Source organism: Mesorhizobium sp. WSM4821 (genome assembly GCF_055901555.1).
Map to the genome: position 1 here is coordinate 6,229,372 of NZ_CM148371.1, position 112,233 is coordinate 6,341,604.

The following is a 112,233-nucleotide window of genomic DNA, read 5'->3' on the forward strand; positions in this document are numbered from 1 at the left end:
TGCCAAACGCATTGCCCAAAAGCTCGGCGAGGTTGACCCCGTGCCAGCCAAGGATGGTGGCATGGTATGAGACGCCATCAGCCGCGGGGAAGCCGGGCACGGCGACATTGAGCCCATAGGGACGCGTACCCTCAGGCAATTGCGAACGGATCTCGCCGACGAGTTCCTCGATGACGGCGACCGCGGCCTCAGGCGTGCTGCCCGGTCCGGCAAACGCTCTCGAGGCGCTCGTACGCAGCGCGCCGGCAAGGTCGACAGCTACAGTCGCGATCCAGTTGACGCCGATATAAGCGCCAAGAAAGAAACCGCCATCTCCTTCGATCTCGACTAGGATTCCAGGGCGGCCGACCCGGCCCTCACCGTCCTGTTCGTCATCTCCATCCGACCGCTCACGCGCCAGACCGGCTTCGGTCAGCCCCAACACCAGGGCGCCGGTGGTCGAACGGGTCAGGCCGAGGTCGCGTGCGAGAGCCGCCCGGCTCAACGCACCAGCACGAAACAGCGCTGCAAGGGCCCGCGTTTCATTCGGCCGAAGATCGGTCGACACCAGCACGTTTTCCTCCATTGTTTGTTTGATTTCCATACTAATTGACTTTCGCCTCAGTTTGAAAGGGCCAAAATGACGTGCACTGCACAAAATTTTAGGCGATTTGTGCCTATTGACCGGGGTTTCAAACGATGATTTGTATCTAAATCTTACAAATGTGCATGGGAGGATGCGATGCCGGTTCTAGCGCGTCTCGAACATATCGTGAAAGATTTCGGTGCTGTTCGCGCGCTGGACAATGTTTCGCTCGACATCAAGGAGGGCGAGGTTCTCGGCCTGATGGGCGACAATGGCGCCGGCAAGTCGACGCTGGTCAAAACCATCGCCGGCAATTTCCAGCCGACGTCAGGCACCTATGTGCTGGAAGGCAAACCGGTGCTGCTGTCGGGGCCTGGCGATGCACGCAGGCACGGCATCGAGGTCGTCTACCAGGACCTGGCGATTTGCGACAACCTGACGGCCTCGGCCAATGTCTTCCTCGGCCGCGAGATCATGAAGAGCCTTGGGCCGCTGAAGGTGCTCGACCACAAGAGCATGAACCAGCGCTCGGCCGAGATTTTCCGAGAGCTGAAGTCGGAGACGCGGCCCGCCGATCTGGTCGTGCGCATGTCGGGTGGCCAGCGGCAGGCGGTGGCCATCGCCAGGACCCGTCTGGCCAAATCCAAGATCGTGCTGATGGACGAGCCGACCGCGGCGATCAGCGTCAGGCAGGTTGCCGAGGTGCTGGCCCTGATCCGGCGCATGAAGGAACAGGGCCTTTCGGTCATCCTGATCAGCCACCGCATGCCCGACGTGTTCGAGGTCTGCGACCGCGTGGTGGTGATGCGCCGCGGCCGCAAGGTCGCCGACAAGCCGATCGCGCAATCCAGCCCCGAGGAAGTGACCGGCCTGATCACCGGCGCCATCCAGACCGCCTGAAACAGCCTTCACGGAGCTATCCCATGAGCGCCCCCGACGACCATCCCGGAATGGAAATCGACCTTTTGAAAGGGTCAAGCCGCACGCTTTTGAATCGCGTGCTTCTGGCGCAGGAAACCTGGATCGCGATCGCCATCCTGGTGCTCGGCCTTGTCGTGTCGATGATTGCGCCGAAATTCGCCACGCCCGGCAATCTGCTCAACATCTTCCAGAACGCCTGCTTCATCGGCATCATGGCCATCGGCATGACGCCGGTCATCATCAGCGGCGGCATCGACATTTCGGTCGGTTCGATCCTGGGCATGTGCGGCGTCACGCTCGGCATCGTGCTCAACGCCGATATGCCACTGGTCGTCGGCATCGTGGCGACACTGGCGATGGGCATGCTGTGCGGCGCCGTCAACGGAACGATCATCGCCTACGTGAAGCTGCCGCCATTCATCGTCACCCTGGCGACGCTTTCGATCGGCCGCAGCCTGGCCCTGGTGCTGACCAACAACCAGGTGTTCTACGAATTCGGGCGGGCAAGCGATGCGATCGTCGCGCTCGGCGGCGGCTACACATTCGGCCTGCCCAATGTGGTCTACGCGTTGGTCATCGGCGTCATCGTCCTGCATTTCCTGCTGACCATGTCGCGCTGGGGCCGCTATCTCTTTGCCATTGGCGGCAATGAGCCGGCGGCACGGCTGTCGGGCATTCCGGTCGATGTGATCAAGATCTCGGCCTATGCGTTCAGCGGCTTCATGGTTGCCGTGACCGCCATCTTCCTCGTCGGCTGGCTGGGCGCGGTGACCAATTCCCTCGGCACCGGCTACGAGTTGCAGGTCATCGCATCGACCGTCATCGGCGGCGCTTCGCTGACCGGCGGCTTCGGCTCGGCACTTGGCGCCGGCATCGGCGCCATTCTCGTCGAAACCATTCGCAACGCACTGCTTCTGGCAGGCGTCAACCCGTTCTGGCAGGGCACGTTTGTAGGATGTTTCATCCTTGCAGCCGTCCTCCTGGAAAGAATCCGCTCTGTACGACGCTAGGGCATGATCCCGAAAGATCATGCTTCGACAAGAAGTTAGGGCGGACACGTCACGGCGAACCCAATGGAGGAAACAATGTCGCTGTCGAAAACGCTTAGAACCACGCTTTCTCTCGCCTGTCTCGCAATCGGCATGACGGCGGTCCAGGCCAATGCCGAGGAGCGCGAATTCGCGCTCGTCTTCAAGGTCCTAAACAATGCCTTCAGCCCGCCGATCCAGGCCGGCTGCGAAGCCGCCGCCAAGAAGCTCGGCGACGTCAAATGCACCTATGTCGGGCCTACGGAATATGATGAGGCCAAGCAAGTGCAGCTGGCGCAAGACATGGTCACGCGTGGCGTCGCCGGCCTCGGCATTTCGGCCGGCAATCCGAAAGCCATGGCCCGCATCATGAAGATGGCCAAGGAAAAGGGCATTCCGGTCGTCACCTATGACACCGACGTGCTGCCGGAAGACGCCGGCCTGCGCTCGACCTATATCGGCACCGACAATTACGAGTTCGGCGTGGCGCTGGCGCAGAAGGTGCTCGCCCACAAGAAGAATGGCACCGTCTGCATCCAGTCCGGCGCGCCGGCTTCGGAAAACCTCAAGGCCCGTGTGCAAGGCATCCGCGATACGCTGGCCGGTGTCACCAAGGACAAGGGAGTCGAGACGCTGACCGGCCAGAACGGCTGGACCGAGCCGGCGGGTTGTCCGGTCTACAACAATGACGACATCACGCTTGCCGCCCAGCAGGTGCGCGACGTCATGACCAACAACCCCGATCTCAGCGCCTTCGTTGCGGTCGGCGGTTGGGCGCAATACGCGCCGGAAGCCTACAAGCAGGCGATGACGCCGCTGAAGGCGCGTCTCGACAGCAAGGATCTGGTGGTCGTGTTCGGCGACAATTTCGGTCCGCAGCTGCCGCTGCTCGCCGCCGGCCTCAGCCACTACAATATCGGCCAGCGCCCCTATGACATGGGCTTCGAAACCATCATGGCGCTGGATAAACTGAGCAAGGACGGCACGGTCGAACCGTTCATCAAAACCGGCACCGAAGTCTGCACGCCGCAAGACGCTCTCACCACCTGCGGCAAGGTCGCCAACTGATCTCAACTGCCAAGCTCACGCCCCGGCTGCCATCAGCCGGGGCGTGAGACATCAAGCACAACAAACACGAATATGCCTGGTAAACTGCGAGCTCTAATCTACGCGCCATTGCTGCTTTCAGTTCGGCCGAAACCTGGAACACCGTTCTCGTCGCTGCTCTTGAGAGTAGCAATTATGATCGCGGCAACCATCACATTCAGCGACCATCGATCTTACGCGATTGACCAACCGCCATCGATTATAAGATTCGCCCCATTGACCAGCGCGCCCGCTGGCGAGGCCAAGTACACCACCGCGCCAGCAACATCATCCGTTTCACCAATTCGACCCAGCGGGATATGCGCGAGCGTTTGTTGATAGGATTCGGGATCGCTCAGATACGGACGGGTCGAGTCCGTCCAAATAAAGGTGGGCGAAATGCTGTTCACTGCAATTCCCAATGGACCCCATTCTGCCGCCAGGCACCTGGTGAGGTGATTGATCGCCGCCTTCGACATGCAGTAGATCGACTCCCCTCGCAGTGTGACTGTGCCCGCCTGCGAACTTATGTTCAGGATTCGACCGGCCTTTCGCTCAATCATCGTCTTTGCCACAGCCTGCGTCAGGAAGAACGTGCCCTTCAGGTTCGTGCTGAGAACCAGATCGAAGTCTTCTTCACTGACTGACTCAGCGGGGCTTCGACGCGATATTCCGATATTGTTGACCAACACATCGATCTGTCCAAAACGGGCCACCACATCGCGCACCGCGTGCTCGATGTGGTGGGTCTGAGCTATGTCCAGTCTGACGAGCAGCGCGCGGCGTCCCAGCGCTTCGACGGCGGAAACCAGATTCATGCCGGCATTGTTGTCGCGAACAACCGCCACGACATCGGCTCCTGCCTCAGCACATGCTAACGCACAAGCCCGACCAATGCCGCGCCCGGCGCCAGTCACCATCACGACCTTCCCGTCTAGACCGAAATTGGGCAAAGAACTCTTCGTCATCTTAAGTGACTCCAATAGGCGCCCGGCTTGGCCGCTTGGCAGTTTCAGGTGCTTTGTGAAATGGTGACAAAGCCAGGATCAACGGCCAACGCTTGCGCGTTTCGCGCCGGCTTTCTCACAAGGCTCTGCGCCGAGATTTTACGAAGGTGTCGAACGCGACCGCGAGAACGATGATAACGCCGATGATGATTTGCTGGACGTAGGCGGAGACGTCGAGAAGGACGAGGCCGTTTAGCAGCACACCGATCAGAACAGTACCGATGACCGTGCCAAATATCGTGCCGGTGCCGCCAAAGAGACTGGTTCCACCGATGACCACCGAGGCGATAACGGTCAATTCGAAGCCCGTACCCGCCACGGCTTCAGCCGAGTTAAGCCGTGCGGCGAGGACGAAAGCCCCCAGTCCGGAAAAGAAGCCGGTGATGACGTAGACGCTCAGGATTATCTTCCGGACATTGAGGCCAGCGAGACGTGCGGCCTCGGGGTTTCCGCCAACGGCGTAGATCTGTCGGCCATAGCGGGTGTAGCTCAGCGTGATGTGGGCAATGATGGCGAACAGGACAAAGATCAGAACTGGAACCGGAATAGGTCCAACCTTGCCTTGCCCCCACCAGACGAATGCATCGTCGAATCCGCTGACCGGTCCACCCCCGGAAAAAAGCAACGCAGCGCCGCGAAAGGCTGACATGCCCCCGAGCGTCACGACAAAGGGCGGCACCTTAAACCTTGTGATGGCCAACCCTTGGACAAATCCTGCTGCGACGCCGACACCGACGGCTGCGAGTGCGGCAAACTCCCAGCCCAATCCGAATGAGGCTGAGCCATCGCCGACGCTGAATCGGTTGTCGAGGCCACCTTTTGCCACCACCGCGGCAACCAGCCCGGCCATGGCAAGAATTGAGCCTATTGAAAGGTCGATCCCGGCTGTGAGGATAACGAACGTCATTCCGATCGCTAGCAATCCATAGATTGAAACCTGGCGGAGCACATTGAAAAGGTTCAGCGGCGTGAGAAAGCGCGGCTCAAGGATCGAGAAGCCGATCATGAGAACCATCAGGAACAACACCGGAGCGAAACGTGCCGCAACGTTGATTGGTCGGAACCGGAGCCGCCTTCCGACCGCCTCATCTGCTGTCACTTGTGCCATGTTTTTCTCCCCTGATTCATCCTGCCTCATGCCGCCACCGCAGCTACGGTCATCAGCGCCATGAGCATTTCAGGACCGGCAGCGTCCGCCCGCACTTCGCCCGTTACACGACCCTCGCGCATCGTGATGATCCGGTCGCTTATGGCCAGCACCTCAGGCAGTTCCGAGGAGATCACGATGATCGCGATCCCAGTGCTTGCCATTTGAAACAACAGGTTGTGGACTTCCGCCTTGGCCCCGACATCAATTCCGCGGGTCGGCTCGTCGACGATAAGGACCTTGGGACCCAAGGCGAGCCAGCGCGCCAGAACAACCTTCTGTTGGTTGCCGCCGGAGAGGTCGGATACGATTTGCTCTGACCCCACCATTCGGATGCGAAGCAGTTTCTTGTACTTGGCGATTAATGTGTCCTCGGCGTTTGAATCGATGAAGACACCCAGCCGGGAAACTCTGTCGTGCGCAGCCACTGTCAGGTTTGCGCGTATCGACAACGACAGGAACAAAGCTTGCTGCTTTCTGTCTTCCGGAACCAATCCGATGCCTTGGCGAATTGCATCTTGGGGCGACGTCGCATGCAACAAAACCCCATCGATGAAGACCTTCCCGGAATCGAAGGAGTCAGCGCCAAAGATAGCTCTCGCGGTCTCCGTCCGGCCGGAGCCAACCAGGCCGGCAATCCCAAGAATTTCTCCGCGTCGAACCTCGAGGCTAATGTCACTAAGGGCCATCGCATTGAGCCCTTCAGCACCCCGGCGCCGCGAAAGATGCTCGACACGGAGAACGACCGCATCGGTCGCTGCGGGCGCCGGACGCCGTTGCGTTGCCGTGATCTCGCGGCCGACCATGTGGTGAATAATTGCATCGATAGATGTGTCGGCAACGTTCCCATCGCAAACGAACCTGCCATCCCGAAGTATGGTGAAGCGGTCGCACACGCGCATCACCTCTTCCAGGCGGTGCGTGACGAAGATGACACTGAGACCATCGGCCTTGAACCCCCTCACGATATCAAAGAGCCGGTCCACTTCAGCATTTGAAAGGGCTGCGGTCGGTTCGTCCATGATGATAAGTTTCGATCTCATCGAAAGGGCGCGGGCGATCTCGACCAGTTGCTGTTCGGCCACCGACAAGTCCCGGGCGGGTGTGAGCGGATCTTTGTCCAGCCCGACCCTCGCCATTAACCCTTGCGCTTGGTTCACCAACCTTCGCCAGTTCACGAGGTTCGCCCAGCCCGGTTCACGACCCAGGAAGATGTTCTCGGCGATCGACATTCCAGGAACGAGCGTCAATTCTTGATAGATCGTCGCGATGCCACAGCGCTGTGCATCCTGGGGAGAATTGAACGCCTCCTTCACGCCGAGAAAGGTAACCTCGCCAGCGTCTGGCAGTTGAGCGCCCGACAGGATCTTGAGCAGGGTTGACTTGCCGGCACCGTTCTCCCCCAGCAGTGCGTGGACTTCACCCGTGTCCACGCGCAAACCCACCGACTTGAGTGCGGAAATGCCGCCAAAAGACTTGGTGATGCCGTTCATCTGCAAGAGAGCCTGAGACATAGGAATATCCAAATGAAAAGCAGTGGCTCGGAAAGCGCGTGAGGCTGTGAGCCTGTCGGGGTGAGGCCGCTGCTGGCAGCCTCACCCATGCCCGCGATCGGAATCGGGAGGAATTTGCGTTCGCGCGCAGACCGCCGGGTGGCTACTTGAGTTCACCCAGGCGCTCGCCTGCATCCAGGTTTTCCTTCGTCACAGCAATCGGGGTCAGGAGGGTGATCTTGTTTTCCGGAACTTTTCCCTCGCGGGCAAAGGCCACGAGAATATCAACCGCCTGCCTGCCCTGCTTGCCCGGCATCTGCTCAATGGTCCCGGTCATGCTTCCATCGCGAACCTTGCCGAGGGATTCAGGCAGGGCGTCAAATCCGATCAGTTTCACCTTGCCAGTCAACTCGCGGCCCTTCAGCGCCTCCAAGGCCCCGAGCGCCATGTCATCGTTTGCCGCGGCAATCGCGTCCGGCGGCGTTCCCATCGACGCCAAGGCAGACTCAGTAACGGAAAGGCCTTTGGCACGATCAAATCCGGCAGTATCCTCGAAGACGAACTTGTATTTGGTCGCCAGTGGATCAAGCGCGTTGTGTAGACCTTTGTTGCGGTCGATCGCTGCGCTGGTGCCCGGCTGTCCCTGAAGGTTCATCACATTGGCTCCGTTCGGAAACAGCTTGATGATGAGTTGGCCCTGAACCTCGCCCCCTTTCACATTGTCCGCACCGACATGGGCGAGAATTCCCTTGACGCTGTCGACAGAGCGATCGACGGTCACAACCGGAATCTTCGCATCGATCGCCTCCTGGATTGCCGGCGCCAGTGCTGCGGAGTCATTCGGGCTGATAACGATGCCGTCGACGCCCTTTGTGATTGCAGCCTCGATGTCGGCGCTCTGTTTGCTGGAGTTGCGCTGACCGTCACTCACCACCACATCGATGTTGCCGAGTTTTGCAGCTTCATCCTGCATCTCTTTCATGATGTGGACCGAGAACGGGAACGCGAGATCGGGGCTCGACAGCATGATTGTCAGATGCTTGTCCGCTGCCCATGACGGGGCGAACATCAGCAGAGAGCCGACAACTGCCAGGGCTGTCACTACGGTCCTTGTGTTCATTTTATCCATCCTCCCAGGTTTGGTGCGCAGGCTGCGGATAAATGTCCTCCCAGAAAGCCAACGCCGAATTTGTTTACATTCAATACATATTATTGAAACAAGAAAGACGCAAGCCCCCAGTGAATGCCCCCCGAGCAGGTTAGTTCGCAGGGGCGACAACGCCCTTCTTCAACAGGATGTTTCCATAGAGCCGCCCGTCGCCGCTCAGGACGATTGCAAAGCCTTTCTTGGCGCGCGCCTTGAACTCGGCCGGCGTAATAGGCGCCAACGCGAACGACCGACTGGCATGTTTCGAGACGATCTCCAGGAATTCGCCGAAAATCGGCAGCTCTGTTTCAGGATTTCCATCGACAATCATGCGGCACGCCGCATATGAATCGCCACTTTCAAGAGGCATCACCGAAAGGATAGCTTCGAGGATCCGAGTGCCCAGGACGCCATCCAGGCGAATGATGTGGGCGTCATCGTCACAGGGATAGTTGGCATCCACGATCGCGATCTCATGGCCATGCCCCATGGACCGCAACGCATGGAGAAGATCGGGTGACAACACGGGATCAATACCCTTCAGCATGGCAGATGTCCTTTTTTGGATTGGGGTTTTCGCCTGGTGAGTGCGCAGGTCACCCATCAGTGAGATGGTTTGGTCAGCGGTCGTTAAAACTGATCGCTGTCGAGGTCTTATCTTGTATTTGCATTGAACCTATACTAATAGGCTTCAGTGGTCGTCAATGGGCATTTTCGATGCGAGTTGTCACGGCTCTGAAGTGGGGAGCATCCAATCACGCTGGACGCGACCGGCTGCCTGACGCTAACAGGACGATTGCAACCGAACAGACGATCGAAAAAGAAGAGCAACTTGAAAACCACCAATCTCATCCGACACGTCAATGAGACGAGGTGTCTGCGGTTGTTGCGAAGGGCTTCCCCTCTTTCGCGCGCCGACATTGCCCGCGAACTCGGCTTAACCCGCGCAACCGCTGGCAATGTTATTGCAGTGCTGCTCCACGCAGATCTTGCAATTGAACTGACCGAACCGCAGGAGGCCGCCAAGGTTGGCAGGCCGGGAATACGGGTCGCGCTGAACCCGAAAGGAGCCTTCTTCATCGGGATAGACGTGTCGAGCACGTGGCTGACCGGCGCGCTTGTCGATTTCAGCGGGACTTTGCTCAACAAGATAGTCGTCCCCAACAGCAAGAATTTTCGCGATTCCGGCTCTGTTGCTCAAACGATTGCGGACCTGGCTCGCCGCCTCGTCGTGGGGGCAGGTGTCGATACGAAGCGTGTACGAGGCGTGGGAATCTCCGTCCCCGGCATCGTGGATCGCAACGGGGTCGTGGTGTCGGCAAAACTGCTGGAATGGGAGGATGTCGATATCGGACGGCTGGTCGCAACCTCGCTTGGAGCACCCTGGCCGATCCGGGTGTGCAACGACGCCGTCGCGCTTTCCGCCGCCATCGGCGCTCTGGACACGCATGACACGGAGGACCTGCTGGTCGTCTTGCTGTCAGAAGGCGTTGGCGCGGCGATCATTCGCAACGGGCGTGTTGCTGAGGGTGTGAGCGGGTTTGCTGGCGAAATAGGTCATATGGTCCTGTCCGCCAAACCCGAAGACGCCAAATTGCAAACCCTGGGCCTGCTTGGAGGCTACGGCCCCTTCTTGTCGCTTCTGCCCGATGAGCAATCGATCGCAGAAGGGCTGGCCAATTTGGCGGCTATGCCCAATCCCGGCAGAGCCCTGGAGACCACGCTCGACACATGGGCGGCGGTCATCTCTGTTGGACTGCTCAATCTGATCCACATACTGAACCCGGCGCGGATTGTCCTCGGCGGCCCGCTGGCTGTCTTGTTTCCAAAGGTTCAAAAGAAGGTTGAAGCGGTTCTTGGGGCCAACTTGCTGCACGGTTTGACGTTGCCGCCTATTGAGGTCGCCGGAAGTGAAGCCGACACTGTCGCTCGTGGCGCCGCCGGTACCGTGCGCGACGGCATCTTCCTGCTGCCTGAGCTGGATCAGATCGGCAATGGAGTGCTCGCTGGCCGACCGACCACCCAGTCTGCTGAAATCGCCGGTTCGCATAGCGACCGCTAGCCGCTGATCGGTGCACTTCTTCCGAGGCGACCCGAGAGTCGAGTGATTGCGCGGTCCAAGAAGGAAGGACAGCGGCTATGGGCTCCATAGAAGTGATGTTGCCTCAAAACACGGAATGGCGTGACAATTCCTCTAGAGCCCACCGATAGAAGCGGGATGGGGCACTAACTCTTTTTCGGAGCATGATCTGCTCTGGAACCCGGTTCCCGCGTTTCGGAATCGGGTTCTAATGTGCTGTCGTCTTGGAGTAACGGCCGGGCGGTTGGCCGACATGGCGGCTGAAGGCCGTGCTGAAGGTGCTGGCCGAGCCGTAGCCGACACGCTCGGCGACCTCGGCGATATCGATCTCCTGCCGGCGCAGCATGTCTTTGGCCAGAGCCATGCGCCAGGCCAGAAGATATTCCATCGGCGGCACGCCGACATTGCGGCTGAAACGGTCGAAAAATGCCGAGCGGGAAAGCGCAGCTTCCTTTGCCAGTTCCGCCATCGTCCAGGGACGAGCCGGATGGGCATGCATCTGCCGGATGGCTTCCACCAGCCGTACATCCCCCAGGCCACGCAGCAATCCGGCGGGTGCATCCGGCGTTTGCGTCAGCCGCAAGGATTCGACCAGCAGGATCTCGATCAGCCGGGTCAGCACCAGTTCACGCCCTGATTGGCGTAGGGCGGCCTCCTCGATTAGCAACTTCACCAAGATCGACAGGCGTTCGACGCCACGGACGTGGACCTGATCTGGCAGCAAAGAAACAAGAAGTTCAGAATCCTCGCTCTCAAAAATGAAATAGCCGCCCAGGAGCCTAACGCTGGGCGGACCATGCTGGTCGCCATGACGAACCTCGCCTTCGGTCGTCAAGGCCGCGGCGTGCGGATCGATCGCTTCGGGTATGACGGGGTCGAAGCCCGTCATGGTGAAGCCCGGGGTCTTCGGCAACAGGATGAAGTCTCCTGCCTCCAGCGAGAGCGGCGGTTGCCCATCGACCGCCAATCGGCACGCACCCTCGATCAGGACGGCGAAGCTCGGATGGCCAAAATCGCCGTAGCGGAGACCCCAGCGGCCAGCGCAGCTGATGCCTTTGGTGAACACCGCCCGAGGCCGGAGCAGTTCGATGACTTCGGAGAGAGGGTCGACCATGAACCGGACCATAGGAAACAAAACGCATTCGTCAATTTATAGTCGTGAATGGTGAGCATTGCAGATTTTTCGCCGCCGGCCGTGACCAACAGAACATCGATGTCCCTGACGAAGCGCAACACCATATGTTCGGCCTGAATGCGGGATTCGGACAGCGTCCCAAATGCCAGTCGCGTAAGTGGCTATCCCGTCGCACGTTATCCCACGCGTTTGGCGGTTGCCTTAACCTGGCAGCGCGGCGCGGACAGCCTGGACGCGATTGGAAGCAATCGTCGCAGGCAATTTTCCCACCTCGGCCTTCACACGCCCATCGCCAAGGCCTGGCTGTCAGTCTGCGCTGAGGCAGGCATAAACCCGCAAATATGCCCGGCTCCAGCGGTTGTTTTACCGTCGGCTGCGCTCCAACCCTGGCTTCGGTGTTCGGGGTATGTTCGATTCGGCACGCCTGCATGAGGCCAGCCTTATCATCGCCGCCCTGATCGATGGGCTTTGGCTGCGCAAGACAGTCGCAGCGCCATCACCTTGGTGTTCCGCGGAATTCGCTCTTTGGTGAGCGACAAGGAAGAGCAGCTTCTGCGTTAGGTCGAGAGCCCAAGCAGGCTACGGCTACACGGCGACAATGATCAGGTGGACATCGCGTGCAAAGCCTCTGCCGCACCTGACGACAAGGTCACCGGTGCGGCAGATGTGGGGTGGACTAGGCAGCGGCCGCGTGGTGCGCTTGGCTCATTGCCACCGCATCGGGCCCCGCCGGAAAGCTGATTCTGGTGGAATCGTCGTGCGCGACCTGCCAGACAACCTCCGCAACGTCTTCAGGCACGGTGTGTGCCATCGGCCGGGTCATCTCTGCGAAGATCTCGCTTGCATAGCCGGCATAGGCCTCGGGGATGAAGCGTTCGACATAGGAACCCGCATCGCGGGAGAAGGCAGTCGTCGGACCATAGCCCGGCTGGACCATCTTCACGCGGATGCCAAAATGATTGAGCTCGTTGGCCAGAGACGCGGTGAAGCCGTCGATGGCTGTCTTGCTAGCGGTATAGATGGCGACCAGCGGCATCGGGACCAGCACAGCGCTTGAGGTAACGTTGATGAGGGTTCCCGAACGGCGGGCGCGGAACTGGGGAATCACGGCTTGGGTCATGGCCATGACACCGAACGTGTTGGTCTCAAAGACTTGACGGGTAGTGTCCATCGACGTTGCCTCGAAGGCGCCGAACATGCCGATGCCGGCATTGTTGACCAGCACGTCGATCGAGCCTGCCGCTTCGACCGCTGCCTTGATACTGTCCGCATTGGTGACGTCAAGCGGGATGATCTGGATGCGGTCGGATTTGGGCAGGACGTCCTCACGCGGCGCACGCATGGCGGCGACGACGTTCCAGCCCTTGGCGTGAAAAAGCTTGGCAGTCTCAAGGCCGTATCCCGACGAGGTTCCAGTGATAAGCGCGGTTTTCATGGCGATCTCCTTCGTTTGTGACCCGAGATATCTTAGCCGAACCGGACTATATATAATGATGAGTCCAAAGTTGATTTGCAGTAGTCCGAATTACTGCTCGCCTGCCGGCCTAGGCGGTACAAGCGCTCGCTGTCGCTTCCTGGGCAAGGTAGTGTCCGCTTTAAGCCAGCGGCACAGCTAACATTAACGACTGACATGAGGCGCATTGCTGCCATTCGCAACGCGGACAATGAAGGTCACCGTTGGGTCATGACCGTGAATTGACCCGGAGCAAGCGAGCTCGCGCTTTGGGTCGAATCGAGCCGTTTCGCGAAGGGCAGCTCTTGAGAAGCGCCATGAATGTCGCGAAATGGCGCTCTTGCCCGTTCCAGAGCACAAGTCCCGCCTCTTCTGCGCCAGCGTACCTAGTCCTACTCCGGCTCTCATCAGCATCTTGCGCCCTCAAGAGCCGTTCGTATCATGCCATAAGCCGCTCTGGGAACGGCCGCACGATAGCGGCCGTAACCCACCTTCACGAGCAACCCTTCCTCGCACATGCGGGCGAGGTAGCAACGAGGAACACCGATGTCGGTCAGCTCTTTTGCCCGGACTTCGCCCTTCTCAAGAGCGAGCGAGACGGCGCGCTCCGTCAGCTTAGGACCACCGGCAAGCCGGATCCGCTCGGCGCGATCACGATCACGCTTCCGAATCTTGATAGTGGGCTGTGGCGTAGTTTCGAGGGGGATCGGCAGCTCGTAGTTCGCAGTTTCGTCGATCCCGGGAGCCACCGCTTTTTCTACGCCAGGGCGAGATATTGCGCGCCAGCGTGCGATATTCGACTACGCTTCGATCCTAACTAGCTTATGCTGGAATGGCAGGCAAACAGCAGAAAAGCCGATCGGGGTCAGTGGCAAATTAGCGTAGCGCCCTGCCCTCGCCAAGGCCGGCAACGCCCTCATCGTAGATTCGGCGGCGACATCGCGCAATAACATGCGCCCGGCGGTTTGAGCGGCAAACGGACTTTGTGTCTGCTCCACGAAACAGACGCACGAGCGGGATTCCGCAATGTGCAAGGGGCACGCGAAACTAGACCTGGCTAACCAGCGGCTGTCCGGCGGTGCCGTATGGGGCCAAGATGGCGCGAATGCGCTCGTCCACAAGTTGATGATCGTAAGGCTAGGGGATCGTTCCCTCATCACACAATTCACCAGCCTTCTCCGCCGCCTTTGCGCAACCGGAGGTCAGAAGGACCTTGACGCCAGGCTGGCGAATCCAGCGCGCCAGACCGAAGCCGTCCAGTTCGCCTGGCATCTGGATGTCGGAGAATACCAGATCGATAGGCAAGTTCGACTCCAGCACGTCAATGGCTTTCGGCCGCGGTTTCTGCCTCGACAACGCGATAGCCACATTCGCGCAGATACTCCGCGATATCGAGGCGATGTTCCGGCGCTAATCCTCGACTTTCAGACTGCCCGTCATATTGGGATGGAAACGGCAGTAGAAGTCTACCGCCTCGGGCTTGTCGTGGCGCTGGATCACTGTCTTCTTGGCTGGGATCATTACCTCCCATGCATCCTTTACCGTAGCCGCGTGGACGATGGGATCCTTGTTGATCCATTCGATCGTGTCGCCGACTTTGGCGGTGATGGTCGCTGGCGCGAATACCAGCCTGTCGATGACCACCTGAATTGTCTCGGCCCGCCCCTGGGCAACGCCCAGGGGCAGAACCAACGCAATGGCAAGCCATGATGCGGAGCGCGCGATGAACATGGACGCAATCCTACTTCAATCCGGCCGCGACATGCTCAGCATGTGCCTGATGCCCTTGGAACAGCTTTAGCCCGGTCTCCAGCAAGTCCTTCAGCTCCGCGTTCTGAGCGGAGGGGATCAGCAACTTCTCAAGCGCCTCGTTCACCTGGGCGTGGTAGGCGACCTCGTTTTCGACATAGGCCTTGTCGAAGGCTGCGCCGTCAAGGTCCGCGAGTTCACCCCGCTTCTTGGCTGCCGCGTCGGTCAGAGCCTTACTGGTAGCGTTGTCCTCGGGCGTGACGTTGAGCTTCTTGACCAGGTCCAGCGCCTGCACGTTGACCGCCTCATGGTCGCGGATCATGCCGTTGGCAAAATCGACGACGTCCTTCGTCTTCGACTTCTCGACGGCGAGCTTCGCCGCTTCGATGTCGATAACCCCTGCCGTATAGGCTATGTGAGCAATCTGTGGGTCGGTAGGCTTGTTCTGGGCGTGGGCTGAGGGCGCAGCCCCGATAAGGCAAAGCGTGGCCAACGCCGCGAGTGATCTTCCAAACATCTCAATCTCCTTTTACGCGACGAAAGACGCGGGTGCGTCTTCAGTCGACGCCTATTGGATGCTGCTCGCGCGAAAGGGTTCCGAGGAGAACGACGAGACGAATCCGAGCCGCTTCATCACGGCCGAGGTCAGCCGGTCGCAGCGCCGTCCGGCGAACGGGAAGGCATCCAGCAGGATCGGCCCGATCTTTGCGTGGAGTTCCTTGCGCACCAGGGCACGCGCCCGATGAAGGCGCGTCTTCACTGTCTGCGGCCGCAGCCCGAGCAGTTCCGCCGTCTCCTCGACGCTCATCCCTTCGATCACCCGGGCAACGAAGACGCTGCGGAAGCCCTCGGGGAGGTCGTCGGTCGCCTGCTCGACGAGCCGCAGGATTTGGCGTTGCGCCATCGTCCGTTCCGGATTCTCCACTTCGGGACTGCCGGGGAACCGGATGATCTCGGCTTCGGTGTTGCCACCAGGCACGAAGCTGGCTTCTCGCATGCGTCGTTTCCTGCGCAACCTGCCGAGAGCTTCATTGATGGTGATGCGTGAAAGCCATGTCGAGAGGCTGGATGCGCCACGAAACGCGCCCAGATGCGAGAACGCCCGCACATAGGCTTCCTGCACCACGTCCTCGGCCTCGAAGTCGTCGCGGACTATGCCCCTGGCGATACGATAAAGCCGCTGGTTGTTCTTTTGCATGATCGTCCGGAATGCGCCGCCGTCTTTCGCGATGGCGCGGGATACGAGATCCATATCGTCGTTGCGCACGTCGATTGCAGGGGTCTTTGCTTCAGTTGCCTGCATCACTGCCTCCTCACGGTCCCATCGACGCCTGAATTGGATGGCGGCTGCTAGAAAAGGTTCCCAGCACATCCTCCCCCAAATATGTGGAGGCGATCCCACCAAGGTCGCTGGTCATCTAGCCCGCCGGAATGGATTTACTCGGCGGGCGTGGCTCTGTCGGGCTCTTCCGTTCTACTCAAACATCAGACGAGCAGTACCCCTCTTTGCGATCAGCTTCCTGCGGATATCCTGCATTCGCTCCGCCTGCTGTTTGCTATAGGGGCCCATGGGGCGGGTCCTTTTGTCGCCGCAGCGAACATTGCAATACCAGTTGTTACCGACCGCGTAGATCTCAACGGAGGTCGGGGTCGATTCTCTGTCGACGACCTTATCGATGAACTCGACGACCGCCGAATAGCGCTGAGGCGACGTGGCCGGGCGCACACCGCCGGTGGTGTTTGATTTCTGCTGCATTGTGGCCATGAGGCTATTCCTTTCCGTCACCGCGACATTCGTGATTCCGCTTTCGATGCGAGCTGGCTGGGCGAGAGCACCTCCCTACGCCGCCCTTTGGTGTTCCATGGCCACCTCGGCCTCCAGGCTTTCGATATCCCGGAAGATTGATGCGACTGCCAGTGTTCGCCCATTGAGCTTGAACCGGAGAAGGCAATCTCTGGCCGCGATGTCGCCCTCGATCTCGACCGCGTCCCATTGCTCGGCGTGGCCGACATAGTTGATCGAGACATCGTAATGCTGGCTCCAGAAGAATGGCACGTCGGCATACTTCTCACGCCGGCCAAGCATGTTGAGCGCCGCGGTCTGCCCCTGTCTTTCCGCAACCACCCAATGCTCGACACGGATGTTCTCGCCGGTGTGCGGATCGGGCCACCGTGCGATGTCCCCAGCCGCGAAGATCCCCGGCACGCTCGTTTCGAGAAAGGCATTCACGGTCACGCCGCGGTCAAGAATCAGCCCAGCCGTTTCGGCGAGCGCCGTCCGCGGACGAACACCAATGCCGGCGACGACGAAATCCGCGGTCAATGTGCCGCCGCCATCGAATTTCACCGTTTCGCCGTCGATGCTGTTCGCCTTGTTTTCCATATGAAAGACGACGCCGTTTTCCTCGTGCAGGGTGCGGATGAAGTCGCCCATCTGCGGGCCAAGTATCCGTTCCATCGGCCGCTTGCCCGGCGCAACGACGTGAACTTCGATGTCACGGGCGCGAAGTGCGGCCGCAACCTCGAGGCCGATGAAGCTGGCGCCCAGCACCACCGCGCGGCGCGCGGTCTTGGCGCTGGCGATGATCGCGCTGCAATCCGCGAGTGTACGCAGCGTATGAACATGCGGCTGGTCGGCGCCGGGAATGGTCAGGCGAACCGGCTCGGCTCCGGTCGCGAGCAGCAGCCTGTCGTAGGGAATCCTGCTCCCGTCCGCGAGCACGATCTCGCCGGAACCAGTGTCGATGCCGGCTGCATTCGTCACGAGACGCAGATCGATCTCGTTCTTTGAGTAGAAGCTTTCTCCGCGCAGCGGAAGCCAGTCCTGCGGTGCCTTGCCGGCGAGGTAGTCCTTGGAAAGATTGGGCCGATCGACGGGTGGCGCTTTGTCGTCGCTGAGCATGACGATGCTGCCTTGATATCGTTCTCGGCGCAATTTCTCGGCCGCGGCAAAACCGGCCGCGCCGCCGCCGACGATAACGATTTTATCAGGCGCCCGGGTGGGATCTTCATCACGCGCCTCCGGTGTCACCCGTTTGCGTTTCTCGCCTACGAAAATCTTGCCATCCCGCTGTTCCACGGACCAGCACGCGAGCGGCCTGAAGGCGGGAGCGCGTAAGGCTTCTCCGGAGCGCAAATCGAAGCAAGCGTGATGCCATGGACAACGGACGGTGTCGTCGACCACCAGGCCATCGGCCAGCGGCCCGCCGTAGTGTGTGCATGTCGGGCTGACGGCGAACACCTCGGCCCCCCGGCGCACCAGAAGCACCTGCTCATCGCCGCAATCACCGACGAGCTTGCCGCCATCGGGGAGGTCAAGAAGCGCGATGCCTTTAACGAGATCCGGTCGGTTCTGGCTTTCAGCCATTGTTCCTTCTCCCTTGGTGATCTGGTCGAGAACCGGCCTTTGCGCCTGGGAGCGCGAGCTTCGGATTCTCTCTGCCGGCACCTTCGGCTTTGTCTGCCGCGTACCGGCTTTGTCTTTCAAGCCAGGTGGGGCTGCGTCTAAGCGAGTGTCCGACCGTTTCGGACATCACGCAAACGAATTTAATCGGCAATTACGTGCAACTTTTATGCTAACCCCAAACTACGCGCGCGTTATAGGATCGTCTGCCCTGTCTTCTTCCAATCGGCGAGAAAAGCTTCGAGCCTCTTTCCGTGAGTGGGTGCCTGGCAGGATTTCTCAGCACTGCCGGCGGCACCGTTGCAACATCGGCGCCTGCCATCGCTGCCAGCTTGACGTGGAGAGGTGTGCGTAACGAGGACGCGAGGATTTCGGTCTTTATCGATTTGTCGTGGTCATAGATTGCCCGGATTTCGCGGATCACTTCGATGCCGTCCAGACCGAGATCGTCGAGCCTCCCGACGAAGGGAGAGATGTAGGCTGCGCCGGCCTTGGCCGCGAGCAGCGCCTGGTGGCCGAGAAGCACAGCGTAACATTGACGTTGCGACCACGCTGACTGAGCGTTCGGCAGGCTCTGAACCCATCCCATGTGGACGGCACCTTGACAGCCACGTTGCCGGCAATATCGGCCAGCCGCTCTCCTTCGGCAATCATGTCGTCCGAGTTGGTTGCCGTGACTTCGGCAGACACTGGCCCTTCGACTGCCTGGCAATCTCTCCAATGACGTCACGGATCGGGCGGCCGGTCTTTGCGATATGGGACGGGTTGGTCGTCACCCCGTCGAGGATGCCTGCAGCAGCAAGCTCTCGGATCTCCAGAAGGTCGGCTGTATCGACAAAGAACTTCATTTCTCTTCTCCTCGAAGGAACCACGTCCATTGATGAACGGATGCCGTTCCGTCAGTTTGGTTCCAAAGATGATGAGGTGTCGCAGTCATGGCAGCGCGCCCTATGTCATTGAGGTCAATGCAGCGCCGGAGCGGATTCGATGGCCGAAAGGATCTCCGAGGAACGAGTGAAAATAAAACGGGCGTATGAGAGCCCGGCATCTGACGACGGCACGCGAGTGCTTGTTGATCGGCTTTGGCCCAGGGGCATCAAGAAGACCGACGCTGCGATCGATCATTGGGCAAAAGAACTCGCGCCGAGCACAGAGCTGCGAAAATGGTTCGCACACGATCCCGCCCGCTGGGAAGAATTCCGCCGACGCTACTCGGAGGAGATCGGCGAGCATCGCGAAGAGTTCGACCGATTGCGCGACCTGGGGCGAAAAGGTCCTCTCACTCTTGTCTACGCGGCCCATGACGAGAGCCACAACGACGCCGTCGTGCTCAGGGAGATCCTGCTGACGCGCCGGTAAACCTTCGTGTGCGTTCTTCTGATAGTCGGTGCGTCAAATCCAGTTCTTCCGGGCGGCTGTCTATTGCCTCCTTGGCGCCAACTCGCGTGGCGCTCTTAGAACTCGTCAGCATCCACGTCTCCCTATCAATGCGGAGCACTCTACTGCGGCGCCGCTCGGACACCGCCGCGCGGCATGTTCAGGCACCGGCCGCGGCTCCAGGTCACCGAAGCGTACCGCGCATGCTACCTATCTGACAAACGAAGCTGATTGACATTTGAATGCAAGTTTTATGCTATGTTGGATGGACATCGAACTCGCGCGAACTTTCATCGAGATCGTTTCGACCGGCAGCTTCATCCGGGCTTCGGAGCGGCTGAATATCGCCCAGACAACCGTGAGCGCACGAATCCGCAGCCTCGAACAACAGCTTGGACGCGCGCTTTTCACTCGGCATAAGGGCGGAGCTTCGCTCACTCCGGCAGGCGAGCAATTCCTGCGTCACGCTCCGATGTTCGTTCAGCTATGGCAGCGTACACTTCACCAGGTTGCCGTTCCTCCGGGCCGTCGCGCCGTTCTGACAGTCGGCAGCGAGGTCAGTCTTTGGCAACCGCTCCTTCTCGACTGGGTACGATGGATGCGGCGGTCACTGCCGGACATCGCGCTTCGGGTGCACGTCGATGTGCCGCAGGATCTGATCAATCAAGTTGCATCGGGGATGGTCGACGTCGCAATCATGTACGCGCCGCAGCATCGCCCGGGTCTGAAAATTGACCTGCTCACGGAAGAAAAGCTCGTGCTCGTGACCACCGATCCCGAAGCGCGCCTTCTAGGCGGCGCTGACTATGTGTATATGGATTGGGGACCCGACTTTGTGCTTCACCACGACATGAATTTCCCGGATGTCGCACCGGATCTGTCTTTCGATCTCGGTCCACTTGCGCTCAGCTACCTTCTTTCGGTCGGCGGCTCCGGCTATTTCAGGATGAGCGCAGTGCAGCCTCTTATAGCGGAAGGCAGGCTTCACCTCGTGCCCGAAATGCCGCAGTTCTCCTATCCGGTCTACGCGGTGCACTCCGCCAATTCGGACGAAACGGTAGTGGGACCCGCCCTGGCTGGACTGCATTCCATTTCAAACGACAGCCCCGATTTGGTCCAGCTTCGGCAGTGAGCTTTTGCTGACGCGGGTGTCGCTCATTCGTTGATGACGATCGGCTCAGGCTCGATCGCGAGATCGAGCAACGAATCTGCATTCAAGCGGCAATAACTTTCGTTGGACCCTAGGACCCTTTCGGTAAACACTCGGGTATCGGTCGCAGTCCCAGAACTCAGGCTCAGTGGCACTTGCCGCTGGAAAGGGCGCTTGCATGCTGCTCCACACGTCTTCCAAGTCCGAGCTCCCGATTTCGATTGCGCAAAGCCCGATGGGGTTCGGCAAACCGATGGGCAAGCGGGAGGAACGGCTCATGAGCATTCGCCTGCAGCAGGAACTAATCAGGCACGCGTGCCAAGGAATACCCACCACTTACAGGCAATTGCTCCGGTCAGTTGGAACCGTCGCAGACGCCGACGAGACTCTTGTCAGGGCCTCTCTCGAACGGCTGATGGATGAGGACACGGTCGCCGCCAGGCCTTTCGTGACGGCTCTTGTTATAGGTTCCCAAGCAGGCGGCCTTCCGGAGCCTTGGTTCTTCAGCAAGGCTCGACTGTCCGGACGGCTGGCCTCACCGTCGGATGCACTTGAGTCGTGGGCTTTCCATGCGAGAGAACTGCAGCGAGTAATTTCGTATTATCGCACCATGTCATCCAACGCCGCGGGTCGGAGCCCAGGCGTGGGGATCGAAGGAGCAATCAAAATGCTGATGGCCAAAGATGTGATGACCGCCGACGTCATTACCGTGGCACCCGACACCACTATTCGGGCTGTCGCCGAACTCCTCGTCACCCAAGGCGTAAGCGGAGTGCCCGTCCTGGACAAGGGTGTTCTGGTGGGCATCGTGACCGAAGGAGATCTCCTCCATCGCGCCGAAATCGGCACGACCGCGCGCCCGGTGTCATGGTGGTCCAGGATATTCAAGAACAAGGCGGTGCTTGCCGCCGAGTACAGCCGCGAGCATTCAACCCGCGTCGTCGACGTTATGACCAAGAACGTCGTAACCGTCGAAGAATCCACGCCGATCGCGGACATCGCCGACCTGTTGGCGCAGCGAAGCGTGAGGCGGGTGCCTGTGACACGCGGTGGAAAGGTCGTGGGGATAGTCAGTCGCGCCAACATAGTTCGCGCCTTGGCTGCAACCGCGAACCTTCCACGAAGCGCCTGCGAGGCAGACGACGAAACTATCCGTCAGCAGATTCAGTTGGCTCTGCGCGACGAGGCGTGGCCGAGCGCCAGCACGCCCAATTTTACGGTCAAGAACGGCGCGGTGTCCTTCTGGGGCACGGTAGAGTCCGATGCGGAACGCGGCGCCCTCCGGGTCCTGTGCGAGAACATCCCGGGTGTGCAGAAGGTCGAGGACCATCGCATGATCATCAGCTTCCCGGCCATTGCCGTTTGATTGGCACAGGTTGGAATACGACATTCCGCCTCTTGCTATGATAAAACGACCAGGAAATGTGGGCGGATTGGCTCTGGCCGTCGTGTCTAAGGCGGCAACGGCGTCCGATTTTCCCGACCCACAAATTGGCTACAAGGTGACCCAGGAAACGTCCGTCCAGCTCCATGCTCCCCTACCTTCCGTCACTGCTGCGGAGCAGCGGGCAGCAGCGACCCGAAGGCTGGCAGCGCTTGGCGAACTCACCGGAGGCATAGCTCATGATTTCCGAAACCTGCTGACGGCAATCGGGTCCGGCCTCAGGCTGGCTGAAAACAACTGGGACGATCCCGCCAAACTGCGCGCGTACCTCGCGGAGACGAAGATCGCGATCGACGGAGGGATTGCGCTGACCTCTCAGCTTCTTGCGTTCGCCAGGCATCAGAGCCTGGACCCCCATGTCGGCAACGTGAACGAGTATTTGCACACGTTCGAACCTTTTCTCAGATACGGCGCCGGCCCGGACGTTCGTCTTATCGTGGAGCTAACACCTGACCTGCCGAACTGCCTGCTGGATCCCGCCTTCTTCGACGCGGCCGTTCTAAATCTTGTCACCAATGCCAGGGACGCGATGCCAAACGGAGGCAGGATCGACATCAGCACCAGTCAGGTTTCTGGCGCCGACACACCTGGCATCAACCTCCGATCAAGCCACGTTCAAGTCAGAGTCAGAGACGAAGGCTGTGGGATGCCCGCCGACATCATCCGCAAGGTTTTTGATCCATTCTTTACCACCAAAGGTGATCGCGGGACGGGGTTCGGGCTTCCGCAGGTGCGCGCATTCATGGAAATGGTCGGTGGCACGATAGCGATCTCCAGCGAACCGGAAGCGGGCACGACTGTCGATCTGCTTTTCCCTGCCGTCACGTAAACCGGCCGTGGTCGCGAAATACCGTCGGTCGACCACGGATGCACCGGACGGTTAGTTCGCACCGACTTTCCAGCCCCATCTCGTATTCTCCAGCCTCGCGCAACTGGTTCGTCCCCCCTCAGCCATTTCAGGTCAGACGATTGCGCGATCCCAGCCGCCATAGTGCTCTTCGCTGCGGGTTCCCCGGGGCAAGCTTAGGCCCATCAGCGCCACGCCAATGATTACTGCTGCCGCCGTCCCAATCAGTGTGCCGCCCTCGAATACGAACGGTGATGCCGTGACGGCGAGACCAAATGGTACATTGAGGAAACGTACGGGCCGCGCCACCTCGGCCATCGCCGTGACCGCCACCATGATTACCAGGCAACCGGCGATATGGTCGCTGAAATAGAGCGGCGGCTCGTTGCCGAATATGAGCGGCGTCGCCAAGAGCAGGATGCCGAGCGCCACGCTTGCCGCGAGCGTCCACGGGTAATTGACGCCGCCGATGAGGAAGTCGCGCAGCAGGCTGGCCGCCGGACGGTCGAGGTCCGGGGCTGGTGTCTGCTTCTCCGACAGCGCCGGTCCGCCTTTCCAGAAAGTGCGCCAGAACGGTTCGCCCGCCTTCCTGGCACGCCACAGATACTGGACAGTCGCCAGCACCTCGTCGATCGAATAAGGAATAAGCACCACTGTGACCGCCACCTGGACGATGCAAAGCGTGCAAAGCGCGCCGATCAGAGGCGGCTGGATGATAGTGAAGAAGACGCTGGTCACCCCGAGCGGGATGATCAGCAGCCCGAACAGGAACACCATCCACGGCATTGTGCGCCAGCGCCGACGGTCGCCTATGGCACCGGCCAGGATGTCCAGAGCATAGGCGAAGGCGCCGAAGCCGGCATCGGCGATGGGGAAGCCCTTCGACACCCATGACGTGACCACCGCCTCGCTGCCGTTTGCGACCGGCGCGACCCCCGGTCCGAAAAACGGATCCCAGAGCCCGTCGATGTGGCCCATCTGGTAGGCCGCGAGATAGCGCGAGACGAACAGGCCGACGAAAGCGAGCGCCACGATTGGTATGCGCTGCGTGAAAGATGACGGCGAATAGCTCCAGCCCATCGGCCTGTCGTCGTCAGCGGCCAGCGCGCGCCGGCTGATGCCGGGCGTCGGTGGGATCATCACCGCGAAGGCGACAATCAGCATGCCGATCAGCGTATCGATGCCGTAAGCCGCAGCGCTGCTGGTCCAGAAGACCAGCGGCGCGAGCATGATCCACACGCCGACCGCTGCAGTAACCCACTGCAGCCAGTTCCAGCGGCGATACATGCCCAGCAGCGCGAAAACGGCGACCAGCAGCCCCGACACGATCTCGCTCACCCCGAGGCGCATATTGCGAATGGTGGCCTCGTCGATCTCGTCCGAGTGCTGGCGGCGGCGGGACGCTCACCGGATCGAGCAGTCCAAGGATTATCGGCGACGAAACAGCCACAGGCCGAGCATGGCGCCCGTCAATGGTGCCCAGAGCGTCCATTGCCGGTGTTGCTCCAGGCCTGCGTCCACCTCCGCCTCGTTGCGCTCCAGCGGTCCTGCTATCCGCCGCCTTGCCTGCGCGAGCTCCGGCCCAGATGCCGCCACCGCGGCCGGATGCAGCTTGTTCTTCTCGTATCAGTCGGTCGGGTCTGCCTTAAGCCGGCGTATCATCTCTGGCAGCGTTCCCCCGAGACTGTGACGCGGTCGCCAGCCGAGCAGCCGCCGAGCGCGCGAGGCATCAATCTCGTAATGGTCGTCGGAGTTCTCGATCATCCACGGCTGGATGTCGGTGTCCTGGTCCAGCACCTCGGTCCGTCAGTGTGCGGCGGCGGGCGCGATCACCGCGAAGGCGTGAGCCGAGCGGCCGCAGCTTGCTAGCGGACCCCCCGCGGGTTGATCGTGGAAGACGCGCCGCCGCACCAGGAAAGCCATCACGAGAGAGCCGGATTGGAGCGCTGGCGCAGGGGCCCGATGCCACGCTGTCTTGTCGCCGATGCTGGCGTCATCGCCGGGCGAGTGCTATATGTCTGACTAGCTGACTAGGTGTGAGACGATGGGCAAGCAGACACAAGTGCCGAAGAAGGCGCGGACGGCAACCCGTCCGGCGACAGGACGGTGGAAGCTCGAGGACGCGAAGGCGCGATTCAGCGAGGTGGTGCGCCATGCCCGCGAAGAGGGGCCGCAGCGTGTGAGCGTTCGCGGCCATGACGCAGTCGTGGTGATGAGCGTCGAGGAGTTCGATCGTCTCGTGCCGGAGAAACCCCGTCTGCCCTTTTTGCAGTTCATGGAGAGCCTGCATCTCGACGGGCTCAACCTCGAACGCGAGATGGATCGCGGCCGGGACGTGGAACTGTGAGGGGATGGCTGCTCGACACCAATGTCGTGGCCGCTCTGATCAATCCGCAGGGTGCGCCGTCGGTGAAGCGTTGGGCCGAGGGGCAGGACGAGACGAGTTTCCATATCAGCGTGCTAACGCTGGCCGAATACGACAAGGGCATTCACAACCTGCCCGACGATCATCCGGATCGACCGCGCTACATGGCGGCGCGCGATGCGCTGGCGGAGCGGTTCGGTCATCGCGTGCTGTCCCTTGAGGACGAGGTCGTTCGGCGCTGGGGCCGGATTTCCGGGGCAGCCAAGCGCGCCAGTGGCCATGCGCCGCCGGTTATCGACACGCTGCTCGCGTCGACGGCGATCGAGCACGATCTCTATCTGGTGACGCGGAACGTCAAGGACACCAGGCCGTCAGGTGCGGTCGTGTTCGATCCATGGAATGACGATGTCGAGAAGTTTCCATTGAGCCCGCGCAGTTGACGGGCGAAATAGCGGCAATCAGGTGACGTGAACAATCACCAGCCATGACCGCTCTCTCTCGGCGAATTTGTAGAACTCCCAGCACACTACCTGTACCTGATGTCATCCGAGTCCTGCAGGGCGAGCTAACCAGCGGACCGGGCCCACTGATGTAGATAGCGAAACTACGCACTCGTCTGCATCGAACTCATTAGGCGTCGCTCTTCTTCGACAATATAATCGCGGATGACCGGGACATCGTCACGGCTATTCGAGATCAGTATCTGGAAGACAAAGTTTGAACCGTTTAGGAAGCCGAGTTCGGCCGACGCCAGATAGAAATCCCACATACGGCAGAAGCGTTCGCCCATCATGGCGACTGCCTCCTCGCGCCTGGCCTCATAACCGAGGCGCCAATGGTGGATCGTCCAGTAATAGTGCAGCCGCAAATTTTCGCAGTCGGCGCACCAGATCCCCGTGCGCTCCAACGAGGCAAACACCTCTGACAAAGCCGGCACATACCCACCTGGGAAGATATACTTGCGGATGAACGGCGCCGTCGTACCAGGCGGTGACATGCGACCGATCGCATGAACCAATGCGAAGCCGCCCTCCTTCAACAATCTGCTGATGACCGTGAAATAGCTGTCGAAATGAGCCACGCCCACGTGCTCCATCATTCCGATCGAGACAACACGGTCGAACTGTCCGCTGACCTCGCGATAGTCGACCTCGCGAAAATCGATCTGATGAGCGACCCCGGCCTCGATCGCTCGAAGCCGAGACGCCGCCAATTGCTCCGTCGAAACGTTGATCGCCGTGACCTTCACGTCGCAATACTTGGCGAGATAGATGGCGAGAGCGCCCCAGCCCGAGCCGATTTCCATCACATGCATGCCCGGCTCCAGCTTGAGCTTCGCGGCAATGTGGCGATGCTTGTGCATCTGCGCTTGCTGCAGACTGTTGTCCGGAGCCGTGTAATAGGCGCACGAATAGGCCATTGTCTCGTCAAGCCATAGTTCATAAAATTTCGTCGGGATGTCGTAGTGATGCTGAACGTTTTTGGCGGCGAGGCCGAGCTTGTTGTTCTGCTGGCGCCGGCGCAACGCACGCCAGACTTTCCGCAACGCCTTCTGAACAGGGTGGGCTGCCAACCCGGTGCGGTTGACGGAGAAAAGTGACAAGAGGTCAAATGCTTTGCCACCGTTCTCGATCACCAAGCGGCCATCCATGTAGGCTTCGGCCGCCTTCAGTTCCGGATTGAAGAAGATCTCGCGTTCGACCGCCTTGTCGGTTAGGCGGATCGTCACGTCGGGCCCATCCTGTCCACTGCCGAAGGCTTGCCTGAAACCATCCTCGAATATGACAGTCAGGCGCCCGTTCTTTACAAAACGGGAAAGCAGATTTGGCAGCAGACGCATTGCGGCTGGCTTCTCCTCACTTCACCCGTAAGTATGACTACCCGGTGTCGTTACATCAATACCGATCTGGGGGCGGAGAGGGTCGGACTTCAGAAGTCTCCTTCCAATGCCGAAGTAGCGACCCATCCGGGCAGCCTGCCCCGCGACCAGAAATGTCTGCTTCTGGCGCAATAGGATGTCCAGGGTGGTCGCCGGCAGCGTCTTCTATCGGGCATCGCAAAGATCGCCTCAAGGGCGGACATTCGGCGCAGAACCGTCGTTGAAAATTGATGGGACGGCGGCCGTTGTGGGTTAAAAAGTGACGCTACCCCACCTCAGGTTCTGACCGTCGTCGCGAGCATCGTCGTGACCTGACCCATTGCATACGGTCAGACTAGTTCTGTGCAAGGGCCGACTGAAAGTCCTTGGTGTTGTTGCGATTGGGATAGGACTGGTCCGGCACCGGCACACCGAGATGCAGGCAGAGCGGCTCCCATCCGTCTCCCAGATTGTGGACCAGCAGCCGACCCGGCGGCACTGTCGCAATGACCGCCCTTACATTGGCTTCGTAGACGGCGATCGCATTGGCGCGATCGTGCGGCCGGCCGCCGAAGACCTGTCTGGAGATCAACGCAAGACCTAGGGATTCCTGGTCCGTGCTCCGGCTGATGCCTGCCAGGATCGTTTTCTCGAAGCTTTTCCACCAGCTTTCCGGCGACCGGTATGTCAAGATGACCGGGGCGTCCGGATAGAACTCAACCAGATCACGCCAATAGTGCGCCGAGGGCCAGTCCATGCAAGACTGGTAACCCGCAAACAGCTGGTTCCAGTCTGGTGCCGCGCCCTGCGCCAGCGCACGCCAAAGCCGCTTCTGGTCTTCATTGGCCATGACTTCGAACATGTGGTGGCAGGGGCCGAAGCCAAGGATCGTCAGCGCCTCGCGCATCGAATCCGTTCCTGTCCGGCCAAAGCCCGTTCCGATTACCCTGACCGCCATTGTCTCCCCCCGGTTCAGGCCTACAGCCGTCAGATCAGTCGCTTGCGAGCACCATCCGCAGGCGGTTTCCCTCGGGGTCGCAGAGGTCCAGCGCCCCCTCCGTTTGCAGCGAGGGCACCTGCGTCTCGCCGAGACGTCGCGCAGCGGCCGCGAGGTTTTCCCGGCTGGGAAGCACGACGGTAAAATGCTCCAGACCTGCCGCGCCGAGCGGTGGCTCCTTCAACTCGTCGCGAGCCCAGATGTTGAACGCCACCATGTGTGGGCGTTCCTCGGTGCCGCAGTCGAACAGGCCAAACGTTGCAGACTGGATATGTGGCCTGAAGCCAAGCACGCCGAGGTAGAACGCCATCAGCGTTTCGGGCGACCGCGCGCGCATATGAATGTGACCGATGAAGCTATCCGCCGCGAGCGGCACGTTGATAGAGTCCGCAGCGTCGAGTTCGTGCAGCAATCGATCGATATCCAGGGGTTCCAGCCCGGAATGCCTCGTGCCGTCCTTGGCGACAAGCGAAACAGCGCCGCCAGTCATCTCTTCCCTGGAGGCGAGGCGCCCGGCCGTGTCGAAGCAGATCTCGATGCCGTTGCCTGAAGGATCGGAAACGTAAAGTGACTCCGAGATCAGATGATCCTGAGCGCCGTGCCTCAGGCCGGAGGCACGCAGCCGCGCGGCGACCCGGGCCAATTCCTTGCGTGTCGTGACATGGATGGCGACATGAAAGAGATCGCGGGACTTTGACGGCAGGACGGTTGTTGCCCCGGCGTGCAGCACAATAAGGCTCTTGCCGTCGACGCCGAGTTCGGCGATCCCGCTGTTCTTGGTCAGGGTCGAGAGGCCGACCACGTCACGCCAGACCGATAAGGCGGCTGGAATGTCGACGACGCGCAGATGAACCGGGCCGAGACGGGTGGTGTCGGCTAGAGTTTCTTGGCTCTTCATCGGCCGTTGTCTCCCTGCAGCGCTGGAACATTAGCTGTGAAAGATATGCCTGTCTTGGGCATAGTTCGGTCGACCCCTCCAGGCGTACCTGCAACCTCCAGCGCGATCTGCCGGTAATGTCCCGCATTAAGGCAGTGGCAAAGCTGCCTTAATTACCGAGATAGGCGCATTGGTGGCGCTGGCTAGCATCCGCTACGAGGATGGGAAAGACGAGCGTGCGCTGGAATGGCGCCAGGCTAGGCGCTTCGATCTGCCGACCAAGTCACCCGCTCGGCGAGAAACGCCGCGAACGGCTTCACATTCATGTTGCCGCTCGCCTCTTCCAGCCCCGCCAGATAGGCTTTGCGGTCTTCCACCCTGACTACGGTCCACGGATAACCGCCCGATGCCAGCATGGCATTCATGAGGAACCGCGCCATACGGCCGTTGCCGTCTGGATATGGATGCACATAACCCACAAGCCAGTGGCCCAGGACGGCGCGCACTGATACTTCTTTCTCCGCCTCTAGCAGATCAAACAGCTCGATCATGCCATCAGCAACCGCCTCTGTTCGCGGCGGTACATGCTGGGAGCCCCGCAGGTACACAGGGTGGTTGCGGTATCCGGCAAGCGCGCTTGCCTTGAGTATGCCCGCCGTCACAGACGGGGCGAACAGCTCGCGGTACCATTCCCTGTGCGTGTCCCGCGTTAGTGCGCCCGCAGGCGCACCGTTGATTATGGAGGCGACCGAGTCTTTGACTTTCTGAAACGCAAGGTAATAGCCGCGTGCGGCGAGGACATCACGGTTTTTGCGGTCCTCTCCGTCAATCTCCGGATTCCAGCTTCCCTCACGAACGCGATCGATGAGTTCGGGCGTCACGCTGTAGCCTTCTATCGACAACGAGTGATAGGCGTCGCTTTCATAGATATCCTCAACGAACTTCATGTAGGCGTCCTTGTCGGACGGCAGGCCGGGCGACTTCGGGAATGTCTCGATGATTGCTTCGCGCTGCGATTGCCAGATCGCGCGCAGGCGGGCGACCAGCGGCGGTACACCAGTCGCAATGGTAGTGACTCCCGTTTGTCCCGCAAATGGATCGGACTCGCGCACGCCATATCCGGCCGATTTGAAGGCCGCCACGATTTCATCGGCGAAGGCGTCTCGCCCTACGCGCCGGAATGCACCGGCAAGCCGCCCCGCCACGGCGGAATGGCCGCCGTCAAGCAGTAAGGCCAGCACGGTCACGTCGCGCACGGACGCCATGGCGACCTGCATCTCGATAGGCGTGCGCTGGAAGAACGCTTCCGGCACACGGATAAGCGCCGCCTCAACGGTGAACACGCGCTGGCCGTTTTTTTCGGTCAGCTGTTCCGGCATCTGCTTGACCCCAAGGTCATAGAGGGAGGTACCAAACAGCAAGTCGATCTTGTTGTTCTTGCCTTTGGGGGTATTCACAACCACCTGCGGCGGGAGGGTGGGCGCTTCCGCATGCAGCAGGAGAGACTGCTCGGGCGACAGGTACCAGTCCTTGCCGAACCGCTCATTGCAGTACAGTGAACAGAATTCCCAAAAGGTCGCATACCAGGGGGTGGTGTCCTGCTGTTGCGCCTGAGGCCCGGTTGACATTACCCAGCCCTTGATCACGTCGCGTAGGAATCCGTTTGCCAGCAGCCGCTCACGATGGACGCGCGACAGCTCGTCTGACTTGAATATGCGCCGCCCGCCCTCCTGCAGCGTGCTGTAAAATCACAAGTTTTTTATGTTGTGAGATCACAAGCTTTTTATGCGCTAAAGTCGTAAATCTAAATTTTTTCAATTAGTTATCAAGCATGACGCGCTCGGCTGAACGTCGGGTTGCGAGAGGCTTCTAGGCTAGGATGAGTAGCTTCTTGTCACTCGTGCCAATTGACGCCAGGCGTCGCGGCTGCGTGGCAATTGTGAGCAGCAGTGGCGTTCTGCCAAGCAAACACAGTGCAAAACCGCTAGAACCAAGCCGGATGCGCCGTAAGCTCTGGTTCGCCTCAAAGTCATTGTTGCTGGACCTTGCTACTCGCCGACACCCTTACCACATCTGCTGACACTCGAACCACGGTGACCCGGTGCCTTGACTTCCGGAATTGCTTCACCAACTATGACTCTATGAACGTCACTGTCAAAATCCGTAGCGATTTTCTTTTCCGGGTTTGCCCCATCGCGGGATCATAACCCCCGGCTCGGCTGCCATGCGCCCCGAGCCGAGGGGAAAACCTAAATCCACATAATGATCCGTGGGGTGCACCGCCTCTGGGCTTTGGTGCATCGACGAAGATTTTCCCGTTGGCCAGTTCCGCCACCTCTGATGACGGCCGGCCCAACTAGAATATGAGTATCCAAATGCAAAACAACACGAAGACCCGGCGTAAGCCAAACATCCGCATCTCGAAGTCGGACCATGCACGTTTATCGGCGCTTGCGAGCACTGTGGCCGCTCGAAATCCGGAGGCTTCCGATGAACTGTTCGCCGAACTCGAGCGCGCACGCATCGTCGCCGATGGTCGGGTCTCCGCTGGCACCGTCCGGATGGGTTCAACTGTGACGTTCAAGCCCGACACCGGTGATCGGAAAACGATCACGCTGGTTTTTCCTGGCGACGCGGACATCTCTGAAGGCAAGGTTTCAATCCTCACGCCGATTGGCACGGCCCTGATCGGCCTCTCGGCTGGACAGTCTAGCATGTGGACCGCCCGAGACGGGCGCCGGCACGAATTGCTGGTCCTTGCCGTGGACCAGCCCGGCCCGGAAGGCGATGGAGCCGAGCGGCTCGCACCAGCGTCTCCGGCGATTGCGGCGAGTGTCTAGACATGGGCGTCTCCGTACGTCTCCTCAATCATGCGGGCAGCCTGATCGCGGGAGTCTAACCCCTGCGCCGGCCTATCCGGGTCCGGCACAGGGGTAATTCGTCACACCCGATCAATTTCCTGACGCTGGATCCCCTTGCACGGGGCCGGCTGGAGACGCACCATGCCCAATATCGACAGCTGTCAACTGACGACCAAGGACTACACCATTCTGGAAGTGATGCGGGAGCGCCATCCGGCTCGCACCCAAACACTGTTGACTATCCTCCACCGGAAGATTTCGAGCGCACTCGTCATGTTTCGGGAAGACATCCCGGCAACCGTCGTGACGCTCAGCAGCCGCGTGACTTACCGGGTAAACGATGGGCCCGCCCGAACGCGCATCCTCACACATGGCGAGATGCGCGGTCTGGTAGGCATGCTTTTGCCAATCACCAATCCGCGCGGTCTGGCACTGCTTGGTCTGGCCGAAGGTCAATCCATGACCATTCCGAGCGCGGACGGCAGCCCTGAAACGCTGACTGTCCACGAAGTGGTCTATCAGCCGGAAGCCGCAAGGCGCGAGAGATTGAAGTGGGCGCTGGGGGCGGAACCGGGCTCGTCGCAACAGGGCAGGCCTGTTCTCCGCGTCGTCCATCGTTCTGATAAGTTGCAGGACAACGCAGAGAACAAAGTCGTGGCTGCTTTCGACACTGGGTTCGACGACCCGGGACCGTCCGCCGCCTGAGAGCTCGACCATCCCGAAGGTTGTGATGGGTAGACAACCGGCCCGGCGCGGCTGATCAGATAGTGCGCGACGATCCTTCTGCGACAGCGCCACCAGATTGTCTGCGAGCACATCATGCACCTGCGGAGGGGTAAGCTGGTTCAGGCCGCCAAGAAACTCCGCCGACAGCAAGTCGGCGTAGTTGTGAAAACTCTGGATGCGAACGCCCGGTGGGTCATGGGTCCAACCCTGTTGTGAAAGCTATTGTGATCGACCTCTCTGCGAAAACAGCTCGGCAGTGATTTCGTCCCTGTCTCCATTATGCTTAGCGATCAAGGCCAGCGCTTCCGGGTGGCCAATGTTGCCGAGCTTCATGAGATACGGAACCTCAAACGTTCTCTTGTTGAGGCGCCATTCTGGCACGTACCGTGTTGCTGGCTTTCGCGCTGTTGTTCCATCTTGACGCATCATTTTGACTCCTCTTCCTGATATGATGAAGCAGTCGCAAATTCCGTGCCTCGTCCCGCGTTGGAGGGCTATTCGAGGGAGATGGAAACTCATCGCGGGCTTGGCGGAAAGGGTCTCAAACTTGATACCCTTTCAAAGTCCGCCCCGCGTGGTTGTGGTGCCGGCGCGCTTGCTCCAGCATCCAAGACCTTGGCCCTGGCAGCTCAGGTAGAAGCGTTCGCCAGCGCGCGACACTGCCGGCCGCTGCTTTGCTCGCCATTCCTGTCAGGCGCGCTCTGCAGCTTGCCTGTGGCCAGCGCCATGCACTGCGAAGCCATACTGCGGGAAAGCCCTTGCTGCTTGTCGAGCCGTGGTCCGAAGTGACCGCGGGGCAATGCCGCCTTGTTGCGGAGCAGCCAGCAGCCGATTGCCATCTTCTGATCGATCGACGATGCCCGCGCGGGATCACCCGAGTATCGACCGGCAACGGATCAGCCAGCGGTGCGAGATTGGCCGGCGACATCGGGGCGAGATAGACCTTGTGAACCTCAGCCTGGAGCCTGTCAGGCAGCCTCATGAATTGCCGGATCGTCATTCGGATCGGAGCGCCAGCGCAGCGGTGTGCCGATCCGCACCGCGAAGGCGCCTTATGCGTCGGGCCTGCCACAGGTTCGGCGAGCGATAGGCGCTGACGCCCTCGATCTCGATTTCGGTGAATCGTGTTCGAGCCAGCATGCCGCGCTTCGCTTTGGATGGCACGGAATTTGCCTAAGTCTCTGCTTGCAGGACAAGGCCTTGGAGTCATGCGTCGATATCGGCGTCGCAATAGGCCGTGCCCCAGTTCGGATTCCGCGCGCCAGTCGACCGGAGGTGTCGTGAGGATGCATGCCAGATCGTCGAGGGCGTGTTACGAGAATGGCGGGGCACCGACCTGGCATGCGGCTGAGGTGACGCCATTGTCGTGGGAGCACCACTATGTTCATTGACTACTACGAACTTCTGGAGATCAGCCCGAACGCCAACTCGGAGACGATAGAACGGATATTTCGTTATTTTGCCATGCGCTACCATCCCGATAATCAGGACACCGGCGATGAAGCACGCTTCAGCGAACTCATCGAGGCCCATAACACGCTCAAAGACCCGGTCAAGCGCGCGCAGTACGACATTCAATATAAAGATCATTCGAACTTTCGTCGCAATTTGACTGAGGAAGCCGGCAACACTAAAGGCATCGAACGGGATAGCGTTATCCAGGCGAAGGTGCTCGCGCTTCTTTATGTTAAACGCCGACAGGACGTTCGCAACCCTGGAATTGGCGATACAGAACTCGAACGCTTATCCGCATGTCCGCGTGAACATTTAGAGTTTCATCTCTGGTATTTGAAAGCAAAAGGCTGGATTGCAAGGATCGAAAACGGCATGTTCGCGATCACCATAGAAGGCATCGATCGGGCCAATACCGAGCATCGTCGCGACACCACCACCAGACTGCTGGACCATAACGCAGGCTAAAGACGGAGGACCCGGCGCGATGAACGCCTACGATCACCATTGGCCTCAGCCGGCGAGATGCGCGTGTCGCCGGCCTTGTGGTGTCCGCCGTCGGTTTCATCTGCCGGCACCCCCCTTTTTCGTGCTCGGCGGCACCGCCCGTGGGCCCGGCCGCGGGAGGCCGATCTCTGGGAGGCTCATCGGGCAGCCCTACTGGTTAAGCGCGGCATAGAAGCCTTGTTCCAGACTGTAGCGGAATGGGCTGCCAAGTTCGGCCGAGAATATGCCCGTACCATCCGACGGTCGTCCGCGAGCGGAAGATAGGGAAGCAACGTTTTGTTCCGCATGGTCCCGACCCGACGGCCGATCGCAGCGGACTACACGCAACATCCCGCAAGCCAATTTGGAATGAATCTTGCTTGATAACAGCCGGGCGCATCGGATCCGGCTCGGGCACGTTCATGAACCTCATCAGCGTCGACATACGAATGCTCCGATCGCTGCAGTGCGTCGCGGAAACCGGCAGCATTACAGAGACGGCGCGGCGTCTCAGTCGCTCGCAGCCGGCCATTACGCTGCAACTTCAGCGACTCGACGACATCTGTGGCTGCAACCTGTTTCGTCATGACGGACGCAAGATGGTGCTCACATCCGACGGCAGGTTGGTGCTTTCTTATGCAAATTCGATCCTGCGCCTGCATGATGAACTGCTCTCGCGCCTCTCCTCGCCCGATATCGAAGGCCAGGTTATCCTCGGCACCCCCGATCTCTACGCGGCCTATCTGCTGCCGTCGATCCTTGCGGTGTTCCAGCGCGCCTTCCCGCGCGTCCAGGTCCAGCTTCAATGCTCGCTGTCGACGCCGCTGGTCGCGCAGGTCCATCGCGGCGAAATCGACATCGCGCTGGTCACGCGAATGAACGACTTCATTGGCGGGCGGGTCGTGCGTCAGGAACAGCTCGTCTGGATCACGGGGGAACACTCAATGGCGCATATCGAAACCCCCTTGCCGCTGGCGCTGCTGCCACCAGGCAACATCTATCGCGATCACGCGATCGAGCATCTCGAACTGGCCGGCCGCGCCTGGCGCATCGCCTGCGTCAGCGAAAGCGTCAGCGGGCTCCAGGCTGCGGTTTTTTCGGGTATGGCCGTCACCGTGCTCGGCCGCAGCGCGCTCGTTTCGGGCATGCGTGAGATCGTCGCCAGCGGCGAATTTCCGACGCTGCCGAAAGTCGACCTTTTGCTCTATAAGGCCCATGGTGCGACCACGCCGGCCGCCAAGGCGTTGTACGACTACCTCTCGCACTATCTCGATATCAGCCGCGAGATCGGCGCTGTGCTAGTGCCTGACAGGCGCGAGGCTGAAAGCCAGGAGCACTTCAGCGGCGATTGAGCGGCGGCCATTCCAGGGCCCAGGGCTGGGCCTGCTCGAAGGCCCCGGCGAGCGCGATGATGGAATTCTCGCGCATCCATGGCGCGATCATCTGCAGGCCGATCGGCAGACCTGAGGAATCACGCCCGCAAGGGACCGTCGCTGCTGGCAGACCGCACAGATTGACCGGCCAGGTGAAAGGCGACCAGCCCAGATGCGTGTCGACCGCATGCCCGTCGACGCTGGACGTGCCGAGCGCGCCGGCCGCGAAGGCTGTCACCGGGACCGTCGGCGTGAGCAGGATGTCGACAGTGTCGAACAGTTCGACAAACCGCCCCCTGAGACGCGAGCGCAGATGCGTCGCCGCCATATAGTCCGCGCCGCTGTAGCCGAGACCTCTTGTCAGAACCGCGCGGAACACGTCATCCGAATCGACAAACGCATCCTGATCGCGATCGCCGACCGATGCCGCCTGTTCCGTGAAGGCGATCGGCTTCAGCACCTTGTCCAGCATTTGCGGGTCGAGCGCGAAATTGACCTCGACAAGTTCGGCGCCGGCGGAGGCCAGGAGATCCACCGCAGCGGCAAAAGCCGCCCGGACTTGCGGATCGATCGGCGCGTAACCGAAATCGACCGAGAAGGCGACGCGCAGGCTCTTGGCCGACGCTGGGATCCTCGAATATTCCTGTGGCTCCAAGGCGAGCGAGGCGGCATCGCGCATGTCGTAGCCCGCGATCACTTCCAGCAGCCGGGACGCGTCCGCGACAGTGCGCGCGATGGGCCCGGTATGCGCCAGCGATCCCCATGACGGCGGGAAGAAGCCCGGCGCGCGCGAAACGAGACCAAAAGTCGGCTTGATACCGAACACCCCGCAGAAGGAAGCCGGCACGCGGATCGAGCCCACACCATCGGTGCCGACCGCCAGCGGACCGCAGCCAGCGGCGACGCCCACGGCAGCACCTCCGCTGGAGCCACCACTGGTGCGGTCGAGCGACCAGGGATTGCGCGTGATGCCGCTGACGGGACTGTCGGCGGTGAGCTTGTAACCGGATTCACAGGTGGTCGTCTTGCAGGTCACGATGGCGCCGGCGTCGCGCAAGCGGCGCACGACATGCGCATCGACCTGCGGCGTGAAGCCGGCGAGTGAAGGCGCTCCCGCTTTCGCCGGTTTGCCGGCGACGAAGACGAGATCCTTGATGGTGACCGGGACGCCTGCCAACGGGCGGTTTTCGACGCCCTTTCGGTAGCGCTGTGCGATCACCTTGGCTGCCGAAACAGCCTCGTCATAAAGATCGGTCACAACGATGTTGCAAACGTCGTCCGTGCGGCGGAGCGCCGACACAGTATCGTCGATCACGTCGACGGGGTCGAAACGCCCCGCTCTGTAGCCGGCGACCATGTCGGCGGCTGACAGACGCGCGAGGTCGCCCGGCGCGCTGGCCACGCCGAAATTGGCTGGATTGACGGTCATAAGCCCTCCCGGGCGGCCGGACTCGCGCGGCCAAGCCGCGCCGGCCGGCCGCTATTGTCCTTTTGTTGCACTCTGGCCGTCGTTTTGAAGCGCGGCTGCTACCGCTCGCCGTGCCATGACCATCACCAGATTGGCGCGATAATCGCGATCGGCATGGATGTCCGAATTCAATCCCGACGGATCCATCGATACGCGGCTGAGCTGCTCCGGATCGAACCGTTCCTGAAGCGCCGCCTCGATATCGAGCGCCCTGAACACCGACGAGGCCGCACCGGTGACGGCAACACGCACCTTTGCGGCCGTCCGTGCCACGAACACGCCGACAAGGGCATAGCGCGACGCCGGGCTGCGGAATTTCGCGTAGGCCGCCATTTCAGGAACCGGGATGCGGAAACCGGTGACGATTTCCCCGGGATCGAGCGCCGTCTCGAACATGTCGACGAAGAAATCATCCGCAGCGACGGTCCGCCTGGTCGTGACCACGGTCGCATCGAGCGCGAGGATCGCCGCGGGATAGTCGGCGGCTGGATCGTTGTTGGCAACAGAGCCACCGATCGTTCCGCGATGGCGAACTTGCGGGTCGCCGATCTGCCCGGCGAGCGAGGCCAGTGCGGGTATATGCGCCCGCACCAGCGCGGAGGCCGCCACATCGTGATGACGCGCCATGGCGCCGACGACCAGCGCGCCCTCCTCCAAGGTTATCTCGCGAAGTACCGCCACCGCCGAGAGGTCGATGATCGCGGCCGGCGCGGCCAGGCCTTGCTTCATGGTCGCCAGCAGGGTCATGCCGCCGGCCAGGATCCTGGCGTCGTCTTGTTCGGCAAGCAGATCGGCTGCCTCAACGGTCGTCTCCGGCTTCAGATAGGCGAAGGATTTCATCGAAGCCTCCTCATTCGGCCGCGAGCGCGGCGCGAGAATTGCGGATGACGTTCCAGATCCGGTTCGGCGTGGCCGGCATGTCGACATGGGTGATGCCCAGTGGCTGCAGGGCGTCGACCACGGCGTTGATGACGGCAGCCGGCGAACCTATGGTGCCGCACTCGCCGCACCCCTTCACGCCCATCGGCGTATGTGTGCAGGCGGTGGAGTGCGGCGTAACGACGATGGTCGGGAAATTGTCGGCGCGCGGCATGCAATAGTCCATGAAGGACCCGGACAGCAGCTGTCCGGAACTCTCGTCGTAGACGCCGTGCTCGAACAGCGCCTGGCCAACGCCCTGGGCGATGCCGCCTTGCAACTGGCCCTCGACGATCATCGGGTTGATGATCGTGCCGACATCGTCGACGGCGGTATAGCGCTCGAGAGTCACCGTGCCGGTGTCGGGGTCGATCTCGACTTCGGCGAAATGCGCACCGCCGGGATAGGTGAAGTTGACCGGGTCGTAATAGGATTGCTCCTCGAGCCCAGGTTCGAGCGTCTCCAGCGGATAGTCGAAGGGCACATAGGCCGCGCCGGCAATCTCGGTGAACTTCTTCTTGCGATCGGTGCCGGCGACGGAAAACTCCCCCGCGTCGAAGACGATATCCCCCAGATCAGCCTCAAGCTGGTGCGCTGCGATCTTTCTGCCCTTCAGGATCACCTTGTCGGCCGCCTTCGAAAGCGCCGCACCGCCGACCACAAGCGAGCGTGAGCCGTAGGTGCCCATGCCGAACTGAACCTTTGCGGTATCGCCGCAGACGATATCGATATCCTCGAACGGCACGCCAAGCCGATCCGAGACGATCTGCGCGAACGTCGTTTCGTGGCCCTGGCCGTGGTTGTGGGTGCCGATCAGCACGGTGACGGCGCCCGTCGGATGCACGCGCACCGTGGCGCTTTCGTAAAGGCCGCCGCGCGCGCCGAGACTGCCGGCGAGCCGCGACGGCGCGAGCCCACAGGCTTCGACATAGGTGGAAAGCCCGAGGCCGCGATATTTGCCGCGGCGCGCCGATTCCAGTCGCCGCTGCTCGAAGCCTTCCACGTCGGCGAGCTTCTCGGCCCTGTCGAGGCAGCCCATCGGATCGCCGCTGTCGTATTCGACGATGACCGGCGTCTGATAGGGGTAGGCCTCCGTCGGGATCATGTTGCGGCGCCTGATGGCGCGCTTGTCGATACCCATTTCGATCGCCGCCACGTCGACCAGACGCTCCAGCACGAAGGTCGCTTCCGGCCGGCCGGCGCCGCGATAGGCATCCACGGGAACGGTGTTGGTGAACACCACCTTCACCGAACAATGTATCGCCGGCATGCGATAGACCCCCGACAGCAGAGGCGCATAAAGGTTGGTCGGGATATTGGGTCCGAAGGTCGAGAGGTAGCCACCCATATTGGCGAGGGTGCGCACCCTCAGGCCGAGAAACTTGCCGCTCTCGTCGAGGGCCAGATCGGCCTCGGTGAAATGGTCGCGGCCATGGGCGTCGGACACGAAGCCTTCCGACCTCTCGCACACCCATTTGACAGGTCGCCTAAGCTTTGCGGCGGCCCAGGTGACAACGGCTTCCTCGGCATAGTGGAACTGCTTGACGCCGAAGCCGCCACCAACGTCGGGCGCCACGACACGCAATTTGTGCTGGGGGATATGAAGCACGAATTCGCCCATCAGGAAGCGCACAACATGCGGAAACTGGCTGGTGGTCCACAGCGTGTGCTGGCCTGTGGCGAAATCATAATCGCCGATAGCGGCGCGCGGCTCCATCGGATTGCCGATGAGGCGGTTGTTGACCAGTTCGATGCTGGCGACATGCGCGGCGTCGGCGAACGCCGCCTCCACGGCGGCGGCGTCGCCCAGTTCCCAGTCGCAGCAGAGATTGTCGGCAATGTCGTCGTAGACGGTGGGCGCGCCCGCCTGCAAGGCTTCGACGACGCTGACCACGGCGGGCAGGATTTCGTACTGGACGTCGATCGCTTCTGCTGCGGTCCGCGCCTGCTCGACCGATTCCGCCACCACGAAGGCGACAGCGTCGCCGACATGGCGCACTTTGCCATGCGCGATCGGCGGGTGCGGCGGCTCCTTCATCGGATTGCCGTCCTTGCCATGGATGCCCCAGCCGACCGGCAGGCCGCCGACATTGTCGGCTTTCAGGTCCTCGCCGGTATAGACCGCCAGCACGCCCGACATGGCACGGGCTGCTGTCACGTCGATCGCCCCAAGCCGGGCATGCGCATGCGGCGAGCGCAGGAACGCCCCGAACACCATGCCGGGCCGCTTGATGTCTGCGACGTAGTTGCCGCGCCCGGTGACGAAGCGCAGATCCTCCTTGCGCTTTGGCGCCGCGCCGATGCCGATCACTTTTGACACGTTCATGAGCCCCTCTCTTCGCACATGGCGGCAGCGCCGGCGATTACGGATTTGACGATGTTGTGGTAGCCGGTGCAGCGGCAGAGATTGCCCTCCAGCCAATCGCGCACCTCCGTCTCGCTCGGGTCGGGATTGCGGCCGACGAGGTCGACCGCGCTCATCAGCATACCCGGCGTGCAGAAGCCGCATTGCAGCCCGTGGTTTTCATGGAAAGCCTGTTGCATCGGATGCAATTTCGTCTGCCCGGCGCCCGACAGGCCTTCGACGGTCATAACCGAACCCCCATCCGCCGAGACCGCCAGCATGGTGCAGCTCTTCACGGACTCGCCGTTGAAGTGCACCAGGCAGGCGCCGCATTGGCTGGTGTCGCAGCCGACATGCGTTCCCGTGAGCGAGAGCTGCTCGCGCAGCAGCTCGACCAGCAGCATCGCCGGCTCGACCGAGATGCTGATCGGGCGCGCATTGAGCGTGAGACTGATTTCCATGACGTGCTCCAAATCCCTACAGGTCCTAAGCAAGCAAATGTGCGCGGTCGATCAGCCATGCGGCAAGCACGCTGTCGCCGACTTCGAACGGATTCTCGAAAAAACGGCGCTCCGGCATATAGGCGACGAAACCCTCCTCGCCGGCCGCGTCCAGCATCACCTTGACGAAGTTGCCCTGATACTCGATGCCGAGGATCGTCGCCGGCACCGACGCCATGTCCTCGGAGAGCGCCGTGTCCTTGCGGAAGAGTTCGACATCGTCGCGCCGCACCGCGATGTCGATTGCCTGGCCGGCCTCCAACCGAGCGCCAGCGTGCATCGGAATCTGAATGCCGGCGATCGCGGGGCTTGCGATCATCGCCCGCGTGCCGTTGATCTTGCCGACCTTGCCGCTCAGCACATTCTGCCCGCCAAGAAACTCCGCGACGTAGCGATCCTTGGGTGCGGCATAGATTTCGCGCGCCGGACCCGACTGCTTGATCTTGCCGTTTTCCATAACCACGACCATGTCGGCGAGCGCGATCGCCTCGAGCTGGGTGTGCGTGACATGGACGAAGGTGATGCCGAGTTCGCGCTGCATGCGCCTCAGTTCGGCGCGCATCCTGACGCGCAGGTGTTCATCGAGCGCCGACAGCGGCTCGTCGAGCAGCAGCACCCGCGGTTCGGTGATCGCCGCGCGGGCGAGCGCAACCCGCTGCTGCTGGCCGCCGGAAAGCTGTGCCGGGAGACGGTCGGAAAACTCGGCCATCCGCACCTTCTCGATCATGGCGTCGGTCCTGGCGTAGCGCTCGGTTTTCGAAAGCCCGCGAACTCTGAGCGCAAAGGCGATGTTGTCGCGAACCGTGAGGTGCGGAAACAGTGCGTAGGACTGGAACATCATCGCCGTGCGGCGCTCGACAGGAGGCAGGCCGACGACGTTGTCGCCGCCGATCAGGATCTCGCCAACGGTGGGATCCTCATGGCCTGCGATCATCCGCAGGATCGTGGTCTTGCCGCAGCCGGACGGGCCTAGAATGCAGCAATAGGCGCCGTCGGGGATCTTCAGATTGACGCCGTCGACTGCGTAGGTGAAGCCGTCATAGCTCTTGGCGACGCCGGCAATCTCTATATGGCCCTTGCCGAGGCTCATGCCGCACCTCCCGGCTGGCCGGGCGAACGCGCCTCGCGCCGCTTCTGGATGAAGGCGATCGTGCCCAGGCTTGCGCCAATGACGAGGAAAGAGACGATCGTGGTAACGGTGCCGAGCGCATAGAGCGCCGGCGAGGTGATGTTCAGCGTCATGCTCCAGATCTCCAGGGGCAGCGTGTTGAGCGAGCCTGCGGTCTGCAGCGTCCGCGCAAATTCGTCATAGGAGAGCGTGAAGCCGAACAGCGCGACGGCGACAATGCCGGGCGCCAGCACCGGGATCACAACGAGCCGGATCGTCTGCCATGGCGATGCGCCGAGGTCGCGTGCCGCCTCCTCCCAGGCATGGTCGAAACGCGACATGACGGCAAACATGACCAGCACGCCGAAGGGCAGCGTCCATGAAAGCTGCGCGCCAAGCGCCGATGTGAACAGGCTTGCATCGATGCCGATCGCGTTGAAGATGAGCCCGACGCCGATGCCGAGCACCAGGCCCGGAACGACCAGGCTGCCGATCATCATATAGAAGACGATCATGTCGCCAGCGAAGCGTTTGCGGAAGCCAAGCCCGGCCAGGAAGGAGACGAGCACGGTCAGCACCGTGATCACGAGCGCAAGCTCGAAGGAACGCTCGAAGGAGCCTTTGACGTCGCCGGTGCGAACCTGTGTGAACAGGTCGACGAACCAGTGCAGCGACAGGCCTTTCATCGGGAAGACCAGCCCGCCGCGCAGATCCTGGAAGGAAAGGACATAGATGCAGGCCATCGGCCCGTAGAGCGCCAGCAGATAAACCGTGAACAATGCGGCAAGCACGTAGAAGGTCCACGGCCGACGCCCACTGGCTGGCGCGATCGCCCGGCTGCCTCGCACCGGTACGCTGGTGGCGGCCCTATCCGAGATACGAGCCAGGCTCATCGCGTGATCTCCTTGCGAATGTCGACGAAACGCAGGATCAGAGCGACGGTGATGACGAGGATTATCGTCAGTAGAACCGCGCTCGCCGCGGCGGTCGGATATTGCAGCACCGAGATGTCCTCGTAGAAGGCGCCGACGACCGAGGCCGAGCCACCGCCCGACATCACCTTGACCACGAAGAAGTCGCCCATGACGATCGAGATCACGAAGATCGAACCAAGCGCGATGCCGCTCTTCGACAGCGGCACGATGATCAGGCGCATGATATCGAAGCGGCTGGCGCCTGCATCGAGCGCGGCCTCGACGACGCGCTTGTCTATGCGGCCCATGGCGTTGAAGATCGGTACGATCATGAAGATGGTGAGCTGGTGGACATAGGCGACCACCACCGCGAAGCTCGAGAACAGCAGGAATTCGAGCGGCTGGTCGATCAGGCCAAGCTTGAGCAAGGCCTCGTTGACCAGCCCTTCCTTGCCGAGCAACGGGATCCAGGAAATCATCCGGATGATGTTCGAGGTCCAGAACGGTACCGTGCACAGCAGGAACAGCCCAAGCGCGAGCAATTGGTTCCTGACATGGAAGACGAGGAAATAGGCAACAAGGAACCCGATGAGGAGGCTGAAGAACCAGGTCAGCACGGTGAACTTGACCGTCTCATAATAGAGATTGAACGTCAGCCCCGAGGTCAGGATCTCGGTGTAATTATTGAGGTTGAAGGCCGGAAACAGGCCGCCGAAGCCATCAGTCTCGAAGAAGCTCGCGGCCACCACGGCGATCAGCGGCAGCACGAAAAAAGGGATCAGCACGACGACCAGCGGGGTCACATAAGCCCATCCGGCCAGATTTCGCTTGAACGCAGCACTTTGCGCCATCGTGGCTCTCCGAAGATTTTCGGATGAAGGGATGGATCGGGCACGGCGCGCCCGATCCGGTTGCGCTTCAGGCGACTTTGAAGTCGTTCCAGCGCTTGTTCATGTAGGCAGCCTCGTCCATCAGGGTGTTCCAGCACGAGATGTTCTTGACCCGATCGAGGAAGGACCCGCCATCGCGCACCGTGGCTTGCTTCTCCATTGGGATGCCGTAAGGGTCCTTGATCTCGTCGGGCGCAGGCTTGCCGTCGTACCAATAATCCCATTCAGCAGCGGTGAGGAACGGCTTGGCCTTGGTGGGCACCGGGCTGTAGTAGCCGTAGCGGGCGACGAAGGCACCCTGCCAGCCGGTGTAGTACCAGTTGATATACTCGTAGGCAGCTTCGAGCTTCTTGCCGGTGAGGTGCTTCATCAGGCCCATGCCGTTGCACCAGCCGCGATAGCCTTCCTTGTCGCCCTTCTTGTTGACCGGCGCGTAGACGCACGGGATCTCCTTGACCCGGACGGCGGCGACGGCCGGCGACCACATGGACTGAATGATCACCTCGCCGGCGGCCATCAGCTGCACCGACTGGTCGAATGTTGTCCAGGTGGCGCGGAAGTGGCCCGACTTCTTCAGTTCAATCAGTTTGTCGATCGTGAAGTCGATCTCGGCCTTGGTCATGTCGCCCTTATTGCCGTACTTGATCAGGTCGGCACTCTCCAAGCACAGGGCGGCGTCCATGATGCCAATCGCGGGCACGTCTAGGATCGCCGCCTTGCCCTTGAACTTCGGATCGATCAGTTCCTTCCATTCGGTGACCGGATGGCCGACCAGATCGGGACGATAGCCGATCGAATCCGCGTTGTAGACTTGCGGCAGGAACGTCGCCCATTCGGTGACGCCGTCGTGAAGCTCAGTCGCGTCGGGAGTCTCGATATACATCGCTTCGTAGGGCGAAATGCCCTGACGCGAGACAACGGTGCCGTCGATCTCGCCCTTTGTGAAGATCGGCAGGATATTGTCGAACTCCTTGATCTTCTTGACTTCGATGCCCTGGATGACGCCGCGCTTGGCGGCAAGCTTGGCCTGCCAGCCTTCAAGGTCGGCGATATCGACCGAATTCGGCTGGGTAATGAAGCGATTGATGGCTGCCGAGGTGTCGAGATTCTGCATCGTCACCTTGAAGCCGAGATCCTTGGCGGCCTGGTCGCCGATGGCCTTCACCACCGAGTAGGAGACACCGAGATGGCGCAGTTCGATGTCCTTGATTTCCTGGGCCCAGATCGTTGGAAACCCGCCGATTGCCCCCGATCCGACGGCAGCCCCGGCAGCGGCAGCGCTGCCTTTGAGAAACTTTCTTCTGGTCAGTGAATTCGTCGACTCTTTCACCTGTTTCATGGTCAAACCCTTCCCCTGCATGCCGAACCTGTCCTCGGCAATCCACTTTCGTTCGATGTCTGGCTGTCTGCTGGGGGCAGGATATATTTTTTGTCCGATGCGCCAAATTAGAAGTAAAAATTTCAATCATAAGCGGGGCAAATCTGCCGAAAATATAGGCGGCGGGTAAGCACCTTCTCGCCAAAACATATGCAGAAGCGCCGATTCCTTAGAATTTTTTGCAAGAATATTCAGCAGACTGGCGGTTCCGCAATTCGAAGACCCGCATCCGCGGAACGAAAATAGTTTCAAGCCGCGCCTCTGACCGGCATATGACTTGATCGATGGCGGGACTATCGAGCTTTGGGCAGTATCGTCGAGGATCGAAAAATCCATCACCACGCTCTGGCCAACACGCTCTTCTGTAGCCCATCGCAGACTTTCTATGTTGCAACGGCTGAATGGGAGCGCAGAGAGGTCTGACAGTGGGGCAGTGGCGGCTGGGACCGAGGCTGCCGTAGCATCATATTGAAAAATCCGCCCTGAAAGCGGATCTTTAAGGACGATCCCTCCGGATGATGGCATGGCGGCGGCAGTATCGCCAACGATGATCACCGTTCGGAAGGAGACAAGACGCCAGCGGGCCGGAAGACACGCTACTTGCGAACGCAGCATAAACAACCTTGGCGCTGGGGTCAGTGTCGGCCTGCAGCTTGAAGTCCAGCCGGTTGCCTCTTGATGAGATCGGTTATCGTGCTATATATGTAACCATCCTCACCAATCAACGGAGCGGGATAATGGCACTTTCCAATGACACCATCGAACTATCGGGATTCGGCGCACTCACCGGAACGCCGAAGCAGGTTGGTGACCAACTTGATCGGCTGACTGCGGAACAGGTCATTGCACTAACGTTCGAACATGGGAGTGAACCAGCGGTTCGCGCTCTAGCCGACACGGTCGTCAGCATTGCGCCGCTGGTCCGAACCATCCTGATGCGTCGCCAGCGTGAGGCAATCAACTCGATAATTGAGGCCCTGGTCCCTCAGGTGCCGCCCCCGCAACATATGCTTGTCGAAGCACGGATGACGGCCGAGGCGAGAAGGGCCGTGCTGGAAAGCGGTGATTGGCTGACCGCTCCCCAGATCGCAAAAATGGCTGGGTTCAGCACAAGCAACCCGAGTGCGCAGCCCAACAAATGGAAGAAAGAGGGCCAGATCTTTGCAGTTCGGCATCGGGGCGTAGACTATTTTCCTGGCTATGCTCTGGATTCTGCCTCTGGATATAGGCCCATCAAAGCGCTCGCTAAGATTCTTAGCAGTTTCCGCGGGAAAAAGGATGACTGGGGGCTCGCCTATTGGTTTTCATCAGTCAATAGCTTCCTCGGGGGCGAGCGTCCGCAAGATCTGCTGACTACGCGACCCGAGCGCGTTCTTGCAGCCGCCGAGGATGAGTTGGTAGGCGCACTCCATGGCTAAATCTAAGATTGGACGGGGACACCGGACAACTCCAGTTCCCGTTCCATCGAACGATTTGCAGGATATCGTCACTCGAACAATATGGCCGGCGGGCCAAGTTATCCATCGCATTCATTTGAACCTCTATGCCGGCGTCGAGTTCAATCCGGGCGTGAAAGGCAATGCCCGATTCAGCCCGATCAAGAATGCAAGTGGAGCCAGTATCCCAACTCTGTACGGTGGGACGACCTTTGAATGTGCGGCAATGGAAACCGTCTTCCACGATGTGCCATTCGCGGCGGGCCTGAAGACCTACGACAAGGCAAAACTAGCTGATCAAGTCTATTCGCAGGTGGCGCCACAAAGCGATCTAGTGCTGGCTGATTTGAGCGTCACCGCTTTGAGGAGACTCGGGATCAGGCGCAGCCAGATTATCGATACTGAGAAGGATGGCTATCCAGAAACACGCCCTTGGGCTGAAGCCATTCACGCACAATGCCCAGATATCCAAGGACTTTTCTGGATATCTCGGCAGGACGATCGGGCTGTCGCCGTGATGCTGTTTGGCGATCGAATTCCTGCACATGTGTTGGTGCAGACCGGCGCGTCGCGCGACTTGACCGGCGATTCAGACCTCTATTGCGAATTGCTCGAACTCGCCGATCGTATCGGCGTAAAGATCGTAGGCTTCAGCTTTTGATGGCGGAACAGACGACCAGGGCAAATCGGGGAACAGCGACGGGGTAGTGTTCACCTCCCCAGCCGCACTTTCCGACAACCATCTGATCGGAGCGTGCCGCTATTTACGCGCCTCGCCCACGAAATCCCAAAACCCAAGGATTGGCGGGCATTGCAGCGCGGTTGCGTAATCTTGTTTCATGACGAGCTGAATGACCCCAACACGGTTGAGTACGGCCGCGGTGGGCAGGATCAGGGCGGAATCGACGTCATCGGGCGTCGCAAGAGCGACCCCAATCACTATGTCGGTATCCAATGCCGAAGGATCACAGAACCGCTCAAGGAGCCAAAAATCCTCTCCGTTTTGCCGGGCGGCGCTGCAACTCGAGGCGGGACTGAAGGAGATCATTTTCGCCACAATCGACCGCCTCGGTGACGATCCGCTGGCACTCGATGAGGCGGCGCGGAGCCTCAGGGCATCCGAAAGGTAACCGCCGGCTGTCCAGGCAAGCCCGCCGCTGTACTCGACACATTGCCGCAGATCTTCACTCTCCGAAGTGTCACCTTATGCGCTGCGTACGGCGAACGTCATTGAGGACATTTGCCCCCAGCGCCAGGTTTGCGGTCTCATTCAGGGAGCCTAGCCAACGGCCGCGGAATACGATGCCGCTCGGTCGAAAACGCGCACACGGACCACAGGATCGCCAGCATCGTGTTCGGGCCAGAACCGAGCCCTACGATAGCTGAGCGAGCCTTTGGTGTAGTATCCGACCCCTGGCGTACGAACCAACAGCGGGGTGGCTGCGGCACCGAAATTAAGCTTGAAATGGTATCCAGACTTGACCACGCAAAAATCGAGGGAGGCGAGTTCTATGCCTTGGCTCGTGAAAACGGCTGGGTCGTGACTAAAGGCTGCCTGGGTCGTCAAGACGATGAGCAGCCTATCATCGATCTTCACAATGGCGGTCCGGCCCATGCTTGACGGTTCGCCGCCCTGGAAGGGACCGGCCAAGGTGAAGTCGCCGCTGCTCAGGTGGATGACTTTGCCAGTGATCGGCAGAGGTCTGAAACCCGGCGTGATCCGCCCACCCACCGCGCAGGAAACGACGTTGCCCAGTCCGGTTTCGAAGGCGATATCGACGGCTTGAGGATCCGTGATGGGAATCGCCCCTCGCAAGCCATCTTGGCGGTTCAATGCGGCTTCCAGGATCGCCGTACTGTCTCCGGGCGCGCCGGCAAGCACACGGTCTCCCATATCGGCGAGGACGAAAGGCCGGCGAGAGCCCGCTGCGGCAATCGTGTCGAGTGCCTCACCAATCGACAACAGCTCGTCGGCGAAACGGCCCCGCTTTTCCCAGAAGGCCTGGGCGAGGGAATGCGCCACCAGCTCGCCTTTTTGGCCGGCATCATTCGTCAGCACGACGGCGGCTTGGCCGATATCCTCGTCGTCTGCGTAACGGAATACATTGAAGAGGGAGACGTCCCAGATTGCCGGACAATCCTTCGCGGCAAGGCGCGCCTGGTCGTGGATTTCGCGCAAAGGGCCCGCTGCTGTTTCTGCCGCGCCTGGCAGGATCATCGGGATCTTGGCCATCGCGGTCACGGGGCGCAGCGAACCATTGAGCATCGCCAGAACATATGCAGCGACCTTCTCACCGCATTCGACGACGTCTGAGTGCGGATTTTCCTTGCAGGCAATGCACAGATCGACCGCAGCGAGCATGGCATCCGTGACGTGCGCATGAAGGTCGAGCCCGATACCGATTGGCACCGTTTCGCCAACGGCGGCTCGGAGCCCCGCGAGGAGATCTCCTTCAGCGTCCTCGAGAAGCGTGGTTCCCATGGCGCCGTGCAACTCGAGCGCGATCGCGTCAGGCTCGAGAGTGGTGGCGTCCCAGATCAGACGCTCCTTCACCGCGGCGAAGAAGGCATGGTCGACCAGTCCGCCTGGAGGCGCGACCACCGAAATGCTGGGCAGGATGTCCACCTGCTCTTTCGAGAGTTGCTGAATGATACCCGCCAAGGTCGAGCCCGAAGTCGCAGCGGCTGCCAGCAACTCATCGCCTTCACATATCTGGAAATCAGCTTCGCAGGTCGGCTGCGGATTGAACCCGTTTGACTCGTGCCAGATCCGGGCGACCAGGATCCGCGGCGCAGATTTGCTCATGGTCAATCTCCCCGTTTTGGTCACTGCTGGATCCAAGCGTTCCATCGCTCAAGCAAAAGGGCGGCGTTGTCGTTGATCCATTTGGCGTCCGGAATGACAGGACTGCTTTGGGGATCTGACATGCTCGGCATGTCAGCGCGCGCTTGTGGCGACATCAGTTTGACGGCCTCGCCGCTTGGCGGCTTGCAGGACAATGCCTCACAGACCTTCGCTTGCGCGGCAGGCGTGTTCAGCCAGTATTCAGCAAGTTTGAGTGCGTTCTCGCGATGCGGTGCATTCTTGATCAGAGCGATGCGGTCGCCGACCAGGAAAGAGGCGGCGTGTGACCATGCGATGGGCAGTCCCTCGCTTTGCATGGCCTTGGCGCGGGTCAGCCATATCTGACCGACGACATATTCACCATTGCGAAAGCCCTGCATGCTTTGGTCGCCGGTCTTCCACCATAGCGCCACGGCTGATCGGATTTGTTCGAGCTTCGCTAAGGCCCGGTCGATGTCGAGCGGAAACAGCTTTTCTGGGCTCACGCCGTCGGCAAGCAAGGCCGCCGCCATGACACGCCAGGGGTCATTGAAATCGGGGAAGGACCGGCCACCGGGGAATTTTCGGACGTCCCACGCGTCTGCCCAGGTCTTGGGAGCGGCACCGGCGAAGGCATCCGTCCGGTATGCCAGAAGTGTCGAATTCGATAGCAACCGCACACCGGCTGCGTTGCACGCTTCGCCATCCAGGTCAGCCTGTGTCGAAAACTCCTTGCAAAACGCCGAGAGGTTCTCTGCGTAGAGCAAGTGCTGGTCGGAAGCCGCCTGTATCTCACCTTGCAGGTAAAGGTACCAACTGACGTTGCCAGTCTTGACCATGGCGGCAGCTTTGGCGCGCATCTCAGCGTTGGTGGCTCCGACGGTGACGACTTCAATGCCCGTCTTGGCCGTGAACGGATCGAACCATGCTTCCCGCAGGGCCTTTTCGTAGGCGCCTCCTGTTGTCGCGACCACTATCTGCTCGGCGGCAGCGACGCTCGCCCCCAAAGTGGCCAGGCAGGCAAAAGCGGCCAGGCATGCAGTTATCGCTGCAGTCAGTTTCTGGAAAGTCCGAGGCATCGAAGTTTCTCCCACGTCTGGTTTGGTTGAGCTATTTGCTAATGCTGCCGGGTGGTGGCCCTGACGGCTGCCATCAGCAGCAGTGACAGGCCGGCCAGCAGTGTCGAGACTGCGGCAATCACTGGCGTGAGATTGAAATCGATGTCCTCGAACATCTTGCGGCTGATGGTCTTTCCGCCTGTGTCGGAAATGAAGAACGCAACCGTCGCTTCGTCGAAGGATGACAGAAAGGCGAATACTGCCGCCACAGCGACCGAAGGCGAGATATTTGGCAGCACAATGAGCAGAAACGATCGCGTCCGGCTGGCCCCGCAACTCAGCGCAGCAAGCTCCAGCGTGAAATCGAACCGTTGCAGTGCAGCCGTCACGGTGATCAGGACGTAAGGGACAGCCAGTACGGTATGGGCGACGAGGAACCCCATGAAATTTCCCGTCAGCCGTAGGGGCGCGAAGATCAAGTAAAGTGCCACACCAAACACCACATGGGGGACCACCATCGGCCCAAGCGAAAGCGCCTGAAGCGCCTGTTTGCCCGGCAGATCTCCGCGCGTCAGGGCCATTGCCGCAAGTGTGCCGATGACCGTCGCGGCAAGGCTGGTTGCGAGCGCGATCTTGAGGCTGAACCAAGTTGCCGCCATCCAGTCGGGGTCGGACAGATATTCGCGATACCAGTGCAGGGTCAGCTGCCGGGGCGGAAACTCGATGTGGTCGGCGCTCCCCAACGAGATCGGTAAAATCACCAGGGTTGGCAGGATCAGGTAGAAGAGGATCAAGGCGAGCACCGCGCCTTGCAGCAGGATGGTGAGCGTAGCTGCCCAAGGCCTTTGCCAGATGGTGGTAAGGCTGCCGGCTGGAGGGGTCGCCAGGCGGGGAGATCCGGTTTCAATCGACACTTGCAAATCCTTTCGACATGGAAAAGGCCTTGCGGAAAACCAGCACCATGATCAGCGTCGTGATCAGCAGGACGGTTGAGAGTGCCGCGGCGAATGGCCAGTCGAGAAGCACGGTCGCTTGTTGGCCGATCAGTGTCGCGACAATCAGGGTGCCTGGTCCCCCGACCAGTGCCGGGGTGATGTAAAAGCCGAGTGCGAGAATGAAACACATGACGCATCCGGCAAAGACGCCCGGCAGGCTGAGAGGCAGGGTGACGCGCAGGAATGCCGTTGACGCCCCTGCCCCAAGGCTGCGGGCGGCGCAGACATACTCTTGCGGGATCGACCGTAGAGCTGCGAAGATCGGCAAGACCATGAACGGCAAAAGGACGTGGGTCATCGCGACGATGATCGCCCCTTCGTTGTAGAGGAGCTTGAGGGGCGCTTCGACCAGTCCGAGCTCTGTCATGACATTGTTGGCCACGCCATTTCGCTGCAAGAGCACGATCCAGGCATAGGAGCGTACGAGCACCGGCGACCAGAGAGCGATAAACACCGCGGCCGCCGCAACCGCCGCCAGGCGCCGTCTGAGGCTCGCCATGGCAAGAGCGACTGGATAGCCAAGCATGAAGGACGTGATCGTGACGAACAGAGCGATTCTGAACGTTCGCGCCATGACCGAAAGATAGATCGGCTGCTCGATGATCTTTCGGTACGAAGTGAGATCCAGCGCTGGCGTAAACAGGCTCAGCTTGATCAGCGCTCCGATCGGGTACACGAACCCCACCGACATCACCAGCAGCAATGGAGCGATCAGTGCGAACGACAACGCCGGCGAGTAGCGGCTCACCGAGCCGCCCGGCCGTGCGAAGCTGCGTTGGTTTGACCTGGAAGTTGCGTCAGCCATGATCAGGCCTCGGGCGCTGCAAAGACATGGAAGGCCTCCTTGGAGGCATACAAGTCGACGCGTTCGCCTCGTCTGAAACGGCCGATCGAAGTGGAAGCAGGCAGCTGGATCTGCACCATCGGCTGACCGAATGTGGCAAGGCGCACGAGATAGAGGCGAAACGCGCCGACGAAGATTTCGGCGTCGATATGGCCTATGGCAGTCGCCGAATCTGGCTGTGCGAAGGACAGGTTTTCGGGCCGGACCGCGAGTTTGACGGCTCGACCCCGTTGCAGGCGACCTGGCCCGTCCAAGCAAGGCGATGGAACGGTGACGGTGATCCTGTCCGATATGCGGATGTGGCAAGTGCCGGCTTCGTCACGCTGGCATTCGCCGTCGATGAAATTCATTTTGCCGACGAACTGCGCGACAAAAGGTGATTTCGGTCGATGGTAGATATCGGCGGGAGTGCCAAGCTGGACGAGAGTGGCGTCAGACATGACGGCCACGCGGTCGGACAGGGTCATTGCTTCGTCCTGGTCGTGGGTGACGTAGACGACGGTTGCGCCGAGCTTGGATTGGATCCGCTTGATTTCGAGCTGCATCGCCTCGCGCAGGTTTTTGTCGAGGGCGCCGAGTGGTTCGTCCATCAGCAGAACAGGCGGTTCGCAAACCAGTGCCCGGGCGACAGCGACCCGTTGCTGCTGGCCGCCCGAAAGCTGACTTGGATAGCGGTGATCGAAACCGACCAGCTGCACCAGGTCGAGGATTCGCCTCACCCGATCCTTGATCGCCAGGCGATCCAACCGGCGCATGCGCAAGGGGAAGGCCACGTTCTGGTGGACGGTCATGTGCGGGAACAACGCATATTTCTGAAAAACCATGCCGATGTCGCGCCGGTTTGGCGCCGCTGCGGTGATATCGCGACCACCAATCGAGATGCGGCCAGAGCTCGGCGCCTCGAAGCCGGCGATCATTGTCAGCAATGTCGTCTTGCCCGATCCCGATGGTCCCAGCACCGAGACGAACTCACCTGCTGCGATGTCGAGCGATACGTCCTCAACGGCAATGGTGCGCCCAAAACGCTTGCTGAGTGACTGGAGTGATAGCGTTTCACCGATCAACCTGGTGTTCCTCCGTGCGAAGAATCCGGCTCGCGACACCGATTCCGGTCAAAGATCCGAAACCTTGTCCTTGCCGCCGTGCCAGCCCGCATACGGCGTTGACACCAGTTCCGGCCGCCATCGACCCAAAAGGGGGACGCGGAGCCGAAAATATGTTATGCAGATGTCACACAAACTTCATTTCGACTTCACAGTTCCAGTTTGATGCAACAAAAATTTCACTCTGTCAACTTCGGGATTTCTTGATGGCCTCCAGCACCCAGTTCGCCACAGAGGACGACAGGCAGCCGGCTCGTCTCGGCGATCGCGTCTACCAACAGATCAAGGAAAAGCTGATCAGAGGCGCCTATGGGCCCGGCGACAAGCTGACGGTTCGCGGCTTGGCAGAGGACCTACAAGTGAGTTCCACGCCGGCACGGGATGCGATCAATCGGCTGGCTCTCGAAGGCGCGCTGGTCTATGCGGGGCCAAAGACGGTCATTGTTCCCTTTTTGGAGCCGCAAGCCCTTGAAGAGATTACGCTTATGCGCCTAGCCCTCGAGGGCCTGGCGGCTGAGAAAGCCACTGTTCGCGTGACTGACGAGGACATCGAGACGCTTCAGGAAATGCAATTGCGAATCAACGCCGCCCTCGATGAAAGGCGATATGCAGAGGCGCTTTGGAGCAACAAGGAGTTCCATTTTTCGATCTACAAGCTGTGTTGCATGCCTCATCTGCTCGCGACGATCGAGACCTTGTGGTTGAGAATTGGTGCCTCGTTCAACGATCTCTATCCTGAATTCGCCGAAGCCAAATATGGCGTTCATAACCATATGGCCGCCATTGAAGGATTGGAGGAACGCGACGCCAGCACCGTTCGCGCTGCGATTGAAAGCGATATTCGCGACGGTTATCGACGGATGAAACATGCCAGTCGCGAGCGCAACGCCGGCGGGCCGCGACCTATGTGACGTTTTATGTTGCGTCAATGTGATTTGTGTGTTTTTTGTTGCAACATAACTGCTGTTGCGACGCGGAGACCTCACAATGATCGTTCAACAGGATGCGCTGGATAAGTCTCGCGGGGCGTCCAATCATCTCTTCGATCGCGGGCTTCGTGTTTTTCCTGATGGCACCACGCGCATCACCGTCGAGCGTGATCCGGTCCCGCGCTATGCCAAGGCGGGTCGGGGCGCTTACCTGGAAGACGTAGATGGCAACCGTTTTCTCGACCTGAACAACAACTTCACCACGCTCATTCACGGCCACGCTTACGCGCCCATCGTAGAGGCCGTTTCATCGCAGCTTGCCAGTGGCAGCTGCTTTGCGAACCCGACCGAGCATGAAATCAACCTTGCCGAACTGCTGATCGATCGCATCCCCTCGGTTGAACGGGTTCGCTTCGTCAACAGCGGCACCGAAGCCGTGATGTTCGCAATCAAGGCAGCGCGTGCATTCACGGGCAGGCCTGCGATCGCACGTATAGAAGGATCTTTTCACGGCGCCTACGACTGGGCAGAAACTGGCCAGGCAGGAACACCTTTGAGCTGGGGACCACCAGATGCTCCGGCGCCTGTACCGCTTTGCCGGGGCGTTCCGGCGACCGTGGCAGATGACGTGCTGATCTTGCGCTTCAACGATCTTGAAGGGCTGCAGCGATTGGAGAACGCCGCCGACAGGCTGTCATGTGTCCTCATCGACCCGATGCCCAGTCGCGCGGGTCTGATCGCAGCAGATCCAGATTATCTGAAGGCTCTGACGGCTTCGGCGCGCAGAAGCGGTGTCCTCATCATCGCCGATGAGGTGCTCAACCTGCGTCAGGGCTACCGTGGCGCGGCGGCCAAATACGGTCTCGAGCCTGACCTTGTTGCGATGGGCAAGATCATTGGTGGCGGCTTTCCGATTGGCGCCATCGGCGGTCGGCAAGATGTGATGGGTGTGTTCGGCACGCAGCAGGGCAAGGCTTGTCTACCGCAAGGAGGCACGTTTTCGGCCAACCCGGTATCGATGCTTGCCGGCCACATAGCCATGCAGGCGCTGACCAGGGGCGAATTCGATCGGCTCGAACGATTGGGCGACGAGGTCAGGACCGGACTAGCAGCTGCCATCAGACGGCATGGCGCGCCATTTTCGGTCACAGGGGCAGCGTCGCTTTTTCGGATTCACCCGAAGGAGAACCCGCCGCGCGAATTCAGGCAGACATTCTGCAATGGCGACGAAGAAGTGATGTTGAAGCGACTGCATCGACATTTCCTAGCCTCTGGAATCCTCCTGCCGAAGGGCGCGGCGGCCTCGTTGTCGACGCCCATGGGAGTGGCAGAAACGACCATGATCGTCGACTGCTTCGACAATTTTCTCAGCCACGCAAACCAGCATTGAAATGGAGCCAATGTCAGCAAATCTCTCCAACACGGTTGCCGGCCGCATTGCGCTGGCCCTGAGGCGCCACGACGTCTCTCATATTTTTGCACAAAGCCTGCCGTCCGCGGTCATTCTGGCGGCCGAAGCATTGGGAATCCGCCAGATCGCCTACCGACAGGAGAACATGGGCGGCGCCATGGCGGATGGATATGCCCGCCGCTCTGGCAAGATCGGGGTGGTGGCCGCGCAAAACGGACCGGCCGCCACGCTGCTGGTCCCTCCCCTGGCAGAGGCGCTCAAAGCCAGCATACCGATCGTTGCGATCGTGCAGGATGTCGAGCGCGACCAGGCCGACCGCAATGCTTTTCAAGAGCTCGACCATCTGGGGCTATATCAATCCTGCACCAAATGGGTGCGCAAGGTTGTGGTGCCGGCGCGGATCGAAGACTACGTTGACGCCGCGTTTGCAGCCGCGGGATCAGGTCGACCGGGGCCCGCCGCGCTGATTTTGCCGGCAGACCTCTTGCGCGCGAACTGGGCTGGCGCGGAATTCGAGCGAACAGCCAATCTCGGCCACTGGCCAATCGACAGGCTGCGCCCTTGTGAACGCGATATCGTCGCTGCCGCCAGGCTTTTGAGCGGAGCACGATCGCCGGTCGTCATCGCCGGCGGCGGTGTGCATGCGAGCGGGGCGTCAGCCGAACTTGCCTTGTTGCAGGATGAATGCGCACTTCCTGTATTCACGACGTTCATGGGCAAGGGGGCGGTTGATGAATTTCATGAGCTCTCGGCCGGCGTCCTTGGTTCTCTCGTCGGGCCGTGTTCCCTAGGGAGCCATTCGCTGGCGCTTTTGAAGGATGCAGACGTCGTTTTGCTGGTCGGCACCCGAACCAACCAGAACGGCACGGACAGCTGGACCCAAATATCCCCTGACAAAACGATCATCCACATCGATGTAGACCCGGCGGAGGTCGGCCGCACCTACGAGGCAAAGGTGCGCCTGGTTGGCGACGCTGCCGAAACCCTGCGCGCGTTGCGTGGTGCGCTTTGCCAATCCGATCTTGCGCGACGGCGCGCTGCCAGGAGCCTGATTGCAAGTCGTATAAGCGGTTTCTGGACGCAATTTCATGACGAGCGTTCAGGCCGCTTGGAAAGCCATAAGGGAGCAATCCGCCCAGAACGGGTCATGGCCGAACTGCAGGCGCAGATGACGCCGGAAACGACCGTTGTGGCCGACGCCAGCTATTCGTCGATGTGGGTCGCCGGACAGTTGCGCGCGTCGTCGCCGGGGATGCGGTTTTTGACACCGCGTGGTCTGGCTGGGCTTGGGTGGGGAATCCCGCTCGCCATTGGGGCCAAGGTCGCGCGACCGCAACACCCGGTAGTCGTCATCGTCGGCGACGGTGGATTTGCACACAGTTGGGCCGAGCTTGAAACCATGGTTCGCTGCAGACTTCCCATCATGGTGATTGTGCTCAACAACGGCATTCTCGGCTTTCAGCGCGATGCCGAGTCGGTCAAGTTCGGTGCCTGCACGAGCGCATGTCACCTGGGTCAGGTCGACCATGCAATGATCGCCAAGGCATGCGGTTGCGCGGCGGTTCGGATTGAAGCAGCGGACCAGATTTCTGATGCATTAGCGGCTGGCATGGCAGCAGAATCGCCTTTTGTCATTGAAGTCATGACCGACCCGGCTGCTCATCCGCCCTTGTCATTGTTTGCCGAGGTCGACGCTGCAGCATGACTGATCGCAACCCTTTGCAGATCGCGGTAATCACCGGCGGCACGAGCGGAATAGGACTCGCGACCGCGCATCGGCTTCTTTGCCGAAATTACCGCGTGGCGGTGTTCAGCCAACGGCGCGAAAACGTCGAGGCTGCGCATGACGAATTGGCCAAGGAGTTTGGCGCGGAGCGAGTCTTCGCCCGAGCTGTTGACCTGGCTGTTCCGGCACAGATCGAAGACTTTTTTGTCGGACTTCGCGCCAAATGGGGATCCCCACAGGTACTGGTCTGCAACGCAGGTGTTTCCCCCAAGGGACGCGAAGGCGCCACGCCCTTCAACCAGATTCATTTGACAGAGTGGAATGAAGTGTTGGCGGTCAATTTGACCGGCGCGATGCTTTGCTGCCAGGCAGTCGTTCCGGCCATGATGGAGCGCGGGTTCGGTCGTATCGTCTTGATCGGCTCTGTCGCAGCGCGGGCGAGGCCAAAGATTGCGGGGGCAAGCTACGTCGCGTCAAAGGCAGCGCTGTCGGGTCTGACCAGATCGCTGGTCAGTAGCTGTGCTGCCTTTGGCATCACTGTGAACCTGGTCGCACCCGGCCGTATCCTGACCAATATGGCCGGAGAAGCGAACACCCCCGCCAACAGGGCGGCGCTTGCCGCCATTCCGGCCGGCAGGCTCGGCGAACCCGACGATGTCGCGGCGGTCGTTGAATTTCTGATCTCTCGCGAAGCCGGCTTTGTCAATGGTGCGGTCGTGGACGTCAATGGCGGAGAATTCCTGCCTCTGTAGAGGTCACAGGCGCGCCTGGCCAGCGGACCCGGCCATCTGCGAAGTGACGACGGTTTGAAGACAAGGATGTGCCCGCACGCGACGGGAGGCGACAAATGAAACCTGTTGTGGTCTTGAACTCGGAGGACGCAGAATTCTGCTTTCTTCTGCAACATATCCTCGAAGCCGAGGGGTATGCAGTGTGTCTGGCTACCAGACCGGATCAAGTGATCCGTCTTGCGGGTCATCCCAACACCCATGCCATCCTTCTTGATTGCATGGCGGATAATCTCGAAGCGGTATGTGATGGGCTGAGACGAGACGACCGAACTGGCCGCATTCCCATTGCGGCACTGGTTGGTGCCAACTGTGATCGTCACATCGAGCTGATCGAAGCAGGCATTGATGAAAGCCTCGTGCGCCCTTTGGCACCTGCCAGACTTCTGCAGTTTCTAAAGAATGGTGCTGCTGGCGGTCCACGGCGTGACGACCTCGGCCAGCTGGGATCAGGCCGCACGCTACGCCAGCTCGAGATCGAAATGAATCTTGCCAGCCAAAGCGTCAGATGCAGAGGACGGCCCGTGGATCTGGCGCCGATCGGATTCCGGCTGCTGCAGTGCTTTCTCCAGTTTCCCAACACGGTGCACAGCAGACCATCACTCATTGCCGCTGCATGGCGCGGCAGGAGACCGGTCGATCCACGTACCGTCGACGTGCATATCGGGCGATTGAGGCAGGCGTTGCGACCCTTGACTGGTTACGATGCAATCCGAACGGTCCGGACGGCCGGTTATATATTGCAGACCCGTGCGACCGGCAGCGCGTAAGGCGATGCCGGCATATGCTTGCCGTAAAGGAGTAGACTTGTCCGAACCTGCATCATGCCTTGCCCAACGGTTTCGGATCCTCGGCACCTATCGTGCCTGGTGGCCAGAAACGGACGTGAACCGACAGAAGCAAAGACAAACGCAACGTACCTTCGTTTCATGGAAATGGATGCTCCATCGTGAGCTTTGCGCGTGGCCCGGGCCTCTATTCAGCGTCGGCATGACACTGCATGATTGAGTGGCCAAACTCCGAACCCAGGCATCATCTCGATGAATTCGAAACCTTTATTGCGGTGGAGGTCGAGCGTGCGTTGGCTCGGCGCGCGCAATCGAGAAACACCTCGATCTCGGCCGGCAAGATCGCTGGCGGGGTCGCTGCCGCAGTAGCGCTTCTTCCGCCCGTCCATTTGCGCGCCATTGACGGCATGCAGGACGACCTAGCCAGGCTGGCGGCAGAATTCGTTCGATCGCTTGCCGCCAAGGCGATGCTTCGTTTGGAAATGAACATTGGAAGCCGACCCTTCGATTCCCCAGCTGCCCCACCCGCAGTTGGCCCGAGACAAGCTCTCCAGAGCTTGCCGGATCAGAAGGATGCCCTTGAGACGATGTCGATCGAAGAATGGGCTGGGCATGTAGTGGGACAGACGTATTTGGAAGAACAGCTTCATATACCCCGATCGACACTCCATCTGTGGAGGCGACACAATGCGGTCGTCGCATTGCGGGCCGGGAGCCGCAAACACGTATTTCCTTTGGCCCAATTCGTAGATGGCAGGCCGGTTCCTGGCATAAGAGACGTGCTCTCCCACATAGCGAACCCACGGCGAGCATGGTTCTGGCTGAACAACCCCTCGCCACATCTTGACGGCCGGACTCCCATCGTCTTGCTGCGGCAGGAGTTGGTCGCAGAGGTCGTCTGTGCCTTGCACCGTCAAGCAACATCCTGAAGCACCATCAAGACGCTGCTGCCGGGTAACCAGGCATGCGCCAACGCGATTGTCCGTCGGGCTGCGCGCCACCTTTTTTGTGCAAATTGCCGAGCAAATTTTCTAATAATGCACGATGTGCACTAAGTAGACTTTGTGAACTAATTAAACCAAGTAAACAAATTATAGTGACTTTTGTGCTATTTACACAACATTATATCCTGAATCACTTCGACATTTCTTAGGCTGTGTCGATATTTATTGAACGATTTCCGGAACTAAGCTCCATCTGGATTCAGAGAATGGCGGTGAATTCCGTCCTTCTCGACATAGGGGCGCGGGGGACGCTGTCCTTCAGCAACAGCCCGGCCCGTTTTTTAAACCTTTTGGAGGTACGAAAATGAACATCACAGGCCTTCTACTCGGCTCCACTGCGGCATTGGTCGCGGTTTCCGCTGCGCGCGCCGCCGACGCCGTCGTCGTCGCCGAGCCGGAACCCGCTCAATACGTCAGGATCTGTGACGTCTACGGCGCTGGCTACTTCTACATCCCCGGCACCGAAACCTGCCTGCGCATTGGCGGCTATGTCCGCTACGACATTGCCGCCGGCGACGCTGGTTCCTTTGATGGCGTCAATCATGTTGCAGACCGGAAGGGCAACGGCACCAACTCTGGCTGGGAGGAGAATGCCCGCTTCACGCTGAAAACCTGGACGGGTCAGGAAACCGAGCTCGGCACCTTGAAGACCTACACCGAGACCCGCATCAGCTTCGGCAACAGCGGCGGTGACTATACGGCAGGAGGTACCAACTGGCAGGCCCGCGACAAGGGTCTGACGCTGAACTTTGCCTGGATGCAGCTTGGTGGGCTGCGCGTTGGCAAGGACGAATCTGCCTTCGACACTTTCATCGGTTACGCCGGCAATGTCATCAACGATACGCTGATCCCCTATGGCGGCCTGGGCACCAATGTCGTCCAGTACTATTTTGAGGCCGGCACTGGCTTCACGGCGGTGGCGTCGCTGGAACAAGGCGCAAGCGATGGTTCAGGCGATAGTTCGATCGACAGCTATGTGCCCAACGTCGTCGGCGGCGTGAAGTACAAGCAGCTGTGGGGTGCCATCACCGGCGTGGGCGCCTATGGCAGCAACTACGAAGAGTGGACCGGGAAGGTTCGCTTGGACGTGAATGCGGCTCAAAAGCTGACACTGTTCATCATGGCGGGCTACGGCACCGACAAGAACACCGTTACAGGCCGCAACTTCTTCAAGCAGTGGGGCGGGAACTGGGCGATCTGGGGTGGCGGCACCTACAAGATCAACGAGAAGACTGCGTTCAATACCCAGATCTCCTATGACCAACACAAGAACTTCGCTGTCGCAGCGAACATTGCCTATGAGATCGTGCCGGGCTTCAAGGTGACTAGCGAAATTGACTATCTCAACGTCGGTTCGAAAGACACTTACAACTGGACTGGCGCCACCAAGAAAGCCAACATTGGCGGCATTGTCCGCTTTCAGCGCTCGTTTTGACCAACCAGCCACCTGATGGAAGAGATGGCCCGCCTTGAGATGGGTGGGCCATTTCAGCCGGTGCCATCAGCGGGAGCGGCGCGTGCATCACACAGTTTGCCGTCGAGACTGGATTATTTCGTCCCTCGTTTTAGCGGGGCGATCGTTCGAACTGTCGAATTCGTTCGAAGACACCTTCGGGGATGGAAAACCGCCGGGCCTTGCCACGCCCTAGAGCATTCTTGATCTCTGTTTCGTCCAGCAGTCCGCGCTTCAACAAGTAGGCGACAGTCTCATAGACACCGCCGCGCGTAAGCCCCGTCTCGGCCGTGATAGCGGCAAGCGTCAGCGGCTGATTGCCGACATGCATACAATAAAGCACGCTCATCAGTCCGACCTGCTTCAGCCGGGACGAAGCGGTCTCGCCCTCCAGTGGGTTGTCCATGATTTCGCGCATAGTGAAGGCGGTGAACGACAATGCGCGCCAGCTGCGATCCAATGCTCTTGAAACCATACTTACTGCTTTGTATAAGACAGTTAAAGGCTACCAGATCGCCTCGCAAATAGGAACACCGCATCTTATCAGCCATGTATGAATTACCGATTCAAGCACCCCGGCGTTGGCTCGAGCTCGCTGACTGCTCGCAGCTTGTATTGCAGCAGCGAGGTGTTCCGGACGAAGTTCTCTCCGCCACCGGCTTGAACAGCTTTTTTCAACCAGCTCAAAACAGGATCGGCGCGTTCATCGCGCCCTCACCGAGAGCCACCCGCAGCCCGGCCAGGCCAATGACGCCGCCAACGGCCCGCCGCCTCACCCACAATCAGAAGTTCTATTCGACCTCTGCGAAGGCGAGAGGAGTTGGTTCGAACGTTTGGGAGTGGACGAGCTATTGCGTCGAGGTCGGTCATTGTGAATGCCGGCGGATGCTGAGCGCGGTTGCCAATGCCGTTCTCTCCGGCATCGTCGCGTGCGGCCCTCGCAAGCGAGGCGATAAGATCACCATCGGAACGAACCGGCGTCGGCTTATCAGCCTCACGCAACCGCATTTGAAAGTCACGCTGGTCGGCCTGCCGCGGACGATCGGCACCCAGGAAACAATGGCCGTTACCCATGAGCTTGATAAATGGATGCTCGCCAGAGCGCTCGACACGCGGGAAGGCGAGTACCAGGCTGGTGCAGCCGGCAATTGAAGCGAGCAAGGTGGCCTGAGAAGTGCACGCCGCCCAGTTGTTTGATCGCTCAGAGAGCCAATCGTCTCTCGGGATGTGGGCGGCTGAGCCAAATGGCGTCAAGGCGAAGGAAGGGAGATGCGCCGAATCCAGCTCATTACGCTTGATTGCGCACTTGTGGTCGCCGAGGAAGGCAGTTTTCTCGGAGCTTCTCGACGTGTGGGTATCCACCATTCCGCTCTGAGCCGGCGAATTCGTGACCTTGAGCACGCGCTTGGAACGGTGCTGTTCGAGCGTCACTCCGGCGGCGTCAGACCAACCCCAGCTGGCATGAGGCTCCTTCACAACCTTCGTCGCGTCCTGGCTGATCTCGACGGAACTCTCGCCTTTGCAGAGACGACGCGAGAACGACATGCTGACGGCGTCTTTATCGACTTCGACGTGTCCGAGCACGCAATCGAGTTCCTGCAAGCGGTTGCCGAGTTCGTTCGGAGCAGGCCGGATGTCGCCCTGAGCTTCATGGAAGCGAAGCGGGCCGCAGGCCGTTGATCGTGACCTCGTTTCGCGCCGGCCTGGGCGTCGGCGCCTGTCAGAGGGGCTTAGGGTCCGGACTCATAATCAGTAGCTGACGATGGCCACGAGACAGACGGCGGCAAGGAAGTTCGTCGCCGATCGATCGTATCGTGTGGCGATTCGCGGAAATCCTTGAGGCGTCCGAACATGCGGTCGCTGGCGTTGCGATCGCGGTAAAGGAACGGCGAGAAGCAATTTCTCCCGCGCCGGTTGGCCTTGGGTGGGATGTTCGGCATTGCCCCTTTACCCTCGACCTTGTTGCGGATTGCATTGCTGTCATAGCCCTTGTCGGCATGCACGATCGGGCTCTTGGGCATTTGCTCCAGAAGCAAATCCCCGGCGGTGCAATCGGCGACCTGGCCACCGGTCAAAAGGAAAGCGATCGGGCGGCATAGGCCATCGGTCAGGGCGTGGAGTTTCGTGGTTCGCCCACCACGCGATCGGCCGATCCCTGATTTTGGTCCCCCCCTTGCCGCCTGAGGCGCAGCGATGCGCCTTCACCGCCGAGGAGTCGATGAGCACCTCCGCCGGTGTTCCGCCAGCCGAGACCAGGGCATGGAAGATGTCGACCCAGATGCCCTTGGCTGCCCATCGGACGAAGCGGTTGTAGAGCGTCTTGCGCGGCCGTAGGCATCCGGTGCGTCGACCCAACGACCGACTGATTCAGGACATGCACACGATGCCGCTGATTACCCGGCGATCATCAACCCGCCGCTTGCCGCGTGTGTCAGTTGGCAACAGCGCCGCGAGTCGCCGAACTGCTCCTCGGTCAGCCAGAAATAATCGCGATTCATCCTTGTAGTCTCCCTTTGCGGCGAAATCCCCGTTGATTTCGTGCCTCCTTTGGACCACTGTCCCTAAATCGGGCAAAAGGCCGCGCCCGGATGAAGGACTCAGGGGGAGCGCAATGCCCAACGCCTTCACCACTCTCGTCGGCATAGAAATTCCGATTGTCCAGGCGGCCATGGGTGGAGCTACTTCTCCGCAATTCGCCGCCGCGGTGAGCAATGCAGGCGGTCTCGGGATGCTCGCCCTCGGCTGGAGTCCGCCTGAAGCGGTACGCGCAGAAATTCGGGCCACCAAGGCCCTGACCAAACGGCCGTTCGGCGTCAATCTCGTGTTGACTTATCCGCAGGAGGAGCGCCTCGCGATCTGCTTGGAAGAAGGCGTGCCGGTAGTCTCATTTTTCTGGGGCCAGGCAGGTTCGCTGACGGCTGCGGCGCATCGTGGCGGGGCAAAGGTCCTGCATACGGCAGGAGGCGCCGAACAGGCTCGGATATCAGCCGCAGATGGTGCCGACGCAATCGTCGCGCAGGGCTGGGAGGCGGGTGGCCACGTTTACGGTACAGTTGCCACGATGGCGTTGGTTCCGGCGGTTGTTGACCAGGTCGCGCCAGTCCCCGTTCTTGCTGCCGGTGGCATTGCGGATGGACGCGGTCTGGCCGCGGCGATGGCACTTGGTGCCGCGGGCGCTTGGATCGGTACCCGCTTTCTCGCGAGCATCGAAGCTCCAATCCACCCGCGCTATCGCGACCGCATCCTCACAGCCAAGGAGACGGACACAGAATACGGGACTGTTTTCGATGTCGGCTGGCCCGACGCTCCGCACCGTAGCCTCCGCAACAAAACGATTGAAGCTTGGGAGGCAGCCGGACGCCCGCCGGCGGGTAGGCGTCCCCACGAAGGCGCGGTCGTTGCAAAGTCGCCATATGGCGACGTGGTTGCATACCAATCTCATACGCCGGGATCGGGTGACGAGGGCGACATCGACGCCCTTGCCCTATGGTCGGGCCAAGGCGTCAGCCTCGTCCGCCGCGTCCAGCCGGCCGCCGAGATTGTCCGCGAAATCAGCGACGAGGCGCGGGCAATCCTCGCACGGCTTGGGAACGATCCATCTTTGTAAGGCCTGTGTGGGAAGTACCGCCGATCTCAGTCGCGAACTTATGGATCCGGACCCTTAAGTACGCGAGCCGATCGCGCCCACATCCTGCCTCCTGCATTTGATCCGGCTTTCGAGACTTGGTTGGTCACCCACGATGACCCACGCCAGGCCCCGTGTGTCTAGTGGATGGAACCTGACGGAGGAGTCCCGAAGGGGATTCCCCCGCCGGCGGCGGCATGCGAATCTGCGGCATGCGCAGCGGCATCACCATCAAGGTTTCTCCCGAGGATCGTCGCCGTCTGGAGGCGGTCGTCGGATCGCAACAGCCCGCAGAAGCATGTCTGGCGGGCGCGGATCGTCCTGCTGACGGCAGACGGCATTGGCACCAATGGCATCACGCGGGCGACGGCCAAGTCGAAGACCTGCGTCTGGCGCTGGCAGGCACGCTTCGCCGAGGAAGGCGTCGACGGGCTGCTGCGTGACAAGACGCGGCCGGCCCGCATTCCGGCGCTCGACCGGGCGGTGGTCGACCGGCTGGTGGCGCTGACGCTGAACGAGGCGCCGCCGCGCGAGGCGACGCACTGGACGGGCGCCATGATGGCCGAGGCCGCTGGCATCAGCGTCAGCTCGGTGCAGCGCATCTGGCGGGCGCACGGGCTGGCGCCGCACCGCATGCGCCGCTTCAAGCTCTCCAGCGACCCGCTGTTCGCCGACAGGCTGCGCGATGTGGTCGGGCTCTACATCGACCCGCCGGCGCATGCCGTCGTGCAGTCGGTCGACGAGAAGAGCCAGATTCAGGCGCTCGACCGAACCCAGCCCGGCCTGCCGCTCAAGAAGGGCCGCGCCGGTACCATGACGCACGACTACAAACGGAACGGCACCACCACCCTCTTCGCCGCGCTGAACGTCCTCGACGGCAGCGTGATCGGGCGCAACACTTCGTTTTCTGATGGTGATTCTAATGGGCGATTCTGATGGCTGACATTGACGAGCTCCGCACTGCGTTCTTCGAAGACCTGGCGCAGGCCCGCGACCGAGCGGGCCAGATGGCCCGCGAGGCGATGGCCGGCGATGCGCCGCTCTGGGCAGATCGTCCCGCGGTCTACGAGCGCCTGCGGGCGTGTCTCACCACCGACGACGACGTGGCAGCCTTCGCCGACGCCGTGCAGGAGTGCGTCCAGGTTGCGATCCACTCCGCCCTCGTGGCCATCGACGGCGGGTCGGCCAGTGCCGAGGTGGGCGTGGTCCAACTCGTCGACGAGGCGGGTCGCTCGCTGGGCGAGGGTCTGCACGAGCTGTGGGTCGATCACCTCTTCGACACCGGCCGCGTGGACTGACCTACCCGGTCGGCAGGCTCCCGTGACCGTCTTCGCCAGGTCGACTCGAGGGCTTCACCTGGTCGAGGATCGGACCCGGCGCTCGATTCGAGCCTGGAACCAGGCATCGAGGTCCGCTCGTTCTCCAGCATGGGCGCGACCAATCGGCCTGTCGTAACGCCGCCCATAAGCACCCGAAGGTCTGGAGCTGGCTCGACCGCCACCCTCGCTTCACCTTCCACTTCGTCCCGACCTCGTGCTCGTGGCTCAACGCCGTCGAGGGCTTCTTCGCCCGGCTCACCAGACGCCGGCTGAAGCGCGGCGTCTTCCGCTCGGTGGTCGATCTCCAGGCCGCCATCAACCTCTTCATCGCCGACCACCGACCCGAAGCCCTTCGTCTGGACCGCCGATCCGGACCGCATCATCGCCGCTGTCCGACGCGGGCACCAAGTGTTGGATTGTATCCACTAGCTTACGACGCCGTTGCCGAAGGCCTGACGCGCCATGCGATTGGCCAGTAAAGGCCAACCCTGCCGCCGCGACACGAGATCGTAGGCTCGGCCAGCGAACGGGCGGGAGGCAGATAGAGTGTCATGGCCAGTCCAACCCGGCGCGACAAGATGCTCAGCATAGGCTTTCACACGGAATGCCGTCGCTGTCCCGGTCGAGTTTCCCGCCCCATGAACAGTTGCTCAAATACCAATTTGCTTCGCCGCATGAGCTGATCTGAGGGCATGTCCGGCGCGGCTGACACGAGTAGCTTTGCGCCGTCTGCCTATTGCTGATGATCCCGAGAGGTTGGCTGACTGCCGGCCTCTCGCCATCAGGATGCTCTGCACGCCAGTCCCATGGCGCCTGAAAACTGCCGGCCCAGATGCCGCGCTTTGCTGCTTTTGCCTCTGCCTCCTGGCCCGCATATGCGCCGCTGCTGTATTTAGGCCAATCGAGGGCGTGCCCGTTCTGGACCAGCCATGCGGCTACGTCTTGACCATCTGCGCGAGCGCAGTTGCCAACGTAACGGCCATATCGATCCCAACTAACGAACTTGCATTGCACCGGCCTTGAGGCCGCCAGAAACTTGTCCAGGGCCTCGGCGGTGCGGCGCCCGCAGGGATATTCGAAGCCCTTGGCGTCATCGCAATACTGCCGACTCTCCGGTGCGTCGATACCGTCGAAGCGAATGGGCTGCCCATGGATTTCGATTGTATCGCCATCGATGACCGAATCGACACCGGTGATCGGCGCCGGCGTCGATTCAACCCATTTCGACACATTGAGATCGCGAAGGCTGTCGCTGTGCTGCATGACAAACTGCGTCACGAAGACTGCCATGGCGGCTACTGTCACTAAGATCAGCCGCTTCGGAATGCCCGCCAAATTGCGCGCGCGCCGCAGCTTGGCGCCGGTGCGATTGCGCCATTGGCCAGACCGATTTTCGTAGCGAGATTTGTCCAACAGCAGCCACCGCGAACAATCAGATCGGCGTTGGATTTACGCCGGCAGCCTTCAGTTGCGCACCAAGTTTCGCCTTGGTGTTGCAGGCAGCCTTGTCTCCGGCGATGCATTTGTTATTGGCGGCCGACCAATCAAGCAGTGCAGTGTTCATCCAACTGCCTGGGGCGCGGGCCTGACCGTAGCCGCCTGCAGGAGCAACCGGACCAGGGACTGCGGCGGCAGTTGCGGCAGCAGGCTGCTGTCCATGCGGTGCCCGCTTCCAACCGCTGATAATCAGGCAGTTCTTCATGAATTGATCTTGGGCGATCGCATTGCCGAGAGCGTTGCCCAAGCCGGCGCCAGCCACGAAGGCGGGCGATCCGATGGCAATATAACCTTGGTCTACGGATCTTTTCTGCAGCTCACATTGAGCATGTGCGACCTCAAAACTGGGTCCGTATCCAATCTGCATGTAGTCGGCTTGATTGCTAGTCTGACAGCCGCAAAGCGCGGCAGTGGCAACAAGTGCCAACAACCCTCTTATTTTCATCCCCCGCCCTCCCAAGGCTATTTTTCAGCATCTATCAAAGTGCAGATTTCCGCAAGGGGCGACATGTATTCTAGTAAATTAGGCTATGACGGCGCTACGAAAGTCGTAGATCTTTCGACAATACATGAGATATCTGGCTATTCATTGCAGCATCCTGCAGGCGCTAGCTAAGCTAGCCAGGGCCCTTGCTTCGCGGTGTCGACCGCGGCCGGCTAGAACGTGCACTGGCGGGGCTCGCAGGTGTTATTTGAAAGCCTGCAACAAAACCCGGATCGGACCGTTTTGCAATTTGCCAGACCACACTCTGGCTATTCCAGATGCTTCCGCTGGCTTTGGCCAGTGGGGCTTTCGGGCGCCGCCATGCCGTCGACCTCGATACGCAAGTTCGATTATGATCCAGACAAGAGAATCCTCTCGGTTTGGTTCGTGGCCAGCGGCCGGCAGTACGAGTTTGAGGACGTGCCGCCGGAGACCTTCGCCGCGTTCAAAGCCGCTTTTGCCAAGGGCCGATATTTCAACGACCACATCCGCAACTGCTTCCCATATCGGCTCGTGACATAGGGCTCGGGCTGGATTTGTCCTCCCGGTTGCCTGACGGTGCGGCGGTTCGTATCCGGTCACCAAATCATGCGCCCATCTGCAGTGGCTTGCATGGCGCCTGCTCGTGCCAGATGACTTGCCGTAAGTCGCGCCAGTCGACCGCCTGACCGCAAACGGGACAGGGGTGGAACTGATCGCTCTCGCTTGTCGGCTGGACGCCTTGTCGCTTGCCGATGATCGGCGGACCAAGGTCTGAAAGCTTCGTCATTCCCATCGAACATTCAATTTGCCTAAAATGCTCCGGAACTAAATTAGTCCTCGCAGCTTGAATCGCGGGTTTACGAGTCCTGTGCATGCGTTTGAAGTTCATCCCGCCGCTGTTGCCGACCTTGGTCGAGAAGCCGCCCGAGGGCGACGACTGGATTCACGAGGTCAAGTTCGACGGCTACCGCTCGCAGATCGTCATCGACGAAGACGGAACACGCGTCTTCACCCGCCGTGGCTTGGATTGGACGGCGAAATACCGCGACCTGGCTGAGGCCGCAAAGGCGCTGGACGTCGAAAGCGCGATAATCGACGGCGAGATCATCGTGCTCAACGAGGCTGGCCTGTCTGACTTCTCCGAATTGCGCAAGGCCATCACCCGCCGGCAGCATGACCTCTATTTCGTCGCCTTCGATCTGCTGCATCTCAATGGCCACGATCTTCGCGACATGCCGGCGGAGGACCGGCGCGAGATCCTGGCCGGCATGATCGAACCCGGCGGCCGCATCCAGTTTAGCGAGGCGCTGCCGGGCGAGGCAAAGGCGATTTATCACCTCGTTGACCAGGCCGGGCTCGAGGGCATGGTCTCGAAGCGCAAGGACAGCAAATATCGCAGCGGCAACTCCACGGCCTGGCTGAAGACCAAGGCCTATTCGATCGACGAATACGAACTGCTTGGCGTCGAGCGCGAGGCAGGCAAGCCGGCATTCGCGCTCATGGCCGAGCGCGGCACCGGACGCTATGTCGGCTCGGCTTTCATCACCTTGAACCGGGAGTTGCGCGAACGGCTCTGGAAACGCGTGCAGGAGCATGCAGGAGCCGCGCCAAAGGGCATGAAGCGGCCGGCAACGCAGTGGGTCAGGCCGGGGCTGATCGGCCGTGTCAAGCATCTGCGCGGCGAGGACGACCTGCGGCACGCCTCGCTGCAGGATTTCAGGGACGAAGGAATTACGGAATGAGCACCTTAGTTCCAGATGAACGTGACGAAGAAACCGGCAATAGCAATTGCCGAGATGAGATTGGGCCACCATACGGCATGGTGGGCCGGTTTGGCTGGCTTGTACCTGTGCCCCGTGCGGGGCAGCAGGTCCGGATCGTAGCGCACGTGGCGCTTAGGGTCGTATCTGATTGACCGCTTCATCGCGTTGCACCCCGCATTGCGGCACATGGGATGGCGGCGGGCGCTCGGGATCGGAATGATATAGCACCGCGCCAAACAGGATGCCGCTGGTGTGGTTGGTGGTTCTAATCCGGATCATGAAGGCCGCGCCCTCCGTTGAGCGACTCGAGCGGCCCGACAGCCGCTCAAAGGATCAAGAGGGGCCGCCGGGCCTGACCGGCGGGCCCTTTTGGCGGGGGGACGGCGCCGGCTGGCTGGTTATAGGCCATTTATGCGCTTCTGCTAATTTAGTAAAATTAGCATGTTCCGTTCCCCCTGCCCGTCAAATCGGATGAGCCTGAAGTGGCTCCATGCCTAAAATGGGTGTGGCAGCGCGCTGCTGAGGCTCTGGTCAGACCGAACAAGCCGGCTCTTCAGTCTGACCGCGGCAGCACCGGCCCGGTCGTGCCCCAGGGCACCCAAGGAGCGGTCTTTCCGGTGACTTCCTTGACCGTCTGCAAGAGCCTTTGATTGAGCGCCACCAAGGCCCTGTGTTGATCGCTGCCAGGCGATATAAGCGGCTGTGTGATGCTTTTGTGGAGCCTTTCGGCGTCCGCGAGGAAGCGTGCGATTTGGGCTTCCGAAAGCTGTTTGGAAGATTTGTGCCTGGCCATTTTTGCGATCTCCGTTTTTTGAGGATCGCCGCAACGGGACTAGAGGACCATATTCCTACACAGCCATCAAGTGGCCGGGGGTTAATCGACCTTATCGCGCAACGGCGTTCTACGCTTTGGCGCACGGGATTTCTCGACCAGCCTGACCACCCCTATATCGGCCCTCACCAGCGGACCCAGAGCGATCGTCACCGTCTCTGTCGTCGATGCGCGTGACCCCGCCGGTCAACTCGGTCTGCTGGCCGCGCTTTACCTTTGAGGAATCGCGGAGCGAGTGGGGGAAGTTGTAGCTCGGGATGGCTACGCTGACGTTATCTTCGTCGAGCCGCCTTCGCACGGTGGCCGTTATCGCCACCTCATCTCCAATCCCAATTTCCCGCGCCATTTCACGAGTCTGGAGCGGCCAGCACATTATTCAAGATGTTGCTAATATAGATGAGCCTGCTACCTCCAATCGGTGAATGGAGGCCATCATGGGCCGGTGCTACTTTGATGCACGGCCGCGCCACCATGGCAAGGCCAGGGGCGGGAACGCGGGTTTGCTGAGCAAGAAACCCGCTGGTCCCAGGGGCTGAATATGAGAAAGATCACTCTCACTGCTATCGCTGTCCTTGCGATCAGTGCCGGCTATGGCGAAGCCAAGGACGGTGGGGTCGAAACCGAGACTCGCGGGAGGCCTGCCAATTCGAAGATCCTGCCGGTTTGCACCTCGTCAAGCTCACTCTTCGAAGTCCTCGGCGACAAATGTTTTCTCATCAAAGGTTCGAAGATCTATGGCGACATCGCCGGGCTATCCCAGATAATCACTGTCAGTTGGTAGCTGTGTTCGCGGAAGCGGCATCGTCACCGGCCTTGGCAAGCAAGGACGGCCGGCGCCAGTTTGGGCGGGGGGCTTGAATAGGCACCGGCCTAGCGGATTGGGCTCCGCTGCCGCTAGACAATAGTGAGTATGGTGTTTCGAGCAATTCCGTGATCGCGCAAGCAACTATGCCTGCCGTCCGTTTCGCTAGCTTCGCTTTCTGGTATTCGGTCCTGGCGAGCTGTCCGACGGGTTTTCGGCCAATTTGGCGGATCGCCGATCTTTTAGCCACAGGGATTTCTTTTTTCTTGCCAGCAGTTCATCGCGATCGCCATCAGCGGCAACCCGGCCGCGCTTGGCGGCAATCGCATAGTCGGCTCTGTTCGTTCGATAGTCTTCCTTTTGCACTGACATCGTTGTTTCCTCCATCGCGGCCTTTCCCCTTTTGGCCTGATGCAGAAATTAACTGCCCGTCCAGCGTGCGAGTCTACCAATCGAGAATTGTATTAAAATGATACACTTCGCAGCCGCGCCTGCATCTCGTTGTTTTCGATGATGCCGGCTTTGCCGTCGGGCCGGTTGTGGCCGGGCGCCGCCGGCTTCCGCAGCCTCGCGCCGGTGCCTTCGCTATTTCGTTATATCGACGTTGTGCAACGCGTCGGCCACGACAGTCTTTGCCTTGGTTGTTTCCCTCGCCGTGCCAGTCTGCGCGAAGCGGTGGACGGTGAACGCCAGCTTTCTCGGGCAAGGTCTCGCACCAACCATGGGAGGATTCGCACGGGCGTTTAGGGGCGCCCGATCGTGACCTGGCTTTAGCCAGTCAAAGACGCCAGGAGAGCCTGTCGGCTCGCCGAGCGCGATTCAGGTAATCCGCTTGATGCGGCCTTTATCAAGCCTGAACACGCCGTTGTTCCCGCCCTGTCGCTCGAAGTCAGTCTGGAGATCATCCCACGTTCCAAGATACTCGCCGCAGTCGTCGCAAAAGATCTTGGTTTCCGGGCGAGCGTCGTGCGGGATTCTCAGCCGGATCGTCAGGCAGTAGGGGCACTCCAATTGGTGGTTCAGATATTGAGTTTCTTCCATGGCGCTGGCTGGAGCCTCGAAAGTTAGCCCGGTGGATAGTGCGCAGTGCCTAGCCGTTCCCGAAGATACCGCCGTCGACCTGCGCGCTCCATAGAGCACTTCCCGGACGATTTGAACAGGGACACCGTCCGTCTTGTCGCGAATGCCCTTTACCTCATCCACGTCCGAAGGGCTCGAAACGAGGGAACCTTTCATCCGCGAGTCGCTTTGTGTGAGATGTCCCGAACCGTTGAACCACCCATATTGCCAAAGGGTAGCCCAGATCGGGAGGTCAACTGTGAAGTCGCCTTGGAAGCCGCGTTCACAGCGCTGGTGACTGCTTCAGAAAGGCAGGGGTGGACGCCGCACGAAACGGCTGCAGCCTTACTGAAAATCGCTACTGATCATGCCAGGCAGCTCGGGCTTGTGCCGGCTAAGCCGCCAAGGGAGCAAACGCGAGAAGGTATATTGATCGCGTGTGCTGCGCTCGTGTTTTTGCTTTGTGCGGCCATCATTTGGTGGGTGCTTAGATGAGCGCGCGCGTCGGCGATGGGTGAAGAGGCGCTAAAAGCCTTTCACCTTTGGCATCGATTTCCGCAAATCTTCCCCTATGCCCTCGCCACCAGCCATGAGGCGATCGTGAGACCGTAACAGAGCCGAGTAACCGGATTCGTTGTCTGCAAGGCTGCCGATGGCAATTGCAGGGGATCGCTAATGCGACCACAGCTACCCGCCATGCGAGAAGCATGCGTAACAATCACCCTTGCAACCTGTACTTCCGGGCCGGCCGTCGACCTCTGGGGCAATCGCGAATGACGTCTATGCGGCACTAACCATGAAATCAGCTACGGCCATGAACTCCCAAGCTCCTGCTGACCGGATACCTCAGGCGGAGCGATCGTCTTCGGCGCCGCTGCGTGCCATGGTGCTGGCTGGAGGCGTTCCTCGCTGACGGGCACGGCCAGCCTTCGCCTTGCGGCTGCGCCAACCACGATCAGAACGGACGAAGACTTCCAGCATGTGCGGAATCAGCGCTGCGGTGTCCACCGGTTCGTACAGCCGGCTATGTTCGGCCGCATACTGGTCGAGTTCCTCCTTGAGCGGCTCTGGCAGGATGATGGTCATACGAACGACGCCGACCTTCGGCAGCCGACCGAGCTTCAGATCCGGCATGGTTCATCTCCCGTTTTCGAGACACAGACATGTCGACCGTTCAGACAATCGGCGCAGGCGACAAGATCGCGACGAACGGCGGCGGGCAATTCGATCGTGGTCTTGAACGGCCGGTCGTCGGGAATGGCGCAGCGTTTCAGCTTGGTCATGATGGATCCTTTGGCCCGCCATACGGCGCCAGCACAAGGTCGCGGTTGACGACGACGCGGACCGGGAAGCCGGGGCGGACGGTGAGCGTCGGCTGGACGTTGAGCTGATTGCGCACGATCTGCTGGCCCATATCGGTGGCCGAATCCTGCGCGCTTTCGCGGATGGCCTTGGCGATATCGCTTTCGTCGTCGCTGGACCCAAGCGAGGTCCCGATGCCGAGGAGGGTCGAGAGCGCGGCGGCCCGCAATAGCTGCCCCCAGTGATGATCGACCTCGTCTTCCAGCCCGGAAAAACCTTGCGCATCCGCGCCCTGTTGGCGTTCCAGCACAATCGAGGCGCCGTCAGGCATGATGAGCCGGTTCCAGACCAGCAGCACGCGCGACTGACCGAAGGCCACCTGGCTGTCGTACTGGCCGATCAGTTTTGCACCCTGGGGGATCAGGAGATATGACCCGGTCGGGCTGTCGAAAACATTCTCTGTGACCTGAGCGGTGACCTGGCCCGGCAGGTCGGAACGGATCCCGGTGATCAGGGCCGCCGGAATCACCGTCCCGGCCTGCACGATATAGGGCGAGGCTTTTTCGGCAAGCCGATCGGGACTGACGGTGCGGCGGTCTGGCGCCGTGTTGACGAAGGCGCGCTTGTGGTCCTGCATGCTTTGAGCGGAGCCCGGATCGAGCGGTGGCGGTTCGGTCGGGGGGGTTCCGGAGATGATGTTCGCGGCGGCATTGTCTACCTGCGGACCTTGTCGCGCCGGATTTGCCCGCGCATTGCTATCGGTGAACAGTTTTGCAATTCGTGCGGCTTCGACCTCGGCCAAGCGGCGCTGCTCGTCCGGATCGGCGCGCGGTGCACTGATGCTCGGCTCCCCGGCCGGCTGTCCACGCTCCCGCGCGCGCAGGATCGGCCTTCCGAGATCACCAGGCAGCGGCGGTCCAAGCTGCGGAATGCCTGAATAGTCCGTCGGCAGTGTCTGCAATCCATCGGCCGTCGTGCGGTTTTCAGTGGTGAAGAGTTCGGAGGTCTGCTCTTTGCCGTGCCGCCTGGTGTCGAGCGCCCAGATCAACGCGCCGAGGACCACGACACTTGCGACGCCTCCAAGGCCGATCAGCACCTTGCGCGACAGCCGGGTAACCTTGGAGGGCTCAGGCCGCAGGCGCAGTTCCGTCCGGATGTCCTGGTTGGGAGGAATGCCGGCGTCGCTCATCGGAACAGCCCCGCGCGGCGCTGCGGCCGTTTCCCATCGGTGCGCACGATCCGGACCCGCCGCTCCGAGTTTTTGTCGCCCAGCCTCAATTCCGCGGCAGCGAACAGCCGGTCGACGACATAGTAGTTCTGGCGGGCGCGGTAATTGACCAGCTCGGAGCCACCAGACGGGCCGATGATGAACAGCGGCGGCATTTCGCCCTGGCCGATGCCTGACGGAAACTCGATATAGACTTTTGCGCCGTCGTCGAAGGCGCGCAGCGGCTTCCAGGGTGCCGCATCGCCCTCGATGCGGTAGCGGAAGTTGAGTTTCTGGATGTCGACGCCGGACGCAACCGGACGCGCTGCGGAAGCCTGGGCGTTCTGGCGCCGCAGCGCGATCAACTGATCCTGCGGATACTGCCAGGATACGGACGCCATGTAGGTCTTTTCGGTCGACCGCAGCTCGAGATGATAGGTGCGACGGTCGCTGTTGATGACGAGATTGGTCTGGAGATCGGGGCGCGTCGGTTTGACGAGGATGTGGACCTGCTGCTGATCCCCTGCCCCGCTTTGCGTGTCACCGATGATCCAGCGCACCGTGTCACCGGCAGCGACAGGCCCCGTGCCGACAAGCTGTTCGCCGGGCTGCAACGCGATGTCAGTGACCTGGCCAGGCGCGGCATAGACCTGGTAGAGCGCGCCCTCGCTCCAGGGATAGCGCTGGATCGCGTTGATAAAGCCGTCGCGCACGGGCTGCATTCGCGCCGCCTCATTTGCCTGACTGATCCGCTGTTTGGGATCGCCCGTTTCCGCCTTGGCTTTGCTGGTTCCGACCGGCTTCATCTGGCCGGGAAGCGGGAGAGGTTTCGGCAGCTCGACCACCGTCGCGGGATCAGGCGGGTCGACCTTCCGCAGCGCAGGCCTGGCATCATCATATTGGATTTCGGGCGGAATGTATTTTTTCGAGGCGCAGCCAGCGAGCACCGTCGCCGACAGCAGTGCCAGAGCCAGGCTGTGGGCCTTGGTCATGTTGGGAGCAGTCTGTCTCGTCGCATTGGTTGTCAGTGCTGCACACATCATGAAAGTTCCTTCGACCAGTTGATGGCGTTGACGTAGACGCCGAGCGGATTTGCCTTCAGCCGGTCGGCATCGCGGGGTTGTTGAATGACGATGGTGAGGATGGCGGTCCAGCGCTCGGCGCGGGCCAGGCTGCCATTCTCGTAGCGGCGCTCGATCCAGGCGACACGGAACGAACCTGGCGAGGCACGGATGACGCTGGAGACTTCGATCGCGATCTGGATCTTGCCGACTTTGGCGAAGGGGTCGTTAAGGCGGGCATAGGCGTTGAGAGAGACTGCGCCGCGATCGGTGGTGTAGTCATAGGCACGCAGCCAGTTCTGGCGGACAATGACGGGATCGTCAGGGATGCTTCTGATCTGTTCGATGAAGCGGGCCAGATGCCAGGCGATCTGCGGATCGGTCGGCCGATAGTCGGCAACGGCCGGAGCCACTGCCTGCGCCTCGCCAAGGCTGTCGACCTGGACGACCCAGGGAACGACGGAACCGCGCGTCGATTGCCAAATCAGGGCGGATGCGAAGCCGCCGACCAGCACGAGCGAGCCAAATGCCATCAGTCGCCAGTTTCTCGCCTGCACACGAGCCGAGCCGATGCGCTCATCCCAGACCTGCGCGGCACGTTGATACGGCGTCTCCGGTTGTGGTGTTTTTGCGTAACGGACAGAAGGTCGTTTGAAGGGATCCATCAGCGATCATCCTGGTTGAGGGGAACATTCATCGAGCCGCTGCCTTGATCGCCGGATCGGATGGAATGCGCGGCCATGCTGGCGCCATGGCGCATCATTTGGTCGCGCTTGATGCGAGCCGCCCATGCCGGCGGCGATCCCGCACCGGATTCGGTGTTCGGCGCACCAACTGAGGAAGAGGTTCGCGGTGGCTGCACTGCGCCGGTCGCGGTCCAGGCGGCAGAACGGCCAGCCTGCTGGCTGGAAGACAGGGCTGAGGCCGCACGCGACATTGCCTGCTTCACCGGCTGGATGGCGGCGCCGGCACCCGCCTTGGCGACACCTGCCACGCCTGCCGCGATTGAGCCTGCGCCGCTCTGCGGCGATGTGGCTGTGGCAACTCCCCAGGCAGTCGAGGTGCTGCCGGCTAAATGCGCGCCGCCACGTGCCGCAGCAGCCGAGGTGCGGGCGCCGGTACCGAGCGCGCCTGCTGCGCCGCTCAATCCGGCGCGAGCGCCTATCGCGCCGGCGCCACCAGCGCCCGCGGCAGCGAGGGTCGTGCCAACGGCAGCACCCGCACCAAGTTGCGGGGCGCCGGAAACAAGTCCTGTCGCGATGCCCGGACCAAAGATCGAGAGCCCCATCAGCGACAGGGCGCCCAGCACAAGCGACAGCGCATCGGTGATTGTGGGTTGTTCGGCGCCGAACCCTTGCGTGAACTCGTCGAAGAGGCCGGAGCCGATGCCGACGATCACGGCGAGCACAAGAATCTTCACACCGGAAGCGACGATGTTGCCGAGTACCTTTTCGGCGAGGAAGGCGGTCCGGTTGAACAGTGCGAAAGGGATCAGCACAAAGCCGGCAAGCGTCGTCAGCTTGAATTCTATCAGCGTCACGAAGATCTGCACGGCGAGCAGGAAGAAGGCGATCAGCACGATCGCCCAGGCGATCATCAGAACCGCGATCTGGACAAAATTCTCGAAGAACGAGACGTATCCCATCAGCTGGGAGGCGGCCTCGAGGATCGGATTTCCGGCGTCGATGCCGACTTGGGCGACACGTCCCGGCTGCAGGAGTTCCGAGCCCGAAAGTGCCGACCCTCCGGCCTTCAGGCCAAGCCCGGAAAAGCTTTCGAAGACAATGCCGGCCAGGCTATTGAAGTTGCCGATGATGAAGGCGAAGAAGCCAATATAGAGCGTCTTCTTCACCAGCCGGTGCAGCACGTCCTCGTCAGCGCCCCAGGCCCAGAACAGGCCGGCGAGCGTGATGTCGATAACGATGAGGGTGGAGGTGAGAAAGGCCACCTCGCCGCCGACCAGGCCGAATCCGGAATCGATATAGCTGGTAAAGGTTTCCAGGAAGCGGTCGATGACGCCGGTGTCGTTCATGGCGCGAGAGCTCCGGGGTGGGACTGGTTTTTCGCGCCGGACGGAAGCGGCCGGCTCTGGTCATTTTCGATTGATGGAGCCACGTATGGCGTAGCTGGGCGCGACGAGCCCAGGAAACGCCGACGGTTGTTCGCCCAGGTCTTCCTGCAGGCTTCATCATCTATCGCCGCCATTCCAATGTCTCGACAGCGGGCAAGTTCGATCGCTGCCGGCTCGCCGCCCGGACGTGCGGAGCGCGGGGAGGACGCGTCCTGCGAGCCGTTGCCGCGCAACGCCATGAAGGCGGCGGTCATGGCGGCGCCCAGGGCAAGGACGGCTATCATCCGGGCGGCGATCTTGGGATCCATTGCGACCAGCCTCAGTCGTGGAACATCTTCACGGATGACGGGCTGTAGCTGCTGCCCGTCATGAAGCGGCTGAACTGCTCTTGTGCCTGCTCCTGGGCTGCCGCCTGCCTCGCCTCTTGGAGGACAGCGGCTCTTCCTTGCGCGGCGAGCATGGCGGTGAGGTCGGCAACCTGCTTGGCCTGCACGGCGAGAAGCTGGTTGCCGGCTTGCGTCGCCTGCAGGACGCCGACGGCTGACTGGCTTGCGCCAACCAGTGAACTGGTCTGTTGTTGTGTCCCCGCAATGTTGTCGACGGCGACGGCGCCGGCTTTCAGCGAATGCTCAAATGCCGACACCGATGTCTGCCAGCGTTCGTGCGCGCCCTCGACAAGTTGCTGGTTGGAAAGGTCGGACCCGAACTGCTGGTAGGTCGACTCAAACTGACTTTCGATATCCTGAACGCTGTAGGCGAGCTTGTTTGCCTCGTCGAGCAGGCTCTTCATTTCAGAAAAATTGGCTTCGATCTGGCCAAGCAGCGAGGTCGGCAATGCGGTGAGATGCTTCGCCTGATTGATCAGCATCTGGGCTTCGTTCTGAAGCGAGGTGATCTGGTTATTGATCTGCTCCAGGGCCCGCGAGGCCGAAAGCAGGTTTTCGGCGTAGTTCCTGGGATCGAACACGATGAGAGCCGCCGCCGGCATTGATGACAGCCCGACGGTGACGGCGACGACAGTTGCGGCCCCGATGCGACGGACGCGAAGATGGCTGCAAACCCAATTCATGAGGAAATGTCCTTTGCAGATTGATCGATGACATTGGTGAGATCGGGAATGAGTTCGGCCGCCCAGGAAAGACCGCGATTGGCAAGCCAGACCTTCAGGAAATCTTTTCGCCCACCCTCGCCGATGATGCGCTCGATCTCCGCATGGTCGGACTTGGAGGATGCAGCGCACAGCGCCAGCGCGACCGGACCAAGGCCAAGTTCGAACAGGCGATTGCCGCGCCGCGACTGGCAGTAGTAGTCGCGCTTTGGCGTTGCCCGGGCGATGATCTCTATCTGGCGATCGTTGAGGCCAAAGCGTCGGTAGATCTGAGTGATCTGCGGCTCGATTGCTCGCTCATTCGGCAGGAACAACCGTGTCGGACAGCTCTCGACGATGGCAGGCGCGATTGGCGAGCCGTCGATATCGGACAGCGACTGCGTGGCGAAGATGACGGAGGCGTTTTTCTTGCGAAGCGTCTTCAGCCATTCGCGCAACTGATCGGCGAAGCCGCCATCGTCGAGCGCCAGCCAGCCTTCATCGATGATGAGCAGCGTCGGCCGCCCATCCATCCTCTGTTCGATGCGATGAAAGAGATAGGCGAGCACGGGCTGAGCCGCCCCGGTGCCGATCAGGCCCTCGGTTTCGAAGGCTTGTACTGGTGCTTCGCTCAGACGCTCGTGCTCGGCATCGAGCAGCCGGCCGTAGGGGCCACCGACGCAATAGGGACGCAGCGCGTCCTTCAAAGGCGCGGATTGCAGCAGCACCGTCAGACCGGTCAATGTGCGTTCCTGAGCCGGCGCGGAGGCCAGCGAGGTGAGTGCCGACCAGAGATACTCCTTGACCTGCGGCGTGACGAGCACGCCTTCGCGCAGGAGAATGTCGACGAGCCAGTCGGCAGCCCAGGCACGCTCCGATGTGTGATGGATACGGCCCAGCGGCTGCAACGAAACGGCGTCGGCAGCGTCCGGGGGATCGGCCAGGGTAAGCGCGGCGAGCCGATCGGCGGCCCTGTGCCCGCTTACCGCATCGCCGCCGAGATTGTGCCAGTCGCCTTCCATGGCGAGCATGGCCGCCCGGATCGAACCGCCGAAATCGAAGGCAAATATCTGGTTGTCGCCGTAGCGCCGGAATTGCAGTGCCATCAATGCGAGCAGCACGGATTTGCCCGCACCCGTCGGGCCGACGACCACGGTATGGCCGACATCGCCGACATGCAGGCTGAACCGGAACGGCGTCGCACCTTCCGTCCTGGCGAAGAACAATGGCGGCGCGCCAAAATGCTCGTCCTCAGCCGGTCCCGCCCAGACCGCCGAGAGCGGGATCATGTGGGCGAGATTTAAGGTCGAGAGGGGTGGTTGGCGCACATTTGCATAAACATGGCCGGGAATGCCGCCGAGCCACGCCTCGATGGCGTTGACGCCTTCGATAATGCAAGTGAAGTCTCGACCTTGGATGATTTTTTCTGCCAGCCGCAACTTCTCGTCGGCGATCGACGGATCGGCATCCCACACTGTCACGGTGGCGGTGACGTAAGCCTCGCCGATATGGTCTGAGCCAAGGTCCTGAAGTGCGGCGTCCGCGTCGGCGGCCTTGTTGGCCGCATCCGTATCGACCAGGACGGACGCCTCGTTGGTCATCACCTCCTTGAGGATCGCGGCGACCGACTTGCGTTTGGCGAACCACTGGCGGCGGATCTTCGTCACCAATCTGGTTGCGTCAGATTTGTCGAGCATGATCGCCCGCGTTGACCAGCGGTAGAGGAAGGCCAGTCTGTTGAGATCGTCGAGGATCCCGGGAAAAGTTGTCGTGGGAAATCCGGTGATGGTGAGGGTGCGAAGATGGACATCGCCAAGGCGCGGTTCGAGCCCACCGGCAAGCGGCTGATCGACCAGCAGCGCGTCGAGATGCATGGGTGTTTCGGGAACACGAACGCGATGGCGCTGGGTGGAAACGCAGGAATGCAAATAGGTCAGCGTCTCGCAATCATCGAGCCAGTCGGCTTCGGGAACAAATCCTTCGATGAGGTTGAGGACGCGGTCGGTGCGGTCGACAAAGCTCTTCAGGAGTTCCCAGGGATCGATGCCGCTCTTGTCCCGGCCTTCGTAGAGCCAGCTTTCCATCCGAGATGCTTCTTCGGCGGGCGGCAGCCAGACGAAGGTGAGAAAATAGCTGCTCTCGAACAGCACACCGGCGTCTTCGAACTGCTCGCGCCGCTCAAGGTCGAGCAGTGCTGAAGCGCCGTCAGGGAATGTGCTGTCGGGATAATCGGTGGCTGGATTTCGCTGGGCTTCGACGAAGATCGCCCAGCCGGAGCCAAGACGCCGCAGCGCACTGTTCAGGCGTGCCGTCGTGCCGACCAGTTCTGCCGGTGTGGCCGAGTCCAGATCGGGACCGCGAAAACCCGCTGTCCTCTGGAACGAGCCGTCCTTATTGAGCACAACGCCGGGCGCGACCAAGGCCGCCCAGGGCAGATAGTCAGCCAGGCTGGATGAGCGTTTGCGGTATTCGGCCAGGTTGATCATCTCAAGAACCTCTCAGCAGCCGAAATGCGCGGGATAGCGCAAATGCCGACGAACCACGTCGACGAACTGCGCGTCGCGCTTGGCCGCCCACACGGCGGCAAAATGGCCAACCGCCCAGATGGCGAGACCGGCAATCCAGAGCCTCAATCCCAGGCCGACCGCGCCGGCCAGCGTAGCGTTGGTGATGGCGATCGCGCGCGGCGCGCCACCGAGTAGGATCGGTTCGGTGAGCGCGCGGTGCACCGGCGCGAAAAAGCCGCGAACATCCTCGTCCATCAGATCAGCGCTCCACCGCCGAAGGAGAAGAAGGACAGGAAGAACGAGCTCGCCGCGAAAGCGATCGACAGACCGAAGACGATCTGGATCAGGCGCCGGAAGCCTCCAGACGTGTCGCCGAAGGCAAGCGACAGGCCGGTAACAATGATGATGATCACCGCCACGATCTTGGCGACCGGCCCCTCGATGGATTCGAGGATCTGTTGAAGCGGCTCCTCCCACGGCATCGAGGAGCCCGCCGCGTGAGCAGGCGCGATCGCCATGGCCGTGGCGGTCGTTATGGCCAGCGGCAGCCCGGTGCCGAGATTGCGGACAGACGACGATCGGAAGCGGATCGGATTCATTTCTCTAGAGCTCCATGAGGGACTGGGAATTCGCGGTTGGCTCCGTCTCGAGCTTGGCCTGGAGCGTTCGATAGTCATCGGTGGAGGGGTCGAGCCCTTCGACGATCGCGATCTCAACGAGCCTCCTGGCCGAACCCCGGCCGGCGAGCACGGCAACAAGATCGATGGTTTCGGCAATGAGCGCGCGCGGCACTGTGACGACCGCTTCCTGCACGAGTTGCTCGAGACGGCGCAGCGCACCGAGTGCGGAGTTCGCATGAATGGTGCCGATGCCGCCCGGATGGCCGGTGCCCCAGGCTTTCAGCAGATCGAGTGCCTCTGCGCCGCGCACCTCGCCGATGGGAATACGGTCGGGGCGAAGCCGCAATGATGACTTCACCAGATCGGAGAGAGAAGCAACGCCGTCCTTGGTGCGCAATGCGATCAGATTGGCTGCCGCGCACTGCAGCTCGCGCGTATCCTCAATCAGCACGACGCGATCCGAAGTCTTCGCCACCTCCGCCAGCAACGCATTGACCAGGGTGGTCTTGCCAGTCGACGTGCCGCCGGCGACCAGCACGTTCTTTCGCCTTTCTACGGCGCGCCGGAGCACGCAGGCCTGGGCCTCGGTGATGAGGCCGTCGGCGACATAATCTTGAAGCGTGAACACGGCGACCGCCGGCTTGCGGATGGCGAAGGTGGGGGCTGTTACAACAGGCGGCAGCAGGCCCTCGAAGCGCTCCCCGGTTTGCGGCAGCTCGGCGGAGACGCGCGGGCTGGCTGGATGAACCTCGGCGCCGACATGATGGGCGACCAAGCGGATGATGCGCTCGCCGTCGGCGGGGGCCAGAAATTGATCAGTGGCGCACAGGCCTTCCTTCAGCCGGTCGACCCACAGACGGCCATCGGGGTTGAGCATCACCTCGACGATCGCCGGATCTTGAAGGAAGGCCTGAATGGCCGGGCCTAGCGCAGTACGCAACATGCGCGCACCACGCGACAAGGCTTGACTGCCGTGATGATGGTCGATTGCCACGATGATCCCCATTTCTTGCAGCGCGCTTGTTCGTGCCGAGGTCGGGATGATTAGAAGAGGCAGGAATGGCGACCTTGCAACAAGCAAAAGCGAGCGATCGCGATGCGGCGTGAAGTGACTTGCAAAATGCGGTGCGGCGGCCCTCACCGGCCTGCCCGACGATCTACCGCGCCGGCAACTCATCTGTGCCGGCCGGTGGCGCGGCCGGGACATTGGCGGCGATCTCCTGGCGGAGTTTTGGCCCTTTGCTCAACCTGCGACCCAGTGCAGCGACAAAGCGGTCATAGCGCTGTGGTCCTTTTGCACGAGCCTCAGCCCGCACGGATTCCGGCAAGACCGGGGTCGAGCTGAGCCAGAAGTTGACGAACAGCGCCAGTGTCTCGATGGCAACACCAACATCGCGCTCGACACGCTGCACGCGTCGGTCGATCTGGTCGAGCCGGCGGGTGATTGCCGCCTCCTTCCGCTCCTCGGCGTCCGGTGACAGAAACGAGGCGATCGCTGCCTCGGCGACCAGCGATAGCGAGACGTCGCGCCGTGCCGAATAGTCGGCGAGCGCGTTCATGACGTCTGGATCGAGATAGGCCGAGAGCCGCTTTTTCTTCGGGCCCTTCACGGCTCAAAGCTCCATGCCGTCATCGCGATCGAGGCTGGCCTGCTGTGCGGCGCGCTGCATTGCCAGATCGACTGAACGTCGTCGCGAAGCATCGTAGTCGGGCTCGTCCCGATCGAGGTCCAACTCGTCATTGCGCTGTGCGGTTCGCTCGGTCGCGATGTCCTCGTGTTCTGAGAGTTCGGGCTGAAGGCGGATACCGCCATTTGCCGAGTCATGCGGTTCCATTCGAGGGTTCAATTGCGGAGCAACGTCTCCCGGTACCGGGGGAGTTGTTAAGTCGGTCCAGTCGTTGGGGCGCAATGTTGCGTCGGATTTGTCGGGCTGAGGGGGCGGCAAGACGCGTTCGGCAAGTCGCGGATCGGCAAAATAGCGCGCCTTCTTGGCCCGGATCGGGAACAGACCAGACACCATGACGATGGCGTCGGTCGGTGGCAGTTGCATGATCTCGCCCGGCGTCATCAGAGCACGAGCCGTTTCCTGGCGCGACACCATGAGATGTCCGAGCCAGGGGGAAAGTCTGTGCCCGGCATAGTTCTTCATGGCGCGCAGCTCGGTCGCCAAGCCCAGTGAATCGGAGACGCGCTTGGCGGTGCGCTCGTCATTGGTGGCGAAGCTGACACGCACGTGGCAGTTGTCGAGGATGGAGTTGTTGAGACCGTAGGCCTTTTCGATCTGGTTTAGCGACTGCGCAACCAGAAAGCCCCTCATGCCGTAGCCAGCCATGAAGGCGAGCGCTGATTCGAAGAAATCGAGCCGACCGAGGGCCGGGAACTCGTCGAGCATCATCAACAGTCGTTGTCGCCGATCCCTGGCATGGAGATCCTCGGTCAGCCTGCGGCCGATCTGGTTAAGCACCAGGCGGATGAGCGGTTTGGTACGGCTAATATCCGATGGCGGGACGACAAGGTACAGCGTCGTCGGCCGCTCGCCTTCGACAAGATCGGCGATCCGCCAATCGCAACGAGAGGTCACCTTCGCGACCACAGGGTCGCGGTAGAGTCCCAAAAAACTCATGGCTGTCGACAGCACCCCGGAGCGCTCGTTTTCGGACTTGTTGAGCAGTTCCTGTGCGGCCGATGCCACAACCGGATGCGGACCGCCCTCGCCCAGGTGTTTGGTCAGCGTCATGGCGCGCAATGTCTTTTCGATACGCTGCTGTGGATTGGAGAGAAGGTTTGCCACGCCTGCGAGCGTCTTGTCCTGCTCGGCATAGAGCACATGCAGGATAGCGCCGACCAGCAGCGCGTGGCTGGTTTTTTCCCAGTGGTTGCGCCGTTCCAACGAGCCTTCGGGATCGACGAGCACGTCGGCGACATTCTGGACGTCGCGAACTTCCCATTCGCCTCGCCGCACTTCCAACAGCGGGTTGTACGCGGCGGAAATGGCATTGGTCGGGTCGAACAGCAGCACGCGGCCGAAGCGGGCTCGCCACCCGGCCGTCAGCTCCCAGTTTTCGCCTTTGATGTCATGGACGATCGCCGATGCCGGCCACGTCAGCAGCGTCGGCACAACGAGCCCAACCCCCTTGCCGCTCCTGGTTGGCGCGAAGCACAGGACGTGTTCGGGACCGTCGTGTCGAAGATAATCTTCTTGCAACTTGCCGAGCACGACGCCGTCGGGACCGACCATGCCTTCGGCTTTGATTTCGTCGCGCGTCGCCCAGCGCGCCGACCCATAGGTGGCGGAGTTTTTTGCCTCCCGCGCCCGCCACACCGACATCCAAATCGCTACTGCGATCGCTATGAAGCTGCCGCTGGCGGCAAACAGGGCCCCCTCGATGAAAACCTCCGGCGCATAGGCGTCATAGAAGAACCACCACCAGAAGAATGCGGGGGGTGGATAGAGCGATTGGCCGGCAAATTCGAACCATGGCGAACCGAGCTGCGGCTGGAATCCGAGCCGCCATGCAGTCCATTGTGTCGCGCACCAGGTGGTGACGAGCACTATCAGAATGACGGTCAGGACCTGACCCCACAGGATTTTGGTCGCCGGCAATTCTGTTCTCCCCGGCCAAACAATCGGGAGCGGATAAAGAGTGTCCGTTTTCCACATGTGCAAGGAAAAAGGAGTGGTCAAAGCGGCGAGGCGTAGGCGGACCTGGAAAGACTTGTTGAATGCGATGCAAGCTTCGATCACAACAACCGAAGCCGGTGGGAGTTCCGCAGCCATCACGTTCCATTGCGAACGGATGTTGCCAGACGTGGTCGCTGCGACAAGATCGGCGCCGTGGCCTGCAGACACGATTCCTGCGCGACCGAAGCGAAGATACCGACAACCTACCGTCAATTATTCGAGGCAGCGCTCGATGAGCACCTCCAGGCAATATTCGACTTCCAGGCTCGCCTGTCGACCACGCCACCCGAGGCAACCGCGGCCGCGCTCAAGGCGCTGGTCGACGTCGGGCTCAGCGAGCTGGAGTGTCTCGACCTGATCCTGTCCGCTGCTACCTTCGGCTGGGCCAACCGCCTGGAGGCCGCCGGACCCCAACTAAAGAGCTGCGATTTTCGGTTTTCATGCCTGCAAGAGAGGTGGTCGATTGCCAGCACCGTTCTGTATAAAGATCAGATAAGAAGCCTCCGGGCATTCAGACTTGATCCGGGCGTGACTGCCGGCGGCGCTTTTCGAACAGCGTCGCGGCGCTCAAGCGCAGGTCGGTGTCGTCGATCGTTGCGAGCCAGCGGCGGACATTCTCGTTGCCCCGGGCTCCCGTCTCTCGCAGAACATTCTCATCGAGCAGATACAGCGTCACGGAATTGCCCGAGGCGCCGATTCCTCCAGACTGTCGTCCCCGTCGAAGACGCCGAGATCAGCCATCTCCGATAGCGTCCGCTTCAAGCTCCGGGGCGCATAGGGCCGACCGCGCTTGGGGTAGGCCTTCGCATATTCTATAGCCGCCTCGACCTGTGTCTTCGACAGTGATGGAAAATCGTTCAGAATCTCCTCGACGGTCTGCTCCTTGGCGAGCGCAGCAACCAGGTGAGCGGGAATCTCAGTGTCCCGGATCAGAGCCTCGGACTGGTCCTCACTGCGATCCACCCAGTTTCGAATGTGCTCAAGCCGTGCGAGGCGGACTTCCAGATCGCTGTCGATCCGCGCGAGGTCGAGGTCGAGCTTGCCCCATCGCACCATGTGGGTATTGGCAGATAACTTCCGCAACGCCTCGTAGAGGCGCCGCCGGCCAGAAGGAGTGAGGTCCTTGTCGAGTTCATCGGCCAGTCGCAGAAAGCGAAGTTCCGCTGGACCGACGAGGCGCTGCACGGCCTTGCCGACTCTGCGCTGTTTCGCACGGATGACACCGGTATCGACTGCCTTGTTCAGCGTCGTAGTTGACCGGTCGAGGACATAGCCCGCCTCGCTCAATGTCAATGTCTGTGGGGAAGCCATCGGTCCCTCCTTCTCTAATTCCTCCCCCATCTAGGGATGAATTAGAGAAGATGCAACCACCCTATGTCGGATGGCCTCACGCAGCGGGTGGGACGCGGTCGCTCGGCTGACACTGAGGCGGCGACGTGGTGGGAGGCGCTGACCGGCTCGGGCGGCGAAGGCATGGTGGTCAAACCGCTCGACTTCCTCAGCCGTGGCAAGAAGGGGCTCATCCAGCCAGCGTTGAAAGTGCGCGGCCGGGAGTATCTTCGCATCATCTATGGTCCCGAATACGACGCCCCTGATAATCTCGTGCGGTTACGCGAGCGAAGCCTGGGCGGCAAGCGCAACTTGGCGCTCAGGGAGCTCGCTCTTGGTCACGAGGCACTGAAACGGTTCGTGGCCAGGGAGCCTCTAAGGCGGGTTCACGAGTGCGTTTTCGGAGTGCTGGCACTGGAGAGCGAGCCAATAGATCCCAGACTGTAATGTCAGCTGCCGGCATCAGAAGCGGTCAATGATGGGAGAACGAGCAACAGCGGCTTCGGGTCAACAGCGTGAATGGACAATCATTTCCACCATACGCCAACAGCGCTGTTCGGAAGGCACGGTCGCGCCAGTCAAGAGTGGACGGCCTACCGAGGAAGTGGTCCTTGTATCGCGCAGTTCGCGCTCGGCAATCGCTATTCGGTGAGTTTGAGCAGGTTCTGATAGCGTGGATGATTGCGGATGGCATCGAGGTCGGAATCGTTCTTGAACCACAGTTTCATATCGCTTCCAAACTGCTGCAAGCAAACCTCGAGCAGATCGATAGATCGGTCGAGCTCGCCAAGCAGCGAATAAGTGCAGGCGGCATTGTAGCGGGCGAGGTTGTCGTCAGGATCGATCGTCAGGGCGCGCGCCAGCCATTCTTTCGCCCGTTCGCGCTCGCCAAGGGCTGCGAGCGCACAGGCGCCCTGCTGTGCGGGTTTGGAGCTTTCCGGGTGCAACCGGAGGGCCTCTTCGGCTCGCTTCACTCCGAGCCGCGCATATTTTGCCGCTTCCTCAGGACGCCCGAGAGACTGAAAGACACTGGTGAGGAATAACGGCGACTGATAGTCGTCGGGCTGAATCTCCATCGCGCGAAGGTAATGCTGCGCGGCCCGCTCGAAGTCGCCCTTGATGACGCAAAACTCGGCATATAGCTGGTTGGCCTCATAACAGTTGGGATCGAGCGCGAGCGCCTCTTCGAAAGAGGAAGCCGCCTCGACGGGACGGCTGCCGATCATCAACGCGTATCCCCGCGAAGCATGAGCTTCCGCCAAATTGGGTTCGATCGCCAATGCTTTGCCGGTGGTCGCCAGGATTTCGTCGGCCGAAATGGCGACGCCATGCTTGGAATAAAGACGCGAATCGCAATTCGCCATGCCGGCATAGGCGCGTGCATACAGCGGATCCAGTTCCGCCGCCCTGGCGAACATTCGCCTGCCCAGTGTCAACGACAATTTTGTTGACGTGTGGAGCAACTGGCGGCCCTTGAGATAGTGGGTATAGGCCTCGACATTCTCCGTTGGCGCTTGCTCGATCGCTTTCTTCTCCTCCGGCAGCAGCTTCACCTTGAGCTGATCGACGATAGTATGGGTGATCTCGTCCTGAACGGCGAAGATGTCGGTGAGGTCGCGGTCGTAGCGGTCGGCCCACAGGTGGCCCCCCGTCGCCCCTTCGATCAGTTGCGCGTTGATCCGCACCCGGTTCCCGGCCTTGCGAACGCTGCCTTCGACCACATAGGCAACTCCCAGTTCCTTGGCGATGCGCTCCAGGTTCACCGCCTTGCCCTTGTAAGTGAAGACGGTGTTGCGGCCGAGCACGAAGAGGCCCGAGACATTCGACAGGTCGGTAATAATGTCCTCGGTAATGCCATCGCTGAAGAACTCCTGCTCGGGGTCATTGCTCATGTTGGCGAACGGCAGGATCGCCACCGACGGCTTCTCGGAGCGCGGACGCGGCTGAGCGCCTGACGCGGTCTTGAGGGAGCCGTTTGCGGCCCCCAGATTGACGAAATAGACATGCACCGGCTGCGCGATGTTCTTGACCGTCTTCTCGCCCTGATCGAGAAACTCCAATTCGAGCTTGTTGCCGACTTGGTCGCGGACCACCGCCGAACAGGCAATGCCTCCTGGCCTCGCCAGCCCCTCGAGTCGCGCCGCCATATTGACGCCGTCGCCGTAGAAATCGTCGCCGTCGACGATGATGTCACCGAGGTTGATCCCGATGCGGAACTTGATGTGCCGGTCCTCAGGAACCCCCGTATTGCGCTCGATCATGCCGCGCTGGATTTCCACCGCGCAACGCGCCGCGTTGATAACGCTGCTGAACTCGACCAGGAAACCGTCGCCCATCACCTTGAAGACTCGCCCGCCATGCTTGACTACGGTTGGATCGAAGAACTCGTAGCGATGCTGGCGAAGCGCGACCAGCGTGCTTTCCTCATTGGCCTCCACGAGCCGGCTGTAGCCAACAACGTCGGCCGCCAGTATGGCCGCCAGCCGGCGCTCAACCTGCTCCTGGCCCATGGCTGTCCTCTGAACTTGCCAAAGACACTTCTACTCGCCTTGGTGATAATTAGCTAACGCCATCGAGGCGGCGGGCCAGAACGCCGCTTTGGGCACCATTGCGGCCGTTTGGGTTGCCATGCTCCAAGTTCAACTTCGGGTCATTGCTTCCGGTAGACCTTTCTTAACCAAGGTCCGAAAGGGTGCGATTCGCGCCATAGGCGGTTCAATGAAATCACTCCGGCTGACTTCTGATCTCAGCGATCTGCTCCAGTTTTCTCCTGCGCGATCCGGTTCACTTCTGCACTCTCAATGCCCAACAATAGTGCGTTCGCAGGACAGTCGCTCCAACACACTCCTGCATTTGCAACAAAGGCTCTCTCATGTCAGTTGGGCGTAGACTCGTCCGCATGACGCATATCGTCGACCAAACTTAAAGCACCGAGAGGGTAGAAAGGGCTCTGCCCTCTCTCCCCCACAAGCAGAAAACCGGCATTCCCCATGCTTCGGCCTTCGGCCTGCAGCACCGACCCGAATCCGCGTGCGGCTTCGGGCCGGCCCTTCGGGTGGGTGATCCCCCTTCCGGTTTTCTGCTTGCCCCCCGCTCTCCCGGTCCTCGCCGGACTGGCCAGGGGCAGGCCTGCCCTGCCTTCCATTCGGAAGGAAAGAAGAGGGTGCGGCCGCCTTTTAAGGAGCTGGTGCGGCGATGATTGAAGCGAGGATTAGCGGCACAGGGTTGCGCCTGGCCGATGTGACGGAACGCCATAGGGCGGCGCAAGAGCTGCGAGTGATGCCTTGATGGATTGGGACGGGCGGCGGGCTGCCGGCGTCGTTAGCGATGTTGCCTATGCGATCGCGGTGTCGGCCGTCGCGACAGAAGAGGGCCCCGGCTCGGCGCGAAGTGATGGAGTACCAACCCGTCGATAACAAAGAGTCGATCGGAAAGCTGGTTTACATTCGGCGTTTTTTGATCGCGACGCGGGTGCGCCTGGAGGCAGGTGAGATGGCGACAGTCATGGAAATAGCCGACGACCACCAAGCCGCAATCTTGGCATGGAGCGCCTCAACGTTGCCGCATCCAAGCTGCCCCACCCTCGACTTTAATCTTCCCAAGTCTCTCCACCCGCACGGGGGCTACAGCCTACCGCATCGTTCCAAAAAAAGGCTATCAGGCTGGAATAGTTTCCGGCCAGGCTCAGTACATACGGCATGAGGGTGGCGAATCTCGACGTTGGGCATCAACTAGCGGGGCCGCCGCCGGATGCTGGGAGCGGCAGCGCGGGTACTGATGAACGTCAGCGCTTGCAGTCGGGAGGAGCGCGCTCTCACAGGCCCAGCGGTAATTCCCCTGTCCGTAACCGCTGGGCCGCTCCGCCTGCTGAAAGAACTCTTGAATGAATTCCTTGCCTGCCGATGAACTTCCCGAAGCCGTTGACTTGCGGCAGGCTGGTCGTCGGGCAGCTTTGACGGTGAGAAATGCCTTCGGGGTACAGCTGGAGCCAACAACAGAAAATGCGCTGAGACGAATATCGGGCGCCCGGGCTTCATTCGGATGGCATAACGCGTATGGGGGGAAGGCACGACTGAGCGCCGACAGCGGAAGTGCATCCTCGATCGAGGCGGTGACGCAGTCCATCAAAGAAATTGTGCCGGTGACGGTCGGGTCAACCGCTGGCGGCGAAGCTGTGTGCGCAGGCACGCCGCATGGCGGCCCTGCGCGCTGTTCAACGCAAGCGATTATTTCAGCTGGGTTGGCAACAGCGTTGCAGGGTTCCGCTTCGCGGCTTGTCTCCAGCCAGGTGAGATAGCTCGCTGATGGTCGTTAAGCCGATCTCGTTCGAGGAAGTGCAGCTGCAGGGCACTTCCTTGCGGCCCGGCATCCTGCTTGGGTGGTGCCGGGCCGATCTCGTGGTACCCGCGACATGGCCTGGATCGCGCACTGACCATACGTGTTTTGGATTAATTCGGGGCGAACGCTGATGCGCAAGTTGGAAGAATATGAAGAGATCGGGCTAATCGGCTACCCATACGACGGAGACTACATAGCTGTCGTGGATGGCAAGGAGGATGACATCCGATTACTGGGAGGCGAGGTGTGTGGACTTGATGGCGCGATACTGACTCATCAAGCGACTGCTTTGCCGAGATACTATCCTCAGGCGTCCCGTCTGGTTATCGCCACGATAAAGGGAGACCGGCTTGTTTCGATCCGAGATTATTAAACCGGCATGTGTCCATCGAAGCCCACGTTGGCCCGTGCCATGAGGCAACAGAGCAGGAAAGGAAACGATGATCTTCAAAACAGCTGGTGTGACCGTCGCATCTTTGGCGCTTTCCGCCACTTGGACGCAGGCCTCGCCCACACTCCTCTCTCAGCACGGCGCTTGGGGCGTCTATTCCTACCGCGCTGACACAACAAGGTGCTTTGCCTTGACTGTCCCGCTTTCCAGTTTACCCACAGATGTCGATCATGGCGAAAATTTCTTCATGGTCTCGCAAATACCAGACGAGGAGCAAGCTGAAGCAGTTATGGGGTATCGGCTCAAGCCAGGTACAGCCATCGGTGTGGTCATTGCAAACCGGCATTTCTCAATGTTTACCCAGGACAACAAGGCTTGGCTGCAAAGCGCCGATGACGATCGATCAATGGTCAACGCTGTCAAACGGCGTCCAAAACTGACCCTTGATAGGCGTCCAATTTTGACCCCCTTGTGAGGCGGGACGGCTAGCGCTCGCCGGGCGGAGCTGGTCGGGGTTGCGCAGCCCGGCGAGTGCGGATCGGCTTGGATGAGGTGATCAGGCGCGGTTCTTGAAGCGCCAGGACTCGTTGCCGGTTTCGATGATCTCGCATTGATGCGTGAGACGATCGAGCAGCGCGGTCGTCATCTTGGCGTCGCCGAAGACGGCAGGCCATTCGCCGAACGTCAGGTTGGTGGTGACGATGATCGACGTGCGCTCGTAAAGCCTGCTGATCAGGTGGAAGAGCAGTTGGCCGCCGGCTTGGGCGAAGGGTAGATAGCCGAGTTCGTCGAGGACGACGAAGTCGAGACGGGTCATGTAGTCGGCGAGGCGCCCCTGCTTGCCGCCGCGGTGCTCGGTCTCGAGCCGATTGACCAGATCGACGACGTTGAAGAAGCGCCCCCGCGTTCCGTTGCGGATAAAGGATCGAGCAAGGGCAATCGCCAGATGCGACTTGCCCGTTCCGGTGCCGGGATCAAGGAGGCAAGGGCGCGATCAAGTGGACGCGGTTGTCGGGCCGGACGTTCGCTGCCAATGCCGTGCGGCTTCAACTTCACGCGCTCGCCTACAATCTCGGCAACTTCCTGCGCACGATGGCAACGCCCGAGCCGAGCAAAGACTAGTCGCTCACCAGCCTCAGGGAGCAGCTGGTCAAGATCGGCGCCAGGTTGGTCAGCCACGGCCGCTACGTCGCCTTCCAGATGGCCGAGGTCGCAGTGCCAAGGATGCTGTTCGCCGAGATCCTGCGACTGATCGCGGAACTGCGGCCGCCGCCCGATCCAGCGCCGGCATGAACGGCGCGGTCGTCATGCGTATCAGCGAAAACCACAGGAGAGGTGCGTCTTGATGAAGACGAAATCGACATCCCTGGCGCGGAAAGCGCTGGCGTCACCGACTTTTGTTGCAAGGCAGCCCCGATTGGCGACGGGTCGCGACGGTCCGGACTTGCCAATGCCCGCCAATGGCGACACTCTCACCTCAATAAGCCGGTCATCGGGTGGATGCCGGGTTGACACTGTGAATGCGTATACGATGACGGGCCGAGTTCAAGTCCGAGCTGGGCCCGATTGCTAATGCGACTGTCGGCGTTCGCGTGATGTCCAACGTTCTCAAATGGCTTGCGAGTATTGGCTTGGCTCAGTACGCCGATGCGTTCACCGAGAATGAGATCACTTTCGAGCTCCTGCCGAAGCTGACCAGCGAGGATATTCGTGAGCTCGGCATCACGCCCATAGGACATCGTCGTAGGCTTTTGGATGCTATCGCGCAGATCCAAGTGTCCGACGCGGGACAGGCCGAAACAGCACATGCCGCTGCCACCCCTTCCAGTGGCGCGAGCGAGGCCGAGCGTCGACGGCTGACCGTGCTATTCTGCGACCTTGTAGGCTCAACGCGACTGGCGAACCGGCTCGATCCTGAGCTTATGCGCGAACTTTTGCTGGGCTATCAGAATGCGGTAGCCGGCGAGATCGCGCGGTTGGAAGGCCACCTCGCCAAGTTCGTCGGCGATGGCGTGCTCGCGTATTTCGGTTATCCCAAGGCCCACGAAGACGATGCCGAGCGCGCTGTCAGGACAGCTCTGGCCATTGTTGCAGCCGTGGGAAAACTCGCGACCCCCGACAAGGAGGCACTCGCGGTTCGGATCGGCATCGCATCGGGCCTGGTCGTTGTCGGCGACATGATCGGTTCGGGCCCGGCAGCGGAGCGCTCGGTGGTCGGCGAGACACCCAACCTTGCCGCGCGCCTGCAGAGTGTCGCCGCACCCAATCAAGTGGTCATCGCATCGGAAACCCGGCGGCTCATTGCCCATGTCTTCCGATTGGATGATCTGGGTGAACTGGAGTTGAAGGGGTTCGACGGAAAGCTCCGCGCCTTCAGCGTCCTTGGCGAGGGGACCTCCGAAAGCCGGTTCGAGGCTCGGCAGCTTGGTGGCCTCGGACCGATGTTCGGCCGCGAGCACGAGTTGAGCTTGCTGCTCGATCGCTGGCACATGGCCGAAGCCGGCGAAGGACAGATGGTCCTGCTCGTGGGCGAGGCCGGAATCGGCAAGTCTAGGCTGACCCGAGCCGCCATCGATGCAATCGCGGATAAGACGCACTTTCTCCTTCTTTACCAATGTTCGCCCCATCATGTTGACAGCGCGCTCTACCCCGTCATTCAGAGATTGATCCGCGTCGCGAAGTTGGCTCCAGATGATCCTTCGGACATCGCGCTCGACAAGCTCGAGCAACTCCTTGCCGTCGGTACCGAGAATGTGGGCGAGGCCGCGGCCTTGATTGCGCCCCTTCTCGGCATCGAAAGTGAGCAGCGCTACGGCAAGCTCGACCTGTCATCGGCGCAACAACGCGCCCGCACGCTCGAAGTGCTTGTCGCCCAACACATCGACTTGTCCAAGCGCCGTCCGGTCCTGTTCGTGTTCGAGGACGCCCACTGGATCGACCCGACCTCGCTCGAGCTGCTCGACCTTTGCCTTGATCGAGGGGCAAAGTCATCCGTTCTCATGCTGCTAACGGCGCGTCCCACCTTCGAGCACCGCTTCGGCGGTCATCCGATCGTGACCCGGCTCAGCCTCAACCGGCTGGGGCGAGATCAGGTTCGCGCCATCGCCCATGGGATGACCCACGGCCGGTCGCTTCCCTCCGAGGTCGTGGGGCTCATCGCCTCTCGGACCGATGGCATGCCGCTGTTCGTCGAGGAATTGACGAAGACGATACTGGAGTCGGGCATCCTGCGGGCGGTTGGAAGCGATTTGGTGCTCGACCGGCCACTGACCGACGTCGCCGTGCCGGCCACACTGCACGACTCGCTCATGGCGCGCCTCGACCGCGACCCCAAGGTCAAGGAGGTCGCACAGGTCGCGGCCTGCATTGGTCGCGAGTTCCAGTATCCATTGCTTGCCGTGGTCTCGAAGCTGGCGGAGCCCGACTTGCGCGAGGCGCTCAAGCTGCTCGTCTCTGCGGAGCTTGTGTTTGCGCGCGGGTCAGCGCCCAAGGCAAGCTATGTCTTCAAGCACGCGCTGGTGCGCGATGCCGCCTATGAGAGCCTGCTCAAGAGCCAACGCAGTCGCATCCATGCCGACATCGCGGACTGGCTGATCGCCAACGCTCCCGATGTTCTGGTGCAGGCACCGGAGCTCGTCGCCCAGCACTATGCAAAGTCGGGTCAGCGCGAACCGGCGATCGCCTGGTGGGGCAAGGCGGGCAACCGAGCGCTACAGCAATCGACCAATACGGAGGCGATCAGCCACTTCAGCGCCGCCATCTCGGAGATCGCGGGGTTGCCGCAGGCGGAGCAGGCGCGCGCAGAGCTGCCGCTGCAGATCGGGCTGGGAAGTGCGCTCTCCGCAGTCCGCGGCTACTCCCATCCTGCAACCGGTGCCGCCTATCGGCACGGACGGGATTTGGCGGCGGAAATCGGCAATCCGTATCGTTTGATGTCCGTGCTCTACGGGCTTTGGAACTACGACGTTGTTCGTGGGCGCTACGACGGCGCCCGGGGCACAGCGGGCGAAATGATGGAGCTCGCCCGTCGTCATGCGGATAACAGCCTCTCTGTCGTGGCGCTCTCTGCCCTCGGCACGACGCAGTCGTGGCAGGGGGACTGGACGGACGGCTCTCGCAATCTCAGCGAGTGCATCAGAATCTATGACACCGAGGCGCATGCCCCCCTCAAGCTCGAGATATCCGAGGATCCTTGTGTGCAGGCCCTTATCAACAACGCCATCTGTCTATGGAATTTGGGGCAAGAAGATGAAGCAATCAGATCGATAAACGATGGGCTCAACCTGGCCGAGAGGTTCGAGCACGTCACCTCGAACGGATACGCCTTGGCCTGGAGCTGTCTCTTGCACTACATGCGTTTAGACGGTTCTGGGGCGCTGCAAGCCGTGCACATGATGCGGGAGAAACTGGCCAATCAAGATCTTCCGTTCTGGAGCGCCTTCGGAGAGGTCTTCGGAGCCTGGGCCGAAACCGTTGCCGGTTCGCGAAGGGATGGTCCGTCTCAATGGGAGAAAGCCATGGCCGCCCTCAAGGGCACGGGAGGCGGCACAATGTTGCCGACTTTCCTCGGAGCGCTTGCGGAGATTCATCTTCAGTATGGCCGATTGGATGAGGCCTATGCTGCCGCCGAGGAGGGCCTGTCGATTGTAGCTGCGAACGAAGAGCATTACTCGGAAGTCGAGCTCTATCGGCTGAAGGCGCAGACCTACCTCAGGCGCGATCCACCCGTGCGGGATCTGGGTGAGCAGGTCCTTCGCGCGGCACTGGAGGTGGCGCGCAAGCAGCAAGCCAAGTCCATGGAGCTGCGCGCCGCGGTCGACCTCGCAACGTTTTATCGGCAAATGGGGCGAGGCACCGAGGCTGACACTCTGCTCGATCAGGCATGCCGGCTGTTCGACGGCCTGCCCGACACGACAGAACTCGTGAAGGCGCGGTCGCTGTTGAAGGCCTGGCGCGAAAGCGACAGCCAATAGAACATGGGGCGTCGCTGCTGGGTTCGATGCTGTGCGTACCAATACCTCTTGAAAAACCGGGGGGGTCGTGAATTGCCGACAGTCTCGGCTAGAGCACTTTCCGGCGAAGTGGCCACCGGTCGTCGAAAGAAAGTGCGACAAAGCAAAAGGCGCCAAAGCCGGCAGGGCAAGGCTGGGCGGAATATTGGCCCTGTCTAATGTGGGGAGGGCCTTTCCCGAAAACGGCCCTGGGTCGCGCCGGTCTTGGCGGTCGCGACTTCATTGGCCTCAGTTGCGGCCCTAAGGAAACAGCTCAGGGCCGGTGCACGAGCGCGTCGCAATAAACTTGCTATTGTCGGTGACGGGCCTAGTCTCGAAGTGGCCTGCTGCTAGGGGTACATCGGTCAGAGCCAAGCTATTGAACGCACAGGTTTCACAGTCAACGCCATGCGGGCCGGCAGCAGAATGAAACTGTCCGCCACGTCCTGGCGAGGTACGCAAACCCAGTATGTCTATTCCCTAATTGGACTTACCGCTGCCTTGAAGGCGAGCGGAACCTGCAAATAGCTTGCCTAAGAAGAAGAACCCGCGTTGCCAACGGCCAATGGCAAACCCTGTATTGGCGGCTCCAGGCAGGGTACCAAACAATCGCGCCGCGCCTCGTGAGCCCTGAAATCTCGATGAGGCCAACTCATGCGAGGCAATTCTGGGCGCCGCATACCAGCGTTTGAGCGAATTGGCGCGAGCGGCTGACATGCGACAGTGCCTTGACTACAGAGAATGCTCGCGCTCCTGCTGGGCGAGCGCGAGCTCGGTGATAAAGCGGCACCTGTCAGCGCAATAGCATCGGGAATGGCCAATTAGTTTGGAATTATTTCCGGTCGAGCTCAGTAGGTGGCGTATGAAGGGCGAATTCGTCTTGGCCGCCTCGGCTATGCCGGTGCTCGCGAATTTGCTGTGTCTGAGGTTGGCAGCCATCCAAAGGGCGTTTTGAGCTGCGGCACGCGACATTTAGTGACGACCCTACAAAACGACAGCTATGCCTGCATGCAAAAGCAGGCAGGTGTCGAGGATGTTAGTGATCCCCAATGAATTGGAAAGACATGAGAGAGCTCGCCGGAACCGCTATCACGATCGTATTGCTAGCGATTGCGGTCGTCCTGCTTTTGATGGCGCCAAAAGGCTTCGAGCTCGCTCAGCCGGATCCGTTCGTTCGTTCGAGTGCTTCTGGCTTATGACGGGGAGAAGCCACCATCTTTGCGCGCACGGGTCGGTAGCCTCGTCGCCGCTGACGAAATGTCGACACTGACTTGTTCCTTCAACTCACGAGCGAGCTACCCGAATCCTCGCCGCACCGACTTGTTGCGGTCGGCGTTTCTTGGGCGCCCGCAAAACTGCGCGCGGCGATGAATCTCAAGCGTTTTCGCCGGCACCTCGGGTCTTTTTTTAACCCGCTGCCATCTGCGCGGACCCCGCCATCTTTTGCCACTCTGCCGAAATGAGGGGGCCCCGGAGGCCAGGGTCTCGATGCTGGGTGTCACGAACATGTTCACGTAAGTTGTCCGGATCTGCACGTTGCCGAGCAGGATCAATGAGATCGACGTCTGTCGGCGACTTTTGGATACAGAGCTTCCCGAGAAAAAGCCAAGTGGGTTGGAATAGTTTCAGGACCGTCTCAGTATATAGGATATGAAGGCGAGTTTCGACGTCACTCCACATTTGGAGGATCTCTGGCGCTATGGTCGAGTGCTCACGCGCAACGATTCAGACGCTGATGACTTGGTTCAAGAGGCGCTTGCGCGCGCCCTCGCCCTGGCCCATACCTATGACACTTCCAGCCCGTTACTTCCTTGGCTCATCACCATTGTGCGCAATACGTTTCTGACGGGTGTCACCCGCGCCAACGCTGAAATGCGTCGCCTCGAGTGCTATGCGGAGCTGTCTGACCCGTTGTTGCTGCCATCGCAGGAGCACAGCGTAGAGCTTTCCAATGTGAGAAAGGCGCTGGCCGGATTGCCGACCGAACAGGCTGAAGTTCTCCATCTGGTTGGTGTTTTGGGCTTCACCTATTCCGATGCCGCCGAGGTGCTCGGTGTACCGACAGGAACCGTCATGTCCCGGCTGAGCCGAGCACGAGCTGCCCTCAAAAGCAGCATGGAAAATGTGAATAACCAGTCGCCTCATCTGAAAGTAGTCGGAGGCCGTCATGTCGCCAGATAGAAGCATTTCCGACGACGAGATCAGCCGCTTCATTGACGGTGAGCTGTCGCCCTCCCAGAGATCTGACGTTCAGGCTCGCCTGGCGCTACAACCATCACTGGCTGCCGAAGTGTTTGCTGAGGCGCAACGCATGGAGGCCCTGCGCTCTGTTCAACCCCGGCGGCTGTTTCCGCCTCGCGCGAGTTTGGACAGAGCAAAGCAGCTGGAAGGTGCGTTTCGACGGCGGAGGGTATTTGCCGCGCTCAGATTGCAAATGGCGGCCGTCTTGCTCATTGCATTGGGTTGGTCAGCAAACTCGCTGACCGAACCGTCTCGCCAGAGCGGACAAATGGCGGATGAGAACTTCATCCTTGCTGCGCGTGATGCGTTGCGTGTGGCACAGCTGAATGCCGACCCTGCCAATGGGAGTGAGCCCAAGCAGGACAAGATCGAGCGATTGGTCGGCGCCATCAACATCAGCCTTCCCGAACTTCCATCAGCCTGGCACGTGACGGATGTTCAGGTGCAGCCTTGGAACGGAAAGCAGAGCCTTGTCGTGACAGCCGAAACTCCGAGCCTTGGCCGGATCACACTGGTAGCAGCACCGATGAATGGCGAAGACGCTGTTCCTCCAACTTCAGCGACGGACGGTCGCGTTCCGACCGTCTATTGGCAGGCCGGAGGCACAGCTTACGCGCTGATGGGCCCCGCCGCGCCCGAGCGACTTGAAAAGGAAGCAAAGCAGATCGAAGTCGCAAGCCGGAGGAACTTGCGGCCCAGGATAAGGGGTTGATCGGTTTGCAGCCGCCACGAGTAACCAGAGGGGAATGCTGTTGTATGCCGAACTGAAACGGAACCGTTTTGTGCGATTGCTCAATTTCAGCGCTGTCAAATCAGTCAATGAGCGAGGCCGCAACTTGTATGCAAGGAGCCCCGTTCAACAGTCGAATTTTCGAGGATGATTACGTGATGAATCTGCTACCGGCCGAGGAGACCAGGAAGTATTACCCGTCGATTTGTCCAGTATGCAGCGGAACTGCGCTCGCAGGAGACATCATGCCGCGAAAGGTCGAGTTCCAGTGCGCTCGCTGCGGCGCGTACGAAATCACTGCGGCCGCACGAACAGCAATGAGAGGAATGTCGCAGGACTATCGCCAGGCGTGGCTTACACAGGCTCGGCAACAAGCCCCAAGTCACGCGTCGATCGCGCTTGTCGATTGCGCAAATGAGCAGCAAATCTGAGCCGCTTTTTTCGATTTGCTAAACGAGGCGTGTAACTGAAAGGGGAAAACAATGGCAGACAATCAAACCATGTCGCAACGCTGGGAGAACTATCGGCCGTCCAAGACACTCTGGTTCTGGTCGGTGGCCGGCGCCGCAGTATTGACCATGATCGTCGGCTTCACAGCCGGTGGCTGGACAACCGGCGGGAGCGCGATGGAGATGGCGAAAAACTCCGCTCGAGACGCACGGGCCGAACTGGTCGCAAATCTCTGTGTCGAAAAGTTTGTCAGCGCACCCGATGCGAGCCAGACTCTGGCCAAACTGAAGGAAACTTCATCCTACCAGCGCGATAGCTTCATCACGGATGGAGGCTGGACCAAGCTTGCCGGCATGAAAAAGGACGCTCCCGGCGCAGCAGATTTGTGCGCAGATAAGCTAGCGGCTATTGACGCGATCCCCGCTCGCACTGTTGACATGTCTCCGGCCCAGACGGACGGCTGAGATCCAAGGTAATTCGACATGGCGACGGTTACGTTGCCGGGTGGCGGTCACACAGCGCGCGCACACATCGTTGTAGTCAGCGAGACATCGCTTTAGCCATCGGCCGCCCCCAGAACCCATATCGGCATCCCGGCACGTCGATCAACAGACGCAAAATGCATGTCCACTTTGCTGGCCGAACCGACTTCGTCGATCGGCTCAGGGCAAAGATGTGCCAAGGCTGTGTAACGAAAGACGTGCCAGTGGAGGTGCGTCACCTCCGCAAAAATGCCGAGCACGACGCCGTCGGGACCGACCATGCCTTCGGCTTTGATTTCGTCGCGCGTCGCCCAGCGCGCCGACCGATAGGTGGCGGAGTTTTTTGCCTCCCGCGCCCGCCACACTGACATCCAAATCGCAACTGCGATCGCGATGAAGCTGCCGCTGGCGGCAAACAGTGTCCCCTCGATGAAAACGTCGGGCGCATAGGCGTCATGGAATGCGGAGGAAATCGGCGTCTGCGCCGCACCGTTACCGACCTCACCAACCGGATCGCGCGTAAGAAATAAAGCCGTCGTTTTGACTTGCCGTCTGACTTTTCACGGGGAAATTCCGAGGCCGATCCGATACTGTATGCCCCGCAGGGTTATTGAGCGTTTTCGCCACCGGAAAAAAAACCTTAAGGGCGTCGAAATGCTTTTCGACCAGATGCCACGACAAGGTAGCGACAATGATTGTGCAAGTGCTCATGACAAAGAAGGTAATCGGACCCTTGTGGTAAAGTGTTGGCCAGTTTTCTGCAATAAGCCACCAGATTGCCATATGATAGATGTAGGTTGTGTAACTAATGCGACTAAGGAAACGCGCAACTGGGTTGGCCAACACAAGCGCAACGACCCCACCATATCCGACGTAAGCACTCAGAACGACGGATGATAACGCATATATGCTTAATATCCTGTAGCTTTCTGAGTGGCCAAATTTATGTCCAACAACAAATGGCGAAAATATGATCGCAATTGAAACCAAATTGCTTAGTCTGCTTGTTATGACGGCTTGTACGTCCCTGTTCTCTTTTACCAACGCCAGAATGGCTCCTGCGGCTAAAGGATCGAACACAAAGAGGACGTTTTTTGCCCAGGGACTGATTCCTAGATCCACACAATGAACGCGGAGAACAATAGAGATAGCAAAGACGCCCGCATAAATTACGAATATCGATCTTCTGCTGAAGAACATTATGATTATAGGTGAAAATAGGTAGAATTGCTCAACGACGTTAAGACTCCATAGATGAGCTACAATCCATGGTTTCCATCCGTCTGTGTTCATAAAATAGAGATTCGATCCTTGGAGCACGTGCCATTTAATGCTCGATCGTATGCCGTCCATATTGAACAAAACCGCGATGAGCAAAACTAAAAATAGCGACGGAAGCAGCCTGAGAGACCGACGAATATAAAAGTTAATGATGCTAGTTTTGGATAGAGATTCTTTAGAGGAAAGCAAGATATGGCTGATCAGGAAGCCGCTAACCACAAAGAACAAGGATACTCTCACGAACTCCAAAGTTGGGCGTTCGCTCCAATAGTGCACATAGAGCACGCCGACCATGGCAAGAACGCGAAGCCCATCGATCTGAGCGCGCCTGCCGCCCTCGTCGCCTAACGACGCCATGCTTTATCTCTCCAGGAAAAATGTTGGTGCGGAACCAGCGGCAAGTGGCTGGCCGATCACCGGTTGGCCAGCCGAGCCTTGGCCTTTTCCAAACGGTTGGCGACGTAGTCGCCGCGCCGAACCTTTGCGTATTCGTCTTGTTTTTTCAGTTGGGCATGTTTGAAGAGGTACCACTTCCCCTTCTTGCTTTTTTGGTAGACGTTCGCGCCCTGCTTGCGATGGCTGAAGCATGAAAGCCCCGGAGTACTACCATCCTTCGAAGTCCACGTAGCTCGGAAGCAGAGCTTTCCGGGATCAGTAAGAAACCAAAGTCCCTCACCATAAGAAGTCCCGTTGCCAGTCGTGGCGGTAAACCGACGCTGCCGTGGTGAAAAGTGGCCTGCTCCGTCTTTCCAGATCCATGAGCGGCCCTGATAAAGTTGGAAGAGCTCGTCAGTGGTCAGTGGGGTGCCGAGCTGCGATCTCGCGTATTGCTCAGCGCTGGCCTCAACGGCACCTAGCGCTATACCGCCGGCGAGAGCGAGGCTGACTACTATATAATGCGTTTTCTTCATCATGATGTTCCTCTCCGTGGACAGAGTTCAGCATCGGGCGGGTATTCACGAGAGCCCGCACACTGTTCAGCCACCGTACTCAGCAGCGGCAAGGATGTCGTTGGCCTGTCGTTCGGAAATTTACCTCACCGTCCATATCTGCGAGTATTGAAGCGCCAAGGGCACTTGGGAGCGCTGGTGCGGCTCGTCAGCTATTCTGGCCGCCGCGAAGGTGAGGCACCTGCCTGTCGATGATGCCCTCGATCGGATGCATCCGCACCAGGTGGTGACGAGCACTATCAGAATGACGGTCAGGACCTGACCCCACAGGATTTTGGTCGCCGGCAATTCTCTTCCCCCCGGCCAAACAATCGGGAGCGGATAAAGGGTGTCCGTTTTCCACATGTGCAAGGAAAAGGAGTGACCAAAGCGGCGAGGCGTAGGCGGACCTTGAAAGACTTGTTGAATGCGATGCAAGCTTCGATCACAACAATCAAAGCGGCGACACGTTCCCACAGCCATGACGTTCCATTGCCGACGAAAAAAGAGACATGCGCTAAGTTCCGGTCGGAAGGATGCCCCTCACCCGGCAAATCGCTTGAATATATATCATTAATTGATATATATGATGGATGCCGAACGCTTGCGGAGTTGTGACAATCCACCTGAGGGCACGTTTGGACCAAAAGGCCACGGGCGAAAAGATGAACAAGATCGACACTTTGATCCATCGAAGGGCTAACGATCGCCGTAAGACCGCGCAGGCTTGTGTAGCGCGCATTCTCCGAAACGCCAAAGCCCTCGGTGTCGATATCTCCCTTGTCGGATCTCTCGCGAGAAGTAGTTTCCGCGTCCACTCGGACGTAGATCTGCTGATTCACGGAAGCACTGATCCTGTACGTCGGGCCATGGTCGAGCGCTTGGTCGCAGACCAACTTCGGGGAACGAACATTCCGTACGATCTGATTTTTGCCTCAGACATACCGGCCGAACGAGTGCAGGAATTGCTCCATGACTGCGTTTAAGCATCCGGCATTTGCAAAACTGACGCCAAAAATCGACCGCGCTGCGAAGGAACTGCAGCAGATCGAGGAATATCTGTTGGCTCATGGGAGTGAGATGTTCCTCGGCGAATGGGGAGCGGTGGCGGCTGTTTCGCTGGGAATTCACAATGTCTACAACGGCATCGAGGACATCCTGCTCAGCTTGGCCAACGATATAGACGGCCTGGTTCCCCAAGGTCCTACGGCGCACCAGGACGTGCTCGATCAGATGTCGGCGGCAATTGCAGGCATCCGCCCAGCTGTGCTCGATCCCGAGCTTTATCAGTCCCTGAGTGAGTTGAAGGGCTTTCGTCACCTGGTGCGGCTTCGGTACGGTTTTGACCTGAAAACAGATAGGGTGCGCGAAAACCTCGAAAGGGTTAAAGAGGCACTTCCGTCTTTCGTCGAGGCTATCGTTTCCTTGGAAAGAACCCTTACCGAGGAAAACACGCACGATGATGATGGCGGCGGCAGTTCAGAAGGCGGAGCATCTGGCGGTCCTTGAACCAATGGCTCAGTTGTATTCGCCGGAAGAGATCCTGCGGGCGTTGACTCCCGAGAATTGTCGGCTGGTGGCGCTGATTCATCGGCACCGTCCGCAAAGCATCACGGAACTGTGCCGGCTGGCATCGCGCCCGCAGCCGAACGTATCCCGCTCCTTGGCTGCCCTTGAGCGGGCGGGAATTGTCTCAATGGTGGGGTCCAGGCCAAAGAGACCTGAACTCGCCGTGCAACGAGTCACGATCGAACTCGCTGAGCTTCAGAACGGCTGATACGAGATCGGTCGGCGCTGCCTCTTCAGCTCTTCATCCGCTGCTGTTCAAATCCGTTCCCGCCCGCAGACGCTCCATATAGGCGCGATAGGCAAATCTGCGATCGCGTGTCTTTCCCGTCGTTTCCACGAGGACGCCGACTTCGGCCAGCGCTTCGATCGCGCGTGTTGCAGTCCGCTTGCTCGTATCGATCAGCTTCATGGCGGAGGCCACCTTGACGATTGGATGGCGGGGAAGCTGCTCGAACAGTCTCAGCGCCGAGACGGAGGCGGACTCGGCGCCAAGGAGCCGGTCCCGGTCCGCGCTGACAAGGTTGAACAAATCGCACGCCGAGGCGACGGTGGCGCTTCGGCATCTGTTTTGCGGCTCGTCCCCGGGAACGATCTCGTGATGCACGGGGAGCGGAAGGCACGACAGCGTCTCTGCCGAACCACTGGGAACGAAGTCCTTTACCAGCGGCGATCATTAGTCAAGGAATCGTTCCTAAGGCTCCCCTCATGGGCACGCTCCCCATTCCTTCGAATGTTTTGTGAGCGACCCAGCGGAGTGGCAGGATTTGAACCTGCGACCCCATCGTCCCGAACGATGTGGATAGCGAGAAAAAGTCCGGATTTCCGGGCTCTTTCGTCACGTTTGCCTGATTTTGTTCGCTTTCGTTTTCTTTATTCTGTGGGGAAACTGTGGGGATGCGGCGATCGAGCTTTGTTTTCGCCCAGCCTTAGGACGGTTTTCGGAGCCTTGCCGGCGACGTGCCTCTTCGCGATCTTCTCGGCCGCGTCTGCCTGGAAATCGGGATGGTGGTGGCCATAAGTGTCGATCAAGACTTCCACGGTCATGCCGAGAAAGCCTGCCGCCTGCCACATGTCGGTACCAGCCTGCATCAGCCAGGTCGCGGCGGTGTGGCGCAGGGTATGGGGCGTGACGTCGGGGCCGAGGCCGGCGGCTTTGCGTACCTTCCTAAAGCTCCTTTTGATCGATTGGACCGGCCTTCCGTTCCACTCGACGACGAAATCCTGCGATATCTTGCGGCCGATGTTGGCGCTCTTGCCCCGCCCCTTCGTCTTGATGTCGAGATCGGTGCGGGCCCAGCGGCGCAAATGCGCCAGCAGCCGGGGCGTCAGGCGCGCGGGAGGCTGGCGCTTTTTGGTCTTCTTGGCGCCACCGGCGCGGCGATAAAAGATGCCACGCTCGAGATCCATATAAGCATACCCTTCGGTTGGACGGATGGCGGCACCGCAGACAGCGGCCGAACGCGTCCCGGTGTAGAGCGCAACGAGCATGAAGCGAGCAAGGTGGCGTCCGGTGCGGCGGCCACTCTCCTGGCCTTTCCATGTCTGTTTCATGCGCCACGCGGCCCAGATGAGGGCCGCCGCTTCACTGCGCGTCAGCCATCGCTCGCGCGGTTCAGGCTTGCGCGGCAGGCGAATCGTCGGAGCGGCTGTCGTATAACCCTCATCCCGGTAATAGTTGATGGCGGCGCGAAGATCCTCGAGTTGACGGCGCGCGGCGGCTTCAGTTGGCCTGGACGCGGCGTAGTCACGGCAGAGTTTGCCATTGATGACGGAGAGCGTCTTTTCGCCGAAGAAATCGAGGATCTTGTCCAGCCGAGCCGCCGTCTCTTCTGGCGCGGCATGGTTTGGCGCAACGTCGGTCAGATAGACATTGATGACATCGGCGATCAGGACATCGTCAGAACCGCGTCCGCACTCGCGCGCTGGCTGGAACTTGTCGGCGATGTAGGCCGCAAGCGCTTTTTCGTTTTCAGTCCCTGGACGGCTTTTTTCGCCGCCGCCAGCGCTGATGAAGGTCGACCCGTCGCGGATGAACCATCCGGCCCTGTTCCGGAGCGTTTCGTCCTTTTTCCGGCTTTCGTCGCGCCAGACAAGGCGTGGCCCTTTCGACGTCCGCGGCATCGTTCCCTCATTTTCGCGATCGCCGCCAAGGTGACGTACTCCTTTCCGGCGATTAACTCCGTTTCAAGTCGACCGGCATCGCGTTCCTTGCGCAAGCCGGCTGCGCCCATCGAGCGGTCGGGAAAGGCAATTTGCGCAGCAACCTCGAGGCGCAAAGGAGTGGCATTGTCGAATTGCTCCGGGATTCTCAAAACGGAGCCCCCAGGCAATCGCAACAATGCGATCGTTTCGCTGGAGAACAGGTCTCGTTGAGCGCACGCCTGCGTTGGGAGCATCGCCTCCGCCGAAATAGAAGGCGTCGCCACAGGCAACGGCAAGATCGTGATTGATGGCCCGCGACTTGGCAGCACATTGAGCGCAACGTTTCCACCTGTGTCTCACCGTTCCGAAACGCCGCTGCGTGAGATAGGTCCAAACACCGCACGGTGAAAAGTGGCACCGGGAGATCCTGCGGCAAAGATGTCCGTTTGACCTGCCAATCGGACGGTTCGCAGTCCCCATCGCGAGCATCGGTTCTGGCTTCGTCGATGCGGATGACCATGCAGGCTCAGCAATTTGTGCGCCCGGTAAATTCAACGTGGGGTGTTCTTCGGTGCACGCACGCTCCGCTCCGCAACGACCCAGATAGAGTGAGAGTGCTGCGGCTGTCGCCGTGACGGATTGAAGGTCGAGAGAGAGGCTCTCGGCGGTCCGTCATTGGAGATCAGACCATGAGTAATGTTGAAATTCTGGACGCCACTCGCGACGCGAACGGTGGTTACAAAGTCGATTTAGGTCGGGGCCAGCGGATCGGCCGCGTGTCGTCGGAATGGTTTTCCCGGCCCGATGACGAGCGCTTCTTGTGCTTGTCGGAGCTGTTTGGCTCCGTGAACGGCCGCAGCGAGCGCAGTCGCACACGAACCGTCGAGAGCGCGGCCATACGCGTCGAAGCCAGCCGCGACAATACCGAACGCCTTTCCCTAAGACTACCAGGTGCGGCCGAACCGGTCTCACCGACCCATTGGAGCTTTGGTCAGCTGGCGAGTCTCACCGGCGCACCAGCGGCCTACCTTCGCCAGTTGCCCGCCCTGCTTGCGGGTATCAACCTGCAATACGGCCTGGCATCGCACCGGGCCGAGCAGGTCAAGACGCTCGAGACCGATGACGGGCGCGTCGAACTGCGCGCCGTCACCGGCCCGGACTACGGCCGCATCCACGACCATGAGCTGGTCGCGGCCGTTCGCCGGATCGCCGGCAACGGCACCGGCGATACGCGCTGGAAGGTGCCGGGGGTACTGGACTGGTCAAGCGGCATCTACAATCCGCGCGCCGGCGTGACGAAGGACACGACCACACTCTACGCCAGCGACCGAGATGTCTTCCTGTTCCTGGTTGACGACCTCAATCCGATCGAGGCGGGGCGACTGCCGGACGGCTCGCCTGATCTGTTCTTCCGCGGCTTCTACTGCTGGAACTCGGAGGTGGGCGCCAAGACGCTCGGCATGGCCTCGTTCTATCTTCGCGCCGTATGCCAAAACCGCAATCTCTGGGGCGTGGAGGATTTCGAGGAAATCACGATCCGGCATTCGAAATATGCTGCTTCACGTTTCGCTTACGAGGCGGCGCCGGCTCTGGCGCGGTTCGCCGATTCCAGTCCGGTGCCCTTCGTCAACGGAATCAAGGCGGCCCGTGCACAGATCGTTGCGCGATCCGATGAGGATCGCACCGATTTCCTCCGCAAGCGGGGCTTCAGCAAGCCCGAAGCCACGAGGATCATCGAGACGGTGCTCGCCGAGGAAGGCCGCAAGCCCGAGAGCGTTTTCGACTTCGTCCAAGGCATCACTGCGGTAGCGCGCGACAAGACGCACCAGGACGCGCGGCTCGGCCTTGAGGCCCGGGCGAAAAAACTGCTCGACCTCGCCGCCTGAGCCGGATCACGGCTTTCCGGTTCGACGTCATCCTGCGTCCGGTTCTGCGGCTCGTCTCTCGGAATAAGAGGTGGGCCGCAGCTTCGCCGGAGCCGTTGCACCCGTTCGGCCGCATGGTCGTTGCAGCCCCCGAAACGACCAAGACCGACCAGCTCGCGATCGCAAGGAGCGAAGAAACGGCGGAAGTCGGCGGCGAAACGGCTATGGCCGACGCCGAACAGCAGCTCGACGATCAGCCGGCCAACATCCACACGCATGCGATCGCCACCGAATAACCGAAGGATCAATACGGCCACCCGAGGGCCGGCCGGCAACGGCGGGCCCCTTTTTCGTCTGAGGAGTTCGCCATGAAAACTGCAACGGATCTCGCGCAGCGTCTCGGTCGCCGAGCTGAGTCGGTCTGCCGCCACTATCTCTCGGCTGGACACCGCGAGGGCCGCTATTGGCTGGTCGGCGATGCCCGCAACGCGCCTGGCCGCTCAATGTTCGTCCGGCTGACGGGGCCGGTATCCGGCAAAGGCGCGGCCGGCAAATGGACCGAATATGTTGCGCCGAGGGTTATGTTGCGCCCGCGCGATTGGGCGCTGTCCCACGGGCGATTGACGGCGTCGACGCAGCATAATGTCAGCGCGCGGGAGGTGTCGTGATGCCCCGCGACGCTTCCGAACTGGCGCGTTGCCTCGCCCGCGATGCCGAGGCGGTCTGCCGCCATTACCTGTCCAACGGGCGGCGCCAGGGCCGCTACTGGACGGTGGGCGACGTTCGCAACACGCCCGGCCGGTCGATGTTCGTCCGGCTCAGCGGGCCGGAATCCGGTCCCGGCGCCGCCGGGCATTGGACCGATGCCGCCTCGGCCGAATATGGCGATCTCCTCGACGTGATCCGTGAGAGCTGCGGTCTCATCGATTTCCGCGATGTCGTCGATGAGGCGCGACGCTTTCTGAGCCTGCCGCGCGCTGAACCGCACGGCGCCCCAAGGCCCGTTCGCACACCCATCCCCGTCGGATCGCCGGAAGCGGCGCAGCGGCTCTTCGCCATGTCGCAGCCGATCCACCGGACGCTCGTCGAGACCTACCTGCGCAATCGCGGCATCAAGGCTGTCCACGATGCAAGAGCGCTGCGGTTCCATCCGCACTGCTACTACCGGCCGGACGAGCATTCGCCGACCGAGACCTGGCCGGCGATGATCGCCGCCGTCACCGATCTCGACGGCCGCATCACCGGCGCGCATCGGACCTGGCTCGATCCCGACGGCTTCGATGCCGTCCGGCTAGGCAAAGCTCCGATCGACACACAAAGGAAGGCGATGGGTGGTCTCCTCGGCCATGCCGTTCGCTTCGGTGCGCCGGGCGAGGTCATGGTGACCGGCGAAGGCATCGAGACGATGCTGTCTCTGCGCTGTGCGCTGCCTGCCATGCCGATGGCGGCCGCGCTCTCGGCCAATCACCTTGCCGCCCTTCTGCTCCCGCCAGCGCTGCGTCGGCTCTACATCGCCCGCGACGCCGACGCCGCGGGCGACACGGCGCTCGCGGCATTGACCGAACGTGCTGAAGCAGCGGGCATCGAGGCGCTTGCCCTGTCTCCGCGGATGGGCGACTTCAACGAGGACCTGCGTGCATTCGGCCTCCGCGCGCTCCGCAGGACATTGCGCATCCAACTCGTACGGCAGGATGTCGTTCGCTTCATGCGTCAGGGAGCGGCCAGGACAGTGTGACAGATGGCGGTTTTGGACCGTCCTGGTCGATCCGTCGAGGCCCATGCCGTACAAGCCATTGGTGCCCGCGACGGAACAGACGGACACCGGATTGACCCGAGAAGCGGCTTGCCTCGAGTCAATTCGCGGCCATGACCCTTCCGTTCCCTTCCGTCGGATAATTTGAAGGGGAAGCCATGACCCGAAGTCGCCCTTCCAGGGCCCAAATCCCGGCCGGGAAAAGCCGACGTTCGCAGAACCGGCCGATTCTGTGCGAAACAGACTACCGCCTACGTCTCAGCGTATCGGATGGTTTCTCGCCGTAGGTTTTCCGGTAGAGGCCGGCAAAACGACCAAGCTCCCAAAATCCATGATCAAGCGCCACTTCGGATACTCGCGCTAACATCGGATCGCACGTCGTCAGGGCCTGGCGGACCTTGCTCAGCCGATAGAACGTTAGGTAATGCGCCGGGCCGATCCCGAGTGTCTCGTGAAACGCCCGTTGGACGGTTCGCAAGGAATGTTCGAGCGCGAGGCAGAGATCGATGACGTGAAGTTTCGTCGGTGGCTCCATGTCCAACCACGCCTCGGCCCGCCGCACGATGTTGGCGTTTGGTTCGAAGGCCAGGCAGTCGTACTCGCTGCTGCCGTGCGCGGCGGCCAACAGGTATGGGTAAAGAAGCGAGCGCTTCAGCATCTCCTGCCGGCCAATGTCCTGCGTCACGGCTGGCTGGAACGCTACCTTCGTCAGCCCTTTCAGGGCGCTGGCCGCGGCCGCCCTTATGTCGTGAGGGGCACGTAGATGTCCATTCGTCCAGAGGACATCGCTGCCGACCAGACTGCCGCTGAGTCGCGCGAGCTCTTCGATGTCTATCGACAGCGCCGCATATTCGAACATGCCGCCCATGCTACCCCAATGTTCCTGCCGCGGCTGTAGCACCGACAAATCGCCCTGCACGGCTGCATTCGATCCA

At 60.6% G+C, this 112,233-nt stretch carries 106 protein-coding genes and 9 pseudogenes (2 of these 115 cut by a window edge); 49 read left to right on the forward strand and 66 right to left on the reverse strand.

What is annotated here, in order from left to right; translation table 11 throughout:
• Positions 1 to 583: the 5' end (the start) of an ROK family transcriptional regulator gene (locus AC0NID_RS30440; RefSeq protein WP_473456382.1), read on the reverse strand. The gene continues 650 nt to the left of window position 1, outside the view; 583 of the gene's 1,233 nt are visible here — the first part of the coding sequence; its start codon is at positions 581 to 583; its stop codon lies off the left edge, out of view.
• A 138-nt stretch (positions 584 to 721) separates the two neighbouring features.
• On the opposite strand from AC0NID_RS30440, the gene AC0NID_RS30445 reads away from it, so the two are divergent.
• The 3 genes from AC0NID_RS30445 to AC0NID_RS30455 all read left to right on the forward strand — a co-directional run bounded on the left by AC0NID_RS30445 (position 722) and on the right by AC0NID_RS30455 (position 3,582).
• A complete protein-coding gene (locus AC0NID_RS30445) occupies positions 722 to 1,465 on the forward strand; it encodes an ATP-binding cassette domain-containing protein (RefSeq protein WP_473456383.1) in 744 nt (247 codons plus the stop codon).
• A gap of 50 nt (positions 1,466 to 1,515) precedes the next feature.
• Positions 1,516 to 2,496 (forward strand): ABC transporter permease, encoded by a 981-nt coding sequence (locus AC0NID_RS30450; RefSeq protein ID WP_473456481.1) that lies wholly within the window; start codon positions 1,516 to 1,518, stop codon positions 2,494 to 2,496.
• Between the two features lie 75 nt (positions 2,497 to 2,571).
• Positions 2,572 to 3,582 carry a sugar-binding protein gene (locus AC0NID_RS30455; protein WP_473456384.1) on the forward strand — a complete coding sequence of 337 codons (1,011 nt, stop codon included), beginning with the start codon at positions 2,572 to 2,574 and terminating at the stop codon, positions 3,580 to 3,582.
• A gap of 212 nt (positions 3,583 to 3,794) precedes the next feature.
• On the opposite strand, the gene AC0NID_RS30460 is transcribed toward AC0NID_RS30455, so the two are convergent.
• From AC0NID_RS30460 to AC0NID_RS30480, 5 genes are all read right to left on the reverse strand, one after another.
• Positions 3,795 to 4,568, reverse strand: a complete 774-nt coding sequence (locus AC0NID_RS30460; RefSeq protein ID WP_473456385.1) for an SDR family NAD(P)-dependent oxidoreductase — start codon at positions 4,566 to 4,568, stop codon at positions 3,795 to 3,797.
• Between the two features lie 115 nt (positions 4,569 to 4,683).
• Entirely contained in the window at positions 4,684 to 5,715 is a 1,032-nt protein-coding gene (locus AC0NID_RS30465; RefSeq protein ID WP_473456386.1) for an ABC transporter permease, read from the reverse strand.
• 26 nt (positions 5,716 to 5,741) lie between these two features.
• Positions 5,742 to 7,247, reverse strand: coding sequence for a sugar ABC transporter ATP-binding protein (locus tag AC0NID_RS30470; RefSeq protein WP_473456387.1), 1,506 nt, complete (start codon positions 7,245 to 7,247; stop codon positions 5,742 to 5,744).
• A 163-nt stretch (positions 7,248 to 7,410) separates the two neighbouring features.
• Positions 7,411 to 8,367: a substrate-binding domain-containing protein gene (locus AC0NID_RS30475; protein WP_473456388.1), complete on the reverse strand. Its 957-nt coding sequence runs from the start codon at positions 8,365 to 8,367 to the stop codon at positions 7,411 to 7,413.
• A gap of 139 nt (positions 8,368 to 8,506) precedes the next feature.
• Positions 8,507 to 8,941, reverse strand: a complete 435-nt coding sequence (locus AC0NID_RS30480) for an RbsD/FucU family protein (protein ID WP_473456389.1) — start codon at positions 8,939 to 8,941, stop codon at positions 8,507 to 8,509.
• 285 nt (positions 8,942 to 9,226) lie between these two features.
• Here AC0NID_RS30480 and AC0NID_RS30485 point away from each other — a divergent pair, with 285 nt between their 5' ends.
• Positions 9,227 to 10,456: an ROK family protein gene (locus AC0NID_RS30485; protein WP_473456390.1), complete on the forward strand. Its 1,230-nt coding sequence runs from the start codon at positions 9,227 to 9,229 to the stop codon at positions 10,454 to 10,456.
• Positions 10,457 to 10,682: 226 nt separating this feature from the next.
• Here the strand turns inward: AC0NID_RS30485 and AC0NID_RS30490 are convergent, their stop codons facing one another.
• Positions 10,683 to 11,588, reverse strand: a complete 906-nt coding sequence (locus AC0NID_RS30490; protein ID WP_473456391.1) for an AraC family transcriptional regulator — start codon at positions 11,586 to 11,588, stop codon at positions 10,683 to 10,685.
• A 379-nt stretch (positions 11,589 to 11,967) separates the two neighbouring features.
• Between AC0NID_RS30490 and AC0NID_RS30495 the strand changes: the two genes are divergently transcribed.
• Complete coding sequence (locus AC0NID_RS30495) at positions 11,968 to 12,141, forward strand: hypothetical protein (protein ID WP_474033369.1); 174 nt, start codon at positions 11,968 to 11,970, stop codon at positions 12,139 to 12,141.
• A 144-nt stretch (positions 12,142 to 12,285) separates the two neighbouring features.
• Here the strand turns inward: AC0NID_RS30495 and AC0NID_RS30500 are convergent, their stop codons facing one another.
• The 9 genes and pseudogenes from AC0NID_RS30500 to fsa form a co-directional block, all read right to left on the reverse strand.
• Positions 12,286 to 13,044 (reverse strand): SDR family oxidoreductase, encoded by a 759-nt coding sequence (locus AC0NID_RS30500; protein WP_473456392.1) that lies wholly within the window; start codon positions 13,042 to 13,044, stop codon positions 12,286 to 12,288.
• Positions 13,045 to 13,469: 425 nt separating this feature from the next.
• Positions 13,470 to 13,811 carry a type IV toxin-antitoxin system AbiEi family antitoxin domain-containing protein gene (locus AC0NID_RS30505; RefSeq protein ID WP_473456393.1) on the reverse strand — a complete coding sequence of 114 codons (342 nt, stop codon included), beginning with the start codon at positions 13,809 to 13,811 and terminating at the stop codon, positions 13,470 to 13,472.
• A 388-nt stretch (positions 13,812 to 14,199) separates the two neighbouring features.
• Positions 14,200 to 14,430, reverse strand: a complete 231-nt coding sequence (locus AC0NID_RS30510; protein WP_473456394.1) for a hypothetical protein — start codon at positions 14,428 to 14,430, stop codon at positions 14,200 to 14,202.
• A gap of 42 nt (positions 14,431 to 14,472) precedes the next feature.
• Positions 14,473 to 14,793 (reverse strand): cupredoxin domain-containing protein, encoded by a 321-nt coding sequence (locus tag AC0NID_RS30515; RefSeq protein ID WP_473456395.1) that lies wholly within the window; start codon positions 14,791 to 14,793, stop codon positions 14,473 to 14,475.
• A gap of 10 nt (positions 14,794 to 14,803) precedes the next feature.
• A complete protein-coding gene (locus AC0NID_RS30520) occupies positions 14,804 to 15,328 on the reverse strand; it encodes a DUF4142 domain-containing protein (RefSeq protein ID WP_473456396.1) in 525 nt (174 codons plus the stop codon).
• A 51-nt stretch (positions 15,329 to 15,379) separates the two neighbouring features.
• The gene (locus AC0NID_RS30525) at positions 15,380 to 16,114 is read right to left on the reverse strand and encodes an RNA polymerase sigma factor (protein ID WP_473456397.1); all 735 of its coding nucleotides are present in this window, start codon (positions 16,112 to 16,114) and stop codon (positions 15,380 to 15,382) included.
• A 171-nt stretch (positions 16,115 to 16,285) separates the two neighbouring features.
• On the reverse strand, positions 16,286 to 16,576 hold the full coding sequence (locus AC0NID_RS30530; RefSeq protein WP_473456398.1) for a hypothetical protein: 291 nt from the start codon (positions 16,574 to 16,576) through the stop codon (positions 16,286 to 16,288).
• A gap of 75 nt (positions 16,577 to 16,651) precedes the next feature.
• The gene (locus AC0NID_RS30535; protein WP_473456399.1) at positions 16,652 to 18,178 is read right to left on the reverse strand and encodes an FAD-dependent oxidoreductase; all 1,527 of its coding nucleotides are present in this window, start codon (positions 18,176 to 18,178) and stop codon (positions 16,652 to 16,654) included.
• 230 nt (positions 18,179 to 18,408) lie between these two features.
• A pseudogene (fsa, locus tag AC0NID_RS30540) lies at positions 18,409 to 19,062 on the reverse strand (fructose-6-phosphate aldolase).
• 139 nt (positions 19,063 to 19,201) lie between these two features.
• Here fsa and AC0NID_RS30545 point away from each other — a divergent pair.
• The 4 genes from AC0NID_RS30545 (at position 19,202) to AC0NID_RS30560 (ending at position 23,014) form a co-directional block, all read left to right on the forward strand.
• Positions 19,202 to 19,573 carry a DUF488 domain-containing protein gene (locus AC0NID_RS30545; protein WP_473456400.1) on the forward strand — a complete coding sequence of 124 codons (372 nt, stop codon included), beginning with the start codon at positions 19,202 to 19,204 and terminating at the stop codon, positions 19,571 to 19,573.
• A gap of 283 nt (positions 19,574 to 19,856) precedes the next feature.
• Entirely contained in the window at positions 19,857 to 20,723 is an 867-nt protein-coding gene (locus tag AC0NID_RS30550) for a LysR family transcriptional regulator (protein ID WP_473456401.1), read from the forward strand.
• Positions 20,724 to 21,408: 685 nt separating this feature from the next.
• Entirely contained in the window at positions 21,409 to 22,107 is a 699-nt protein-coding gene (locus tag AC0NID_RS30555) for a CBS domain-containing protein (protein WP_473456402.1), read from the forward strand.
• Positions 22,108 to 22,174: 67 nt separating this feature from the next.
• Positions 22,175 to 23,014 (forward strand): two-component system sensor histidine kinase NtrB, encoded by an 840-nt coding sequence (locus AC0NID_RS30560; RefSeq protein ID WP_473456403.1) that lies wholly within the window; start codon positions 22,175 to 22,177, stop codon positions 23,012 to 23,014.
• A gap of 132 nt (positions 23,015 to 23,146) precedes the next feature.
• On the opposite strand, the pseudogene AC0NID_RS30565 reads toward AC0NID_RS30560, so the two are convergent.
• A pseudogene (locus AC0NID_RS30565) lies at positions 23,147 to 24,838 on the reverse strand (vitamin K epoxide reductase family protein); the annotation flags it as partial.
• Between the two features lie 238 nt (positions 24,839 to 25,076).
• Between AC0NID_RS30565 and AC0NID_RS30570 the strand changes: the two are divergent.
• Both AC0NID_RS30570 and AC0NID_RS30575 read left to right on the forward strand, forming a co-directional pair.
• Positions 25,077 to 25,379, forward strand: a complete 303-nt coding sequence (locus tag AC0NID_RS30570; RefSeq protein ID WP_473456404.1) for a type II toxin-antitoxin system Phd/YefM family antitoxin — start codon at positions 25,077 to 25,079, stop codon at positions 25,377 to 25,379.
• A complete protein-coding gene (locus AC0NID_RS30575) occupies positions 25,376 to 25,837 on the forward strand; it encodes a PIN domain-containing protein (RefSeq protein ID WP_473456405.1) in 462 nt (153 codons plus the stop codon). The genes AC0NID_RS30570 and AC0NID_RS30575 overlap by 4 nt, the downstream gene beginning before the upstream one ends.
• A gap of 164 nt (positions 25,838 to 26,001) precedes the next feature.
• On the opposite strand, the gene AC0NID_RS30580 is transcribed toward AC0NID_RS30575, so the two are convergent.
• The 4 genes from AC0NID_RS30580 to AC0NID_RS30595 form a co-directional block, all read right to left on the reverse strand.
• A complete protein-coding gene (locus tag AC0NID_RS30580) occupies positions 26,002 to 27,237 on the reverse strand; it encodes a class I SAM-dependent methyltransferase (protein WP_473456406.1) in 1,236 nt (411 codons plus the stop codon).
• A 373-nt stretch (positions 27,238 to 27,610) separates the two neighbouring features.
• Positions 27,611 to 28,213 (reverse strand): sulfotransferase family protein, encoded by a 603-nt coding sequence (locus AC0NID_RS30585; protein ID WP_473456407.1) that lies wholly within the window; start codon positions 28,211 to 28,213, stop codon positions 27,611 to 27,613.
• 34 nt (positions 28,214 to 28,247) lie between these two features.
• A complete protein-coding gene (locus tag AC0NID_RS30590) occupies positions 28,248 to 29,150 on the reverse strand; it encodes a VOC family protein (RefSeq protein WP_473456408.1) in 903 nt (300 codons plus the stop codon).
• Between the two features lie 236 nt (positions 29,151 to 29,386).
• A complete protein-coding gene (locus tag AC0NID_RS30595; RefSeq protein WP_473456409.1) occupies positions 29,387 to 30,775 on the reverse strand; it encodes a Fic family protein in 1,389 nt (462 codons plus the stop codon).
• Positions 30,776 to 31,504: 729 nt separating this feature from the next.
• Here AC0NID_RS30595 and rnk point away from each other — a divergent pair.
• From rnk to AC0NID_RS30615, 4 genes are all read left to right on the forward strand, one after another.
• The gene (rnk, locus tag AC0NID_RS30600) at positions 31,505 to 31,969 is read left to right on the forward strand and encodes a nucleoside diphosphate kinase regulator (RefSeq protein ID WP_473456410.1); all 465 of its coding nucleotides are present in this window, start codon (positions 31,505 to 31,507) and stop codon (positions 31,967 to 31,969) included.
• Between the two features lie 162 nt (positions 31,970 to 32,131).
• On the forward strand, positions 32,132 to 32,695 hold the full coding sequence (locus AC0NID_RS30605; RefSeq protein ID WP_473456411.1) for a GreA/GreB family elongation factor: 564 nt from the start codon (positions 32,132 to 32,134) through the stop codon (positions 32,693 to 32,695).
• 1,401 nt (positions 32,696 to 34,096) lie between these two features.
• A complete protein-coding gene (locus tag AC0NID_RS30610) occupies positions 34,097 to 34,636 on the forward strand; it encodes a DnaJ domain-containing protein (RefSeq protein ID WP_473456412.1) in 540 nt (179 codons plus the stop codon).
• A gap of 440 nt (positions 34,637 to 35,076) precedes the next feature.
• Complete coding sequence (locus AC0NID_RS30615; protein WP_473456413.1) at positions 35,077 to 36,006, forward strand: LysR family transcriptional regulator; 930 nt, start codon at positions 35,077 to 35,079, stop codon at positions 36,004 to 36,006.
• Here AC0NID_RS30615 and AC0NID_RS30620 read toward each other — a convergent pair.
• The 8 genes from AC0NID_RS30620 to AC0NID_RS30655 form a co-directional block, all read right to left on the reverse strand.
• The gene (locus AC0NID_RS30620) at positions 35,993 to 37,456 is read right to left on the reverse strand and encodes an amidase (protein WP_473456414.1); all 1,464 of its coding nucleotides are present in this window, start codon (positions 37,454 to 37,456) and stop codon (positions 35,993 to 35,995) included. The genes AC0NID_RS30615 and AC0NID_RS30620 overlap by 14 nt on opposite strands.
• Before the next feature lie 51 nt (positions 37,457 to 37,507).
• On the reverse strand, positions 37,508 to 38,335 hold the full coding sequence (locus AC0NID_RS30625; protein WP_473456415.1) for an FAD binding domain-containing protein: 828 nt from the start codon (positions 38,333 to 38,335) through the stop codon (positions 37,508 to 37,510).
• 10 nt (positions 38,336 to 38,345) lie between these two features.
• On the reverse strand, positions 38,346 to 40,733 hold the full coding sequence (locus tag AC0NID_RS30630) for a xanthine dehydrogenase family protein molybdopterin-binding subunit (RefSeq protein WP_473456482.1): 2,388 nt from the start codon (positions 40,731 to 40,733) through the stop codon (positions 38,346 to 38,348).
• Positions 40,734 to 40,735: 2 nt separating this feature from the next.
• Positions 40,736 to 41,218 carry a (2Fe-2S)-binding protein gene (locus tag AC0NID_RS30635; RefSeq protein ID WP_473456416.1) on the reverse strand — a complete coding sequence of 161 codons (483 nt, stop codon included), beginning with the start codon at positions 41,216 to 41,218 and terminating at the stop codon, positions 40,736 to 40,738.
• 25 nt (positions 41,219 to 41,243) lie between these two features.
• On the reverse strand, positions 41,244 to 42,347 hold the full coding sequence (locus tag AC0NID_RS30640) for an ABC transporter ATP-binding protein (protein WP_473456417.1): 1,104 nt from the start codon (positions 42,345 to 42,347) through the stop codon (positions 41,244 to 41,246).
• Positions 42,344 to 43,258 (reverse strand): ABC transporter permease, encoded by a 915-nt coding sequence (locus tag AC0NID_RS30645; RefSeq protein ID WP_473456418.1) that lies wholly within the window; start codon positions 43,256 to 43,258, stop codon positions 42,344 to 42,346. The genes AC0NID_RS30640 and AC0NID_RS30645 overlap by 4 nt, the downstream gene beginning before the upstream one ends.
• Positions 43,255 to 44,130 (reverse strand): ABC transporter permease, encoded by an 876-nt coding sequence (locus AC0NID_RS30650; protein ID WP_473456419.1) that lies wholly within the window; start codon positions 44,128 to 44,130, stop codon positions 43,255 to 43,257. The genes AC0NID_RS30645 and AC0NID_RS30650 overlap by 4 nt, the downstream gene beginning before the upstream one ends.
• A gap of 67 nt (positions 44,131 to 44,197) precedes the next feature.
• Positions 44,198 to 45,508 carry an ABC transporter substrate-binding protein gene (locus AC0NID_RS30655; RefSeq protein WP_473456420.1) on the reverse strand — a complete coding sequence of 437 codons (1,311 nt, stop codon included), beginning with the start codon at positions 45,506 to 45,508 and terminating at the stop codon, positions 44,198 to 44,200.
• A gap of 776 nt (positions 45,509 to 46,284) precedes the next feature.
• Between AC0NID_RS30655 and AC0NID_RS30660 the strand changes: the two genes are divergently transcribed.
• Entirely contained in the window at positions 46,285 to 46,965 is a 681-nt protein-coding gene (locus AC0NID_RS30660; protein ID WP_473456421.1) for a hypothetical protein, read from the forward strand.
• Positions 46,958 to 47,644: an RES family NAD+ phosphorylase gene (locus AC0NID_RS30665; RefSeq protein ID WP_473456422.1), complete on the forward strand. Its 687-nt coding sequence runs from the start codon at positions 46,958 to 46,960 to the stop codon at positions 47,642 to 47,644. Before AC0NID_RS30660 ends, AC0NID_RS30665 begins: the two co-directional genes overlap by 8 nt.
• A gap of 99 nt (positions 47,645 to 47,743) precedes the next feature.
• Here AC0NID_RS30665 and AC0NID_RS30670 read toward each other — a convergent pair whose 3' ends face one another.
• The 6 genes from AC0NID_RS30670 to AC0NID_RS30695 form a co-directional block, all read right to left on the reverse strand.
• Positions 47,744 to 48,040 carry a hypothetical protein gene (locus tag AC0NID_RS30670; protein WP_473456423.1) on the reverse strand — a complete coding sequence of 99 codons (297 nt, stop codon included), beginning with the start codon at positions 48,038 to 48,040 and terminating at the stop codon, positions 47,744 to 47,746.
• Between the two features lie 222 nt (positions 48,041 to 48,262).
• Positions 48,263 to 49,789, reverse strand: a complete 1,527-nt coding sequence (locus AC0NID_RS30675; RefSeq protein WP_473456424.1) for a M81 family metallopeptidase — start codon at positions 49,787 to 49,789, stop codon at positions 48,263 to 48,265.
• Positions 49,790 to 49,809: 20 nt separating this feature from the next.
• Entirely contained in the window at positions 49,810 to 50,886 is a 1,077-nt protein-coding gene (locus tag AC0NID_RS30680; protein ID WP_473456425.1) for an ABC transporter substrate-binding protein, read from the reverse strand.
• A gap of 38 nt (positions 50,887 to 50,924) precedes the next feature.
• Positions 50,925 to 51,719, reverse strand: a complete 795-nt coding sequence (locus tag AC0NID_RS30685; protein WP_473456483.1) for an ABC transporter permease — start codon at positions 51,717 to 51,719, stop codon at positions 50,925 to 50,927.
• A 49-nt stretch (positions 51,720 to 51,768) separates the two neighbouring features.
• Complete coding sequence (locus AC0NID_RS30690; protein ID WP_473456426.1) at positions 51,769 to 52,665, reverse strand: ABC transporter permease; 897 nt, start codon at positions 52,663 to 52,665, stop codon at positions 51,769 to 51,771.
• Positions 52,666 to 52,667: 2 nt separating this feature from the next.
• Positions 52,668 to 53,768 (reverse strand): ABC transporter ATP-binding protein, encoded by a 1,101-nt coding sequence (locus AC0NID_RS30695; protein WP_473456427.1) that lies wholly within the window; start codon positions 53,766 to 53,768, stop codon positions 52,668 to 52,670.
• 245 nt (positions 53,769 to 54,013) lie between these two features.
• Between AC0NID_RS30695 and AC0NID_RS30700 the strand changes: the two genes are divergently transcribed.
• From AC0NID_RS30700 to AC0NID_RS30730, 7 genes are all read left to right on the forward strand, one after another.
• A complete protein-coding gene (locus AC0NID_RS30700) occupies positions 54,014 to 54,718 on the forward strand; it encodes a GntR family transcriptional regulator (RefSeq protein WP_473456484.1) in 705 nt (234 codons plus the stop codon).
• 76 nt (positions 54,719 to 54,794) lie between these two features.
• Positions 54,795 to 56,126 (forward strand): aspartate aminotransferase family protein, encoded by a 1,332-nt coding sequence (locus tag AC0NID_RS30705; RefSeq protein WP_473456428.1) that lies wholly within the window; start codon positions 54,795 to 54,797, stop codon positions 56,124 to 56,126.
• A 10-nt stretch (positions 56,127 to 56,136) separates the two neighbouring features.
• Positions 56,137 to 57,852, forward strand: a complete 1,716-nt coding sequence (locus tag AC0NID_RS30710) for an acetolactate synthase catalytic subunit (protein WP_473456429.1) — start codon at positions 56,137 to 56,139, stop codon at positions 57,850 to 57,852.
• Positions 57,849 to 58,625, forward strand: coding sequence for a 3-oxoacyl-ACP reductase FabG (gene fabG / locus AC0NID_RS30715; RefSeq protein WP_473456430.1), 777 nt, complete (start codon positions 57,849 to 57,851; stop codon positions 58,623 to 58,625). The genes AC0NID_RS30710 and fabG overlap by 4 nt, the downstream gene beginning before the upstream one ends.
• A gap of 95 nt (positions 58,626 to 58,720) precedes the next feature.
• Positions 58,721 to 59,431: a response regulator transcription factor gene (locus AC0NID_RS30720; RefSeq protein WP_473456431.1), complete on the forward strand. Its 711-nt coding sequence runs from the start codon at positions 58,721 to 58,723 to the stop codon at positions 59,429 to 59,431.
• Positions 59,432 to 59,661: 230 nt separating this feature from the next.
• On the forward strand, positions 59,662 to 60,378 hold the full coding sequence (locus AC0NID_RS30725; RefSeq protein ID WP_473456432.1) for an antitoxin Xre/MbcA/ParS-like domain-containing protein: 717 nt from the start codon (positions 59,662 to 59,664) through the stop codon (positions 60,376 to 60,378).
• A gap of 379 nt (positions 60,379 to 60,757) precedes the next feature.
• Positions 60,758 to 61,888 (forward strand): porin, encoded by a 1,131-nt coding sequence (locus AC0NID_RS30730; protein ID WP_473456433.1) that lies wholly within the window; start codon positions 60,758 to 60,760, stop codon positions 61,886 to 61,888.
• Between the two features lie 130 nt (positions 61,889 to 62,018).
• On the opposite strand, the gene AC0NID_RS30735 is transcribed toward AC0NID_RS30730, so the two are convergent.
• Positions 62,019 to 62,381 carry a MarR family transcriptional regulator gene (locus AC0NID_RS30735; RefSeq protein WP_473456434.1) on the reverse strand — a complete coding sequence of 121 codons (363 nt, stop codon included), beginning with the start codon at positions 62,379 to 62,381 and terminating at the stop codon, positions 62,019 to 62,021.
• Positions 62,382 to 62,455: 74 nt separating this feature from the next.
• On the opposite strand from AC0NID_RS30735, the gene AC0NID_RS30740 reads away from it, so the two are divergent.
• Both AC0NID_RS30740 and AC0NID_RS30745 read left to right on the forward strand, forming a co-directional pair.
• Positions 62,456 to 63,058, forward strand: a complete 603-nt coding sequence (locus AC0NID_RS30740; protein ID WP_473456435.1) for a hypothetical protein — start codon at positions 62,456 to 62,458, stop codon at positions 63,056 to 63,058.
• Between the two features lie 117 nt (positions 63,059 to 63,175).
• Complete coding sequence (locus AC0NID_RS30745) at positions 63,176 to 63,586, forward strand: LysR family transcriptional regulator (protein ID WP_473456437.1); 411 nt, start codon at positions 63,176 to 63,178, stop codon at positions 63,584 to 63,586.
• 69 nt (positions 63,587 to 63,655) lie between these two features.
• Here the strand turns inward: AC0NID_RS30745 and AC0NID_RS30750 are convergent.
• A pseudogene (locus tag AC0NID_RS30750) lies at positions 63,656 to 64,404 on the reverse strand (IS5 family transposase).
• A 113-nt stretch (positions 64,405 to 64,517) separates the two neighbouring features.
• Here AC0NID_RS30750 and AC0NID_RS30755 point away from each other — a divergent pair.
• The 4 genes and pseudogenes from AC0NID_RS30755 to AC0NID_RS30770 form a co-directional block, all read left to right on the forward strand.
• Complete coding sequence (locus AC0NID_RS30755; protein WP_473456438.1) at positions 64,518 to 65,513, forward strand: NAD(P)H-dependent flavin oxidoreductase; 996 nt, start codon at positions 64,518 to 64,520, stop codon at positions 65,511 to 65,513.
• 230 nt (positions 65,514 to 65,743) lie between these two features.
• Positions 65,744 to 66,425, forward strand: a pseudogene (locus AC0NID_RS30760) (IS630 family transposase); the annotation flags it as partial.
• A gap of 41 nt (positions 66,426 to 66,466) precedes the next feature.
• Positions 66,467 to 66,829, forward strand: a complete 363-nt coding sequence (locus tag AC0NID_RS30765; RefSeq protein WP_473456439.1) for a hypothetical protein — start codon at positions 66,467 to 66,469, stop codon at positions 66,827 to 66,829.
• Between the two features lie 158 nt (positions 66,830 to 66,987).
• A pseudogene (locus AC0NID_RS30770) lies at positions 66,988 to 67,279 on the forward strand (IS630 family transposase); the annotation flags it as partial.
• A 153-nt stretch (positions 67,280 to 67,432) separates the two neighbouring features.
• Here AC0NID_RS30770 and AC0NID_RS30775 read toward each other — a convergent pair.
• Together AC0NID_RS30775 and AC0NID_RS30780 are read right to left on the reverse strand one after the other, a co-directional pair.
• The gene (locus tag AC0NID_RS30775) at positions 67,433 to 68,263 is read right to left on the reverse strand and encodes a thermonuclease family protein (RefSeq protein ID WP_473456440.1); all 831 of its coding nucleotides are present in this window, start codon (positions 68,261 to 68,263) and stop codon (positions 67,433 to 67,435) included.
• A gap of 19 nt (positions 68,264 to 68,282) precedes the next feature.
• The gene (locus AC0NID_RS30780) at positions 68,283 to 68,792 is read right to left on the reverse strand and encodes a hypothetical protein (RefSeq protein WP_473456441.1); all 510 of its coding nucleotides are present in this window, start codon (positions 68,790 to 68,792) and stop codon (positions 68,283 to 68,285) included.
• 240 nt (positions 68,793 to 69,032) lie between these two features.
• On the opposite strand from AC0NID_RS30780, the gene AC0NID_RS30785 reads away from it, so the two are divergent.
• Together AC0NID_RS30785 and AC0NID_RS30790 are read left to right on the forward strand one after the other, a co-directional pair.
• A complete protein-coding gene (locus tag AC0NID_RS30785) occupies positions 69,033 to 69,353 on the forward strand; it encodes a KTSC domain-containing protein (protein WP_473456442.1) in 321 nt (106 codons plus the stop codon).
• Between the two features lie 332 nt (positions 69,354 to 69,685).
• Positions 69,686 to 70,555 carry an ATP-dependent DNA ligase gene (locus AC0NID_RS30790; protein WP_474033370.1) on the forward strand — a complete coding sequence of 290 codons (870 nt, stop codon included), beginning with the start codon at positions 69,686 to 69,688 and terminating at the stop codon, positions 70,553 to 70,555.
• A 153-nt stretch (positions 70,556 to 70,708) separates the two neighbouring features.
• Here the strand turns inward: AC0NID_RS30790 and AC0NID_RS30795 are convergent, their stop codons facing one another.
• Positions 70,709 to 70,855, reverse strand: a complete 147-nt coding sequence (locus AC0NID_RS30795; RefSeq protein WP_474033371.1) for a hypothetical protein — start codon at positions 70,853 to 70,855, stop codon at positions 70,709 to 70,711.
• A 1,091-nt stretch (positions 70,856 to 71,946) separates the two neighbouring features.
• Between AC0NID_RS30795 and AC0NID_RS30800 the strand changes: the two genes are divergently transcribed.
• Positions 71,947 to 72,189 (forward strand): hypothetical protein, encoded by a 243-nt coding sequence (locus AC0NID_RS30800; protein ID WP_473456443.1) that lies wholly within the window; start codon positions 71,947 to 71,949, stop codon positions 72,187 to 72,189.
• Positions 72,190 to 72,375: 186 nt separating this feature from the next.
• Here the strand turns inward: AC0NID_RS30800 and AC0NID_RS30805 are convergent, their stop codons facing one another.
• From AC0NID_RS30805 to AC0NID_RS30880, 16 genes are all read right to left on the reverse strand, one after another.
• Positions 72,376 to 72,597, reverse strand: coding sequence for a hypothetical protein (locus tag AC0NID_RS30805; protein WP_473456444.1), 222 nt, complete (start codon positions 72,595 to 72,597; stop codon positions 72,376 to 72,378).
• Positions 72,598 to 73,029: 432 nt separating this feature from the next.
• Positions 73,030 to 73,446, reverse strand: coding sequence for a hypothetical protein (locus AC0NID_RS30810; RefSeq protein WP_473456445.1), 417 nt, complete (start codon positions 73,444 to 73,446; stop codon positions 73,030 to 73,032).
• 669 nt (positions 73,447 to 74,115) lie between these two features.
• Positions 74,116 to 74,403, reverse strand: a complete 288-nt coding sequence (locus tag AC0NID_RS30815) for a DUF2274 domain-containing protein (RefSeq protein WP_473456446.1) — start codon at positions 74,401 to 74,403, stop codon at positions 74,116 to 74,118.
• The gene (locus AC0NID_RS30820) at positions 74,391 to 74,552 is read right to left on the reverse strand and encodes a DUF2274 domain-containing protein (protein WP_473456447.1); all 162 of its coding nucleotides are present in this window, start codon (positions 74,550 to 74,552) and stop codon (positions 74,391 to 74,393) included. The genes AC0NID_RS30815 and AC0NID_RS30820 overlap by 13 nt, the downstream gene beginning before the upstream one ends.
• A complete protein-coding gene (locus tag AC0NID_RS30825) occupies positions 74,549 to 75,760 on the reverse strand; it encodes a TraB/TrbI/VirB10 family type IV secretion system protein (protein WP_473456449.1) in 1,212 nt (403 codons plus the stop codon). The genes AC0NID_RS30820 and AC0NID_RS30825 overlap by 4 nt, the downstream gene beginning before the upstream one ends.
• Positions 75,757 to 76,770: a P-type conjugative transfer protein TrbG gene (gene trbG / locus AC0NID_RS30830; RefSeq protein ID WP_473456485.1), complete on the reverse strand. Its 1,014-nt coding sequence runs from the start codon at positions 76,768 to 76,770 to the stop codon at positions 75,757 to 75,759. The genes AC0NID_RS30825 and trbG overlap by 4 nt, the downstream gene beginning before the upstream one ends.
• A 47-nt stretch (positions 76,771 to 76,817) precedes the next feature.
• A complete protein-coding gene (gene trbF / locus AC0NID_RS30835; protein ID WP_473456450.1) occupies positions 76,818 to 77,504 on the reverse strand; it encodes a conjugal transfer protein TrbF in 687 nt (228 codons plus the stop codon).
• Complete coding sequence (trbL, locus tag AC0NID_RS30840; RefSeq protein ID WP_473456451.1) at positions 77,504 to 78,871, reverse strand: P-type conjugative transfer protein TrbL; 1,368 nt, start codon at positions 78,869 to 78,871, stop codon at positions 77,504 to 77,506. Before trbL ends, trbF begins: the two co-directional genes overlap by 1 nt.
• Positions 78,868 to 79,218: a putative entry exclusion protein TrbK-alt gene (gene trbK-alt / locus AC0NID_RS30845; RefSeq protein ID WP_473456452.1), complete on the reverse strand. Its 351-nt coding sequence runs from the start codon at positions 79,216 to 79,218 to the stop codon at positions 78,868 to 78,870. The genes trbL and trbK-alt overlap by 4 nt, the downstream gene beginning before the upstream one ends.
• Before the next feature lie 11 nt (positions 79,219 to 79,229).
• The gene (gene trbJ / locus AC0NID_RS30850; protein ID WP_473456453.1) at positions 79,230 to 79,979 is read right to left on the reverse strand and encodes a P-type conjugative transfer protein TrbJ; all 750 of its coding nucleotides are present in this window, start codon (positions 79,977 to 79,979) and stop codon (positions 79,230 to 79,232) included.
• Positions 79,976 to 82,483, reverse strand: a complete 2,508-nt coding sequence (gene trbE / locus AC0NID_RS30855) for a conjugal transfer protein TrbE (RefSeq protein ID WP_473456454.1) — start codon at positions 82,481 to 82,483, stop codon at positions 79,976 to 79,978. Before trbE ends, trbJ begins: the two co-directional genes overlap by 4 nt.
• A 12-nt stretch (positions 82,484 to 82,495) precedes the next feature.
• A complete protein-coding gene (locus AC0NID_RS30860) occupies positions 82,496 to 82,759 on the reverse strand; it encodes a VirB3 family type IV secretion system protein (RefSeq protein ID WP_473456455.1) in 264 nt (87 codons plus the stop codon).
• Complete coding sequence (locus tag AC0NID_RS30865; protein WP_292237304.1) at positions 82,759 to 83,022, reverse strand: TrbC/VirB2 family type IV secretion system protein; 264 nt, start codon at positions 83,020 to 83,022, stop codon at positions 82,759 to 82,761. Before AC0NID_RS30865 ends, AC0NID_RS30860 begins: the two co-directional genes overlap by 1 nt.
• An 85-nt stretch (positions 83,023 to 83,107) precedes the next feature.
• Positions 83,108 to 84,067 carry a P-type conjugative transfer ATPase TrbB gene (gene trbB / locus AC0NID_RS30870; RefSeq protein WP_473456487.1) on the reverse strand — a complete coding sequence of 320 codons (960 nt, stop codon included), beginning with the start codon at positions 84,065 to 84,067 and terminating at the stop codon, positions 83,108 to 83,110.
• 214 nt (positions 84,068 to 84,281) lie between these two features.
• On the reverse strand, positions 84,282 to 84,734 hold the full coding sequence (locus AC0NID_RS30875; protein WP_473456456.1) for a CopG family transcriptional regulator: 453 nt from the start codon (positions 84,732 to 84,734) through the stop codon (positions 84,282 to 84,284).
• A 3-nt stretch (positions 84,735 to 84,737) separates the two neighbouring features.
• Positions 84,738 to 86,729: a conjugal transfer protein TraG gene (locus tag AC0NID_RS30880; protein WP_473456457.1), complete on the reverse strand. Its 1,992-nt coding sequence runs from the start codon at positions 86,727 to 86,729 to the stop codon at positions 84,738 to 84,740.
• Positions 86,730 to 87,026: 297 nt separating this feature from the next.
• On the opposite strand from AC0NID_RS30880, the pseudogene AC0NID_RS30885 reads away from it, so the two are divergent.
• Positions 87,027 to 87,203 (forward strand): annotated as a pseudogene (locus AC0NID_RS30885) (peroxidase-related enzyme); the annotation flags it as partial.
• A gap of 115 nt (positions 87,204 to 87,318) precedes the next feature.
• Here the strand turns inward: AC0NID_RS30885 and AC0NID_RS30890 are convergent.
• Together AC0NID_RS30890 and AC0NID_RS30895 are read right to left on the reverse strand one after the other, a co-directional pair.
• Positions 87,319 to 87,483, reverse strand: coding sequence for a PIN domain-containing protein (locus tag AC0NID_RS30890; protein ID WP_473456489.1), 165 nt, complete (start codon positions 87,481 to 87,483; stop codon positions 87,319 to 87,321).
• Positions 87,480 to 88,094, reverse strand: a complete 615-nt coding sequence (locus AC0NID_RS30895; RefSeq protein ID WP_473456459.1) for a DUF433 domain-containing protein — start codon at positions 88,092 to 88,094, stop codon at positions 87,480 to 87,482. The genes AC0NID_RS30890 and AC0NID_RS30895 overlap by 4 nt, the downstream gene beginning before the upstream one ends.
• Before the next feature lie 87 nt (positions 88,095 to 88,181).
• On the opposite strand from AC0NID_RS30895, the gene AC0NID_RS30900 reads away from it, so the two are divergent.
• Positions 88,182 to 88,583 carry a hypothetical protein gene (locus AC0NID_RS30900; protein WP_473456460.1) on the forward strand — a complete coding sequence of 134 codons (402 nt, stop codon included), beginning with the start codon at positions 88,182 to 88,184 and terminating at the stop codon, positions 88,581 to 88,583.
• 194 nt (positions 88,584 to 88,777) lie between these two features.
• On the opposite strand, the gene AC0NID_RS30905 is transcribed toward AC0NID_RS30900, so the two are convergent.
• Complete coding sequence (locus tag AC0NID_RS30905) at positions 88,778 to 90,646, reverse strand: TPR end-of-group domain-containing protein (protein ID WP_473456461.1); 1,869 nt, start codon at positions 90,644 to 90,646, stop codon at positions 88,778 to 88,780.
• A 2,268-nt stretch (positions 90,647 to 92,914) separates the two neighbouring features.
• Between AC0NID_RS30905 and AC0NID_RS30910 the strand changes: the two genes are divergently transcribed.
• Positions 92,915 to 93,340, forward strand: coding sequence for an invasion associated locus B family protein (locus AC0NID_RS30910; RefSeq protein ID WP_473456462.1), 426 nt, complete (start codon positions 92,915 to 92,917; stop codon positions 93,338 to 93,340).
• An 81-nt stretch (positions 93,341 to 93,421) separates the two neighbouring features.
• On the opposite strand, the pseudogene AC0NID_RS30915 reads toward AC0NID_RS30910, so the two are convergent.
• A pseudogene (locus AC0NID_RS30915) lies at positions 93,422 to 93,844 on the reverse strand (ATP-binding protein); the annotation flags it as partial.
• 2 nt (positions 93,845 to 93,846) lie between these two features.
• Between AC0NID_RS30915 and AC0NID_RS30920 the strand changes: the two are divergent.
• The 6 genes and pseudogenes from AC0NID_RS30920 to AC0NID_RS30945 all read left to right on the forward strand — a co-directional run.
• Positions 93,847 to 94,158 (forward strand): annotated as a pseudogene (locus AC0NID_RS30920) (transposase); the annotation flags it as partial.
• A gap of 302 nt (positions 94,159 to 94,460) precedes the next feature.
• On the forward strand, positions 94,461 to 97,838 hold the full coding sequence (locus AC0NID_RS30925; RefSeq protein ID WP_473456463.1) for an adenylate/guanylate cyclase domain-containing protein: 3,378 nt from the start codon (positions 94,461 to 94,463) through the stop codon (positions 97,836 to 97,838).
• Between the two features lie 444 nt (positions 97,839 to 98,282).
• Positions 98,283 to 98,384 (forward strand): invasion associated locus B family protein, encoded by a 102-nt coding sequence (locus AC0NID_RS30930; protein ID WP_474033372.1) that lies wholly within the window; start codon positions 98,283 to 98,285, stop codon positions 98,382 to 98,384.
• Positions 98,385 to 99,506: 1,122 nt separating this feature from the next.
• Positions 99,507 to 100,037 (forward strand): sigma-70 family RNA polymerase sigma factor, encoded by a 531-nt coding sequence (locus tag AC0NID_RS30935; protein WP_473456465.1) that lies wholly within the window; start codon positions 99,507 to 99,509, stop codon positions 100,035 to 100,037.
• Positions 100,024 to 100,809 (forward strand): anti-sigma factor family protein, encoded by a 786-nt coding sequence (locus tag AC0NID_RS30940; protein WP_473456467.1) that lies wholly within the window; start codon positions 100,024 to 100,026, stop codon positions 100,807 to 100,809. Before AC0NID_RS30935 ends, AC0NID_RS30940 begins: the two co-directional genes overlap by 14 nt.
• A gap of 500 nt (positions 100,810 to 101,309) precedes the next feature.
• Positions 101,310 to 101,741 (forward strand): hypothetical protein, encoded by a 432-nt coding sequence (locus AC0NID_RS30945; RefSeq protein ID WP_473456468.1) that lies wholly within the window; start codon positions 101,310 to 101,312, stop codon positions 101,739 to 101,741.
• Positions 101,742 to 102,004: 263 nt separating this feature from the next.
• Here AC0NID_RS30945 and AC0NID_RS30950 read toward each other — a convergent pair.
• The 3 genes and pseudogenes from AC0NID_RS30950 to AC0NID_RS30960 all read right to left on the reverse strand — a co-directional run.
• Positions 102,005 to 102,220 (reverse strand): annotated as a pseudogene (locus tag AC0NID_RS30950) (conjugal transfer protein TraG); the annotation flags it as partial.
• A 40-nt stretch (positions 102,221 to 102,260) separates the two neighbouring features.
• A complete protein-coding gene (locus AC0NID_RS30955) occupies positions 102,261 to 103,397 on the reverse strand; it encodes an acyltransferase family protein (protein WP_473456469.1) in 1,137 nt (378 codons plus the stop codon).
• A gap of 56 nt (positions 103,398 to 103,453) precedes the next feature.
• The gene (locus AC0NID_RS30960; RefSeq protein ID WP_473456488.1) at positions 103,454 to 103,951 is read right to left on the reverse strand and encodes a DUF995 domain-containing protein; all 498 of its coding nucleotides are present in this window, start codon (positions 103,949 to 103,951) and stop codon (positions 103,454 to 103,456) included.
• Positions 103,952 to 104,634: 683 nt separating this feature from the next.
• Here AC0NID_RS30960 and AC0NID_RS30965 point away from each other — a divergent pair.
• The 3 genes from AC0NID_RS30965 to AC0NID_RS30975 are packed head-to-tail and all read left to right on the forward strand — an operon-like array spanning position 104,635 to position 105,746.
• Positions 104,635 to 104,955 (forward strand): nucleotidyltransferase domain-containing protein, encoded by a 321-nt coding sequence (locus tag AC0NID_RS30965; RefSeq protein ID WP_473456470.1) that lies wholly within the window; start codon positions 104,635 to 104,637, stop codon positions 104,953 to 104,955.
• Positions 104,942 to 105,478, forward strand: a complete 537-nt coding sequence (locus tag AC0NID_RS30970; RefSeq protein WP_473456471.1) for a ribonuclease toxin HepT-like protein — start codon at positions 104,942 to 104,944, stop codon at positions 105,476 to 105,478. The genes AC0NID_RS30965 and AC0NID_RS30970 overlap by 14 nt, the downstream gene beginning before the upstream one ends.
• The gene (locus tag AC0NID_RS30975) at positions 105,429 to 105,746 is read left to right on the forward strand and encodes an HVO_A0114 family putative DNA-binding protein (protein WP_473456473.1); all 318 of its coding nucleotides are present in this window, start codon (positions 105,429 to 105,431) and stop codon (positions 105,744 to 105,746) included. The genes AC0NID_RS30970 and AC0NID_RS30975 overlap by 50 nt, the downstream gene beginning before the upstream one ends.
• 33 nt (positions 105,747 to 105,779) lie before the next feature.
• Here the strand turns inward: AC0NID_RS30975 and AC0NID_RS30980 are convergent, their stop codons facing one another.
• Together AC0NID_RS30980 and AC0NID_RS30985 are read right to left on the reverse strand one after the other, a co-directional pair.
• The gene (locus AC0NID_RS30980; protein WP_473456474.1) at positions 105,780 to 105,947 is read right to left on the reverse strand and encodes a hypothetical protein; all 168 of its coding nucleotides are present in this window, start codon (positions 105,945 to 105,947) and stop codon (positions 105,780 to 105,782) included.
• 461 nt (positions 105,948 to 106,408) lie between these two features.
• The gene (locus tag AC0NID_RS30985) at positions 106,409 to 107,659 is read right to left on the reverse strand and encodes a tyrosine-type recombinase/integrase (protein WP_473456475.1); all 1,251 of its coding nucleotides are present in this window, start codon (positions 107,657 to 107,659) and stop codon (positions 106,409 to 106,411) included.
• Between the two features lie 710 nt (positions 107,660 to 108,369).
• Here AC0NID_RS30985 and AC0NID_RS30990 point away from each other — a divergent pair.
• From AC0NID_RS30990 to AC0NID_RS31005, 4 genes are all read left to right on the forward strand, one after another.
• Positions 108,370 to 109,566 carry a DUF932 domain-containing protein gene (locus tag AC0NID_RS30990; RefSeq protein WP_473456476.1) on the forward strand — a complete coding sequence of 399 codons (1,197 nt, stop codon included), beginning with the start codon at positions 108,370 to 108,372 and terminating at the stop codon, positions 109,564 to 109,566.
• A gap of 113 nt (positions 109,567 to 109,679) precedes the next feature.
• A complete protein-coding gene (locus AC0NID_RS30995) occupies positions 109,680 to 109,841 on the forward strand; it encodes a hypothetical protein (RefSeq protein WP_473456477.1) in 162 nt (53 codons plus the stop codon).
• 72 nt (positions 109,842 to 109,913) lie between these two features.
• Entirely contained in the window at positions 109,914 to 110,213 is a 300-nt protein-coding gene (locus AC0NID_RS31000; RefSeq protein WP_474033373.1) for a hypothetical protein, read from the forward strand.
• Complete coding sequence (locus AC0NID_RS31005) at positions 110,213 to 111,280, forward strand: DUF7146 domain-containing protein (protein WP_474033374.1); 1,068 nt, start codon at positions 110,213 to 110,215, stop codon at positions 111,278 to 111,280. Before AC0NID_RS31000 ends, AC0NID_RS31005 begins: the two co-directional genes overlap by 1 nt.
• A 262-nt stretch (positions 111,281 to 111,542) precedes the next feature.
• Here AC0NID_RS31005 and AC0NID_RS31010 read toward each other — a convergent pair whose 3' ends face one another.
• Positions 111,543 to 112,233 carry the 3' portion of a helix-turn-helix domain-containing protein gene (locus AC0NID_RS31010; protein ID WP_473459436.1) on the reverse strand. 191 nt of this gene lie beyond the right edge of the window, so 691 of the gene's 882 nt are visible here — the last part of the coding sequence; its start codon lies off the right edge, out of view; the stop codon is at positions 111,543 to 111,545.

What these genes read in the sequence shown, in the direction of transcription:
- trbJ (WP_473456453.1), bottom strand. Translation starts at nt 79,979, where the DNA reads ATGAATTGGGTTTGCAGCCATCTTCGCGTCCGTCGCATCGGGGCCGCA.
- AC0NID_RS30490 (WP_473456391.1), bottom strand. Translation starts at nt 11,588, where the DNA reads ATGGTCGACCCTCTCTCCGAAGTCATCGAACTGCTCCGGCCTCGGGCG.
- AC0NID_RS30910 (WP_473456462.1), top strand. Translation starts at nt 92,915, where the DNA reads ATGATCTTCAAAACAGCTGGTGTGACCGTCGCATCTTTGGCGCTTTCC.
- AC0NID_RS30805 (WP_473456444.1), bottom strand. Translation starts at nt 72,597, where the DNA reads ATGGAGGAAACAACGATGTCAGTGCAAAAGGAAGACTATCGAACGAAC.
- AC0NID_RS30780 (WP_473456441.1), bottom strand. Translation starts at nt 68,792, where the DNA reads ATGAAAATAAGAGGGTTGTTGGCACTTGTTGCCACTGCCGCGCTTTGC.
- AC0NID_RS30550 (WP_473456401.1), top strand. Translation starts at nt 19,857, where the DNA reads ATGGACATCGAACTCGCGCGAACTTTCATCGAGATCGTTTCGACCGGC.
- AC0NID_RS30995 (WP_473456477.1), top strand. Translation starts at nt 109,680, where the DNA reads ATGGTCGTTGCAGCCCCCGAAACGACCAAGACCGACCAGCTCGCGATC.
- AC0NID_RS30690 (WP_473456426.1), bottom strand. Translation starts at nt 52,665, where the DNA reads ATGGCTGACGCAACTTCCAGGTCAAACCAACGCAGCTTCGCACGGCCG.
- AC0NID_RS30725 (WP_473456432.1), top strand. Translation starts at nt 59,662, where the DNA reads ATGATTGAGTGGCCAAACTCCGAACCCAGGCATCATCTCGATGAATTC.
- AC0NID_RS30970 (WP_473456471.1), top strand. Translation starts at nt 104,942, where the DNA reads ATGACTGCGTTTAAGCATCCGGCATTTGCAAAACTGACGCCAAAAATC.
- AC0NID_RS31005 (WP_474033374.1), top strand. Translation starts at nt 110,213, where the DNA reads ATGCCCCGCGACGCTTCCGAACTGGCGCGTTGCCTCGCCCGCGATGCC.
- AC0NID_RS30930 (WP_474033372.1), top strand. Translation starts at nt 98,283, where the DNA reads ATGAAACTGTCCGCCACGTCCTGGCGAGGTACGCAAACCCAGTATGTC.
- AC0NID_RS30555 (WP_473456402.1), top strand. Translation starts at nt 21,409, where the DNA reads ATGCTGATGGCCAAAGATGTGATGACCGCCGACGTCATTACCGTGGCA.
- AC0NID_RS30940 (WP_473456467.1), top strand. Translation starts at nt 100,024, where the DNA reads ATGTCGCCAGATAGAAGCATTTCCGACGACGAGATCAGCCGCTTCATT.
- AC0NID_RS30515 (WP_473456395.1), bottom strand. Translation starts at nt 14,793, where the DNA reads ATGTTCATCGCGCGCTCCGCATCATGGCTTGCCATTGCGTTGGTTCTG.
- AC0NID_RS30460 (WP_473456385.1), bottom strand. Translation starts at nt 4,568, where the DNA reads ATGACGAAGAGTTCTTTGCCCAATTTCGGTCTAGACGGGAAGGTCGTG.
- AC0NID_RS30980 (WP_473456474.1), bottom strand. Translation starts at nt 105,947, where the DNA reads ATGAAGCTGATCGATACGAGCAAGCGGACTGCAACACGCGCGATCGAA.
- AC0NID_RS30700 (WP_473456484.1), top strand. Translation starts at nt 54,014, where the DNA reads ATGGCCTCCAGCACCCAGTTCGCCACAGAGGACGACAGGCAGCCGGCT.
- AC0NID_RS30570 (WP_473456404.1), top strand. Translation starts at nt 25,077, where the DNA reads ATGGGCAAGCAGACACAAGTGCCGAAGAAGGCGCGGACGGCAACCCGT.
- AC0NID_RS30730 (WP_473456433.1), top strand. Translation starts at nt 60,758, where the DNA reads ATGAACATCACAGGCCTTCTACTCGGCTCCACTGCGGCATTGGTCGCG.
- AC0NID_RS30640 (WP_473456417.1), bottom strand. Translation starts at nt 42,347, where the DNA reads ATGAGCCTCGGCAAGGGCCATATAGAGATTGCCGGCGTCGCCAAGAGC.
- AC0NID_RS30815 (WP_473456446.1), bottom strand. Translation starts at nt 74,403, where the DNA reads ATGCCGGATCTGAAGCTCGGTCGGCTGCCGAAGGTCGGCGTCGTTCGT.
- AC0NID_RS31000 (WP_474033373.1), top strand. Translation starts at nt 109,914, where the DNA reads ATGAAAACTGCAACGGATCTCGCGCAGCGTCTCGGTCGCCGAGCTGAG.
- AC0NID_RS30655 (WP_473456420.1), bottom strand. Translation starts at nt 45,508, where the DNA reads ATGAAACAGGTGAAAGAGTCGACGAATTCACTGACCAGAAGAAAGTTT.
- AC0NID_RS30615 (WP_473456413.1), top strand. Translation starts at nt 35,077, where the DNA reads ATGAACCTCATCAGCGTCGACATACGAATGCTCCGATCGCTGCAGTGC.
- AC0NID_RS30790 (WP_474033370.1), top strand. Translation starts at nt 69,686, where the DNA reads ATGCGTTTGAAGTTCATCCCGCCGCTGTTGCCGACCTTGGTCGAGAAG.
- AC0NID_RS30810 (WP_473456445.1), bottom strand. Translation starts at nt 73,446, where the DNA reads ATGAAAGGTTCCCTCGTTTCGAGCCCTTCGGACGTGGATGAGGTAAAG.
- trbF (WP_473456450.1), bottom strand. Translation starts at nt 77,504, where the DNA reads ATGGATCCCTTCAAACGACCTTCTGTCCGTTACGCAAAAACACCACAA.
- AC0NID_RS30500 (WP_473456392.1), bottom strand. Translation starts at nt 13,044, where the DNA reads ATGAAAACCGCGCTTATCACTGGAACCTCGTCGGGATACGGCCTTGAG.
- AC0NID_RS30590 (WP_473456408.1), bottom strand. Translation starts at nt 29,150, where the DNA reads ATGAAGAGCCAAGAAACTCTAGCCGACACCACCCGTCTCGGCCCGGTT.
- AC0NID_RS30455 (WP_473456384.1), top strand. Translation starts at nt 2,572, where the DNA reads ATGTCGCTGTCGAAAACGCTTAGAACCACGCTTTCTCTCGCCTGTCTC.
- AC0NID_RS30605 (WP_473456411.1), top strand. Translation starts at nt 32,132, where the DNA reads ATGCCCAATATCGACAGCTGTCAACTGACGACCAAGGACTACACCATT.
- rnk (WP_473456410.1), top strand. Translation starts at nt 31,505, where the DNA reads ATGCAAAACAACACGAAGACCCGGCGTAAGCCAAACATCCGCATCTCG.
- AC0NID_RS30475 (WP_473456388.1), bottom strand. Translation starts at nt 8,367, where the DNA reads ATGAACACAAGGACCGTAGTGACAGCCCTGGCAGTTGTCGGCTCTCTG.
- AC0NID_RS30535 (WP_473456399.1), bottom strand. Translation starts at nt 18,178, where the DNA reads ATGGCTGAAAGCCAGAACCGACCGGATCTCGTTAAAGGCATCGCGCTT.
- AC0NID_RS30960 (WP_473456488.1), bottom strand. Translation starts at nt 103,951, where the DNA reads ATGAAGAAAACGCATTATATAGTAGTCAGCCTCGCTCTCGCCGGCGGT.
- AC0NID_RS30470 (WP_473456387.1), bottom strand. Translation starts at nt 7,247, where the DNA reads ATGAACGGCATCACCAAGTCTTTTGGCGGCATTTCCGCACTCAAGTCG.
- AC0NID_RS30955 (WP_473456469.1), bottom strand. Translation starts at nt 103,397, where the DNA reads ATGGCGTCGTTAGGCGACGAGGGCGGCAGGCGCGCTCAGATCGATGGG.
- AC0NID_RS30445 (WP_473456383.1), top strand. Translation starts at nt 722, where the DNA reads ATGCCGGTTCTAGCGCGTCTCGAACATATCGTGAAAGATTTCGGTGCT.
- AC0NID_RS30860 (WP_473456455.1), bottom strand. Translation starts at nt 82,759, where the DNA reads ATGGACGAGGATGTTCGCGGCTTTTTCGCGCCGGTGCACCGCGCGCTC.
- AC0NID_RS30675 (WP_473456424.1), bottom strand. Translation starts at nt 49,789, where the DNA reads ATGAGCAAATCTGCGCCGCGGATCCTGGTCGCCCGGATCTGGCACGAG.
- AC0NID_RS30945 (WP_473456468.1), top strand. Translation starts at nt 101,310, where the DNA reads ATGGCAGACAATCAAACCATGTCGCAACGCTGGGAGAACTATCGGCCG.
- AC0NID_RS30745 (WP_473456437.1), top strand. Translation starts at nt 63,176, where the DNA reads ATGCGCCGAATCCAGCTCATTACGCTTGATTGCGCACTTGTGGTCGCC.
- AC0NID_RS30900 (WP_473456460.1), top strand. Translation starts at nt 88,182, where the DNA reads ATGTCGGATGGCCTCACGCAGCGGGTGGGACGCGGTCGCTCGGCTGAC.
- trbG (WP_473456485.1), bottom strand. Translation starts at nt 76,770, where the DNA reads ATGACCAAGGCCCACAGCCTGGCTCTGGCACTGCTGTCGGCGACGGTG.
- AC0NID_RS30480 (WP_473456389.1), bottom strand. Translation starts at nt 8,941, where the DNA reads ATGCTGAAGGGTATTGATCCCGTGTTGTCACCCGATCTTCTCCATGCG.
- AC0NID_RS30650 (WP_473456419.1), bottom strand. Translation starts at nt 44,130, where the DNA reads ATGGCGCAAAGTGCTGCGTTCAAGCGAAATCTGGCCGGATGGGCTTAT.
- AC0NID_RS30520 (WP_473456396.1), bottom strand. Translation starts at nt 15,328, where the DNA reads ATGTTTGGAAGATCACTCGCGGCGTTGGCCACGCTTTGCCTTATCGGG.
- AC0NID_RS30705 (WP_473456428.1), top strand. Translation starts at nt 54,795, where the DNA reads ATGATCGTTCAACAGGATGCGCTGGATAAGTCTCGCGGGGCGTCCAAT.
- AC0NID_RS30545 (WP_473456400.1), top strand. Translation starts at nt 19,202, where the DNA reads ATGGCCGAAAGGATCTCCGAGGAACGAGTGAAAATAAAACGGGCGTAT.
- AC0NID_RS30645 (WP_473456418.1), bottom strand. Translation starts at nt 43,258, where the DNA reads ATGAGCCTGGCTCGTATCTCGGATAGGGCCGCCACCAGCGTACCGGTG.
- trbB (WP_473456487.1), bottom strand. Translation starts at nt 84,067, where the DNA reads ATGTTGCGTACTGCGCTAGGCCCGGCCATTCAGGCCTTCCTTCAAGAT.
- AC0NID_RS30905 (WP_473456461.1), bottom strand. Translation starts at nt 90,646, where the DNA reads ATGGGCCAGGAGCAGGTTGAGCGCCGGCTGGCGGCCATACTGGCGGCC.
- AC0NID_RS30710 (WP_473456429.1), top strand. Translation starts at nt 56,137, where the DNA reads ATGTCAGCAAATCTCTCCAACACGGTTGCCGGCCGCATTGCGCTGGCC.
- AC0NID_RS30990 (WP_473456476.1), top strand. Translation starts at nt 108,370, where the DNA reads ATGAGTAATGTTGAAATTCTGGACGCCACTCGCGACGCGAACGGTGGT.
- AC0NID_RS30530 (WP_473456398.1), bottom strand. Translation starts at nt 16,576, where the DNA reads ATGGCCACAATGCAGCAGAAATCAAACACCACCGGCGGTGTGCGCCCG.
- AC0NID_RS30610 (WP_473456412.1), top strand. Translation starts at nt 34,097, where the DNA reads ATGTTCATTGACTACTACGAACTTCTGGAGATCAGCCCGAACGCCAAC.
- AC0NID_RS30765 (WP_473456439.1), top strand. Translation starts at nt 66,467, where the DNA reads ATGGCTGACATTGACGAGCTCCGCACTGCGTTCTTCGAAGACCTGGCG.
- AC0NID_RS30625 (WP_473456415.1), bottom strand. Translation starts at nt 38,335, where the DNA reads ATGAAATCCTTCGCCTATCTGAAGCCGGAGACGACCGTTGAGGCAGCC.
- AC0NID_RS30800 (WP_473456443.1), top strand. Translation starts at nt 71,947, where the DNA reads ATGAGAAAGATCACTCTCACTGCTATCGCTGTCCTTGCGATCAGTGCC.
- AC0NID_RS30585 (WP_473456407.1), bottom strand. Translation starts at nt 28,213, where the DNA reads ATGGCGGTCAGGGTAATCGGAACGGGCTTTGGCCGGACAGGAACGGAT.
- AC0NID_RS30450 (WP_473456481.1), top strand. Translation starts at nt 1,516, where the DNA reads ATGGAAATCGACCTTTTGAAAGGGTCAAGCCGCACGCTTTTGAATCGC.
- AC0NID_RS30635 (WP_473456416.1), bottom strand. Translation starts at nt 41,218, where the DNA reads ATGGAAATCAGTCTCACGCTCAATGCGCGCCCGATCAGCATCTCGGTC.
- AC0NID_RS30740 (WP_473456435.1), top strand. Translation starts at nt 62,456, where the DNA reads ATGTATGAATTACCGATTCAAGCACCCCGGCGTTGGCTCGAGCTCGCT.
- AC0NID_RS30680 (WP_473456425.1), bottom strand. Translation starts at nt 50,886, where the DNA reads ATGCCTCGGACTTTCCAGAAACTGACTGCAGCGATAACTGCATGCCTG.
- AC0NID_RS30985 (WP_473456475.1), bottom strand. Translation starts at nt 107,659, where the DNA reads ATGCCGCGGACGTCGAAAGGGCCACGCCTTGTCTGGCGCGACGAAAGC.
- AC0NID_RS30965 (WP_473456470.1), top strand. Translation starts at nt 104,635, where the DNA reads ATGAACAAGATCGACACTTTGATCCATCGAAGGGCTAACGATCGCCGT.
- AC0NID_RS30825 (WP_473456449.1), bottom strand. Translation starts at nt 75,760, where the DNA reads ATGAGCGACGCCGGCATTCCTCCCAACCAGGACATCCGGACGGAACTG.
- AC0NID_RS30525 (WP_473456397.1), bottom strand. Translation starts at nt 16,114, where the DNA reads ATGCAGGCAACTGAAGCAAAGACCCCTGCAATCGACGTGCGCAACGAC.
- AC0NID_RS30720 (WP_473456431.1), top strand. Translation starts at nt 58,721, where the DNA reads ATGAAACCTGTTGTGGTCTTGAACTCGGAGGACGCAGAATTCTGCTTT.
- AC0NID_RS30865 (WP_292237304.1), bottom strand. Translation starts at nt 83,022, where the DNA reads ATGGCGATCGCGCCTGCTCACGCGGCGGGCTCCTCGATGCCGTGGGAG.
- AC0NID_RS30660 (WP_473456421.1), top strand. Translation starts at nt 46,285, where the DNA reads ATGGCACTTTCCAATGACACCATCGAACTATCGGGATTCGGCGCACTC.
- AC0NID_RS30465 (WP_473456386.1), bottom strand. Translation starts at nt 5,715, where the DNA reads ATGGCACAAGTGACAGCAGATGAGGCGGTCGGAAGGCGGCTCCGGTTC.
- AC0NID_RS30925 (WP_473456463.1), top strand. Translation starts at nt 94,461, where the DNA reads ATGTCCAACGTTCTCAAATGGCTTGCGAGTATTGGCTTGGCTCAGTAC.
- AC0NID_RS30580 (WP_473456406.1), bottom strand. Translation starts at nt 27,237, where the DNA reads ATGCGTCTGCTGCCAAATCTGCTTTCCCGTTTTGTAAAGAACGGGCGC.
- AC0NID_RS30735 (WP_473456434.1), bottom strand. Translation starts at nt 62,381, where the DNA reads ATGGTTTCAAGAGCATTGGATCGCAGCTGGCGCGCATTGTCGTTCACC.
- trbK-alt (WP_473456452.1), bottom strand. Translation starts at nt 79,218, where the DNA reads ATGGATCCCAAGATCGCCGCCCGGATGATAGCCGTCCTTGCCCTGGGC.
- AC0NID_RS30820 (WP_473456447.1), bottom strand. Translation starts at nt 74,552, where the DNA reads ATGACCAAGCTGAAACGCTGCGCCATTCCCGACGACCGGCCGTTCAAG.
- trbL (WP_473456451.1), bottom strand. Translation starts at nt 78,871, where the DNA reads ATGAACGACACCGGCGTCATCGACCGCTTCCTGGAAACCTTTACCAGC.
- AC0NID_RS30665 (WP_473456422.1), top strand. Translation starts at nt 46,958, where the DNA reads ATGGCTAAATCTAAGATTGGACGGGGACACCGGACAACTCCAGTTCCC.
- AC0NID_RS30795 (WP_474033371.1), bottom strand. Translation starts at nt 70,855, where the DNA reads ATGATCCGGATTAGAACCACCAACCACACCAGCGGCATCCTGTTTGGC.
- AC0NID_RS30620 (WP_473456414.1), bottom strand. Translation starts at nt 37,456, where the DNA reads ATGACCGTCAATCCAGCCAATTTCGGCGTGGCCAGCGCGCCGGGCGAC.
- trbE (WP_473456454.1), bottom strand. Translation starts at nt 82,483, where the DNA reads ATGATCAACCTGGCCGAATACCGCAAACGCTCATCCAGCCTGGCTGAC.
- fabG (WP_473456430.1), top strand. Translation starts at nt 57,849, where the DNA reads ATGACTGATCGCAACCCTTTGCAGATCGCGGTAATCACCGGCGGCACG.
- AC0NID_RS30755 (WP_473456438.1), top strand. Translation starts at nt 64,518, where the DNA reads ATGCCCAACGCCTTCACCACTCTCGTCGGCATAGAAATTCCGATTGTC.
- AC0NID_RS30975 (WP_473456473.1), top strand. Translation starts at nt 105,429, where the DNA reads ATGATGATGGCGGCGGCAGTTCAGAAGGCGGAGCATCTGGCGGTCCTT.
- AC0NID_RS30935 (WP_473456465.1), top strand. Translation starts at nt 99,507, where the DNA reads ATGAAGGCGAGTTTCGACGTCACTCCACATTTGGAGGATCTCTGGCGC.